111 protein-coding genes, 1 tRNA gene and 1 rRNA gene (1 of these 113 only partly in view) are annotated in these 111,969 nt (G+C 67.7%); 83 read left to right on the plus strand and 30 right to left on the minus strand.

Features of this window, described 5'->3' with window-relative positions; translation table 11 throughout:
* Window position 1 precedes the first annotated feature (1 nt).
* The 18 genes from rrf (at window position 2) to LQZ85_RS06740 (ending at window position 18,086) form a co-directional block, all read left to right on the plus strand.
* Window positions 2–119 (plus strand): 5S ribosomal RNA (gene rrf / locus LQZ85_RS06655).
* A gap of 1,293 nt (window positions 120–1,412) precedes the next feature.
* Entirely contained in the window at window positions 1,413–2,477 is a 1,065-nt protein-coding gene (locus tag LQZ85_RS06660) for a hypothetical protein (RefSeq protein ID WP_355705967.1), read from the plus strand.
* Window positions 2,477–3,514, plus strand: coding sequence for an HAD-IIA family hydrolase (locus LQZ85_RS06665; RefSeq protein ID WP_187249865.1), 1,038 nt, complete (start codon window positions 2,477–2,479; stop codon window positions 3,512–3,514). The genes LQZ85_RS06660 and LQZ85_RS06665 overlap by 1 nt, the downstream gene beginning before the upstream one ends.
* A 63-nt stretch (window positions 3,515–3,577) precedes the next feature.
* The gene (locus LQZ85_RS06670) at window positions 3,578–3,754 is read left to right on the plus strand and encodes a hypothetical protein (RefSeq protein WP_171821925.1); all 177 of its coding nucleotides are present in this window, start codon (window positions 3,578–3,580) and stop codon (window positions 3,752–3,754) included.
* Complete coding sequence (locus LQZ85_RS06675; protein WP_053096856.1) at window positions 3,751–4,548, plus strand: TlyA family RNA methyltransferase; 798 nt, start codon at window positions 3,751–3,753, stop codon at window positions 4,546–4,548. The genes LQZ85_RS06670 and LQZ85_RS06675 overlap by 4 nt, the downstream gene beginning before the upstream one ends.
* On the plus strand, window positions 4,545–5,459 hold the full coding sequence (locus LQZ85_RS06680) for an NAD kinase (RefSeq protein WP_053096854.1): 915 nt from the start codon (window positions 4,545–4,547) through the stop codon (window positions 5,457–5,459). The genes LQZ85_RS06675 and LQZ85_RS06680 overlap by 4 nt, the downstream gene beginning before the upstream one ends.
* Window positions 5,456–7,147 (plus strand): DNA repair protein RecN, encoded by a 1,692-nt coding sequence (gene recN / locus LQZ85_RS06685; protein WP_230100694.1) that lies wholly within the window; start codon window positions 5,456–5,458, stop codon window positions 7,145–7,147. The genes LQZ85_RS06680 and recN overlap by 4 nt, the downstream gene beginning before the upstream one ends.
* 17 nt (window positions 7,148–7,164) lie before the next feature.
* Window positions 7,165–8,883, plus strand: coding sequence for a CTP synthase (locus tag LQZ85_RS06690; protein ID WP_053096852.1), 1,719 nt, complete (start codon window positions 7,165–7,167; stop codon window positions 8,881–8,883).
* Window positions 8,884–8,897: 14 nt separating this feature from the next.
* Window positions 8,898–9,476, plus strand: coding sequence for an NUDIX hydrolase (locus LQZ85_RS06695; protein ID WP_053099170.1), 579 nt, complete (start codon window positions 8,898–8,900; stop codon window positions 9,474–9,476).
* A gap of 2 nt (window positions 9,477–9,478) precedes the next feature.
* The gene (gene xerD / locus LQZ85_RS06700) at window positions 9,479–10,381 is read left to right on the plus strand and encodes a site-specific tyrosine recombinase XerD (protein WP_230100695.1); all 903 of its coding nucleotides are present in this window, start codon (window positions 9,479–9,481) and stop codon (window positions 10,379–10,381) included.
* A 156-nt stretch (window positions 10,382–10,537) separates the two neighbouring features.
* Window positions 10,538–11,371, plus strand: coding sequence for a ParA family protein (locus LQZ85_RS06705; RefSeq protein WP_053099169.1), 834 nt, complete (start codon window positions 10,538–10,540; stop codon window positions 11,369–11,371).
* Window positions 11,372–11,429: 58 nt separating this feature from the next.
* A complete protein-coding gene (locus LQZ85_RS06710) occupies window positions 11,430–12,248 on the plus strand; it encodes a ScpA family protein (RefSeq protein WP_072592317.1) in 819 nt (272 codons plus the stop codon).
* Window positions 12,238–12,852, plus strand: a complete 615-nt coding sequence (scpB, locus tag LQZ85_RS06715) for an SMC-Scp complex subunit ScpB (RefSeq protein WP_056278994.1) — start codon at window positions 12,238–12,240, stop codon at window positions 12,850–12,852. Before LQZ85_RS06710 ends, scpB begins: the two co-directional genes overlap by 11 nt.
* Before the next feature lie 76 nt (window positions 12,853–12,928).
* The gene (locus tag LQZ85_RS06720) at window positions 12,929–13,717 is read left to right on the plus strand and encodes a pseudouridine synthase (protein ID WP_056278993.1); all 789 of its coding nucleotides are present in this window, start codon (window positions 12,929–12,931) and stop codon (window positions 13,715–13,717) included.
* A complete protein-coding gene (locus LQZ85_RS06725) occupies window positions 13,714–14,859 on the plus strand; it encodes a prephenate dehydrogenase (protein WP_082297845.1) in 1,146 nt (381 codons plus the stop codon). Before LQZ85_RS06720 ends, LQZ85_RS06725 begins: the two co-directional genes overlap by 4 nt.
* Window positions 14,852–15,526, plus strand: a complete 675-nt coding sequence (gene cmk, locus LQZ85_RS06730) for a (d)CMP kinase (protein WP_056278992.1) — start codon at window positions 14,852–14,854, stop codon at window positions 15,524–15,526. The genes LQZ85_RS06725 and cmk overlap by 8 nt, the downstream gene beginning before the upstream one ends.
* On the plus strand, window positions 15,519–17,039 hold the full coding sequence (gene der / locus LQZ85_RS06735) for a ribosome biogenesis GTPase Der (protein ID WP_053096842.1): 1,521 nt from the start codon (window positions 15,519–15,521) through the stop codon (window positions 17,037–17,039). Before cmk ends, der begins: the two co-directional genes overlap by 8 nt.
* A 108-nt stretch (window positions 17,040–17,147) precedes the next feature.
* A complete protein-coding gene (locus LQZ85_RS06740; protein ID WP_230100696.1) occupies window positions 17,148–18,086 on the plus strand; it encodes an NUDIX hydrolase in 939 nt (312 codons plus the stop codon).
* 199 nt (window positions 18,087–18,285) lie between these two features.
* On the opposite strand, the gene LQZ85_RS06745 is transcribed toward LQZ85_RS06740, so the two are convergent.
* Genes LQZ85_RS06745 through LQZ85_RS06770 form a run of 6 tightly spaced genes read right to left on the minus strand, consistent with a single transcriptional unit; the run spans window position 18,286 to window position 22,128 of the window.
* Window positions 18,286–19,740 carry an HNH endonuclease signature motif containing protein gene (locus tag LQZ85_RS06745; RefSeq protein ID WP_187249857.1) on the minus strand — a complete coding sequence of 485 codons (1,455 nt, stop codon included), beginning with the start codon at window positions 19,738–19,740 and terminating at the stop codon, window positions 18,286–18,288.
* Window positions 19,741–19,778: 38 nt separating this feature from the next.
* Window positions 19,779–20,165, minus strand: a complete 387-nt coding sequence (locus tag LQZ85_RS06750; protein ID WP_053096838.1) for an RNA-binding S4 domain-containing protein — start codon at window positions 20,163–20,165, stop codon at window positions 19,779–19,781.
* Window positions 20,165–20,833, minus strand: coding sequence for a lysoplasmalogenase (locus tag LQZ85_RS06755; RefSeq protein WP_230100697.1), 669 nt, complete (start codon window positions 20,831–20,833; stop codon window positions 20,165–20,167). The genes LQZ85_RS06750 and LQZ85_RS06755 overlap by 1 nt, the downstream gene beginning before the upstream one ends.
* Before the next feature lie 40 nt (window positions 20,834–20,873).
* Complete coding sequence (locus tag LQZ85_RS06760) at window positions 20,874–21,329, minus strand: hypothetical protein (protein WP_053096834.1); 456 nt, start codon at window positions 21,327–21,329, stop codon at window positions 20,874–20,876.
* A gap of 20 nt (window positions 21,330–21,349) precedes the next feature.
* Complete coding sequence (locus LQZ85_RS06765; protein WP_053096832.1) at window positions 21,350–21,547, minus strand: hypothetical protein; 198 nt, start codon at window positions 21,545–21,547, stop codon at window positions 21,350–21,352.
* Complete coding sequence (locus LQZ85_RS06770) at window positions 21,544–22,128, minus strand: GNAT family N-acetyltransferase (protein WP_230100698.1); 585 nt, start codon at window positions 22,126–22,128, stop codon at window positions 21,544–21,546. The genes LQZ85_RS06765 and LQZ85_RS06770 overlap by 4 nt, the downstream gene beginning before the upstream one ends.
* 118 nt (window positions 22,129–22,246) lie before the next feature.
* On the opposite strand from LQZ85_RS06770, the gene LQZ85_RS06775 reads away from it, so the two are divergent.
* The 3 genes from LQZ85_RS06775 (at window position 22,247) to LQZ85_RS06785 (ending at window position 23,085) form a co-directional block, all read left to right on the plus strand.
* Window positions 22,247–22,320: transfer RNA gene (locus tag LQZ85_RS06775), tRNA-Pro, on the plus strand.
* Between the two features lie 278 nt (window positions 22,321–22,598).
* Entirely contained in the window at window positions 22,599–22,892 is a 294-nt protein-coding gene (locus LQZ85_RS06780; protein ID WP_230100699.1) for a hypothetical protein, read from the plus strand.
* The gene (locus LQZ85_RS06785; protein WP_198032318.1) at window positions 22,870–23,085 is read left to right on the plus strand and encodes a hypothetical protein; all 216 of its coding nucleotides are present in this window, start codon (window positions 22,870–22,872) and stop codon (window positions 23,083–23,085) included. Before LQZ85_RS06780 ends, LQZ85_RS06785 begins: the two co-directional genes overlap by 23 nt.
* Before the next feature lie 42 nt (window positions 23,086–23,127).
* On the opposite strand, the gene LQZ85_RS06790 is transcribed toward LQZ85_RS06785, so the two are convergent.
* The gene (locus tag LQZ85_RS06790) at window positions 23,128–23,274 is read right to left on the minus strand and encodes a hypothetical protein (RefSeq protein ID WP_230100700.1); all 147 of its coding nucleotides are present in this window, start codon (window positions 23,272–23,274) and stop codon (window positions 23,128–23,130) included.
* 612 nt (window positions 23,275–23,886) lie between these two features.
* Here LQZ85_RS06790 and LQZ85_RS06795 point away from each other — a divergent pair.
* Window positions 23,887–24,054, plus strand: coding sequence for a hypothetical protein (locus LQZ85_RS06795; protein WP_171821924.1), 168 nt, complete (start codon window positions 23,887–23,889; stop codon window positions 24,052–24,054).
* Between the two features lie 80 nt (window positions 24,055–24,134).
* Here the strand turns inward: LQZ85_RS06795 and LQZ85_RS06800 are convergent, their stop codons facing one another.
* From LQZ85_RS06800 to LQZ85_RS06810, 3 genes are all read right to left on the minus strand, one after another.
* The gene (locus tag LQZ85_RS06800) at window positions 24,135–24,410 is read right to left on the minus strand and encodes a hypothetical protein (protein WP_053096828.1); all 276 of its coding nucleotides are present in this window, start codon (window positions 24,408–24,410) and stop codon (window positions 24,135–24,137) included.
* Window positions 24,411–24,465: 55 nt separating this feature from the next.
* Window positions 24,466–24,750 (minus strand): hypothetical protein, encoded by a 285-nt coding sequence (locus LQZ85_RS06805; protein ID WP_230100701.1) that lies wholly within the window; start codon window positions 24,748–24,750, stop codon window positions 24,466–24,468.
* Window positions 24,751–24,940: 190 nt separating this feature from the next.
* Window positions 24,941–25,381: an amidohydrolase family protein gene (locus LQZ85_RS06810; protein WP_056278982.1), complete on the minus strand. Its 441-nt coding sequence runs from the start codon at window positions 25,379–25,381 to the stop codon at window positions 24,941–24,943.
* On the opposite strand from LQZ85_RS06810, the gene LQZ85_RS06815 reads away from it, so the two are divergent.
* Window positions 25,380–25,700, plus strand: coding sequence for a TetR/AcrR family transcriptional regulator C-terminal domain-containing protein (locus LQZ85_RS06815; protein WP_056278981.1), 321 nt, complete (start codon window positions 25,380–25,382; stop codon window positions 25,698–25,700). The genes LQZ85_RS06810 and LQZ85_RS06815 overlap by 2 nt on opposite strands.
* A gap of 30 nt (window positions 25,701–25,730) precedes the next feature.
* Here LQZ85_RS06815 and LQZ85_RS06820 read toward each other — a convergent pair whose 3' ends face one another.
* Window positions 25,731–26,594 (minus strand): DUF72 domain-containing protein, encoded by an 864-nt coding sequence (locus LQZ85_RS06820; RefSeq protein WP_230100702.1) that lies wholly within the window; start codon window positions 26,592–26,594, stop codon window positions 25,731–25,733.
* A gap of 424 nt (window positions 26,595–27,018) precedes the next feature.
* On the opposite strand from LQZ85_RS06820, the gene LQZ85_RS06825 reads away from it, so the two are divergent.
* The gene (locus LQZ85_RS06825) at window positions 27,019–27,408 is read left to right on the plus strand and encodes a hypothetical protein (protein ID WP_053096818.1); all 390 of its coding nucleotides are present in this window, start codon (window positions 27,019–27,021) and stop codon (window positions 27,406–27,408) included.
* 5 nt (window positions 27,409–27,413) lie between these two features.
* On the opposite strand, the gene LQZ85_RS06830 is transcribed toward LQZ85_RS06825, so the two are convergent.
* The 3 genes from LQZ85_RS06830 to LQZ85_RS06840 are packed head-to-tail and all read right to left on the minus strand — an operon-like array spanning window position 27,414 to window position 33,210.
* Window positions 27,414–30,875 carry an error-prone DNA polymerase gene (locus LQZ85_RS06830; RefSeq protein WP_230100703.1) on the minus strand — a complete coding sequence of 1,154 codons (3,462 nt, stop codon included), beginning with the start codon at window positions 30,873–30,875 and terminating at the stop codon, window positions 27,414–27,416.
* Window positions 30,875–32,416 (minus strand): DNA polymerase Y family protein, encoded by a 1,542-nt coding sequence (locus LQZ85_RS06835; RefSeq protein WP_056278978.1) that lies wholly within the window; start codon window positions 32,414–32,416, stop codon window positions 30,875–30,877. The genes LQZ85_RS06830 and LQZ85_RS06835 overlap by 1 nt, the downstream gene beginning before the upstream one ends.
* Window positions 32,413–33,210: a hypothetical protein gene (locus LQZ85_RS06840; RefSeq protein WP_056278977.1), complete on the minus strand. Its 798-nt coding sequence runs from the start codon at window positions 33,208–33,210 to the stop codon at window positions 32,413–32,415. The genes LQZ85_RS06835 and LQZ85_RS06840 overlap by 4 nt, the downstream gene beginning before the upstream one ends.
* A gap of 132 nt (window positions 33,211–33,342) precedes the next feature.
* Here LQZ85_RS06840 and LQZ85_RS06845 point away from each other — a divergent pair, with 132 nt between their 5' ends.
* Genes LQZ85_RS06845 through LQZ85_RS06865 form a run of 5 tightly spaced genes read left to right on the plus strand, consistent with a single transcriptional unit; the run spans window position 33,343 to window position 36,626 of the window.
* The gene (locus LQZ85_RS06845; RefSeq protein ID WP_230100704.1) at window positions 33,343–33,813 is read left to right on the plus strand and encodes an A24 family peptidase; all 471 of its coding nucleotides are present in this window, start codon (window positions 33,343–33,345) and stop codon (window positions 33,811–33,813) included.
* A 38-nt stretch (window positions 33,814–33,851) separates the two neighbouring features.
* Window positions 33,852–34,064 carry a hypothetical protein gene (locus tag LQZ85_RS06850; RefSeq protein WP_042538484.1) on the plus strand — a complete coding sequence of 71 codons (213 nt, stop codon included), beginning with the start codon at window positions 33,852–33,854 and terminating at the stop codon, window positions 34,062–34,064.
* Complete coding sequence (locus tag LQZ85_RS06855) at window positions 34,057–34,701, plus strand: CYTH domain-containing protein (RefSeq protein ID WP_230100705.1); 645 nt, start codon at window positions 34,057–34,059, stop codon at window positions 34,699–34,701. The genes LQZ85_RS06850 and LQZ85_RS06855 overlap by 8 nt, the downstream gene beginning before the upstream one ends.
* 54 nt (window positions 34,702–34,755) lie before the next feature.
* The gene (locus LQZ85_RS06860; protein ID WP_230100706.1) at window positions 34,756–35,910 is read left to right on the plus strand and encodes a type III polyketide synthase; all 1,155 of its coding nucleotides are present in this window, start codon (window positions 34,756–34,758) and stop codon (window positions 35,908–35,910) included.
* Window positions 35,907–36,626 carry a methyltransferase domain-containing protein gene (locus LQZ85_RS06865; RefSeq protein ID WP_230100707.1) on the plus strand — a complete coding sequence of 240 codons (720 nt, stop codon included), beginning with the start codon at window positions 35,907–35,909 and terminating at the stop codon, window positions 36,624–36,626. The genes LQZ85_RS06860 and LQZ85_RS06865 overlap by 4 nt, the downstream gene beginning before the upstream one ends.
* 56 nt (window positions 36,627–36,682) lie before the next feature.
* On the opposite strand, the gene lpdA is transcribed toward LQZ85_RS06865, so the two are convergent.
* Together lpdA and LQZ85_RS06875 are read right to left on the minus strand one after the other, a co-directional pair.
* A complete protein-coding gene (gene lpdA / locus LQZ85_RS06870; protein ID WP_053096802.1) occupies window positions 36,683–38,080 on the minus strand; it encodes a dihydrolipoyl dehydrogenase in 1,398 nt (465 codons plus the stop codon).
* Between the two features lie 9 nt (window positions 38,081–38,089).
* Entirely contained in the window at window positions 38,090–38,749 is a 660-nt protein-coding gene (locus LQZ85_RS06875) for a copper resistance CopC family protein (protein ID WP_230100708.1), read from the minus strand.
* A gap of 99 nt (window positions 38,750–38,848) precedes the next feature.
* Here LQZ85_RS06875 and LQZ85_RS06880 point away from each other — a divergent pair, with 99 nt between their 5' ends.
* The 3 genes from LQZ85_RS06880 to LQZ85_RS06890 all read left to right on the plus strand — a co-directional run bounded on the left by LQZ85_RS06880 (window position 38,849) and on the right by LQZ85_RS06890 (window position 40,665).
* Window positions 38,849–39,334 (plus strand): FHA domain-containing protein, encoded by a 486-nt coding sequence (locus LQZ85_RS06880; protein WP_150115087.1) that lies wholly within the window; start codon window positions 38,849–38,851, stop codon window positions 39,332–39,334.
* Complete coding sequence (locus tag LQZ85_RS06885; protein WP_187249830.1) at window positions 39,334–40,020, plus strand: MerR family transcriptional regulator; 687 nt, start codon at window positions 39,334–39,336, stop codon at window positions 40,018–40,020. The genes LQZ85_RS06880 and LQZ85_RS06885 overlap by 1 nt, the downstream gene beginning before the upstream one ends.
* Before the next feature lie 99 nt (window positions 40,021–40,119).
* Window positions 40,120–40,665 (plus strand): MerR family transcriptional regulator, encoded by a 546-nt coding sequence (locus LQZ85_RS06890; RefSeq protein ID WP_053096796.1) that lies wholly within the window; start codon window positions 40,120–40,122, stop codon window positions 40,663–40,665.
* Between the two features lie 93 nt (window positions 40,666–40,758).
* On the opposite strand, the gene LQZ85_RS06895 is transcribed toward LQZ85_RS06890, so the two are convergent.
* Window positions 40,759–41,571, minus strand: a complete 813-nt coding sequence (locus tag LQZ85_RS06895; RefSeq protein ID WP_053099164.1) for a ParA family protein — start codon at window positions 41,569–41,571, stop codon at window positions 40,759–40,761.
* A 94-nt stretch (window positions 41,572–41,665) separates the two neighbouring features.
* On the opposite strand from LQZ85_RS06895, the gene LQZ85_RS06900 reads away from it, so the two are divergent.
* The 3 genes from LQZ85_RS06900 (at window position 41,666) to def (ending at window position 47,559) form a co-directional block, all read left to right on the plus strand.
* Window positions 41,666–45,073: a pyruvate carboxylase gene (locus LQZ85_RS06900; protein ID WP_230100709.1), complete on the plus strand. Its 3,408-nt coding sequence runs from the start codon at window positions 41,666–41,668 to the stop codon at window positions 45,071–45,073.
* A gap of 66 nt (window positions 45,074–45,139) precedes the next feature.
* On the plus strand, window positions 45,140–47,068 hold the full coding sequence (locus LQZ85_RS06905; protein WP_230100710.1) for a MinD/ParA family protein: 1,929 nt from the start codon (window positions 45,140–45,142) through the stop codon (window positions 47,066–47,068).
* A complete protein-coding gene (gene def, locus LQZ85_RS06910) occupies window positions 47,068–47,559 on the plus strand; it encodes a peptide deformylase (RefSeq protein ID WP_072591465.1) in 492 nt (163 codons plus the stop codon). The genes LQZ85_RS06905 and def overlap by 1 nt, the downstream gene beginning before the upstream one ends.
* A gap of 58 nt (window positions 47,560–47,617) precedes the next feature.
* Here the strand turns inward: def and LQZ85_RS06915 are convergent, their stop codons facing one another.
* Window positions 47,618–49,450: an AMP-dependent synthetase/ligase gene (locus LQZ85_RS06915; protein WP_056278967.1), complete on the minus strand. Its 1,833-nt coding sequence runs from the start codon at window positions 49,448–49,450 to the stop codon at window positions 47,618–47,620.
* Window positions 49,451–49,601: 151 nt separating this feature from the next.
* On the opposite strand from LQZ85_RS06915, the gene LQZ85_RS06920 reads away from it, so the two are divergent.
* Both LQZ85_RS06920 and LQZ85_RS06925 read left to right on the plus strand, forming a co-directional pair.
* Complete coding sequence (locus LQZ85_RS06920) at window positions 49,602–50,300, plus strand: lysophospholipid acyltransferase family protein (RefSeq protein WP_053099163.1); 699 nt, start codon at window positions 49,602–49,604, stop codon at window positions 50,298–50,300.
* A 37-nt stretch (window positions 50,301–50,337) separates the two neighbouring features.
* On the plus strand, window positions 50,338–51,678 hold the full coding sequence (locus LQZ85_RS06925) for a class II 3-deoxy-7-phosphoheptulonate synthase (RefSeq protein WP_056278966.1): 1,341 nt from the start codon (window positions 50,338–50,340) through the stop codon (window positions 51,676–51,678).
* Window positions 51,679–51,800: 122 nt separating this feature from the next.
* Here LQZ85_RS06925 and pknB read toward each other — a convergent pair whose 3' ends face one another.
* Window positions 51,801–53,747, minus strand: coding sequence for a Stk1 family PASTA domain-containing Ser/Thr kinase (gene pknB, locus LQZ85_RS06930; RefSeq protein WP_230100711.1), 1,947 nt, complete (start codon window positions 53,745–53,747; stop codon window positions 51,801–51,803).
* A gap of 79 nt (window positions 53,748–53,826) precedes the next feature.
* Window positions 53,827–55,023 (minus strand): LysM peptidoglycan-binding domain-containing protein, encoded by a 1,197-nt coding sequence (locus tag LQZ85_RS06935; protein WP_230100712.1) that lies wholly within the window; start codon window positions 55,021–55,023, stop codon window positions 53,827–53,829.
* A 215-nt stretch (window positions 55,024–55,238) separates the two neighbouring features.
* On the opposite strand from LQZ85_RS06935, the gene LQZ85_RS06940 reads away from it, so the two are divergent.
* Window positions 55,239–55,583 carry an Rv2175c family DNA-binding protein gene (locus tag LQZ85_RS06940; RefSeq protein ID WP_332257703.1) on the plus strand — a complete coding sequence of 115 codons (345 nt, stop codon included), beginning with the start codon at window positions 55,239–55,241 and terminating at the stop codon, window positions 55,581–55,583.
* A gap of 26 nt (window positions 55,584–55,609) precedes the next feature.
* On the opposite strand, the gene LQZ85_RS06945 is transcribed toward LQZ85_RS06940, so the two are convergent.
* Entirely contained in the window at window positions 55,610–56,698 is a 1,089-nt protein-coding gene (locus tag LQZ85_RS06945) for a polyprenyl synthetase family protein (RefSeq protein ID WP_230100713.1), read from the minus strand.
* A gap of 98 nt (window positions 56,699–56,796) precedes the next feature.
* Here LQZ85_RS06945 and LQZ85_RS06950 point away from each other — a divergent pair, with 98 nt between their 5' ends.
* The 27 genes from LQZ85_RS06950 to LQZ85_RS07080 all read left to right on the plus strand — a co-directional run bounded on the left by LQZ85_RS06950 (window position 56,797) and on the right by LQZ85_RS07080 (window position 85,586).
* Window positions 56,797–57,168: a DUF3040 domain-containing protein gene (locus tag LQZ85_RS06950; protein ID WP_053096778.1), complete on the plus strand. Its 372-nt coding sequence runs from the start codon at window positions 56,797–56,799 to the stop codon at window positions 57,166–57,168.
* A gap of 279 nt (window positions 57,169–57,447) precedes the next feature.
* Entirely contained in the window at window positions 57,448–57,879 is a 432-nt protein-coding gene (gene mraZ / locus LQZ85_RS06955; RefSeq protein ID WP_053096776.1) for a division/cell wall cluster transcriptional repressor MraZ, read from the plus strand.
* A 117-nt stretch (window positions 57,880–57,996) separates the two neighbouring features.
* Window positions 57,997–58,935: a 16S rRNA (cytosine(1402)-N(4))-methyltransferase RsmH gene (gene rsmH / locus LQZ85_RS06960; protein WP_053096775.1), complete on the plus strand. Its 939-nt coding sequence runs from the start codon at window positions 57,997–57,999 to the stop codon at window positions 58,933–58,935.
* Window positions 58,932–59,507 (plus strand): hypothetical protein, encoded by a 576-nt coding sequence (locus LQZ85_RS06965; RefSeq protein ID WP_053096773.1) that lies wholly within the window; start codon window positions 58,932–58,934, stop codon window positions 59,505–59,507. Before rsmH ends, LQZ85_RS06965 begins: the two co-directional genes overlap by 4 nt.
* Before the next feature lie 39 nt (window positions 59,508–59,546).
* On the plus strand, window positions 59,547–61,328 hold the full coding sequence (locus LQZ85_RS06970) for a penicillin-binding protein 2 (RefSeq protein WP_230100714.1): 1,782 nt from the start codon (window positions 59,547–59,549) through the stop codon (window positions 61,326–61,328).
* Between the two features lie 28 nt (window positions 61,329–61,356).
* Window positions 61,357–62,769, plus strand: coding sequence for a UDP-N-acetylmuramoyl-tripeptide--D-alanyl-D-alanine ligase (gene murF / locus LQZ85_RS06975; protein WP_230100715.1), 1,413 nt, complete (start codon window positions 61,357–61,359; stop codon window positions 62,767–62,769).
* Window positions 62,766–63,878 carry a phospho-N-acetylmuramoyl-pentapeptide-transferase gene (gene mraY / locus LQZ85_RS06980; RefSeq protein ID WP_053096767.1) on the plus strand — a complete coding sequence of 371 codons (1,113 nt, stop codon included), beginning with the start codon at window positions 62,766–62,768 and terminating at the stop codon, window positions 63,876–63,878. The genes murF and mraY overlap by 4 nt, the downstream gene beginning before the upstream one ends.
* Window positions 63,868–65,406, plus strand: coding sequence for a UDP-N-acetylmuramoyl-L-alanine--D-glutamate ligase (murD, locus tag LQZ85_RS06985; RefSeq protein ID WP_230100716.1), 1,539 nt, complete (start codon window positions 63,868–63,870; stop codon window positions 65,404–65,406). The genes mraY and murD overlap by 11 nt, the downstream gene beginning before the upstream one ends.
* Entirely contained in the window at window positions 65,375–66,613 is a 1,239-nt protein-coding gene (gene ftsW, locus LQZ85_RS06990) for a putative lipid II flippase FtsW (protein WP_056278959.1), read from the plus strand. The genes murD and ftsW overlap by 32 nt, the downstream gene beginning before the upstream one ends.
* On the plus strand, window positions 66,610–67,686 hold the full coding sequence (locus tag LQZ85_RS06995) for a UDP-N-acetylglucosamine--N-acetylmuramyl-(pentapeptide) pyrophosphoryl-undecaprenol N-acetylglucosamine transferase (protein ID WP_056278958.1): 1,077 nt from the start codon (window positions 66,610–66,612) through the stop codon (window positions 67,684–67,686). Before ftsW ends, LQZ85_RS06995 begins: the two co-directional genes overlap by 4 nt.
* A gap of 64 nt (window positions 67,687–67,750) precedes the next feature.
* Window positions 67,751–69,148 carry a UDP-N-acetylmuramate--L-alanine ligase gene (gene murC / locus LQZ85_RS07000; protein WP_053096759.1) on the plus strand — a complete coding sequence of 466 codons (1,398 nt, stop codon included), beginning with the start codon at window positions 67,751–67,753 and terminating at the stop codon, window positions 69,146–69,148.
* Between the two features lie 3 nt (window positions 69,149–69,151).
* Window positions 69,152–70,099, plus strand: coding sequence for an FtsQ-type POTRA domain-containing protein (locus LQZ85_RS07005; RefSeq protein WP_056278957.1), 948 nt, complete (start codon window positions 69,152–69,154; stop codon window positions 70,097–70,099).
* Between the two features lie 175 nt (window positions 70,100–70,274).
* A complete protein-coding gene (gene ftsZ, locus LQZ85_RS07010) occupies window positions 70,275–71,426 on the plus strand; it encodes a cell division protein FtsZ (RefSeq protein WP_230100717.1) in 1,152 nt (383 codons plus the stop codon).
* The gene (locus LQZ85_RS07015; protein ID WP_056278955.1) at window positions 71,423–72,127 is read left to right on the plus strand and encodes a YggS family pyridoxal phosphate-dependent enzyme; all 705 of its coding nucleotides are present in this window, start codon (window positions 71,423–71,425) and stop codon (window positions 72,125–72,127) included. The genes ftsZ and LQZ85_RS07015 overlap by 4 nt, the downstream gene beginning before the upstream one ends.
* 43 nt (window positions 72,128–72,170) lie before the next feature.
* Entirely contained in the window at window positions 72,171–72,635 is a 465-nt protein-coding gene (sepF, locus tag LQZ85_RS07020; RefSeq protein ID WP_053096751.1) for a cell division protein SepF, read from the plus strand.
* Between the two features lie 3 nt (window positions 72,636–72,638).
* A complete protein-coding gene (locus tag LQZ85_RS07025; RefSeq protein ID WP_053096749.1) occupies window positions 72,639–72,938 on the plus strand; it encodes a YggT family protein in 300 nt (99 codons plus the stop codon).
* Window positions 72,939–73,090: 152 nt separating this feature from the next.
* Window positions 73,091–73,699, plus strand: coding sequence for a DivIVA domain-containing protein (locus tag LQZ85_RS07030; RefSeq protein WP_053096747.1), 609 nt, complete (start codon window positions 73,091–73,093; stop codon window positions 73,697–73,699).
* Between the two features lie 51 nt (window positions 73,700–73,750).
* Complete coding sequence (gene lspA, locus LQZ85_RS07035) at window positions 73,751–74,341, plus strand: signal peptidase II (protein ID WP_072592313.1); 591 nt, start codon at window positions 73,751–73,753, stop codon at window positions 74,339–74,341.
* A 2-nt stretch (window positions 74,342–74,343) separates the two neighbouring features.
* A complete protein-coding gene (locus LQZ85_RS07040) occupies window positions 74,344–75,264 on the plus strand; it encodes an RluA family pseudouridine synthase (protein WP_053096743.1) in 921 nt (306 codons plus the stop codon).
* Window positions 75,265–75,306: 42 nt separating this feature from the next.
* The gene (locus LQZ85_RS07045) at window positions 75,307–75,906 is read left to right on the plus strand and encodes a GNAT family N-acetyltransferase (protein ID WP_056278954.1); all 600 of its coding nucleotides are present in this window, start codon (window positions 75,307–75,309) and stop codon (window positions 75,904–75,906) included.
* A 115-nt stretch (window positions 75,907–76,021) separates the two neighbouring features.
* Window positions 76,022–76,594: a sigma-70 family RNA polymerase sigma factor gene (locus LQZ85_RS07050; RefSeq protein ID WP_230100778.1), complete on the plus strand. Its 573-nt coding sequence runs from the start codon at window positions 76,022–76,024 to the stop codon at window positions 76,592–76,594.
* Window positions 76,510–77,631, plus strand: a complete 1,122-nt coding sequence (locus LQZ85_RS07055; RefSeq protein WP_230100718.1) for a hypothetical protein — start codon at window positions 76,510–76,512, stop codon at window positions 77,629–77,631. Before LQZ85_RS07050 ends, LQZ85_RS07055 begins: the two co-directional genes overlap by 85 nt.
* 71 nt (window positions 77,632–77,702) lie before the next feature.
* A complete protein-coding gene (dnaE, locus tag LQZ85_RS07060; protein WP_230100719.1) occupies window positions 77,703–81,221 on the plus strand; it encodes a DNA polymerase III subunit alpha in 3,519 nt (1,172 codons plus the stop codon).
* A 113-nt stretch (window positions 81,222–81,334) separates the two neighbouring features.
* Window positions 81,335–82,765, plus strand: a complete 1,431-nt coding sequence (locus LQZ85_RS07065; RefSeq protein ID WP_230100720.1) for a hypothetical protein — start codon at window positions 81,335–81,337, stop codon at window positions 82,763–82,765.
* The gene (gene hisD / locus LQZ85_RS07070; protein ID WP_230100779.1) at window positions 82,765–84,072 is read left to right on the plus strand and encodes a histidinol dehydrogenase; all 1,308 of its coding nucleotides are present in this window, start codon (window positions 82,765–82,767) and stop codon (window positions 84,070–84,072) included. The genes LQZ85_RS07065 and hisD overlap by 1 nt, the downstream gene beginning before the upstream one ends.
* Before the next feature lie 10 nt (window positions 84,073–84,082).
* Window positions 84,083–84,553: a transcriptional regulator NrdR gene (gene nrdR, locus LQZ85_RS07075; RefSeq protein ID WP_053096729.1), complete on the plus strand. Its 471-nt coding sequence runs from the start codon at window positions 84,083–84,085 to the stop codon at window positions 84,551–84,553.
* 10 nt (window positions 84,554–84,563) lie between these two features.
* Complete coding sequence (locus LQZ85_RS07080) at window positions 84,564–85,586, plus strand: quinone-dependent dihydroorotate dehydrogenase (protein ID WP_230100721.1); 1,023 nt, start codon at window positions 84,564–84,566, stop codon at window positions 85,584–85,586.
* Between the two features lie 75 nt (window positions 85,587–85,661).
* On the opposite strand, the gene LQZ85_RS07085 is transcribed toward LQZ85_RS07080, so the two are convergent.
* Window positions 85,662–86,249 (minus strand): DUF3043 domain-containing protein, encoded by a 588-nt coding sequence (locus LQZ85_RS07085; protein WP_053096724.1) that lies wholly within the window; start codon window positions 86,247–86,249, stop codon window positions 85,662–85,664.
* A gap of 46 nt (window positions 86,250–86,295) precedes the next feature.
* Between LQZ85_RS07085 and LQZ85_RS07090 the strand changes: the two genes are divergently transcribed.
* From LQZ85_RS07090 to LQZ85_RS07110, 5 genes are all read left to right on the plus strand, one after another.
* On the plus strand, window positions 86,296–87,717 hold the full coding sequence (locus LQZ85_RS07090) for a dipeptidase (RefSeq protein WP_230100722.1): 1,422 nt from the start codon (window positions 86,296–86,298) through the stop codon (window positions 87,715–87,717).
* 71 nt (window positions 87,718–87,788) lie between these two features.
* Entirely contained in the window at window positions 87,789–88,154 is a 366-nt protein-coding gene (gene erpA, locus LQZ85_RS07095; RefSeq protein ID WP_053096720.1) for an iron-sulfur cluster insertion protein ErpA, read from the plus strand.
* A 96-nt stretch (window positions 88,155–88,250) separates the two neighbouring features.
* Entirely contained in the window at window positions 88,251–89,150 is a 900-nt protein-coding gene (gene coxB, locus LQZ85_RS07100) for a cytochrome c oxidase subunit II (protein WP_053096718.1), read from the plus strand.
* A gap of 3 nt (window positions 89,151–89,153) precedes the next feature.
* Window positions 89,154–90,887, plus strand: a complete 1,734-nt coding sequence (gene ctaD, locus LQZ85_RS07105; protein ID WP_053096716.1) for a cytochrome c oxidase subunit I — start codon at window positions 89,154–89,156, stop codon at window positions 90,885–90,887.
* A gap of 3 nt (window positions 90,888–90,890) precedes the next feature.
* A complete protein-coding gene (locus tag LQZ85_RS07110; protein ID WP_053096714.1) occupies window positions 90,891–91,325 on the plus strand; it encodes a cytochrome c oxidase subunit 4 in 435 nt (144 codons plus the stop codon).
* Window positions 91,326–91,383: 58 nt separating this feature from the next.
* On the opposite strand, the gene LQZ85_RS07115 is transcribed toward LQZ85_RS07110, so the two are convergent.
* The 7 genes from LQZ85_RS07115 to LQZ85_RS07145 form a co-directional block, all read right to left on the minus strand.
* The gene (locus LQZ85_RS07115) at window positions 91,384–91,803 is read right to left on the minus strand and encodes a rhodanese-like domain-containing protein (RefSeq protein WP_230100723.1); all 420 of its coding nucleotides are present in this window, start codon (window positions 91,801–91,803) and stop codon (window positions 91,384–91,386) included.
* Window positions 91,804–91,888: 85 nt separating this feature from the next.
* On the minus strand, window positions 91,889–92,392 hold the full coding sequence (locus LQZ85_RS07120; RefSeq protein ID WP_230100724.1) for a GNAT family N-acetyltransferase: 504 nt from the start codon (window positions 92,390–92,392) through the stop codon (window positions 91,889–91,891).
* Window positions 92,389–92,802 carry a Rid family hydrolase gene (locus tag LQZ85_RS07125; RefSeq protein ID WP_230100725.1) on the minus strand — a complete coding sequence of 138 codons (414 nt, stop codon included), beginning with the start codon at window positions 92,800–92,802 and terminating at the stop codon, window positions 92,389–92,391. Before LQZ85_RS07125 ends, LQZ85_RS07120 begins: the two co-directional genes overlap by 4 nt.
* Before the next feature lie 94 nt (window positions 92,803–92,896).
* Window positions 92,897–94,711 carry a cytochrome bc complex cytochrome b subunit gene (locus LQZ85_RS07130; protein WP_053096706.1) on the minus strand — a complete coding sequence of 605 codons (1,815 nt, stop codon included), beginning with the start codon at window positions 94,709–94,711 and terminating at the stop codon, window positions 92,897–92,899.
* Window positions 94,708–95,784, minus strand: coding sequence for a Rieske 2Fe-2S domain-containing protein (locus tag LQZ85_RS07135; RefSeq protein ID WP_042538395.1), 1,077 nt, complete (start codon window positions 95,782–95,784; stop codon window positions 94,708–94,710). The genes LQZ85_RS07130 and LQZ85_RS07135 overlap by 4 nt, the downstream gene beginning before the upstream one ends.
* Before the next feature lie 36 nt (window positions 95,785–95,820).
* Window positions 95,821–96,624 (minus strand): cytochrome c, encoded by an 804-nt coding sequence (locus LQZ85_RS07140; protein WP_053096702.1) that lies wholly within the window; start codon window positions 96,622–96,624, stop codon window positions 95,821–95,823.
* Window positions 96,625–96,644: 20 nt separating this feature from the next.
* Window positions 96,645–97,301, minus strand: a complete 657-nt coding sequence (locus LQZ85_RS07145) for a heme-copper oxidase subunit III (RefSeq protein ID WP_053096700.1) — start codon at window positions 97,299–97,301, stop codon at window positions 96,645–96,647.
* A 189-nt stretch (window positions 97,302–97,490) separates the two neighbouring features.
* On the opposite strand from LQZ85_RS07145, the gene trpD reads away from it, so the two are divergent.
* Both trpD and LQZ85_RS07155 read left to right on the plus strand, forming a co-directional pair.
* On the plus strand, window positions 97,491–98,555 hold the full coding sequence (gene trpD / locus LQZ85_RS07150; RefSeq protein ID WP_053096699.1) for an anthranilate phosphoribosyltransferase: 1,065 nt from the start codon (window positions 97,491–97,493) through the stop codon (window positions 98,553–98,555).
* Between the two features lie 8 nt (window positions 98,556–98,563).
* Window positions 98,564–99,550 (plus strand): PHP domain-containing protein, encoded by a 987-nt coding sequence (locus tag LQZ85_RS07155; protein ID WP_056278946.1) that lies wholly within the window; start codon window positions 98,564–98,566, stop codon window positions 99,548–99,550.
* A gap of 1 nt (window position 99,551) precedes the next feature.
* Here the strand turns inward: LQZ85_RS07155 and LQZ85_RS07160 are convergent, their stop codons facing one another.
* Window positions 99,552–100,487 (minus strand): 5'-3' exonuclease, encoded by a 936-nt coding sequence (locus LQZ85_RS07160; protein WP_056278945.1) that lies wholly within the window; start codon window positions 100,485–100,487, stop codon window positions 99,552–99,554.
* A 203-nt stretch (window positions 100,488–100,690) separates the two neighbouring features.
* Here LQZ85_RS07160 and rpsA point away from each other — a divergent pair, with 203 nt between their 5' ends.
* From rpsA to uvrB, 11 genes are all read left to right on the plus strand, one after another.
* Window positions 100,691–102,145, plus strand: a complete 1,455-nt coding sequence (gene rpsA / locus LQZ85_RS07165) for a 30S ribosomal protein S1 (protein WP_053096692.1) — start codon at window positions 100,691–100,693, stop codon at window positions 102,143–102,145.
* A 133-nt stretch (window positions 102,146–102,278) separates the two neighbouring features.
* On the plus strand, window positions 102,279–103,130 hold the full coding sequence (locus LQZ85_RS07170; protein WP_056278944.1) for an ABC transporter ATP-binding protein: 852 nt from the start codon (window positions 102,279–102,281) through the stop codon (window positions 103,128–103,130).
* Complete coding sequence (locus tag LQZ85_RS07175; RefSeq protein WP_056278943.1) at window positions 103,127–104,173, plus strand: aliphatic sulfonate ABC transporter substrate-binding protein; 1,047 nt, start codon at window positions 103,127–103,129, stop codon at window positions 104,171–104,173. Before LQZ85_RS07170 ends, LQZ85_RS07175 begins: the two co-directional genes overlap by 4 nt.
* A gap of 47 nt (window positions 104,174–104,220) precedes the next feature.
* A complete protein-coding gene (locus LQZ85_RS07180; protein ID WP_053099160.1) occupies window positions 104,221–105,030 on the plus strand; it encodes an ABC transporter permease in 810 nt (269 codons plus the stop codon).
* Between the two features lie 2 nt (window positions 105,031–105,032).
* Entirely contained in the window at window positions 105,033–107,033 is a 2,001-nt protein-coding gene (gene acs, locus LQZ85_RS07185; RefSeq protein ID WP_230100726.1) for an acetate--CoA ligase, read from the plus strand.
* Complete coding sequence (locus tag LQZ85_RS07190; protein ID WP_056278941.1) at window positions 107,030–108,334, plus strand: O-acetylhomoserine aminocarboxypropyltransferase/cysteine synthase family protein; 1,305 nt, start codon at window positions 107,030–107,032, stop codon at window positions 108,332–108,334. Before acs ends, LQZ85_RS07190 begins: the two co-directional genes overlap by 4 nt.
* A complete protein-coding gene (locus tag LQZ85_RS07195) occupies window positions 108,331–108,915 on the plus strand; it encodes a CoA-binding protein (protein ID WP_082586608.1) in 585 nt (194 codons plus the stop codon). The genes LQZ85_RS07190 and LQZ85_RS07195 overlap by 4 nt, the downstream gene beginning before the upstream one ends.
* Before the next feature lie 32 nt (window positions 108,916–108,947).
* On the plus strand, window positions 108,948–109,547 hold the full coding sequence (gene coaE / locus LQZ85_RS07200) for a dephospho-CoA kinase (RefSeq protein ID WP_056278940.1): 600 nt from the start codon (window positions 108,948–108,950) through the stop codon (window positions 109,545–109,547).
* Entirely contained in the window at window positions 109,544–110,755 is a 1,212-nt protein-coding gene (locus tag LQZ85_RS07205; protein WP_082586632.1) for an MFS transporter, read from the plus strand. The genes coaE and LQZ85_RS07205 overlap by 4 nt, the downstream gene beginning before the upstream one ends.
* A gap of 67 nt (window positions 110,756–110,822) precedes the next feature.
* The gene (locus LQZ85_RS07210) at window positions 110,823–111,608 is read left to right on the plus strand and encodes a GNAT family N-acetyltransferase (RefSeq protein ID WP_056279123.1); all 786 of its coding nucleotides are present in this window, start codon (window positions 110,823–110,825) and stop codon (window positions 111,606–111,608) included.
* A 65-nt stretch (window positions 111,609–111,673) separates the two neighbouring features.
* A protein-coding gene (uvrB, locus tag LQZ85_RS07215) for an excinuclease ABC subunit UvrB (protein ID WP_053096678.1) crosses the window boundary here: on the plus strand, window positions 111,674–111,969 show its 5' end (the start). 1,777 nt of this gene lie beyond the right edge of the window; the window shows 296 of its 2,073 coding nt (coding positions 1–296); the start codon lies at window positions 111,674–111,676; its stop codon lies beyond the right edge, outside the window.

A 111,969-nucleotide genomic window follows, 5' to 3' on the forward strand; every position in this document is an offset into this window, starting at 1 on the left:
TTTCGGCGGCCATAGCGTGAGGGAAACGCCCGGTTTACATTCCGAACCCGGAAGCTAAGCCTCACAGCGCCGATGGTACTGCAGGGGGGACCCTGTGGGAGAGTAGGACACCGCCGGACTTCTTTTAAGCAAATGGCCACCCATCGTTGGGTGGCCATTTTGCGTTAACAACATCTAGAACAGGGAGCATCATGCCGGAAGAGGAAGAGCGCCGTCCGCGTCGCAACAACGACCAGGGATCGCGCAGTAACCGACCTTCCGGAGGACGCTCGGAACAGAATCGCAGCAGCGGTCCGCGTCGCGACGACGCACCCCGCCGCGAGGGCGGTTACAGTCGTGACGGAGGAGCCCCCCGTTCTGGTGGGTACAACCGCGATGGTGGTGCCCCCCGTTCTGGTGGGTACAACCGCGATAACCGTGATGGTGGCGCTTCTCGTTCGGGCGGCTACAACCGCGACAACCGTGATGGTGGCGCTCCCCGTTCGGGCGGCTATAACCGCGATGGTGGTGCTCCGCGCACTGGCGGTTACAACCGCGATGGTGGTGCCCCGCGCACTGGCGGTTACAACCGCGACGGTGGGGCTCCCCGTTCGGGTGGGTACAACCGTGACAGCCGTGATGGTGGTGCTCCGCGTTCTGGTGGGTACAACCGCGACAATCGCGATGGTGGTGCTCCTCGCACTGGTGGGTACAACCGTGACAGCCGTGACGGTGGTGCTCCTCGCACTGGTGGGTACAACCGTGACAGCCGTGACGGTGGCGCTCCGCGTTCGGGCGGTTACAACCGTGACAGCCGTGACGGTGGCGCTCCTCGTACGGGCGGTTACAACCGTGACAGCCGTGACGGTGGCGCACCTCGTACCGGTGGCTACAACCGTGAAGGTGGCGCACCTCGTACCGGTGGCTACAACCGTGAAGGTGGCGCACCTCGTACCGGTGGCTACAACCGTGAAGGTGGCGCACCTCGTACCGGTGGCTACAACCGTGACGGTGGCGCACCTCGTACCGGTGGCTACAACCGTGAAGGTGGCGCACCTCGTACCGGTGGCTACAACCGTGACGGTGGTGCTCCCCGTACCGGTGGGTACAACCGCGACAACCGTGATGGTGGCGCTCCGCGTTCGGGCGGTTACAACCGTGACAGTCGCGACGGTGGCGCACCTCGTACCGGTGGCTACAACCGTGAAGGTGGCGCTCCCCGTACCGGTGGGTACAACCGCGACAGTCGCGACGGTGGCGCCCCCCGTACCGGCGGCTACAACCGCGACAACCGTGACGGTGGCGCACCGCGCTCGGGCGGCTACAACCGCGACAACCGCGATGGCGGGCCCCGCACGGGTGGCTACAACCGCGATGACCGCGCGCCGCGGCAGGACCGCGACTCGTCGCGCTCGTACCCGCAGCGTGGGGGAGTGGACCGTGAGCGTCCGGTGCAGGCATCGGGCGATCGTCCTCGCTTCAACGACCCGCACATCCCCGATGACGTCACAGCCCGCGACCTGCACACGTCGGCGCGCAATGAGCTGAAGACCCTGAGCAAGGAGAACGCCGACCTCGTCGCTCGTCACCTCGCGATGGCGTCGCGTCTCATCGACGAGGATCCCGCTCTCGCTCATGAGCACGCTCTCGCAGCATCCCGCCGTGCCGGCCGCATCGCGATCGTCCGCGAGACCCTCGGGATCACCGCCTATGCGACCGAGGACTTCGCTCTTGCGCTGCGTGAGCTGCGCACGTACCGCCGCATCTCCGGCAAGGACGATCAGATCGCCCTGATGGTCGACAGCGAGCGGGGCATCGGCCGCCCCGACCGTGCGCTCGAGACCGGTCGCGCTGTCGACCGGACCGCTCTGACCACGCCCGTCCGTGTCTCGCTGGCGATCGCCATGTCGGGTGCACGTCTGGATCAGGGCGACCTCGAACTCGCGCTCGGCGAACTCGAGATCCCTGAGCTCGACCCCGACCGCGCATTCGAGTGGAGCCCCGCGCTCTTCGCTGCGCGCGCCGCCGTGCTCGAGGACCTGGGGCGCACCGACGAGGCAGAGTTCTGGGCGCATCGCGCCGAGGTCGCTGCGGAAGCGCTGGGCGTCGACGAAGCCGGTGATGAGGAGATCATCATCGAAGACGGTCTCATCGAAGGTGACCTCGATGACGACCATGCTGAAGACGGCCGGTCCGATTCTGAGTCCGACGATTCTGAGTCCGACGATTCTGAGTCCGACGACTCGGAGTCCGACGATTCCGGGTCAGACGATTCTGAGTCCGAACTGGAGCCCGCCGAGTCCGACGAGACCATCGCGGCTGCAGGTGCTGAAGAGGCGGACACCGAGTCCGATATCGAGCCGGAACCGTCGATCGACGATGAGGTACGTGAGCTTCTCGGCGAGGACGAGGACGAGGACGAGGACGAGGACGAGGACGGCGATCCCGCCGACACCGACGCGAAGGGCACAGCATCCGAGACCTCTGAGGAGGCGTAGTGGGGCTGTTCTCCAAGAAGCCCGCGCTGCGCACGCCGCTCGACGGTGTCGACGCCGTGCTCGCTGACCTGGATGGCGTCGTCTATGCGGGTCCTGGCGCGCTGCCCTACGCGGTGGAGAGCCTCAACGCGGCCGGTGAGACCGCGAGACTCGGTTACATCACGAACAACGCGTCGCGCACCGACGCGTCGGTCGCCGAGCACCTCAGCAGCCTGGGTCTCGACGTCGCCCCGGCTGATGTCATCACCAGCCCGCAGGCCGCCATGCGGCTGCTCGCCGGGATCGTGCCCCCTCCCGCGACGCTGCTGATCGTCGGGGGAGCCGGGCTCGTGGACGAGGCCGAGAAGGCCGGTTACACGGTGACTCGCAGTGCTGAGGATGCTCCGGATGCGGTCGTGCAGGGCTTCGCCCCTGAGGTCGCCTGGACGGACCTGGCAGAAGCGGCGTTCGCCCTGAAGCTCCCCGAAGATGAGGGCGGCATCCCGTGGATCGCCACCAACACCGACTGGACGATCCCGCGCGAACGCGGCGTCGCCCCGGGCAACGGGACGCTCGTGTCCGCCGTGCACACGGCGATCGGCCGGCTCGCGACAGTCGCAGGCAAACCGGAGACTCCGATCTTCGAGGAGGCCACGTCGCGCTTCGGCGCGACGAAGCCGCTGTTCATCGGCGACCGTCTCGACACCGACATTCTCGGGGCGGTCAGGGCGGGTATCGACTCCGCGCTGGTGCTCACGGGCATCGACCGGCCGAAGCATGTGCTCGCGGCACCGGAAGGATCCCGTCCGACGTACATCCTGAGTGATCTGCGGGAACTGCACCAGCCGTACCCGGAGGTCACGTCCAAGGACGGCGTCTATTCGGTCAACGGCGCGTCTGTCCGCGTCAGCGGTGCGGATGTCGAGATCATCGCCGAGGGCGAGGCGCAGATCGATCTGCTGCGCGCCGGGGCAGCCGCGATCTGGGCTTCCGGGACACCGGTGTTCGTGCTTCGCGTCCCTGAGCGCCTCTACGACGACCCCTTCCACCGGCCCTGACGGGCGGCCGGGCCCTCGCCGTGGCTCCGCCGACGTGTCGGCCCTGCCGCGTACAGTAGAAGCGTGAGCGAAGAGACGACGAACGCACCGACCGATGGTCTGTGGAGTCGCCTGCGCCTGATCGAGGGGCAGCCTCTCGCTGCCAGAGCAGACGCGTACTCCGGGCTGCATGACGAGCTGTCCCGCCGCCTCGACAGCGGCGCGAGACTCGATCAGCGCGATGCGCCGGGCGCCCGATGACGCGACTCGACGCTGCCCTCGCCGCGCGAGGACTCGCCCGCTCACGCACCCACGCCGCAACCCTGATCGCCGACGGTCTGGTGAGCGTCGACGGCCGACCGGTCGTGAAGGCGTCGACGCCTGTCAGCGATGAGGCCGAGATCTCCGTCGCGGGTGCCGACCACTATGTCGGTCGCGGCGCGCACAAGCTGGTCGCCGCGCTCGACGGCTTCGGTATCTCTGCCGAAGGGCGCCTGGCGCTCGACATGGGCGCCTCCACCGGTGGCTTCACCCAGGTGCTGCGTGAGCGCGGAGCGCGCCGTGTGCTGGCCGTCGACGTCGGACACGATCAGATGGCCGCTGCCGTGGCATCCGATCCCGGTGTGGTGCGCGTCGAGGGGTACAACGTCCGATACATGACCCCAGAGAACCTGAGGGACGTGACCGGGGAGGACGCAGCCCCCGACCTCATCGTGGGCGACCTCTCGTTCATCTCGCTCGAGCATGTCCTGCCGGCCGTCGCGAGCGTGGCAGCGGCGGGATCCGACATCGTGCTGCTGGTCAAACCCCAGTTCGAGGTCGGTCGAACGGCCGTGCGCGGGGGACTGGTGACAGATCCCGCCACGCGCGCCGACGCCGTCGCGCGGACGGCGTGGAGCGCTTGGGACGCGGGGCTCGGCATGCTCGGCATCCTGTCCTCCCCGATTCTCGGGACCCACGGGAACACGGAATACCTTCTGCACCTCGCACCGGGCCGCGGCAGTGATCCGTCAGAATGGTCGGACCGCATCAACGAACTGACAGGGAGACGATGAACGAGCGCAACATCCTGGTCGTCGCCCATGCCGGCAGGGAAGACACGGTCGAAGCGGCCCTCCGCGTGGTCGATGCGCTGCGTGGCGCGGGGGCGCGCCCCGTGCTCGCCGCCGACGACAGCCTCGACCTGCGTGCCGTCGATGCCCGCTTCGCGGATGTCGACGTGCTCGGCGAGACGGTGCAGCAGGAGCAGCTCGAGCTCGCGATCGTCCTGGGCGGCGACGGCACGATCCTGCGAGCCGCCGAGCTGGTGCGCGGCTGCGCGGCTCCCGTGCTCGGGATCAACATGGGCCACGTCGGATTCCTCGCGGAGATCGACCGCGATGACATGGATGCCGCCATGCGCCGCGTCATCGACCGCGACTACGAGGTCGAAGAGCGTCTCGCGCTGTCGGTCCGGGTCAAGGACGTCGACGGCGAGGTGGTCTACGAGACGTTCGCCCTCAACGAGGCGACGGTCGAGAAGGCGAGTCGGGAGCGCATGATCGAGGTCGTGCTCGAGATCGACGGACGCCCCCTCTCGAGCTTCGGATGCGACGGAATGGTCGTGTCCACTCCGACCGGGTCCACGGCCTACAACTTCTCCGCGGGCGGTCCGGTCATCTGGCCGAGCGTCGAAGCCATCGCGGTGGTGCCGCTCTCGGCGCACGCGCTCTTCGCCAAGCCGCTGGTGGTCAGCCCCGATGCCGCCGTGGCCATCGAGATGCTCGAAGGCACGTCCGGCGCCGGCATCCTCTGGTGCGACGGGCGACGGTCCCACGACCTGCCGCCGGGGGCCCGAGTCGTCGTGCGGCGATCATCGCGCCCCGTGCGCCTCGCGCGTCTGCACCCGACCGCGTTCACCGATCGTCTGGTGCGCAAGTTCCAGTTGCCGGTCGCGGGATGGCGCGGGCAGGGGGCAGCCTCATGATCGAGGAGATGCGGATGCAGGGACTCGGCGTGATCGCCGACGCCGTGCTGCCTCTCGGGCCCGGATTCACCGCGATCACAGGTGAGACCGGTGCCGGCAAGACGATGGTCGTGACCGGCCTCGGCCTTCTGCTCGGTCAGCGCGCCGATTCCGGAGCGGTGCGTGCCGGTGCCACTCAGGCCTCGGTCGCGGGCGTGTGGATCGTCCCCGAGACCGGCGACGTCGCGGACATCGTGGCAGACGCCGGGGGCGAGCTGGAACCCGCCGGTTCCGGTGCCGCAGAGCTGTACGTCTCACGCACGCTGAGCGCCGAGGGACGCAGCCGTGCGAGCGTCGGAGGGCGCGCGGCGCCGGCGGGTGTGCTGTCGGCCCTGGCCGAGGAGCTGGTCGTCGTGCACGGTCAGTCCGAGCAGCTCAGGCTGCGCTCTGCCGCTGCGCAGCGCGATGCGCTCGATCGCTTCGGAGGAGCGCCGATCGCCCGGGCGCTCGACGCCTACGCATCGTCGTTCACCCGGTGGCGCGAACTGGATTCCGAAATCGCGGACATCACCGAGAACCGTGATCGCCGAGCCGACGAGGCCTCCCGGCTTCGGGAGGCACTTGCTCTCATCGAGGCTGCCGCCCCCGAACCGGGCGAGGACGTCGAGCTGTCGGCACGGGCCGAGCGCCTGGCGAACGCCGAGGAGCTGCGCCTCGCGGCCTCGCTCGCCCACGGCGCGCTCTCGAACGAAGACGGCGAGCCCGACGCATCCGCGTTGATCGCCGAGGCGCGTCGCGCGCTCGAACGGGTCTCCGACGCCGCGCTCACCGAGATATCCGCAGGCCTCGCCGACATCGGCTACAGGATCGCCGACATCGCCGGACAGCTCTCCGCCTACCTCGCCGATCTCGACGAATCGGGACCGCACGAGCTCGCGGCGGTCGAAGAGCGGCGCGCGGCACTGAGCACGCTCATCCGTGCGCACGGTTCGCTGGACGAGGCTCTCGAGCTGTGGCAGACCGGATCGACCCGGCTCGCCGAACTCGAAGACGACGGCGAGCGGCTCGCACGCCTCGAGGCCGAACGGGACGCCGCTCGTGCAGAGCTGGATTCCCGGGCCGAGGCACTGACCGCGGAGCGCACCGCAGCCGCAGCACGACTGGGCGTCGCCGTGAGCGATGAGCTGCACGAGCTCGCCATGCCGGACGCGACTCTCGAGGTCGCGGTCACGCCCGGGGCGGAGAGCGCTCACGGCCGCGACGACGTCGCCATCCTGCTCGCGCCCCACCCCGGTGCCGAACCCCGCTCCGTCTCGAAGGGGGCATCCGGCGGCGAGCTGTCGCGCGTGATGCTCGCCATCGAGGTCGTGATCGCCGGCACCGACCCCGTGCCGACCTTCGTCTTCGACGAGGTCGATGCCGGCATCGGCGGTGCGGCGGCGATCGAGGTCGGCCGACGACTCGCCCGACTCGCAGAGAAGTCGCAGGTGATCGCCGTGACTCATCTGGCTCAGGTCGCCGCGTTCGCCAACAACCACCTGTCCGTCGTGAAATCCCACGACGGAGCAGTCACCGCATCGAGTGTCCGCCGTCTCGAAGGCCAGGAGCGCGAGGCCGAGATGGCCCGACTGCTGTCCGGATTGACCGATTCGGATGCCGCGATCACCCACGCCCGAGAACTTCTCAGCCTCGGCGCCCTCACCTCCTGATAGGATCGAAGCCCGTGATGAACTCTTCTTCTGCGGGGCCCAAGAACGACACGACCAAGCACATCTTTGTGACGGGTGGTGTCGTTTCGTCTTTGGGTAAGGGGCTCACTGCCGCAAGCCTCGGCAACCTCCTCACCGCACGCGGACTCCGCGTCGTGATGCAGAAGCTCGACCCGTATCTCAACGTCGATCCGGGCACGATGAACCCGTTCCAGCACGGTGAGGTCTTCGTCACGGATGACGGTGCCGAGACCGACCTCGACATCGGCCACTACGAGCGCTTCCTCGACATCAACCTGTCGCAGGCGGCGAACGTCACGACCGGTCAGATCTACTCGCAGGTCATCGCCCGCGAGCGTCGCGGAGAGTACCTCGGCGACACCGTGCAGGTCATCCCGCACATCACCGATGAGATCAAGCGCCGCATGCGTCTGCAGGCGACCGAGGATCCTCGCCCCGACGTGATCATCACCGAGGTCGGCGGAACGGTCGGCGACATCGAGTCGCAGCCGTTCCTCGAGGCCGCTCGTCAGCTGCGTCACGAGCTCGGACGCGACAGCGTGTTCTTCGTGCACGTCTCGCTGGTTCCGTTCATGGGCGCATCCGGTGAGCAGAAGACGAAGCCGACCCAGCACTCGGTGGCGGCCCTCCGTCAGGTCGGCATCCAGCCCGATGCCCTCGTGCTCCGCAGCGACCGGCCTGTGAGCGAGAGCAACCGCAACAAGATCGCGCTCATGTGCGACGTCGACGCCGAGGGCGTCATCAACACGGTCGATCTGCCGAGCATCTACGACATCCCTTCGACGCTCAACGACCAGGGGCTCGACTCGTACATCGTGCGCCGCCTCGGACTCGACCAGAAGGCTGCCGACGAGGTGGACTGGTCGCGCTGGAGCAAGGTCCTCCACGCCGTGCACAACCCGAAGCACGAGGTCACCATCGGCCTGGTCGGCAAGTACATCGACCTGCCGGACGCCTACCTCTCGGTGACCGAAGCGCTGAAGGCCGGCGGTTTCGCACAGGAGACCAAGGTCAACATCCGCTGGATCCCGTCGGACCGCTGCGAGACCCCCGAGGGCGCCCGCGAGCAGCTCGCCGCACTCGACGGCATCTGCGTTCCCGGTGGCTTCGGCATCCGTGGGATCGAGGGCAAGCTCGGTGCGCTGAAGTTCGCGCGCGAGCAGGGAATTCCGACCCTCGGCCTCTGCCTCGGCCTCCAGTGCATGGTCATCGAATACGCCCGTGATGTCGCCGGCATCGAGGGCGCGTCGTCGAGCGAGTTCGACCCTGAGACGACCGAGCCGGTCATCGCCACGATGGCGGAGCAGATCGAGATCCTCGACGGTGGAGACCTGGGTGGCACGATGCGGCTCGGCCTCTACAAGGCGGCGCTGGCGGAGGGCTCCCTGGCGAGCGAGCTGTACGGCGGCCCCGAGGCGTCGGAGCGTCACCGCCACCGCTACGAGGTCAACAACGCCTACCGTGCGCGTCTCTCCGAGGCCGGTCTGGTCTTCTCGGGTCTCAACCCCGAGCTCGACCTGGTCGAGTACGTCGAGCTCCCGCGGGACGTCCACCCGTACTACATCGCCACCCAGGCGCACCCGGAGCTCCGCTCGCGCCCGACCGACCCGCACCCGCTGTTCCGTGGCCTGGTCGGGGCTGCGATCGAGCGTCACCGCTCGAGCGAGCTCTTCGACGTCGAGGCCGATGCCGAGTTCGGCGAAGCAGTCGCCTGAGCGTGGCGAAGCCCATGTCTGAGTTCGATGAGCTGAGAGACGAGCCCTTCCAGCCGGAGGTTCTGCAGAGCGACCTCGTCTACGAGGGTGCCGTCTGGAATGTGCGCGACGACCGTGTGCGTTACGGCGACGGGGAGATCCGCCGTCAGTATGTCGCGCACACCGGCGCCGTGGCGATCCTCGCGCTCGATGACCAGGGTCGTGTGCTGCTGATCCAGCAGTACCGGCATCCGATCCGTCACCGCGACTGGGAGCTGCCGGCAGGTCTGCTCGACATGCCGGGGGAGGAGCCCCTCGCGGCAGCTCAGCGCGAGCTGGCGGAGGAGGCCGATCTCGTCGCCGCGCACTGGGAGCCGCTCGTATCGTCGTGGACGACCCCGGGTGGCAACGACGAGGTCATCCACGTCTTCCTCGCGAGTGGTGTGTCGACGGCGAACGAAGCGCACGCGCGCGTGGACGAAGAGGCTGACATCCGCGTGGAGTGGGTGCCGCTCGATGCCGCGGTCGCCGCGGTGCTCGATGGGCGGATGCGCAACGGCATCCTCAGCATCGGCGTCCTCGCGGCCGCCCAGAGGCTGCGCGACCGGAGCTGAGCATGCAGCTCGACCGAGCGTTGGACACGTATCTGCGCCACGTCACGATCGAGCGCGGTCTCAGCGAGCACACTATCTCGGCGTATCGACGCGACCTCGACACGTATCTGGAGTGGCTCGTGTCCGAGGAGGTGACGGACACCGCTGAGATCAGCGCTGCGGTCGTCGGACGCTTCATCGCCGATCGCTCCGGGGCCGATCCGGCTCCTGCGGCGACGAGCCTCGCCCGTCTGCAGTCGTCGGTGCGCGGATGGCACCGGTTCCTGGCGCGTGAAGGGATCGAACCGGATGACCCGAGCGGCCGTCTCCGTCCGCCCAAGGCCCCGCGGCGTCTGCCGAAGGCGCTGACGATCGACCAGGTCGAGAGCCTCCTCGGCGCCCCCAGCGCGGAGGATCCGCTGGGCATCCGTGACCGGGCCCTGCTCGAGCTGCTCTACGCGACCGGCGCTCGTGTGTCGGAGGCCGTCGGGCTCGACGTCGACGACCTCGCTCATGGCGATGTCCTGCGCCTCCGCGGCAAGGGGTCGAAGGAACGTATCGTGCCGATCGGCTCGTTCGCCCGCGCAGCGGTGGACGCGTACCTCACCCGGGTCCGTCCCGGGCTCGCAGTGAAGGGTCGGGCGTCGGCGCGGCTGTTCCTCGGCGCGCGCGGTGCGCCCCTGTCACGCCAGAGCGCCTGGCTGGTCATCCGCGCGGCCGCGGAGAACGCGCACATCACCGCCGAGGTCTCACCGCACACGCTGCGGCACTCGTTCGCCACGCACCTGCTGCAGGGCGGCGCAGACGTGCGCGTCGTGCAGGAGCTGCTCGGACACGCCTCGGTCGCGACGACCCAGATCTACACGCACGTGTCTGTCGACACGCTGCGCGACATCTACGCGACGTCGCACCCTCGCGCCCGGTGAGCCGAGCTGCGGCCAAAACGCGGGATCGCCGCGGGCGAGGCGTGGAACCCTCCGGGCGATCGGTAGACTCGATCAAGCACGAAACGAGCAGGAGAATCGGTGGCTGAGAACGCGGCGAAGTCCAGGGCGAAGACGTCGAAGACCGACGACACCCCCATGGGACCCACCGGGCGTCCCTATCACGGCTTCGCGACCCCTGCTCCGCTCGCCTCGCATGGTCCCGCCCGCATCATCGCCCTCTGCAATCAGAAGGGCGGCGTCGGCAAGACGACGACCTCGATCAACCTCGCCGCGGCCCTCGCCGAATATGGCCGGAAGGTCCTCGCGGTCGACTTCGACCCGCAGGGCGCACTGTCGGCTGGTCTCGGGATTCAGACGCACGATGTGCCCACGATCTACGATCTGCTGCTCGACACCAAGCGCGACGCACATGATGCGATCGTGCACTCGGGTGTCGAAGGCCTCGACGTCATGCCGGCGAACATCGACCTGTCGGCCGCTGAGGTGCACCTCGTGAACGAGGTCGCCCGCGAGACGATCCTCGCCCGTGTCCTCCGCCAGGTCGCGGGGGAGTACGACGTCATCCTCATCGACTGCCAGCCCTCGCTCGGTCTGCTGACGGTCAACGCGCTGACCGCCGCTCACGGCGTCATCATCCCGCTCGAGTGCGAGTTCTTCGCGCTTCGCGGTGTGGCGCTGCTGATCGAGACGATCGACAAGGTGCGCGACCGGCTGAACCCGTCGATCACCATGGACGGCCTCCTCGCCACCATGTACGACCCGCGCACCCTGCACTCGCGTGAGGTTCTCGAGCGTGTGGTCGAGGCGTTCGGGGACGACGTCCTGGAGACCGTGATCGGTCGAACCGTCAAGTTCCCCGATGCATCGGTGTCCGGTGTGCCGATCACCGAGTTCGCTCCGGAGCACGCTGCCGCGCAGGCGTACCTGCGACTGGCGCGGGAGCTGGTCGCCCGTGGCGCTGTCGCCTGAGCTCGAGCCGCCAGACACCCCGGCTCAGTCCGTCTCGCCCGTTCAGTCCGTCGCGGACATCGGCTCAGACATCGCTGACACCGCACCGCCGGCGGATCCCGGGTTCCGCGTCTCCCTGTCGAACTTCGACGGCCCGTTCGACCTTCTGCTGAACCTCATCTCGAAGCACGAGATGGACATCACCGAGGTGTCGCTGAGCGCCGTCACGAACGAGTTCATCGCATACCTCAAGGAGCTCGACGACGACGAGGAGCTCGATCAGGCGTCCGAGTTCCTGGTGGTCGCAGCGACGCTGCTCGACATGAAGGTGGCGGGACTGCTGCCTCAGGGCGAGCTGGTGGATGCCGAAGCCGTCGCTCTCCTCGAAGCACGTGACCTCCTCTTCGCGCGACTCCTGCAGTACCGCGCCTTCAAAGAGGTCTCGGCGTGGTTCGCCCGATGCCTGCAGCGCGAGGACCGTCGGCACGTGCGTGCTGTCCGGCTGGATGAGAAGCACAGGCGAAAGACCCCCGAGCTCGTGTGGTCGCTCAGCGCGGATGACTTCGCCGCGCTCGCGCTCCTCGCGTTCGCGCCGAAGGAGATCCCGCATGTCGGCCTCGATCACCTGCACGCTCCGCTCGTCAGCATCCGCGAACAGGCCGCGATCGTGGTCACTCTGCTGCGCGCGGCGGAGTCCGTGAGCTTCCGCGAGCTGGTCGCAGGTGTGAGCGAGCCCGGGATCGTGGTCGCGCGGTTCATCTCCGTTCTGGAGCTCTACCGGCACGCCGCACTCTCCTTCGAGCAACTGGAACCGCTCGGCGAGCTCACGCTGCGCTGGGCAGCCGACTCCTGGTCGGACGAGACACTGGCATCCCTGGGAGCCGACTATGACCGATGACACCGTTGACGCAGCGACCGGAGCCGTGACCGAGCCGGCCGTGCGTGACACGCCCCTCTCCGAGCGCATCGAGGCGATCCTGCTGATCATCGACGAGCCGATCGGACTCGTCGCTCTCGCCGCTGCCGTCGGATCACCGGTCGCGGCCGTCCGACAGACGATCGAGACGCTGGTCGACGATTACGACGGCAAGGGTCACGGACCGCGACGGGGTTTCGAGCTGCGTGAGGTCGGCGGGGGGTGGCGCCTGTACGTCCGGGAGGATCACGACGACGTCGTCGCGGAGTTCGTCGGGGGACAAGCGCCGGCGCGACTCTCGCAGGCGGCGCTCGAGACGCTCGCGGTGATCGCCTACAAGCAGCCCGTCACGCGCAGCCAGGTGGCGTCGATCCGCGCGGTGAACGTCGACTCCGTCGTGCGGACGCTCCTCGCACGAGGTCTCATCACCGAGCTGTTCGCGGACTCCGAGACCGGCGCCATCAACTACGGCACGACCGACGCGCTGCTGCAGCACCTGGGCATCAACTCGCTCGACGAGCTGCCCCCCATCTCTCCTCTGCTCGACGACGGCGCGGACGGCTTCGACGAAGGGACCATCCGATGATCTCGGTCGTCCTGACGGCGGCGACCGGCCGCAACGGCGCGACGCGCAGAATCAGTTTCAACGAAGGGACCATCCGATGAGCGGCTTCGAGACACCAGAGGGCATCCGCCTGCAGAAGGTGCTGTCGGCGGCGGGCGTGGCCTCGCGACGCGTGATCGAGCAGTACATCGTCGAAGGGCGCATCCGTGTCAACGGCGTGACCGTCACCGAGCTCGGCCGTCGCGTCGACCCGGAGACCGATCTCATCGATGTGGACGGCACCGCTGTTCAGCTCGACGTGTCGAAGCGCTATGTGATGCTGAACAAGCCCACCGGGGTCGTCAGCAGCATGCGAGACGAGAACGATCGCCCCGATCTGCGCCGGTTCACCGAGGACTACGAGGAGCGGCTGTACAACGTCGGGCGGCTCGACGCGGAGACCAGCGGGCTGCTCGTGCTGACCAACGACGGAGACCTCGCTCACGTGCTCGCTCACCCGTCGTTCGGGGTGACCAAGGTCTACATCGCCAAGGTGGAAGGCGAAGTGACCGCGCAGACGATCTCGAAGCTCACCCGGGGCATCGAGCTCGACGACGGTCCGATCGCGGCAGACAAGGCGAGGCTGCTCGACACCTCTCGCGGGTCGAGTCTCGTCGAGCTGACGCTGCACTCCGGGCGCAATCGCATCGTCCGACGGATGCTGGCAGCGGTCGGCCACCCGGTGACCGAACTCGTGCGCCGCCAGTTCGGCCCGCTGCACCTGGGAACCCTCCCGGTTGGGAAGACGCGCGAACTGACTAAAATCGAACTCGGCGCACTCTTGACTCTGTCGCGCCGTGATTCCGGTGTCGCCGAGGCGCCAGGCGAGCAACAGGAGAACGAGTGACCGATACGACGAGTGCGCCCACGGGGGCTCGGAGTTCTGTCGCGCCACGAATCGCGGCCAGACTCTCGGGAACCGTTCGCGTCGTCGGCGCCGGGCTGCTCGGCGCGAGCATCGGACATGCCCTTCGTGCGAAGGGTGTCGACGTGGTGCTCGCCGACACCTCGCCCGCCCAGCTGCGTCTCGCGATCGACTACGGGGCGGGCCGCTCGGCCGCCGAGGACGATTCGCCGGTGCTGATCGTGGTCGCCGTGCCGCCGGATGTCACCGCGGATGTCATCGAGTCGGAGCTGAGTCGTTTCCCTCACGCTGTCGTCACCGACGTGGCGAGTGTCAAGCTCGAGCCCCTGCACAGCCTGCAGCACCGTGGCGTCGACCTCACCCGCTACATCGGCTCGCACCCCCTCGCCGGACGCGAGCGCGGCGGAGCGATCTCTGCGCGCGCCGACCTCTTCGTGGGCCGCCCCTGGGTGGTGTGCCGGGATGCCGACACGACCGCCACCGATCTCGCGCTCGTCGAAGCGCTCGCCCTCGATGTCGGAGCGATGCCGCTCGAGATGACTCCCGAGGAGCACGACCGCTCGGTCGCTCTCACCTCCCACGTTCCTCAGGTCGTCGCGAGCCTGCTCGCCGGCCGTCTCGCCACCGCCGACGAGGGTGCGCTGCGCCTCTCCGGCCAGGGCGTCCGCGACACGACGCGTATCGCGGCATCCGCACCCGAACTCTGGGTGCAGATCCTCGGAGCGAACGCCGGGCCCGTGGTCGAGATCCTCGACGCTCTGGCATCCGATCTCCGCGAAGTGTCGGACGCTCTGCGCGCGCCCGAGGCCCCCGGGGCTCGGCGTGTGGTCGCCGAGACGATCCGGCAGGGCAACGACGGCGTCGAACGTCTTCCCGGAAAGCATGGGCAGAACCAGCGATTCGAGTCCCTGGTCGTGATGGTCGACGACACCGCCGGCCAGCTCGGTCGACTGTTCGGCGAACTCGGAGAGCTCGGCGTCAACGTCGAGGACCTCCGTCTCGAGCACTCGCCGGGCGCGCAGTTCGGCCTGGCCGAGATCAGCGTCGACCCTGCTGCGCTGCACGGGGCGATCACCGGACTTCAGGAACGCGGCTGGCGGATTGCAGGTACGACCAATGACTGATTTCATCGCGATCGACGGGCCCGCCGGCTCCGGCAAGTCCAGCGTGTCCAAGGCGGTCGCTCGGGCTCTGGGCTTCGGCTACCTCGACACCGGCTCCGCGTACCGCGCTCTCGCCTGGCATGTGCTGGATCGAGGCACCGACACGGCGGATGCCGCGGCGGTGCTCGACGCCGTCTCCGACTTCCCTGTGCGCCTCGGCCTCGACCCCGACGATCGCACCGTGCTCGTCGGAGAGGTCGACGTCACGGACGCGATCCGCGAACCATCGGTCTCGAGCGCGGTGAGCGGCGTCGCCCGTGTGCCCGAGGTGCGGGACCGGGTCAATCGTCTCTTCCGCACCCTCGTCGCCGAGGCGCCGTACCCGGCGGTCGTCGTCGAGGGGCGGGACATCACCACCGTGGTGGCTCCCGACGCCCCGGTGCGCATCCTCCTCACGGCTGCGCCCGAGGTGCGCGCCGCACGACGTGCCGGCGAGCTCGCCGGCGAGAACGCCGAGGCCGTCGCGGCCGCACTGCACAAGCGCGACGCATCAGACAGCGCCGTCGTCGACTTCCTGAACGCCGCAGACGGCGTCGAGGTCGTCGATTCGACGGAGCTCGATTTCACACAGACCATCGACGCCGTCCTCGCGGTGATCGAACGAATCCGAGGAGTACACCATGGCTGACGACGAATACGAAGGCGGCCCCGACCAGCTCGCCGAGAAGATGGAGTCGCTCGACGAGCAGCTCGCCGAGGCGCGCGCCGAGACCCTGCGCGCCGGCCTCGCCGACTACGACCTGGACGATGAAGATGCCGCCCTTCTCGCCGGCATCACGATGGGTGAGGACGGGATCCAGTTCTTCCCGGCCCTGCCGGTCGTCGCGATCGTCGGTCGACCGAACGTCGGCAAGTCGGCTCTCGTCAACCGCATCCTCGGCCGTCGTGAGGCAGTCGTCGAGGACACCCCCGGCGTGACCCGCGACCGCGTGACGTACAAGGCCGAGTGGGCCGACCGTCGCTTCTCGCTCGTCGACACGGGCGGCTGGGAGCCCGACGCCCGCGGCATCGACCGCTCGGTCGCCGCGCAGGCGGAGGTCGCGATCGACCTCGCCGACATCGTGCTGTTCGTCGTCGACGCCATGGTCGGCGCCACGTCGACCGATGAGCACGTCGTGAAGCTGCTGCGCAAGAGCGGCAAGCCGGTCTTCCTCGTCGCCAACAAGATCGACGACGCTCGTCAGGAGCCTGAGGCTGCGGCTCTCTGGAACCTCGGCCTCGGCGAGCCCTACCCGGTGTCGGCGATCCACGGTCGTGGCGTCGCCGATCTGCTCGACCAGCTGCTGAAGAAGCTGCCGGATGTCTCCGCGGTCGCGAAGGCCGAGATCGGCGGGCCGCGGCGCGTCGCGATCCTCGGTCGCCCGAACGTCGGCAAGTCCTCGCTGCTCAACAAGGCGGCCGGCGAAGAGCGCGTGGTCGTGAACGACCTCGCGGGAACCACCCGTGACCCGGTCGATGAGATCGTCGAGCTCGGTGGCAAGCTCTGGCGCCTCGTCGACACCGCCGGCATCCGCCGCCGGGTGCACATGGCGCAGGGTGCTGACTTCTACGCGTCGCTGCGCACGTCCGCTGCTCTCGAGAAGGCGGAGGTCGCGGTCGTCGTCCTCGATGTGTCCGAGACGATCAGCGAGCAGGACGTCCGCATCATCGATCTCGTGCTCGAGTCGGGCCGCTCTCTCGTGCTGGCATTCAACAAGTGGGATCGTCTGAACGACGACGACCTCGAGAACGCCGATCGACGTCGGTACCTCGAGCGTGAGATCGAGCAGGACCTGGCGCACGTCGCCTGGGCACCCCGCGTGAACATCTCGGCCAAGACCGGTCGTCACCTCGACAAGCTCGTGCCGGCGCTCGAGACGGCGCTGGAGAACTGGGACCGTCGCATCCCGACGGGCAAGTTCAACGCCTTCCTCGCAGAGCTCGTCGCCGAGCACCCGCACCCGCTGCGTGGCGGAAAGCAGCCGCGCATCCTGTTCGGCACGCAGGCATCGACGCGTCCGCCGACGTTCGTGCTGTTCACGACGGGATTCCTCGACCCGGGCTACCGCCGCTTCATTCAGCGTCGTCTGCGCGAGCTCTACGAATTCGACGGAACTCCGATCGTCATCAACATGAGGGTCCGCGAGAAGCGCCAGCGCTGATCGCACCCGATTCGACAGCTGTGCCCGCGCGAATCCGCGCGGGCACAGCTGTTCCCGCGTATGACCCCGGCGGATGCCGACAGCCGGATGCTGTGACAGGCTGAAGGGGTGACTGTCGTACCTCCCGCCGCAGGTGAACCCCGCCGCCCAGATGGGCCACGAAACCCGGGCGACGCCTGGGTGATCGCCCCCTCGGGGGAGAAGTACTGGGGGCGCTTCGGCGCGGCTGGACTGCTCGCCGTCGATCCGGAACGCGGGATCCTTCTTCAGCACCGGGTGTCCTGGTCGCACTTCGGTGGGACATGGGGGTTGCCTGGCGGCGCCATGCACGAGGGCGAGAGCGCGATCGTGGGCGCAGTGCGCGAGGCGCAGGAAGAGGCCGGGGTTCCGGATGCGGCCGTGCGACCCCGGTTCACCAGCGTGCTCGATCTGGACGTGTGGTCGTACACGACCGTCATCGCCGATGTGGTGCGTCCGTTCGACCCCGTGATCAGTGACCCCGAGAGCGTGGCTCTCGAGTGGGTGCCCGTCGATGAGGTGGACGCACGGCCGTTGCACCCCGGTTTCGGTAGCGCCTGGCCCGCTTTGCGCACCCTGCTCGATGTGCGCCTGTCGCTCGTCGTCGACGCCGCCAACGTGGTCGGCTCTGTGTCGAACGGATGGTGGAGAGATCGTGCCGGTGCGACGGCTCGTCTTGCCTCGCGCCTCGACGGACTCGCTGTGCCCGCGGCCGACCTCGGGGTCGGGGGAGCGACCTGGTTCCCGGAGATCGCTCTCGTCGTCGAGGGACAGGCGCGCGGGATCGTGACTCCGTCGTCGGACGCCGATGCGGAGGTGCCCGAGCTGCTTCCCGCAGGTGGCGTCTCGATCGTCCGCGCCGACGGGGGCGGAGACGATGCGATTGTGGCTGAGGTGGAGCGTCGGACGCATGCTGGGCAGCATGTCGTGGTCGTCTCGAGCGACCGCGAGCTGCAGAACCGCGTCGACGCAGCGGGCGCGGCGCAAGTGCGCTCGGCGGGCTGGCTGTTGAGCGTGCTCCCGCAATAGTCGGGGCCGCTTTCGTCTCAGTGCGTGCTCCGCTCCGTCTCAGCGCGCGCTCCGCTTCGTCTTGGCTGTGCTGCCTCGCCCGACGGTGGCTGCGCTCAGCGTGAGGGGTGTTGCGCTCAGCCTGAGGGGTGTTGCGCTCAGCGTGACGCGTGCTGCGCTCAGCGTGAGGATGCTGCGCTCAGCGTGACGTGTGATGCGCTCAGACGAACATCACTCTTCGTCGCGGTGGGTCGACATACTCGCGGCCGAGCGGACTCGTCCACGTGAGCGACCCGTCAGAAGTCTGGCGCGCCGTCCACCGATGCCGCTCATGGATGTCCGGATGCTTGAGCGAGTGGTGCGTCGTGCAGAAGTGGCTGAGATTGTCGACGCGCGTGCGTCCACCACGGGCGTGGTCGTGGTTGTGGTCGATCTCGCAACGATGCACCGGCATCCTGCATCCGGGAAACCTGCAGTGCTGATCGCGCGCTCTGAGGAACCGCCGCATCTGCTCTGTCGGGGAGTAGGAGTCGGTCTCCGTGACCAGTCCCTGCGCGTCGAGGAACAGACGCGCCCACCCGGTGCGATGTCCTGCGAGTCCCCGCGCGACGTCGGGATCGAGCGGCCCGTGTCCGTCGAGTTCAGCGGGACGATCGTCCTCCCCGGCGAGAGTGCTTGCAGCGACGGTGACCTGGATACGGGCGGAGATGTTCTCCAGCCCTGTGCCTGTCGCTTCGCTCGGATCGGCAGTGAGGAGCAGGTCAGCCAGCACATCGGCGCGCATCTGGTCGAATGTGCGAGCGTCGCCGGAGAGGTGCTCGATGTCAGGGCTCGAGGGGTCGGCCATCGGGTCGATCAATCCGGCAAGCGGGTCGGTGACGAACGTGCCGTCGGCGGCGATCACCGCTGTGTCGAAGTAGGACTCGTATCGGGGATCATCGGGCGAGAGGTCGTCGAGGTAGAGCGAGCCCTCCGGTTCGTCCAGCGGCTCGAGGATAGGCTCCTGCTCGTTGCGGGTGCGAGTGATGTGCCGGGCCATCTGCGTGAGTCGATCGGAGATCGCCACCGCGACCCACTCGGGCAGGATCGCCGTGAGGGCAGCAAGCCCGTCGCCGACGGACTTGACGGTGACACACCGTTCCGCGGCCGCTCGGCGATGCTGCTCGACGACGGTCTCGCCGACGAGAGCTGCCGCCACCTGACGTGCATGGGTCTTCGTTCTCGGTGCCGTGTCGTTCTCAGCGACCACCAGAACAGCAGCCTCGTAGAGGCTCATCGTCTCGGCGTCCACCCGCCCATCGCGGATGGCGTCGTCGACGATCTCGCTCGCACGCACGATCTCACGGACATGACGCACGCTGATCGACCCGACAGAGAAGGCGGCCTGCACGGCCGGGAGCGTGCGCGTCAGAGTGCGTGCATCGGTGAAGGCGTACTCGACCGAACCTTTCGGGATGTGACCGGCCGCGGAGTACTCTGCGACCATCGAGCGGTAGATCGCCTCGCGATGGTGCGGGCTCTCCGAGACGTCGCTGTCGTGCATGCCGATCCGCTCGACCAGCAGCGCGTAGGACTCGGCCTCGAGCGCAGCGATCTGGCGGCGCGTGGCGACCCATTCGTCGAGCAGGCGGCAGCGCTCCTCGAGATCGAGGTCGAAGTCGGTACGCCGGGTCATAGGTCCACATTAGAACCTATGTTCGACAGCATCCAGGCTTAACCCTGGAATATGCCGTCATCCTCGTATCCTCGCCCGCGCAGCTTGTCGATGTCGCGACGCTCACGCTTCGTCGGTCGCCCCGCCCCCCGATCACGCAGTCCGAGAGCCGCCTGCGGTTCGCGCTCCGGTGTGCGGTCCTCATATGCCAGCGCAGCGAGAGGGGCACCGACGCGCTTGACGAGCAGCTGACGCACGATGAGAATCCGATCGAATCCGGCGATCCGGATGCGCAGTTCGTCGCCGACGCGGATGTGCTGAGCAGCCTTCACTTTGTCGCCGTTCACGCGCACATGCCCCGCACGGCATGCAGTGGTCGCGGCCGAGCGCGTCTTGTAGACGCGGATCGCCCAGAGCCAGCTGTCGACCCGTGCTGCATCCGCCATCAGATGTCTCGCTTTCTCAGTGCGATCAGGGTGCCGGCGATGATCAGACCCTGCCCGAGCGTGTAGGTGGCCATGATGGCGGGGCTGCTCCAGTCCGGCAGGGAACCGGGCAGGAAGAGCCGAAGAGCCAAGAGAGTGTCGCTGGCGAGGAAGAAGGCGCCGCCGATCGACACGAGCCCAGAGCATCGAGTGGCGGTGGCCGCTGTGCTCGCGAGGACGAGACCGTAGACAGCCACCGCGATCAGCAGCCCACCGGCGTGCGGACCGATAAACACCAGCATCACCACCCACCACGCGGCGTAGACGAGCGCCCACCACGGCATCCGCCGCGCGGCGAGATGGCGGATGAAGAGCGCGATGTATGCCAGGTGCGCGATGCCGAAGAACAGGAGCATCAGAGGCACTTCGGGCGCCGCGGGGACGAACACCCCTGCGCTGTCGCCGAGCCACGAGAACAGGAGCGCCGCGATGGTCAACGCCAGCGCGGAGCGCTCCGCGGCGCGACCCACCGACACGAACACGGGCACGGCGAGCAAAGGCATGAGCAGGAGCTTCGTCGGCCCGGCTGCGGGGCTGCCCACGCTCAGCAGCGCCACGTGAGCCGCCGATGCCGCCGCATAGGGCAGAAAGGCCCAGAGAAGCGGGTCGGACGGACGGCGTCGCTGCATCTCACCATCGTAGGGCGGGATCGAACGCGGTCAGCCTCGCTCAGGATTCGACCGTGACCTGGGTGATCTGACCGTCGGCACCGAGGTGCACGGCGGGCCAGTAGCCCTCGGGGAAGTGCTGGCCGCAGGTGTCGATGAAATGGAGCACGACCGTGCCATCGGACGAAGCTTCGAGCGTCTCGAGGGTGAGGTCGGTCGCCGCGTCGTCGAGCTCGTGCTGCTCCGGGGCCGCATTGCTGAAGGCGGCGACGACCGCATCCGTCGCCAGTCGTCGCAGGACGCCGAGGGCGGCTATGGTCTGATGCACATGGGGGAGCAGTGCGGCAGCCTCATCGGCATCGGTGCCCTCGATCATGAGATCGAGAGGGGCGCCGGCGACGACCGTGCCGCCTGCATACCAGTCATGGGTCAGTACCGTTCCGTCGGACAGCTCGGTCGTGGCGCGCGTGAGGGTGCCCAGTTCGGGATCTTCGATGGTCGGGTTCTCGTCGCTCATGTCACCACGCTAGCGCTCGCTCACGGCCCGAGAGTCGAGCCGCGGGACTCGAGGTGCTCGCGCAGGATGCGAATGGCCTTGGGCCCGACTCCGTGGATGGCGAGCAGCGCCGTCTCGGACGCGCCGTCGAACTGGTCGAGACGGGTGAACCCGTGGAGCGCGAGCCCTCGTCGTGCGACCTTGCCCATGGACGCCGGTAGGTCCGTCTCTTCGTTCATGACGACAGATCCAGTGCGACCAGGGTTCGGCCGGGCTTCATCTCCGCGCGTTCTTCGAATCCCGCCGCCAGGAACGTGGCGAGCGTGCCGTGGAACAGATCGTTGGTGCGCTTCTTCTCGCCACGGGTGTCGACGGGGTACCCCTCGACCAGTCCGGCGCCGGAGCGTCGAGCGAGATCGACGGCGGCGCGCAGCAGCTCGAGGGTGATGCCCAAGCCGCGGTGTTCGCGACGGACCACGAAACATGTCACGGCCCATACGGACTCGTCATCGAAGGGTTCGGTTGATGCCGCCGCGATCATGCGCGTGCGCGGCACCCGCTGCTGCAGGGTTCGCGGACCGATCCTGATCCACCCCGCGGCCTCGCCGTCGATGTATGCGATGAGACCAGGTGGAGGGCCCGCCTGGATCTCATCGTGCAACATCTCTGTGCGTTGCGGCGTGGTGGTCTCATTCCACTCCTTGTTCCTCAGCATCGGCCACATGCACTGGCAGCTGGCACCGTCGCCGCCGCCCGTCAGTGCATGCTGAACGTCATCCCATCGGGCGCTGGTCGCCACCTCGGTCGTGATCGTCACCATGGATGCGACCGTACGCCGGGGCTCCGACACCTCGCAACGCCCGGCGCTCACCCGGTTCGCGGAGTTCCGTCGAGTGGGGCTAAGATAGGGGAGTTGCCTGCGCGAGAGTGCAGAACAACGGGCTGTGGCGCAGCTTGGTAGCGCACTTGACTGGGGGTCAAGGGGTCGCAGGTTCAAATCCTGTCAGCCCGACCGAGAAAGGCCCGGAAGCTCGCAAGAGTCTCCGGGCCTTCTGCATGTCCGGGACAGTCCGAGGGCAGCAGGCATAAGGCCGTCACGCTGGGCCGCGTCGAGTGTGCCAGACACGCCCTCATCACGGAGGGTGGCGACGGCCTGCCGGGTCTGCGCCTTGGCTTAGGCCCGGCAGGCCCTCGGTTGAACATCGAGACCGAAGCCGTCCATGGAGTGAGTGGCGGTGCTGACACGGAGGTACAGCACGGCGTTCATCGCGATTCCTGCATACTGAGCACATGAACATCGCTGACCCTCACGGGCCCATGAGTCCGTATGGCAAGGTCGGCTCGATCGTGAATGTCGTCATGTCCGCAGTATTCGGCGGGGTCGCCGTCGTGGTGGGCATCGTTATCGGTGAGCCAATGCCGTTCGTCGGGGGGCTCGGCTTCTGGGCGATGTGTGCCTTCGCCTTCGTGCCGATCATGCGTCGCGCGATCAAGTACGAGCGCGAGACGAACGCGCGCCGCGCTGGCGCGATAGCCTCCCCGCATGAGGACATACCCAACCGTGGAGATCGCACTCTGGACTGAGGACGCGATCGTGCTGATGGACTGGCTGGAGACGGTCGACTTCGACGAAGTTCCGTCAGAGCACAAGGCAGTCAAGCAGGCGCTGACGGACCTCGCGTCGCGGCTGGAGGAAGTTGTCCCGTATGAGTCGCCCATGACGCCCGAACGAGTCGCGACTGCGCAAGAGGCTGTCAGTCGGGGCATGGGCAGGTGACCAGAAGTGACGAATGTCGATGCGGGGGAGGCGGTCTCTCCGTCAACTGATGATTCCGGGCCTGCCGCCAATTCCGTAGAACTGGCGGTGACCGGAAGAATCGGCGTCGTCCGCCATGAACAGGAGACGCTCGATGCTGATGCCGAGTTCCCGGCGACGGCGGACCCGGTCGATTTTGTCTGCACTCATTCGCGCTGCCGATTGTGGGGCTCGCTCATCGTGGACCGGAATCCGGCGGCGTCAAGACTCCACGCACGACGAAGCGGCCACAGTCATCTGGGCGGGCAGTACGGTGCCCCGACCGGTTCTGGGGTACCTATCGGGACACCTAGCCGGCTTCGCTGGGGAACTCCACCGGCTCGGGGCCGCGTCTGTGTGGCCACGGCCAACGTAACCCCAATGCAGCGCTGTATCTAGTGGTTGCGGATGCGCCTCAGTCCGATCCTGTGAACGGCGATCGGAGGATCTCCGTTCATGCTCAGCGGCATCGAGATCCCGAGGCCCAGCCGCGTTTCGTGCAGAAGAGCGTACGCCCGCGCGCCGTCGTCCACCACGCCATGTGACGTGGCTCCTATCGGGCGTATCCTTCGCTCGAGAGCCTGCCCCGACCACGGTCTGGGGACCCCGGCGGGGCCGCTCCGGTCGAGGGACTCTTCCTTCACATGATCACTCGTGATCCGGAGAGAGAGTCCCTCCGCTGTGCGATCCGTCGTCCTTCCGTCCGATTCCTCCTCACGTCAACCCCCTCCTCGTGTGCGTGGTCGACCGCATACCGTCGCCTCAACCGACAGAGGAGATGCAATGAGCGATCTGCAGAACACGCACGGAACTCCCGGTGGCGACGAAGAGGCGGACACCGCCTCGGGCGGTGCGCCCGACGAGTCGTCGTCGAAGAGCACCGACGAGATCATCGAGGACGAGACCACCGACGAAGACGGTGCGCCCCTCGAGAACCCGTCCGGCGGCTGACCCCGACGACGTCCACACGGAGAAGACCCCCACCGGCGCTGAGTCCTGTGGGGGTCTTCGTCGTCGGCGGGTCGCTGCACCTAGGCCGTGCGCACCGTCAGCATGCGCCACCCCTCGGGCACCTTCGCCTCGAGCGACGCCATGTCGTCGGCCTCGATCTCGCGCACGCCGTCGACACGGGTGAACGTGCCCGTCGCCTCCATCTTCGCTTCGCCCTTCAGCATCCGCACGGGCGCCGACGTCAGATAGAAGCCCGGCTTGCGGTGCTGTTCGAGCTCGACGAGCACCTCGGCCAGCGTCGTGCCGATGACATCTGCAGTGCTGGTCTCGATGGGACGAATCAGAGCGATGAGCATCAGGCCAGCCTATGGCGCGGCCCTTGGGATTCGACGTACCGCTCCGCGCAGCGCATCAACTGACCGTCGTCGCGAGCGGAGGAAGGTGCGGGATCGTGACCGGCGACGTCGATCGGCTCGGCGGGTTGTGGAACCGCTGCAGGTCGCTGAGCACCTCTTCCGCCGACATGTACGAGCTCGCCAGCGGAAGGTTGCGCAGCCAGAGCACATCGACCTCGACGGCGTCGACCTGATAGATGCAGGCGACAGTCTGGCGCGCATCGTGCGCCTCGTATCTGTGGTCGACGATCAGCCACTCGGTCTCCGTGACCCTTCGGAGCTCGAACCTCGGATCGGGCATCGCGGACATCTCAACACTCCAATCAGTCGTTGTCACCATCGGCTGACAGAGGGAGCGCTCCGCGCCCGGGCGGGAAGACACCACCGCCTGGTCGACGGGCGCCCTCTGCCCGCCAGAGTTCACCAGAATTATAAGAACTCACCGGTATATCGCTCAAGTGAGCCGTGAGGGATGCGGCGGACAGCGCGCCTCAGGCTTCGTGCGCGGTCTTCCCGGCGATCACGGTGCGCAGGACTCGCGCTGTGAGCAGCGACGCGCTGCCCTCCGAGAACGGATCGACGTCGAGCACGGCGAAGTCTGCGACCTGGCCCACCGCGATCCGGCCCCGCCAGTCGCCATCGCCGATCGAGACCGCAGCGTCACGAGTCGCATGCACGACCGCGCGTTCGAGGGGAAGAGCGAACTGCGGATGCACCGCCGGCACATCCGGGTCGAGAGCGGACGCCCGCGTTGTGGCGACGTACATATTCGCGAGCGCCGCGTGCGGTGCGGTGGGGGCGTCGGTCGAGAAGGCGAGCAGCGCACCGGCATCCTCATACTCGGGCCACGCGAAGGCCCGATCCGCACGATCGTCGCCCAGCTGTGCTGCCCAGTTGGCGAAGATGGCGGGGTCGGCGTGGACCGGCTGCATGGAGGCCGTCACGCCGATCGGCAAGACGATCACTCATCCGGCGGTCATCGCCGCCTACGACGACCTGGCGACCGCTCTCGTCGACGGCGGTTTCCCCGAGGACGAGGTGCTCACGGTGATCGCGATCATCGACGCGTTCGCGATCGGTTTCGGCCTCGATCTGGCATCGCCGGACGAGGTCTGGGAGCCCGGGGAGGGGACGCGGACGCTCGGGCGCGTGATGGAGGGCGCCGAGCGCGGGACAGCCCGCGCGGATCGGACCTTCGAACTCGGCGTCGGTTTGCTGGTCGATTCGCTCCGTGCTCGCCTCACCCGATGACCCGGGAGCCGGTGGAGCGGCGGTGACTGCTCAGGATCCGGTGCGTGCGGCGACGAGCGCCTGGAGCGCTGCCGCATCGTGCGGTGCGTGCCCGCGCGCGTCGTTGTCGAAGTAGACGTACACGTCGCGCGGTCGGCCGTCGCCGGCGCCCGTGCCGTCCGACCAGGCGCAGAGCAGGTCGGCCCATTCGTCGAGCTCGGCGGCGGTGTAGGCGCTGTGATAGAGCATCTGTGCGCCATGAAGCCGGACATAGACGACCTCGCTCGTCAGGGCGTCGAAACGTGGCCATCTGCCGGCGGTGTCGGCGATGACGAGCGAAGCGCCGTGGTGACTGAGGATGCGCAGTGCCTCAGGATCGTCGAATGTCTGCGACCTCGGCTCGATCGCGTAACGGATCGGCTGGTCGCTCTCGAGCTCCGTCCAGGCTCGTCCGTCGAGACGCGAGTCGTGCGTCATCGCCAGCTTCTGAGCATCGCCCGTCGTGCGGGGGAGTGAATCGAGGAATCGTTCCAGGACCCCGGCGTCGAACTTCTCACGCTCCGGCAGCTGCCAGAGGATCGGTCCGAGTTGGGTTCCGAGGGCGAGGATGCCGGAGGCGAAGAAGTTGGCGAGTGCCTGTTCCGTGTCGCGGAGCCGCAGCATGTGCGTCACATAGCGGGATCCCTTGATGGCGAAGCTGAAGTCGTCAGGCACCTCGCTGCGCCAGCGACGGTAGCTATCCGGGCGTTGCAGCGAGTAGAACGATCCGTTGAGCTCGACGGTGGGGAAGTGCTGTCCGATGTGATCGAGCTCCCGGCGTTGAGGCAGACCCCGGGGATAGAAGTCACCGCGCCAGCTGGCGTACCGCCAGCCCGACACGCCTATCCTCACCTGCGCAGCGCGTGCGGCGGTCATCGACTAATCCTCCTCCGCTGCCGCCGTGATTCGGGCGGCGTGAGGCGACGATAGGTGCGATGCCGCAGATGGGGAGCGGGGTTGACGCCCGTGGGCCACGTTGGTCGCGACGTGCTCTCTCGCTCGGCTGTACGTGAAGACGAGGATCGCGCGTGGTGCGAGGACTGGTTGCCCTCTCGAGTCGTCCAACCCCATTTGGATCACTCGAGAGGGCTCACCGTCCTTCCCGGACGGTAGGGGAGGCGGCGAAGATTTTCGCTGCTCTCTCGACTGATATCCCCAGATGTTCAGCCGGTAGCCCCCGCTACTCCTTGCAGAATATCGCTTAATAGCTCTGTCCGCCATTTGGGGGACAAAGAAATCTACGAATGTTTCTTCCAAGACTGGGGCTTGCCGCGAGAACGTGCACTCATAGAGTGGGTTCATGGACAGAAAGCTCGTGCTGAACGCGCACCTCGCCATCGCCCACGGGCACCGCGTCGAGGTGACGGAGCGCATCGACGAGCTGACCGGAGAGTCGCTGATCCTGTCGGTCAGAGACCTCGACACGGGCATCCGGTATCGCCGCGTCGAAGAGCCGCGGGGTGAGTTCCTCCGGTGGCTCGGCCGTGTCGTCGACTGTACCGTGACCATCGGCGGCCACTCCTCGCAGACGACTCTCACCGTCGACGCCGATCGCGACGGATCAGGGGCGACGAGCGCCAGGGCTGCTCTGAACGGGGCGGATGCGGCGGTCGACGCCGCGAAGGCTGAAGCCGATCGCTGGGGCGGCGGAGACCGCGTCCCCGAGCCCGAGCCCGAACGCTTCTGGTGAGCCGGTCACCGGAAGTCCCTCGAACGATGCGTCACCCCCGTTCGGAGATCTTCGAACGCGTCGGCGAGGACGTTCACGACGCCCTCCGCTGAACGCTCGAGGATGCCGCGGATGATCAGCGCAGGAGAATCGCGCGCCACCCGGTGGTAACGACCCCACACCCCAGTCGAGCAGATGACGTTGACGAGACCGGTCTCATCCTCGAGGTTGAGGAAGGTGACACCGGCTGCGGTCGCCGGACGTTGACGGTGGGTCACAAGACCGGCGACCTCGATGCGTCGCCCCGTCTCGTTGCTCTGCAGATCTGCTGAGGTGAGCACGCCCCGTTCGCGCAGGAGCCCGCGGAAATGCGCCATCGGATGGTCGTCGGTCGAGACGCCGGTCGCCCAGAGATCTGCGGAGAGCCGCTCATAGCTGGACTGATCGCTGAACAGCGGCGGTTGCACGGCGATCGTCGTGCCGGGAAGGAACCGGGATCGGTCTTCAGCGGCTGCCCCGGACAGCCAGATCGCCTCTCTGCGCTGGAGGCCGAGGCACTCGAACGCGCCGGCGGTCGCCAGGGACTCCAGCTGCGCAGCGGTGGCATCCGTGCGCCTCACCAGATCGTTCAGATCGCGGAAAGGTCCGGCTGCCTCGCGCTCGGCGACGATCTTCTCCGCCAGTTGAGTGCCGATGCCGCGCACACCGCTGAGACCCATGCGCACCGCATAGGCGCCATCTCGACGGTGTGCCGCCGATTCGTCCGGAGAGGAGCGATCGAAGCGCGGCACCCGGGGCTGCAGAGGGTCGCTGCAGGTGTCCCGCCCCGTCGGCATCCGCAGCGGTGAGCCCTCGAGGGGTTCGAGAGTCTCGGTGGCCCCCGAGGCGTGCAGATCGGGTCGACGCACCTCGACCCCGTGTCGTCGTGCATCCGCGGTGAGTGTCGACGCGGAGTAGAAGCCCATCGGCTGCGACCGGAGGAGCCCCGCGAGGAACGCCGCGGGATAGTGCAGCTTGAGCCAGGAGCTCGCATAGACCAGGAGCGCGAAGGACAACGAGTGGGACTCTGCGAATCCGAAGTTCGCGAAGGCCTGGATCTGCGCGTAGATGCGATCCGACTGCTCGGCGGAGAGTCCGCGTCTGGTCATCCCCGCGTAGAGCTTGTCTCGCACCTTGTCGATCTTCTCGAGCCCGCGCTTGGACCCCATCGCGCGTCTGAGCAGATCGGCCTCGTCGGCGGTGCAGTCGCCGATGGCCGTCGCCATCTGGATCAGTTGCTCCTGGAAGATCGGGATGCCCAGTGTCCGCTCGAGGATCGGCTTGAGGTCATCGTGCGGATACGGGATCTCGAGCACCACGGGCTCTTCGCCACGGGCGGCTCTGGCGAGATTCTCCTCGTCGAGCGCATCCTTCGCCATCTTGCGGCGGACGAAGGGATGCACGGCCCCGCCCTGGATGGGCCCGGGGCGGATCAGCGCGATCTGGATGGCGAGGTCGTAGAAGGCCCGAGGCTGCAGGCGGGGGAGAAGGCCGATCTGCGCACGGGATTCGACCTGGAACACCCCGATCGAGTCGGCGCGGCAGAGCATGTCGTAGACGGCCGGCTCTTCTTTCGGAAGGGTCTCGAGCGTCCACCGCTCACCCGTGGCGTCGTGGATCAGGTCGAAGCAGTGCTGGAGCGCAGCCAGCATCCCGAGCCCGAGGAGATCGAACTTCACCAGCCCCATCCAGGCCGCGTCGTCCTTGTCCCACTGGATCACCGTGCGGTTCTCCATGCGTGCATGCTCGACGGGAACGACCTCGCCGACAGGGCGCGCGGTGAGCACCATGCCGCCGGAGTGGATGCCGAGATGCCGGGGAGCCTTCAGCAGTTCGCCCGCGTAGTCGAGCACGTTCGCCGGGATGTCGTGCTCGTCGGCCACCTCGAGCCCGGCGCTCCACCCATCGACCTGCCGGGACCAGGCATCCTGCTGTCCCGGGGAGTAGCCGAGAGCTCTCGCCATGTCGCGCACCGCGTTCTTCGGACGGTACTGGATGACGTTCGCCACCTGTGCCGCACGTTCGCGTCCGTACTCGCGGTACACCCACTGGATGATCTCCTCGCGGCGATCCGAGTCGAAATCGACATCGATGTCCGGTTCTTCCTGTCGGGTCGTCGCGAGGAAGCGCTCGAAGGGCAGACGGTAGAGGATCGGGTCGACGGCGGTGATGCCGAGCAGATAGCAGACGGCGCTCGCCGCGGCCGAGCCGCGCCCCTGGCACAGGATGCCGCGACGGCGCGCCTCGGCGACGATGCCGTGCACGATGAGGAAGTAGCCGGGGAAGTCCTTCTCCTGGATCACATCGAGCTCGCGTCCGATCCTGCGACGGCCGTCGGCATCCAGGCGCGGATACTTCGTCGGCACGGCCTCCCACACCAGGTGGCGCAGCCAGCTCATCGGCGTGTGTCCGTCAGGGACCTCCTGCTTCGGGAGGGCAGGTCGTGCACGGCGGAGGGAGAAGGCCGACGCTGCGGCGAGTTCGAGGCCGTAGGAGATCGCACCGGGGTGGCGCCGGAAGCGCGCTGCCATCTCCGCGCCGCTGCGCAGATGCGCTCCTCCGTGAGTCGGAAGCCACCCGTCGAGCTCGTCCATGCTGCGCACGGCGCGCACGGCGGCGACCGCTTCGGCCAGTGATGCACGCTCGGGCGCTGCATAGTGCACGTTGTTCGTCGCCACCACCGGCAGTCGCATCCGTCTGGCGAGATCGGCGAGAGCGTCGTTGCGTCGTGTGTCCAGCGGGTCGCCGTGGTCAAAGAGCTCGACGGCGACGTGATCCTGGCCGAACAGATCCACCAGTCGGCGCAGCGGCGTCTGAGCATCTCCCGCCTCTAGGCCACGGCGGACCCCGCCCTTCCGGCATCCGGTGAGGATCGTCCAGTGCCCGTCTGAGGCGGCTGCCAGCTCCTCGAGGTCGTAGACGGGGCGGCCCTTCTCGCCACCGCGCAGGTGGGCGGCCGTCATCGCGCCGGAGAGACGGTGGTAGCCCTCCAGCCCGTCGGCGAGCACCAGCAGATGGTCGCCGACGGGATCGGGGGCGCCCCGCTGCGGTGCGTCGAGGCCGAGCGAGAGCTCTGCGCCGAACACGGTCTGGACGCTCACATCCATCAGCTCTGCGACCTCGGCGAAGCGGGCAGCACCGTAGAAGCCGTCGTGGTCGGTGAGCGCCAGTGCAGTGAGTCCGAGACGCTCGGCCTCGGCGAGCAGGTCCTCCGGTGAGGAGGCGCCGTCGAGGAAGGAATAGGACGAATGCGCATGCAGCTCGGCGTACGGGACGGCGTCCTCTGGCCTGCTGACGGACGTCGGTGGGTTCCGTGTGCGCTTGGTGCTGACGGGGCCGGGGTCGGGTCGGCTGCCGGGCGGGATGCCTCCCGTCGGGTAGGGCGATTCCTCGCCGCTGAGAGTGCGCTCCAGCTCGTTCCAGGACAGGGGAGGGTTGTGCCAGCCCATCAGCGGTACCTCCCCTCAGCCCACCACCGGCCTCCGGTGCAGAAGACGAGCCAGGCCCGATCATGATCGTCGACGATCTGCAGGCGGTGCCCTCTCTTGCCGCCGGAGTCCTCCCATCGGCGTTCATGGATCGGCCACGGACCGGCCCACGCCTGAACGTCGTCGCCGTCGATGCGAGCGGGCGCCGCCGAGAGCGCACCCCGTTCGTCGACGAGGACGGTCTCGCCGTCAGGGGAGAGCACTCCGATGGGGCGAGGAGGGCGGAACACCTCGGCGGGGAGAGGGTCGGGAAGGCTCCCCGGCCAGGGCTGCGCTGGGTCTCTGGGGGCGACGGAGCGTTCGCCCCACGGAGTGAGCACCTGACGATCGGCGAGCCAGCGCCCGCCGGAGAGGGCAGCGGTGACGACGCCCTCGTGGCCGAGCATCGTCTGCACGCGCGAGATGGCGTGATGCAGGCGTTCATCAGTGCCGGACCCGAAGAGGCCGGGCTGGTGATGGGCGGCATCGTCGACCGCCACTGGGACGATCCGCACCAGAGAGATTCCGCCGAAGGCACGAGCCTCATCGACCGGCTCCTTCGCAGATTCGGCTCCCAGTGCTTCGAGCTGCCAGCGCACCCGGTCGACGAGATCAGCGGCATCGAAGCAGGTGGGATGCAGCCAGGGGCGCGAGAACACCTTGCCGTCGTCGTCGGTGAGGTCGATGCGGACCTCGGTGCACACCACCGAGGCCTCACCGAGGGCGAGCATGACCGCATCGGCCGTCTGCCGCACGGCGAAGGCCACCTGATCGGCTCCGGCGAGTGGCGAGTCGAACTCGATGGAGCGAACGAGCTCGGGGTCAGGAGGTCGTGCCACCACCGCGCGGGAATCGGCGCCGGCGGCGAGAGCGTGCAGACGCGCGCCGCGCTCGCCGAAGCGATCGCGCACCTCGATCTCGTCGAGGGCCGCGAAGTCGCCGAGCGTGCGCACACCGAGCCGGACGAGCAGACCGGTGAGCTGCTCGTCTCTCAGAACGTTCACCGGGAGTGGGGCGAGGAAGTCCTTCGCGAGGCCTGCAGGTACGACGGTGCACGGTGCGCTCCCTCGCGCGGCGAGCTCGGCGGTGAAGGGGCCGTCGGCGATGCCCACGCGCACCTCGGGGAACCCGGCGTCGGTGAGGATGTCGATCAGGGCACGCCCCGCCTCGGCCTCGCCGTCGTGATAGCGCGCGATGCCCCGTGCCCGCACCGCCGCCAGCCCTGGACGCAGCAGTGCCGCACCGGGCGCGTGCTTCTCGATGAGTTGCAGCACGGGGAGGAACGCTCTCTCATCGCGGGCGGGGTCGTGGGGCATCACGCGCAGTGAAGAGATATGGCCCTGAGCGACGCGGCGACGTTGGCCGGCGCGCACGCCGTGCTCCCTCGCCGATGCGGTGCACGCCACGACGGTGTTCGCATGCACCAGAGCGGTCGGCGGATGAGGCGGTGGCCCGCCGAGAGCTGCTCTCAGCGGCCAATCGGGAAGCCACAGGACGAGGACGCGGAGTGGAGCGGCGGTCATCCGGCCACCGCCAGACGCGGGTACTCGAGCGGAGCGGCCTCGCCGCCGCGCAGGCCGGTCAGCCCTGTGATCTCGGCCATGGTCTCGGTGGCGACGTGCTCCGCCGGCAGCTCTTCCACTGCGCCGTGGGAGCCGGGAAGACGCACGCGCACGCTCGACGTCAGCGGACTGTGCCTCGTCCGCGCCGACACCGTCGCCGTGGAGCCTTCGATGAGCCCCCACCCCTCGCCGATGCCGAGCCAGTGCTGGTCGTGCAGCCGGATGGACCCCTCGCTCTGCGGCCAGGCGCCGGACTCCGCGGACTCGGTGACGAGCAGGGTGCTCCCGCGGTCGCGCAGCCGTGCGCTCAGTCGGGACACATCCGCATCGCGGGCCCTGCCTCCGGGCTGCACGGCGATCAGCGGAACCACCTCGGCGAGCGCAGAGGCCACGGCGAGCCAGCGGTCTCCTGGTTCGGGGACGAGGATCAGGCGAGGAAGCGCGATTCCGAACGCCGCTGCGGCTTCGACACCCAGTGTGGGCATGCCCACGACCGCGCACCAGTGGCCCTTGCCCGAGGCCGCGGCGAGCAGTGCGAGGACGAGACTGGGGGAGGGAGAGACGGTGTATGTCGCCCCCGTCTGCAGCCCCTCTTCGGGGAGCAGCGAGGAGAAGGCCGGATCGAGAGGGAGAAGCGGGTGCTCGCTGCGTCTGCGCTGCATGCGGCTGATCTCCCGGCGCAGCCGAAGAACCTCTCCGGCGCGGGAGTCGCCAGCCGGAGAGAGCGCGGTCACCGCATCGAGCCCGATCCCCATGAATCCATCCTCGAAGATATGTACTAATAAAGCAACTGGAGTAGATGACGATAGTTCGAACCTCCGACATCGCGGCGTGACGTTATCCACACGCGGTCATCGCCGCCGTCCGAGTTCTCCTAACCTGCGGGCATGGATCTCCGTACTGTGGCCGTCGTGACCGTTCATCTGGCCCTGTTCGCGATCGCCTGCCGACTCGTCGCCGTCGACATCCGCACGCATCGGCTGCCGAACCGGATCGTGCTCCCCACCCTCGCGGCGCTCATCGTGCTCGGAGTCGTCGACGCCATCACGGTCGGCCAGAGCGCCCCATTGGTCAGGGCCGTATCCGGGTTGCTGATCCTCGGCGGCTTCTACGCGACGCTCCGTCTGCTCAGCCGGGACGGCATGGGCGGAGGCGATGTCAAGCTCGCCGCCGTCATCGGTCTGGTCCTCGGATGGCACAGCTGGCAGGCGCTCGCCGTGGGAGCAGCATCCGCCTTCGTGCTCGGCGCCGTGTTCTCCCTCTCGCTGATGATGCTCCGCAGGGCGGACGGCTCCACGCGGATCGCCTTCGGACCGTGGATGATCATCGGCGCGCTCCTCGGCATCCTGATGGGGTGAGGCGCCGTGCAGGGTGCCGTCGGCGATAGGGTGAGGACATGGCACTCGCACGACTTCACGGCGGCCCGCTCGACGGGCAGATCATTCCTCTCGGCGACGCGGACGACAAGCTGATCGTCCCCTACAGCGAGACCCAGGTGGTGTACAACCGGCGCGGTGACGCGCAGAACACCGGCGACACCGACGGTCCCACCGAGATCGATTACTGGTACGACGAATCCCTCGAGGACATCAGCCCGTCGGATGACTGAGCACCCCAGCGAGTCGCCGTCTGGCTCCGAGCCCTCCAGGGTCGTCGAGGTCGAGCGCAAGTACGACGTCGATGACTCCACGCCCCTTCCGGTGTGGGTGGGGATCCCCGGAGTGGATGCCGTGTCGTCCGGAGAGGTGCGCGAGCTCGACGCTCGCTACTTCGACACCGTCGATGCTCGGCTCTCCCGTGCAGGGGTAGCCCTTCGTCGCCGCACCGGCGGCCCCGATGCCGGATGGCACATCAAGGGACCGCGAGAAGGTGACGGTCGCCTCGAGATCGGCTGGCCCCTGGGCGAAGACGACAGCATCCCGGATGCCGTGACCGAGACCATCTCGCGATGGGCGACGGCGCCGCTCGCACCCCTCGCGCGGATCGAGAACACCCGCACGGCGTACCTGCTCACCGGGACGGCCGGAGTCGTCGCCGAGTTCGTCGATGACCGCGTTCGCGCGACCGATCTCCGACACGACGTGCAGCGGGAATGGCGGGAGTGGGAGTTCGAGCTCGGCCCCGCCGCGCCTGCCGATGCGGCGGGGCGAGCAGCCCTCTTCGACGCCGTGGAGCGGGTCGTCTCCGATGCCGGGGGTCGCGACGCGTCATCCGGCTCGAAGCTCGCGCGTGCTCTGGGTTTCTGACGCCTGATGCAAGCCCCTTCCGTGCTGGCGCGCGGTCATGCTTGAGTGACAGACATGACCCGCGCTGCCGTGCTCCGCTCATTGCGGACGATCGTTCCCGACACCGTCATCGAGCAGCACGAGGTGCGCGACATCTTCGCCTCGCAGCCCGATGTCGGACGCCTCGCCCAGCGGATCATCGGGGCGTCGTTCAACGGCTCGGGCATCGACACCCGCCACACCGTCATCCGAGAGCTCTCGCCCGCGGCCGGCACGGACGACAAGATGTTCTTCGACCGTGAGACGGGCCGCCTGCAGTCGCCGGGCACCGCAGCCCGCAACGACCTCTATACGCGCGAGGCGTCGCGTCTCTTCGTGGAGGTGGCGCGCAGCGCCTTGGACGCAGACCCCGACATCGTCGCCGCAGACGTCACGCACGTCATCACCGCATCCTGCACGGGCTTCCACGCGCCGGGCCCCGAGTACGAGATCGTGCGCGGGCTGGGGCTGTCCGACAGCGTGCAGCGTTATCACCTCGGATTCATGGGCTGCTACGCCTCGCTGCCGGCGCTCCGTGCGGCGAGCCAGTTCTGCGCAGCCGACCCCACGGCCGTGGTGCTCGTGGTCAGCGTCGAGCTGTGCACCGTGCACCTTCGCTCGTCGGAGGACCCGGATCTCATCGTCGCCAACTCGCTCTTCGCCGACGGGGCGGCCGCCGGCATCGTCACCGCACGCGACCTCGCCACTCCTGTTCCTGCGGTGCGTCTCGACGGCTTCCACACGGCGATAGCCGCGGAGGGCGAGAAGGACATGGCCTGGACCATCGGCGACCACGGCTTCGAGATGATCCTGTCGACGAAGGTGCCGCAGATCATCGGGGAGACCATCATCGGTGCGATCCGTCCGCTGTACGCGCGCGAGGGCGAGCTCGCAGCCGCGTTCGACGAGGGGCGTGTGGGGGAGCGGGTGGAGCACTGGGCCATCCACCCCGGTGGACGCAGCATCCTCGACCGCGTGCAGGAGCGACTGAATCTCAGCGACGATCAGCTCTTCCCGGCCCGGGAGACGCTGCGCGAGAACGGCAACATGTCGAGCGCCACTGTGCTCTTCGTCATCAAGCGGATCCTCGACGACGGCGCGGGGGACGGGTCGCGCGTCGCCGCGATGGCCTTCGGCCCTGGGCTGACCGCCGAGAGCGCACTGATGACGGTCACCACCGGCATCTCGTGAGACACGACCTCTCGACACGCGCCACCGAGGCGCGCGAGCTCATGGACGACCCGCATGCGGACATCGGGATGCTGGAGCGCACCTACCGGCGCTTCCGTCTCGTGAACGCGCTCGTCTCCCGACCCCGACTGCTCTATCGCCAGGACATCCTGCCGCGCGCCCGCCGTGGCCCGATCCGCATCCTCGACATCGGCGCGGGTGGCGGAGACGTATGCCGGATGATCGCGGCGCGAGCGCGGCGAGCGGGTCTCGAGGTGGAGATCACGGCGCTGGACGCCGACGAGCGGGCGATCCGCTGGGCGGCGGAGCACGATGGAGGAGCCGGCATCGCATATCGCTGCGCCTTCTCGTCAGACCTCGTGGCGGAGGGCGAGCAGTTCGACGTGGTCTTCTCGAATCACGTGCTGCACCACCTCACCGGGGCGGAGCTCGACGGCCTGCTGCGGGACTCCGAGGCGCTCGTCGGCAGCGGCGGTGTCGTGGTGCACCGCGACATCGCCCGCACTCGACTCGCCTACGTGCTGTACGACGTCGCGACGTGGATCCTCGCGGGCACGCTGTTCCGGGGCTCGTTCATCCGAGAGGACGGCCTCATCAGCATCCGTCGCTCGTACACGAGGGGAGAACTCGCCGCGCTCGTGCCGTCCGGGTGGACCGTGCACTTCGGACTCCCCTCGCGGCTGGAGCTGCGCAGGCGAGCCGACGCGGTCTCATGACGCACGAAGGCCCGGCCACGCGTGAGCGTGCCGGGCCTTCGAGTCGATCGCGGTGATCAGAAGTTGATCATGTGACCTGCGAGGCCGTGGAAGCCCTCCTGCAGCGCCTCCGAGAGCGTCGGGTGCGTGTGCACGTTGCGAGCCAGCTCGAGGGCCGTGAGGTCCCACTTCTGGGCCAGCGTCAGCTCGGGCAGGAGTTCCGACACGTCGGGGCCGATCATGTGGGCGCCGATGAGCTCGAGGTGCTCGGCATCGGCGATCAGCTTGACGAATCCGACGGGCTCGCCGAGTCCGTGCGCCTTGCCGTTGGCCATGAACGGGAACGTCGCGACCTTGATCTCGCGTCCCTCGTCCTTCGCCTGCTGCTCGGTGAGGCCGAACGAGGCGACCTGCGGCGAGCAGAACGTCGCGCGCGGCATCATGCGGTAGTCGCCCAGCGTCTGCGTCTCCGCGCCGCCGATGGTCTCTGCGGCCACGACCCCCTGCGCCTCGGCCACATGGGCCAGCTGCAGCTTGGCGGTGACGTCGCCGATCGCGTAGATGCCCTCGACGTTCGTGCGCATGTGGTCGTCGATGTCGATCGCGCCGCGCTCGGTGAGCTTCACGCCGGTGGCCTCGAGACCGAAGCCTTCGATGTTGGGGGCGAAGCCGACCGACATGAGCACCTTGTCGGCCTCGATCGAACTCTGCTGACCGTCCTTGCCGGTGTAGGAGACGGTGACGGACGAGCCGTTGTCCACGACGGACTCGACCTTGGTGGAGGTCAGGATGTCGACGCCGTAGTTCTTGTACTGCTTGGCGATCTCCTTCGACACGTCGGCATCCTCGTTGGGGAGGGCACGGTCGAGGAACTCGATGATGGTGACCTTGACGCCGTAGTTCGTCATCACATACGCGAACTCCATGCCGATGGCGCCGGCGCCCACGATGACGATGGACTTCGGCAGCTCGCGCGAGAGGATCTGCTCTTCGTACGTCACGACGTTGTCGCTGAGCTGGACGCCCGGAAGAAGTCGGACCTTCGAGCCCGTGGCGATGATCGCGTTGTCGAAGGTGACCTCTTCGGTCGAGCCGTCGGACTTCGCGACCGAGATCGCCTTCGGGCCCGTGAAGGTGCCGCGACCGTCGTACTCGGTCACCTTGTTCTTCTTCATCAGGAAGTGGATGCCCTTGACGCGACCGTCGGCGACGACGCGGCTGCGGTCGAACGCCTTGCCGTAGTCGATCGTGAACTCACCCGAGATGCCGAAGAAGTCGGCCTTGTGGTTGAGCGTGTGCGCGAGCTCCGCGTTCTTCAGAAGAGCCTTGGAGGGGATGCAGCCCACGTTGAGGCACACACCGCCCCAGTACTTCTCTTCGATGATGGCGGTGGACAGACCGAGCTGCGCGCTGCGAACCGCAGCGACGTATCCGCCAGGACCTGCACCGAGGATGACGACATCGTAATGTGGCATGCCTTAAGCCTATCGCCCCGAGGGGAGGTCGGAATCGGCGGATGCCGGGTCGCGGCGACCGCGGACGACGAGCCAGACGACGATGCCGACGATCACGAGGACGCCGACGACCGAGAGCACCCAGATCGTCGTCATCGGCGCCGCTGAGTCCTCGCTCTCGGGGGCCGGGGTGGCGTCCGTCCCGGGGCCCGCGGTCGCAGCCGGCTCGGGTGCTGCGGTGGCACTGGCAGTGGGCTCGGAGCCGGGCTCCGAGGTGGGCGCGGCCTCCGTGCTGTTCGTGACCGTGAAGTCGAACTCTCCCGAGGTCGGATGGCCGTCGCTCGACACGACCTTCCAGATCACGTGATAGCCGCCGGCTGGGGCCTCGGCGGCGAGCGGCTGAGTGACGATCGCCCCCTCGACCGTGGCGGTTCCGTCGGTGACCGAGTTGCCGGACGGATCCGTCACGACGACCTCGGTCGCGCCGGTCTCGTCGATGAGCTTCGCGCTGAAGGTGAGCGTCAATTCGGTGGGAAGCGTGTCGACCGTGCTGTCGGCCTCGGGGGAGGAGGCGAGCAGGCTGTCGTGGGCCGAGGCGGAGAGAGGTGCGAACAGCACGAGGAATGCGGTCAGGAGGGCGGCCGCAAGGGCGATCGGAGCTGCGGGGAGGCGACGGGCTGTGGTTTTCACGTGCTCAGCCTAAGAAGTGTCGGTATGCGGTGCCTGATAGTGACGCGAGCTCCCGCGAGCGCCGTCCGATCAGTTAGTCTGGAGGACTAGGAGGGCATAGTGACAGACAGCCAGAATCGATCGGGCGGAGACGCCGCGATCCACCGTCCCGGCGAGCAGAGGCACGACGTGACGCAGACGTTCGGGCATGACTCGGACCTCTCCTTCGTGCCTTTCGGCGTGGAGCTCACCGACGTGGAGCAGGGCGCCATCGCGGCCCTTCCCTCCGGTTCCGCACTGCTTCTCGTGCGCTCCGGAGCTCTCGCGGGGGCCCGCTACCTTCTCGACACCGATGTGACGACCGTGGGCCGCCACCCCGAAGCCGACATCTTCTTCGATGATGTGACCGTCTCGCGTCGCCATGCGGAAGTGACTCGCAACGGATCGACGTTCGAGATCATCGACCAGCGTTCGCTCAACGGCACGTATGTGAACGGTGAGCGCGTCGACCGCAGTCCGCTGGTCGACGGCACCGAGCTTCGCGTCGGCAAGTTCCGGTTGAACTTCTTCGCCTCTCCCGTCGATCGCGTCGCGGCGATCGACTGATGGCGGCTTCCCCCGCCCGCGAACGCTCAGCGTCCGCGGGCCTTCTGAGCATCGGGCAGGTGCTGGCCCGGCTCACGCCCGAGTTTCCCGAGCTCACCTCCAGCAAGCTCCGCTTCCTCGAGGTGCAGGGGATCGTCAGCCCGTCGCGCACGGAGTCCGGCTACCGCAAGTTCTCGCAGGCCGACATCGAGCGGCTGCGTCTCGGTCTCACGCTGCAGCGCGACCACTACCTGCCGCTCAGTATCATCCGCGAGCAGCTCGACGAGGCAGAGGCGAACGGTGAATCCGCGACCCTGGCTCCGCCGCCCTCGATCACGCCCACTCCCCGGCGCTACCGCCGAGGAGAGCTGCTGTCGGCAGCAGGCGCGGGCCCCCAGCTTCTAAACGACGCGATCAGCACCGGCGTGATCGTCGCGCAGGAGAGCTACCCCGAGTCGACCGTCACGCTGCTTCGCGGCCTGGTCGCCCTCGATCGCCACGGTATCGAGCCCCGCCACCTGCGCTCGCTGAGGCAGGGTGCCGAGCGAGAGGTCGCGCTGATCGAGTCTGCGATGTCCTCTCTGCTGCGTCGTACGGACGCCGCGTCGAGGGCGAAGGCGAGTGAGATGGCACCGAGCCTCGCCTCGAAGATCGACGAGGTGCGCTCGCTCTTCGTCAAGGACGCGCTCACCAGGTTGCTTTCGTAACGAACTGATTGCGACACACCTTCGGTGTCCCACGGATGTCATTGCCGGTGCCGGAGGCCTGCTCTAGCGTGGAGGTAACAGCTCCAGGGAGGATTTCAAATGAATGCGGATGAGCGTGCAGGCGACCCGCGGTTCGTGCCGGAACTCCTCTTCACCGACGGTCTGCCGGCGATGGACGATGAGGTCGGCTACCGCGGTGCGGTAGCGGCGCGGGCGGCCGGCATCACCTACCGGCAGCTGGACTACTGGGCTCGCACCGAGCTGGTGGAGCCCACGGTGCGCGGCGCCAGCGGTTCCGGGTCGCAGCGTCTCTACGGCTTCCGCGACATCCTCGTGCTCAAGCTCGTGAAGAGCCTTCTCGACACCGGCATCTCGCTGCAGCAGATCCGCACGGCGGTCGATGAACTCCGCCGCGCCGGCATCCGCGATCTCGCAGGAACGACGCTGATGAGCGACGGAGCCTCCGTCTACCTGTGCACCTCGAACGACGAGGTCATCGACCTGGTCAGTCGCGGTCAGGGAGTGTTCGGCATCGCTGTGGGCAAGGTCCTCCGCGAGGTCGAGTCGACGCTCGTCGAGTTCGATGCGACAGTGCCCGACCCGGTCGACGAGCTGTCGGCACGGCGCTCGAAGCGTTCCGCCTGAGCATTCGCCACCGAAGTCCCGCGAGCAGAGTCGCGCGACACGAAGAAACGGCCACCCTCGCGAGAGGATGGCCGTTCTGCTGTCCGGGGTGAGTCAGGCCTGCACGCCCGAGTCGGCGACCTGGATCCGGCCGGTGCGGATGATCCGGTCGAGCAGCTGATCGAAGTCGGAAGCGAGCTCCTGGGCCGAGTCGCCCGGCCAGATGTGGAGCGGCTTGGCTGCTCCCTGAGCCTGCTGCAGCGAGGTGCGCTCGGGAAGCTGGGGGGAGAGCACGAGCGGACCGAACATGTCGCGCAGCTCCTTGATGCGGAACTGATGCTCGATCGACTGGGGGCGCACCCGGTTCACGACGATGCCGAGAGGCTGGAGTCGGGGGGAGAGGCCGCGACGGATCTCTTCGATCGCGCGCAGCGCGCGGTCGGCCGCAGCCACGGAGAAGAGCCCGGGCTCTGTGACGACCATCACCCGATCGCTCGCTGCCCACGCGGTGCGGGTGAGGGCGTTCAGCGACGGGGCGCAGTCGATGAGGACGAGGTCGTAATCGGCCTCGACGGCAGCGAGCGCCTCTTCGAGCTTCCAGACGTCGCGCACGCTCGGGTGCGGGCCGTCGAAGTTGATCGCGGACGGACTGCCGATCAGCACGTCGATGGTCCCGGGGTGCACCTTCGCCCAGCCGCTCGAGGTGATCGCCTGACGGACGACCTTCTCCTTCGGGTTCGCCAGGACATCGGCGATGTTGAGCCGACCTGCCACCTGGATGTCCATCCCGGTGGACACATCGGACTGTGGGTCGAGGTCGACGACGAGCGTTCGGACACCACGGGCGAAGGCTGCTGAGGCCAGGCCGAGTGTCACGGTCGTCTTGCCGACGCCTCCCTTGAGAGAGCTGACGCTGAGTACGTGCACGAACACCACGTTACCTTCCCCTAGGCTGGGTGCACACTCAGCCCCGCCCCATGCGCGCCGTATCCCGATGCGTATCGAGCTTCCAGAGGTGTGCATGTTCCAGAAGATCCTTGTGGCGAACCGCGGCGAGATCGCGATCCGTGCCTTCCGTGCGGCTTTCGAAGTCGGGGCCAGGACTGTGGCGGTGTTCCCGCACGAGGACCGTGGTTCGGTCCATCGGCTCAAGGCCGACGAGGCCTACGAGATCGGCGAACGCGGTCATCCGGTGCGCGCCTACCTCGACGTCGATGAGATCATCCGCGTCGCGAAGGATGCCGGGGCAGATGCGATCTACCCCGGATACGGCTTCCTCTCGGAGAACCCGGAGCTGGCCGAGAAGGCCGCCGCCAACGGCATCGTCTTCATCGGGCCCCCTGCGAAGGTCCTCGAGATGGCGGGCAACAAGGTCGAGGCCAAGCGTCATGCCATCGAGGCCGGCGTTCCGGTGCTCCGTTCGACGGAGGCGTCCGATGACATCGATGCACTCGTCGCCCAGGCCGCCGAGATCGGCTTCCCGCTGTTCGCGAAGGCCGTCGCCGGCGGTGGCGGACGCGGCATGCGACGCGTCGAGTCCGCAGGTGAGCTCGCTCCGGCACTCGCAGAGGCCATGCGCGAGGCCGCCAGCGCGTTCGGCGATCCGAGGATGTTCCTCGAGCAGGCGGTCCTTCGTCCTCGGCACATCGAAGTGCAGGTCCTCGCCGACAAGACGGGCGAGACCGTGCACCTCTTCGAGCGGGACTGCTCCGTGCAGCGCCGTCACCAGAAGGTGGTGGAGATCGCCCCGGCGCCGAACCTCGACGACGGCATCCGCACCGCGCTGCACGGCTACGCCGTCGCGTTCGCCCGTTCCATCGGATACGAGAACGCGGGAACGGTCGAGTTCCTGCTCGAGACGGCGGGGGAGCGCACCGGCGAGGTCGTCTTCATCGAGATGAATCCGCGCATCCAGGTCGAGCACACGGTCACCGAGGAGGTGACCGACGTCGATCTCGTGCAGAGCCAGATGCGCATCGCGGCCGGACAGACGCTCGCGGAGCTCGGCCTCGAGCAGAAGGATCTCCATGTGCGGGGAGCTGCGCTGCAGTGCCGCATCACGACGGAGGATCCCACTCAGGGGTTCCGTCCGGACACCGGCAAGATCACCACATACCGCTCACCGGGTGGCGCAGGGATCCGGCTCGACGGCGGCACCGTCCATCAGGGCGCGCAGATCAGCCCGCACTTCGACTCGATGCTCGCGAAGCTGACCTGCCGTGGTCGCGACTACCCTGCTGCGGTGGCGCGCGCGCGGCGCGCGCTGGCGGAGTTCCGCATCCGCGGCGTCTCGACGAACATCCCGTTCCTGCAGGCGCTGCTCGAGGATGACGCGTTCATCGCCGGCGACGTGAGCACGTCCTTCATCGACGAGCGTCCCGACCTGCTGCGCGGACGCGAGTCGAAGGATCGCGGTACCCGGATCCTGAACTGGCTGGTGGACGTGACGGTCAACAAGCCCCACGGCATCCACCCCGGCTCGTTGGATCCGCGGGCCAAGCTTCCGGCCGTGGACCTGTCCGCCACCCCGGCATCCGGTTCACGGCAGCGCCTGCTCGAGTTGGGACCGGAGGGCTTCGCGAAGAGCCTCCGCGCGCAGAGTGCCCTCGCCATCACGGACACGACCTTCCGTGATGCGCACCAGTCGCTCCTGGCCACCCGGGTGCGCACGAGGGATCTCGTCGCGGTCGCACCGCACATCGCCAGGCTGACGCCGGAGCTGTTCTCGGTCGAGGCCTGGGGAGGTGCCACCTACGACGTCGCTCTGCGCTTCCTGGGCGAAGACCCCTGGGAGCGTCTCGACAAGCTGCGGGCCGCCCTTCCGAACGTCGCGATCCAGATGCTTCTCCGGGGACGCAACACCGTGGGCTACACGCCCTACCCGACGGCGGTCACCGAAGCGTTCGTGAAGGAGGCGGCGGCGAGCGGGGTCGACATCTTCCGTATCTTCGATGCCCTCAACGACATCGAGCAGATGCGCCCAGCGATCGACGCGGTGCGGAACACGGGTACGGCCATAGCCGAGGTGGCGCTCTGCTACACCGGCGACTTGCTGAACCCGGCCGAGGACCTGTACACCCTCGACTACTACCTGAATCTCGCCGAGCAGATCGTCGGGGCCGGCGCGCACATCCTGGCGATCAAGGACATGGCGGGCCTTCTGCGTCCTGCGGCGGCGGCGAAACTCGTCACCGCGCTGCGCGAGCGCTTCGATCTGCCCGTGCATCTGCACACGCACGACACCCCCGGCGGACAGCTCGCCACCCTGCTCGCCGCCAGCGCGGCGGGTGTGGATGCGGTCGACGCGGCATCCGCTCCGCTTTCCGGCACGACCAGCCAGCCCTCGCTCTCATCTCTCGTCGCCGCGCTCGCGCACACGGATCGGGACAGCGGCATCTCTCTCGACAGCGTCTCGAACCTCGAGCCGTACTGGGAGGCGGTCCGCCGGATGTACGCGCCGTTCGAATCCGGACTTCCGGGCCCCACAGGCCGGGTCTACCACCACGAGATCCCGGGCGGCCAGCTGTCGAACCTGCGTCAGCAGGCGAAGGCGCTCGGCCTCGCAGAGGACTTCGAGCTGATCGAGGACATGTACGCCGCCGCCGATCGGATCCTCGGCCGGGTTCCCAAGGTGACCCCCTCGTCGAAGGTGGTCGGCGATCTCGCGCTGCACCTGGCAGCGGTGAAGGCGGACCCCGCCGATTTCGAGGCGAATCCCGAGAAGTACGACGTGCCCGACTCCGTCGTCGGGTTCATGGCGGGTGAACTCGGCGACCTCCCGGGCGGATGGCCCGAGCCCTTCCGCACCAAGGTTCTGGCGGGACGGTCGGTGCGCACAGGCATGACGGAGATCTCGGCCGACGATGAGGCGGCCCTCGCAGGTGACGGTGCGACCCGTCGGGCGAGACTGAACACGCTGCTGTTCCCCGCGCCGATGCGCGAGTTCACCGAGCGACGCGACGTGTTCGGCGATCTCTCGGTGCTCGACACGGCCGACTACCTCTACGGTCTCGTCCAGGGGCAGGAGCACGTCGTCGAGATCGATCGCGGCGTCCAGCTGTACGTGGGGCTCGAAGCCATCGGCGATGCGGACGACAAGGGCATGCGCACCGTCATGACGACGCTCAACGGTCAGCTGCGACCGGTGTTCGTGCGCGACAGATCGGTGGCAGTGGACGTGCACGAGATCGAGAAGGCCGACACCTCGGTGCCCGGTCAGGTGGCCGCACCGTTCTCGGGCGTCGTGACGCTCAAATCGGAGGTCGGCGACTCGGTGCGCGCCGGTGAACCGGTCGCATCCATCGAGGCGATGAAGATGGAGGCCGCCATCACGGCCCCCGTCGACGGTGTGGTCGAGCGCCTCGCGATCGGTGCGACGCAACAGGTCGAGGCCGGCGATCTTTTGGTCGTGATCCGCCCGGCGCACTAATCTTGTGCGGGCGAGGCCGCGTTCGACGCAACGCACCCGAGGCCCGCACAAGCTTGGAGTGACACAGTGACCCCGAAGAACGTGGCAGACAACCCGGACGATGAGTCCAGAGGGGTCCTCGACGACGCGACGTCGTTGGACACCTCGGCGATCGGGATCCTCGGCACCGCGCAGGTGAGCGTGGTGTTGCCGACGGACGATGACGACGACCTGGAAGACGACGGCGTCATCGAGGGCGAGGTCGTCGCGGATCTGATCGTCGACGAGCCCGTCGCCGCGGCGAAGGCTGCGGCGGAGATCGCACCGGCACCGCTCGGTGCGGCGCCGATGATCATCGAGCTGCCGCCGGAGCCCGCGAAGAAAGAGATCCAGCGACCCGAAGTCGAGGCGGAAGCAGAGCCCCAGGCGGAGCCTGAGCCTGCGGTAGAGCCTGAGTCTGAGGTCGAGCCTGAGTCCGCAGTCGAGCTTGAGCCTGAGCCTGAGCTCGAAGTTGAGCCTGAGGTCGAGCCCGAGCCTGAGCCTGAGGTCGAGCCCGAGCCCGAGCCCGAGCCTGAGCCTGAGCCTGAGGTCGAGTCCGAGCCTGAATCTGAGGTCGAGTCTGAGTCTGAGGTCGAGCGTGAAATCGAGCCCGAGCCCGAGCCCGAGCCCGAGCCCGAGCCCGAGCCCGCGGTCGCTCCCGCGACCGAATCGCAGTCGGAGACCGAACAGGACGCTCAGCCCGAGCCCCGGCGCACGCGTGAAAGCACTCCGGTGACTGCATCAGCCACGGATGCCGGCGCCGTTCCGTCCGCCAAGCCGGCTGCAGCGCCTGCTGACGCCGTCGCCGCGGAGGAGGCCGCTGCCGCCGCGGCGTTCATCGCCAAGGCGAAGGCGGACTTCGACGCCGCGCCGACCTCGAGGAGAGCATCGGCGGCATCATCTCTCGCCAAGAAGGAGACTTCGGCAATGGACGCACAGAAGCCCAGGAACGCCGTGGCACCCGCGACTCGATCGACCCGTGCCGACGTGCAGCTCGCGTCGAAGCGTCTGGACGACCTCGGCGACTCCTCTCGCGAGAGCGCCGACCTCCTCACCGCCGACCGACTGCTCGATCCGCACCGTCTCACCAAGCCCGAACCCGAAGGGGCGTGGAGTCACTTCCTCTACGCCATCTCGGGGCGTCGGATCAACATCGGTGACGGACGCCGCGCCCGCGAGCGGAAGGCTCTGAGCGCGCGGATCGCCGCTCCGATCGTCGGGGGAGCGCGGTTCGTCCCCGTGCTGTCGCGGAAGGGCGGAGTCGGCAAGACGACGATCACCGCTCTGCTGGGCATGGCCCTCGCCGACGCCAGGGACGATCGCGTCATCGCGGTCGACGCCAACCCCGACCGCGGCACCCTCGCCGAGCGCGTGGTGCGGCCGCACCACAACAAGTCGGTGCGCGACCTCGTCCGCATCCATGACGAGGTCAGGGGGTATCACGACATCTCTGCGATCGTCGCGCGAGATGCCACCCGCCTCGACGTGCTCGCGTCCGACTCGGACCCTCGGATCGCCGAGGCGTTCAGCGACAGCGACTATCGCGACGTGGCAGGCGTCGCCGCGCACTACTACTCGCTCGTGCTCACGGACACCGGAACCGGCATCGTGCACTCGGTCATGTCGGCCACGCTCGATCTGGCCGATCAGATCGTGATCGTGTCGGGGCTGAGCGTCGATGAGGCGCGGCTGGCGTCGGAGACCCTGACGTGGCTCGAGAGCAACGGGTACGCCGAGCAGGCCCGCGAGGCGGTCGTGGTGCTGAACCAGTCGACGCCCGGCGCCCCGCTGGTGCGCCTCAACGAGCTCGAAGCGCATTTCGGCACGAGGGCGAAGCATGTGGTGCGGATGCCGTATGACTCGCAGATCGCCGGGGGCGGGACCATCGTCTTCGCCAATCTCCAGCCTGAGACACGGGTGGCGGCACGGGAGCTGGCTGCGCTGCTCGTCGAAGGTCTGCGGGCGAAGGGCGCCTGATGGCGGTCCGTGAGATCCGGGTCTTCGGAGACCCCGTGCTTCGCACCGTCTGCGCACCGATCGACCGTATCGACGAGGGGGTGCGCGCGCTCGTCGCCGATCTGATCGACACCGTCGAGCTGCCTGGCCGTGCCGGTGTCGCGGCTCCGCAGATCGGCGTCGCGCTCCGCGCCTTCAGCTACAACATCGACGGTGACATCGGTTACGTGCTCAATCCCGTCCTGACCGAGGTCCGGGGTGAGCCGGTGCCCACGGGGGAGGGCTGCCTGTCGGTTCCCGGCCTGTGGCACGACGCCCTGCGACACCCGTGGGCCCGCGTCGAGGGCATCGACCTCGACGGCGAGCCGGTGGTGCTCGAAGGAAGCGGTCTGCTGGCGCAGGCGCTCCAGCACGAGACCGATCACCTCGATGGGAAGCTCTACCTCACGAGGCTGGATGCCGAGACCCGCAAGCGTGCGATGCGCGAGGTCAGAGAGAGCGCCTGGTTCTGATCCCCGGACACTGAGAAAGGCCCCGCCGGAGCGGGGCCTTTCTGCTGTCTCGCGAGCCTCAGCCGCCGATCGCGACGTTGGTCGTCGAGACGGGTTCGTCGTAGATGGCAGCGATCTCGTCGGCGAAGTCGCTCATGATCACGTTGCGCTTGATCGACAGCTTCGGAGTGAGGTGACCGGAGGCCTCGGTCCATTCGCTGTCGAGAACGGTGAACTTGCGGATGGACTCCGCGCGCGACACGCGCGCGTTGGCGGCATCGACCGCCTTCTGGATCTCGGCACGGACGGCATCGTTCGTGGCGGCCTCGGCGAGCGACATCTCCTTCGGGAGGCCGGCGTTGCCGAGCCAGGTCGGCAGCATCTCGGGATCCAGCGTGATGAGCGCGGAGATGAACGGACGCTGGTCGCCGACGACGACGACCTGTCCGATGATCGGATTCGCGCGGATCGGGTCTTCCAGCGCGGCCGGCGCGACGTTCTTTCCGCCGGCCGTGACGATGATCTCCTTCTTGCGACCGGTGATGGTCAGGAAGCCCTCGGAGTCGAAGCTGCCGATGTCGCCCGTGTGGAACCAGCCGCCGTCGCTGAACGCCTCTGCGGTCGCCTCGGGGTTGTTCCAGTACTCCTTGAAGACGTTGATGCCGCGGACCTGGATCTCACCGTCGTCCGCGAGTCGCACACCCACACCGGGGAGCGCGGGGCCGACGGTGCCGATCTTCGACTTGTCGGCCAGGTTCACGGTCGCCGGAGCAGTCGTCTCGGTGAGACCGTATCCCTCGAGGATCACGACGCCGAGGCTGTGGAAGAAGTGGCCCAGACGCGAACCGAGGGGAGCGGAGCCCGACACCGCGTAGACGACTCTGCCGCCCATGGCTTCACGCAGCTTGCTGTAGACGAGCTTGTTGAAGAGTGCGAACTTGAGCTTCGTCCCGATCGGGATGCTCTTGCCCTCCTCGACGAGCTTCGAGTGCTGGATGGCGACGTCGGCGGCGGCGCGGAAGATCTTCCCCTTCCCACCGGCCTCGGCCTTCTGCTCGGCGGAGTTGTAGACCTTCTCGAAGACGCGCGGCACGGCGAGGAGGTAGGTCGGCTTGAACGACCCGAGCGCCGGCAGCAGCTGTCGAGTGTCGGGCTGGTGTCCGGTGCGCACGCCGGCGTGGATGTTGAGGATCGAGATGAAGCGCGCGAACACGTGTGCTGTCGTGATGAAGAGCAGCGTGGAGGAACCCGGTGTCTGAACCACTGCGTCGAGTGCCGTCGCGGAATTGCGGCACAGCTCGACGAAGTTGCTGTGCGTGAGGACGCAGCCCTTGGGGCGGCCGGTCGACCCCGAGGTGTAGATGAGGGTGGCGATGTCAGAACCGACGGCGATGTTGCGGAGACGCTCGATCTCGGCATCGGTGACGGATGCGCCCTGGGCGGTCAGCGAATCGATCGCTCCGAGGTGCAGCTGCCACACCTCGCGGAGCAGCGGGAGGTCGCCGCGCACCTCATCGAGCCGAGCGAAGTGCTCCGGTGACTCGACCACGAGGGCGATGGCACCGGAATCCTCGAGGATCCACTGGATCTGCGACGGAGAGCTGGTCTCGTAGATCGGGACCATCACGGCGCCGGCGTAGAACAGCGCGAAGTCGACGAGAGTCCACTCGTAGGTCGTGCGTGCGAGGAAGCCCACCTTCTCACCCGGCTGGATGCCCGCGGCGACGAAGCCCTTGGCCAGCGCGATGACCGCAGTCTCGAAGTCGGCTGCGGTGATGTCGCGCCATCCGTCGCCATCGGGCACTGCGAAGAGGGGGCGATCGGGAGTCGCCTGGACGCGCTTCGCCAGCAGGTCGGCGATGTTCGCGTCTGGGTCGGCGGGGACGACGGCGGGGACTTCAAACTGGACCACGGCAGCTCCTTCGGTACCGGTCGGGCACTGGGTTGCACACGAGTCTAGAGCATGACACTCGGTCGCAAATCAGGTGACACTCAGTCGCCGATCGGGTCTCGCGAGACCGCGGCTGTGGCGGATGCCGAGCACGACGCTAGACTTCACCTCGATGTTCTACTGGCTGATGAAGTACGTGGCGATCGGTCCCGTGGTCAAAGCGATATTCCGACCATGGGTGGTCGGGCGCGCGAACATCCCGGCGAACGGCGCGGCGATCCTCGCCAGCAACCACCTCTCCTTCGCCGATTCCATCTTCCTGCCGCTGATGATCGACCGACCGATGTCGTTCCTCGCCAAGAGCGACTACTTCACCGGGCGCGGGATCAAGGGCTGGGCCACCAAGTTCTTCATGAAGGCGACAGGGCAGATCCCGATCGACCGCTCCGGCGGCAAGGCGTCCGAGGCCTCTCTCAACACCGGGCTGCAGGTCCTCGGACGCGGCGACCTGCTCGGGATCTATCCGGAGGGCACGCGGAGCCCCGACGGCCGGCTCTACCGTGGCCGCACGGGCATCGCCCGGATGGCGATGGAGGCGAAGGTCCCGGTGATCCCGGTGATCATGGTCGACACCGACACCGCTATGCCCATCGGGCAGCGCCTGCCGCGCGTGGTGCGGGTCGGGATCGTCATCGGAGAGCCCCTGGACTTCTCCCGCTACGCGGGCATGGAGAACGATCGCTACATCCTCCGCTCGGTCACGGACGAGATCATGGTCGCCCTCCAGCGACTGGGTGAACAGCAGTACGACGACGTGTACGCATCGACCGTGAAGGACCGGCTCCCGGCCCGCGTCACACAGCGCTCCTGAGGCATCCCGGCTTCGTCACGAGCACTAGGCTGGACACATGCTCCAGCACCACATCGACGCGCTTGATGCGTGGCGCTCGCTCCCGATCAAACAGCAGCCTCAGTGGCTCGACGCAGAGCGTGTCTCCGAGGTCTCCACGCAGATCTCGACGCTCCCGCCCCTGGTGTTCGCCGGCGAGGTCGACAACCTTCGCGATCGTCTTGCGCGAGCAGCGTCCGGCAAGGCGTTCCTGCTGCAGGGTGGCGACTGCGCAGAGACCTTTGCGGGTGCCACCGCCGACCAGATCCGCAACAGGATCAAGACGGTCCTGCAGATGGCCGTGGTGCTGACGTACGGCGCATCGATGCCCGTGGTGAAGATGGGTCGCATGGCCGGCCAGTTCGCCAAGCCGCGGTCGAGCGACACCGAGACCCGTGGCGATGTCACGCTTCCCGCTTACCGCGGCGACATCGTGAACGGCTACGACTTCACCGAGGCGTCCCGCCGCGCCGATCCCGGCCGCCTGCTGCAGGGATACCACACGGCCGCGTCGACGCTGAACCTCATCCGCGCGTTCACGCAGGGTGGCTTCGCCGATCTGCGCGAGGTGCACTCGTGGAACAAGGGCTTCGCGCAGAACCCGGCGAACCAGCGCTACGAGCGCATGGCGGCCGAGATCGACCGGGCCATCAAGTTCATGGAGGCGGCCGGCGCCGACTTCGACGAGCTCACCCGCGTCGAGTTCTTCACCGGGCACGAGGGCCTGCTGATGGACTACGAGCGCCCGATGACCCGCATCGACTCCCGTACGGACACGCCGTTCAACACCTCGGCGCACTTCCTGTGGATCGGGGAGCGCACGCGCGAGCTCGACGGTGCGCACGTCGACTACTTCTCGAAGATCCGCAACCCCATCGGCGTGAAGCTCGGTCCGACCACGTCACCCGAGACGGCGCTCGCGCTGATCGACAAGCTCGACCCCGACCGCGAGCCGGGCCGTCTGACGTTCATCACGCGCATGGGCGCGGGCAAGATCCGCGACGCGCTGCCGCCGCTGCTCGAGGCCGTCCGCGACTCGGGCGCGCAGCCGCTGTGGGTCACCGACCCCATGCACGGCAACGGCATCACGACGCCCACGGGGTACAAGACGCGTCGCTTCGATGACGTCGTCGACGAGGTCCGCGGCTTCTTCGAGGCACACCGGGCCGTGGGCACGTTCCCCGGCGGCATCCACGTCGAGCTCACCGGTGACGACGTCACCGAGTGTCTGGGCGGATCCGAGCACATCGACGAGGCCGCCCTCGCGACCCGCTACGAGAGCCTGTGCGACCCGCGTCTCAACCACATGCAGTCGCTCGAGCTCGCCTTCCTCGTGGCCGAAGAGCTCGAGAAGCGCTGACCACGATCCATCAGACAGAAGGGTCCTCTCCGTAGTCGGAAAGGACCCTTTCTGTGTGGTGGCGGCGGCGACGGGCGGCCGGCGTGCGGCCGCGCGCGATAAGCGCGGGGACCGCCCGCCTCCTAGAACGCGCTGCTGCGGATCTGGAGGGTGATCTCGGTGCCCTTCGGGCGCTGCGCGCCGGCACCCGGATCGGACCCGCTGACCTCGGTGAAGTCGTTGGGGAACGCGTTCCAGATGCCGTTCCAGGTCGGTTCGAAACCGGCATCCCGGATCACCTGTGCGGCCTCGTCGCGGCTCATCCCCTCGACCTCGGGCACGGGGAACAGTTCGGGTCCCTTCGAGACGATCAGCTGAACGGTATCGCCGGGGCGCCGATTGCCCTCTTCGGCGCGGTCGGTGACGCCGATGACGACATCCTTCGCGACCGAGTCGCTGAAGACGAACTGCGAGTCCGGGTTGACCTCGACGCCCTTGTCGCGCAGCGTGTTCGTCGCCTGATCGACGCTCATTCCCGCGACATCGGGGAACGCGCCGGCGGAGACGTACAGCTCGACCGTGTCGTCCTCGCGCAGCTCGCAGCCCTCGGCGCACGCATAGATTTCGCCGCCGTCGCGAGGCGTCACGAAGGCGTTGATCACGCGCCCGGTCTCGGCGTCGGAGAAGAGCTGCAGGGAGGTCTCTGTGACGTTGATCCTGATGTCCGCGAGGTAGTCGCGAGCTTCCTGCTCGGTCTTGCCGTTGAGGGTCTCCACCGTGTGCGATGCCGGACCCGAGGACACGAAGACGGTGATCTCGGTGCCCTTGTCGAGGCGTTCGCCCTCGCCGGGGTCCGTACGGATCGTCTCACCGGCGGCGATGTCGATGGAGCTCTCCTCGCCGCGCACCGGCACGAAGCCCTCTGCAGTCAACGCCGATGCGGCGTCGTCGTACGACAGACCGGCCACCTCCGGGACGGCGACGAGTGAACCAGGACCGGACCCGAACCACCAGCCGACACCACCGGCGACGGTCGCGAGAAGCAGCACCAGCGTCAGAAGGAACGCTCCGCGCGCGCGACGTCGTGACGAGCGGCGACGCAGGAGCGTCGCGTTGTCGACGGCAGCCGTGACCGGGGCGGTCGGGTCGGCGATGACCATCGTGCTCGGCATGACCTTGGTGAGGTCCGCGGAGTCGGCCTGCGAGCGCTGCGACGTCGTCGCAGCGGCGACGGCGGGTGCGATTCCGAGCCCGCGCTCGATCTCGCGCAGTCGCTCCAGCATCTGCTGCGCATCGTCGGGACGCTCATCCGGCGATTTCTCCGTGGCCCAGAGCACGAGTTCGTCGAGCTCCTCCGGCACGCCGGGATTGCGCACGCTCGGGCGCGGCACGGACTCGGTGGCGTGCTGGAAGGCGATCTGCATGGGCTGCTCGCCCTTGTACGGCTGTTCGCCGACGAGCATCTCGTACAGCATGATGCCCAGCGCGTAGATGTCGCTTCTGGCGTCGGCAGTGCCGCGAGTGACGAGCTCGGGTGCGAGATAGGCGATGGTTCCGAGCAGCTGCTGTCCGGTGGCCGTGTTCGCGGTGGTCGCACGGGCGAGACCGAAGTCGCCGATCTTGATGCGTCCGTCTTCGGCCAGCAGCACGTTCTCGGGCTTCACGTCACGGTGCACGATCCCGGCGCGGTGCGCTGCGGAGAGGCCGGCGAGGACGGCATCCATGATGGTGATCGTCTGCGGGATCGTGAGCCGCTTCTGCTCGCGCAGCAGTTCGCGCAGCGTGATGCCGGGAAGGTACTCCATCACCAGGTATGCGAGTTCGCCGTCCTGGCCCTGGTCGAACACGTTGACGACGTGGGGATCGGCCAGCCGCGCGGCAGCTCGTGCCTCTTGGATGAACCGGCTCTGGAAGGCGGAGTCGTCGCTCAGGTGCGCGTGCATGACCTTCAGAGCGATGCGCCGCTCGAGGCGGAGATCGGTGGCGACATAGACGGTCGCCATGCCTCCACGGGCGATTCGGGCGCGCACGCGGTACCGACCGTCGACAAGCCGCCCGATGAGGGGGTCGGCCTGCTGATTGGTCGTCACGTCAAGATTCTATGGAGAACTGCCTGAAAGCCCCGGGAGCGGCTCGCCCCTTGCACCTGCGGGTTTGCCCGGAAGCCCGTCACCCGTGGACACCGAGCCACTGGTGGGCCTGGGTCTCCCACTGGCCGTAACGATCGGGGTACGCGGAGATCTGGACAGCCTGCGCGGCATCCGTGAACGACATGCTCTCCCAGCCTGAGATGTCGAAGAGACCCCGGGAGGCCTGCCCGTTCGGGTCCGACGAGCCGCCGAAGAAGACACGGGTGCTCCGGTCGGCGTCGACCGCCTGCTCGGGCGAACCCCAGCCCATGCTGGGGCGCTGCTGGAAGAGGCCGAGGGAGTCGCGGTCACCCCACGACAGATTGCGCAGGCTGGATTCGACCATGGCGGTGGCGAGAGCGATCGCGATGGCGCGGTCGGGCGCGCCGAGCTCGCGTCCGACGCGGATGATGAGCGAGGCGTTCGCGGCCTGTTCGGCGTCGAGGTTCGCGAACAGCTGGGGAGGGGGCGTGGCCGCCGCCGGGGCGGGCGTCGGAGCCGGAGCCGGAGCGGCCGCGACGGTCAGCGACTGGCCGGGGTAGATGATGGCTCCGGAACCCAGGCCGTTCAGCGCGAGGAGCTGCGCGACGGTCGTGCCGTACTTCTTCGCGATGGCGAACAGGGTGTCTCCTGCGGCGACAGCGTGCGCCTGGCCACCGGTCGCGGTCGGAACGGGGGCGGCTGTCTGCGCGGGGGATGCCGGTGGTGCGGCCGACGGAGCTGACTCGCCGCTGAGCGCGAGCTGCTGGCCGGGGTAGATCACGGACGACCGGTCAAGGCCGTTCGCGGCGAGAACAGCGTCGACGCTCGTCCCGTGCTTCTGCGCGATGCCGAACACGGTCTCGCCGGCGACGACGGTGTGCGTCGCCGTCGGAGCCGCCTGGACCGGGGCCGGGGCCGGCGAGGGGGCACTCGCTCCTGCCAACGACAGCGTCTGCCCCGGGTAGATCACCGAACGCCAACTGAGTCCGTTCCAAGCCAGGACCTCGACGGTGCGCAGACCGAACCGGTTCGCGATCGACGAGATCGTGTCGCCCGGCCGCACCGTGTACACGGCAGGAGGCGCCTCGGTCGGCGCGATCCGCGTCGGCGTCGCCTGCAGTCGTTCGATCGGAGACGAGACCGCGTCGGCGGATGCGGGGGTGGCAGCGATCCCCGCAGACAGTGTGCCCAGGAGGGCGGCGGGCACCCCGAGCTGAAGAGTGCGCGTTCGTCGCGCGACGGCAGGCGTTCTCACGGGGATCCCCCTTGTTCGGCGTCCGCCCACGCTGACATGGATGTAAACGGATGTCAACAGGAGTGACGGATGGTGCGGATGGTGCCGATGTGAACCCGAGCCCCGATGCGGAAAGTGCGATCAGCGCTCAGAGGTGAGATAGTTGCAACGTGTCTGTGCCGTCTGAAAGCAACCCGTCTGAAACCTCGCAGCCCGAGGCTGCGTCCGCGAACGCCGTGAGCGCCGCCGGCGTCACCGCCACCGAGTGGCTCACGATGCCCGACCTCGTGGAGGTCCTCGACGAGGCCCTCGGTCGTGTGCGCAGGCTCATCGACGAGCACTACCTCGTCGGCTCGCGCCGCTCCGGCGTGTTCGCGGTTCCGTCGGTGTTCATCGTCGACAACCACCCGCTGCCCTCGCTGCGCGGCACGATCATCGTGCTTCAGGATGCGGGCTTCTCCGACGACGAGGTCATCGACTGGCTCCTCGCTCCCGAGGAGGAACTGGGTCGCTCGCCGATCGATGCGCTCCTGGCCGGACACAAGAGTGCTGTCCGCAGGGTCGCCCGCACCCTCGCCTGAACCGAGGTCTCTGAAGCGGTTCGCGCTCAGGCCGAGCGCACCGTCGCAGCGCGTGCGAGATCGCGCAGGTCTCCGACAGCGGTGGTGTCGAGCCGCGCTCCGGAGAGAGCGCGATCTGCTTCCCGCGCATAGTCGTCGATCATCCGCTCCACGCGCTCCAGGGCGCCGGAGGCCGTGATCGTCGCCTGAAGGAATGCGACCTGCTCGCTGGTGAGGTCGGGATCGCCGAGCATCTCATCGAACAGGGTGCGAGCGGACGCGTCGAGAGTCTGCCTCGTCAGAGCGACCAGCACGGTGCGCTTGCCCTCGCGCAGGTCGTCACCGGCAGGTTTGCCGGTCACGGCGGCGTCGCCGTAGACGCCGAGCAGGTCGTCGCGCAGCTGGAAGGCCATCCCGACCGGATGGCCGAACTCGCGAAGCGCCAGAAGCTGGTCCGCGTCGGCATCCGCGATCGCTGCTCCGAGCACGAGGGGCTGCTCGATGCTGTACCTCGCGGATTTGAGGGAGACGACGCGAAGCGCACGCTCGACGTGCGAGTCCGTGGCGTGGACGCTCCAGGCGGACTCCTCCGCGATGTCGAGGAATTGGCCCACGGTGACGTCCCGGCGCATCCGTCCGTATTCGCGGCGGACCGCCGAGGCATGGGGGAGCGGCTCGATCGCCTCCTCGAGGAGGTCGTCGCTCCAGGCCACCAGCAGGTCACCGAGCAGGATCGCCGACGAGCGGCCGAAGGCGGCGGGGTCGCCTCGCCATCCGGCTGCGACGTGCGCGCCTTCGAGCGCGCGGTGGGCCGCCGGACGTCCCCGCCTCGTGTCGGAGTTGTCGATCAGGTCGTCGTGCACCAGTGCGGCCGACTGGAAGATCTCCAGAGCCGCGCAGACGTCCCAGAGGCCCGTCGATTCTTCGGCGTCGCGGTCGCGGAAACGTGCGACCGACTGCCATCCCGCGTGGCAGAAACGGGCCCGCAGGCGCTTGCCACCCACCAGGGTGTCGGCTGCCGAGTCGATCAGGCCTTCGGCATCCGGGCCGTATTCGGCCGACTCGCCTCGCATCCGGTCGAGGAAGAGGCGCAGGCGTGCGGCGACGGCGTCGGAGACAAATGAGGGGGACGGCACGACTCCCAGCATACGTAAAGCCAACGGAGGCCCTTGAAGCTAGCCCGCAGCGGCATACCGCGCGTAGAATGGACGGACGAATACCCGAGGGGGACGAAATGCCACTCTCCGAACAGGAGCAGCGTCTGCTCGACGAGATGGAACGCCATCTCCTCCACAACGACGCCGATGTCGTCACTGCGCCGTCTGGTGACCGCGCTCTCAGCTACCGCAACCTCGTGTACGGAGCCCTTCTGCTCCTCGCCGGTGTGGGCGGGCTGATCGTCGGAGTCGTCCTCGGGGACGTCTGGGGAGTCGTGGTCGGAGTGATCGGATTCGCCGCCATGCTCGGCGGCGTCATGATCGCTGTGACCCCCGTCCGCAAGCCCCTCTCCGCTGCACCCCGCGAACGCGCGGCGAAGCAGCAGAGCTCAGCGTCCTTCATGGATCGCATGAACGATCGATGGGACCGCCGCCAAGACGGCAACTGACCCACACACCTTCACGAAGGCCCGGATGCTCTGAGCATCCGGGCCTTCGTGCGTTCGGACCCGTATGCCGGCCCGGGGCTGCGTCGTGATGCCGGGCTCCGTCCTCCACTCGCGCTCCACCATCCTCCACCGCCCTTGAGCCGCGGAAATCCGCGGCTCTTTGTCGTACGCGCACTCACAGGAGCGGTCTGGACAGGGATTGATCGTAGGTTTGTGGAGGAAAGTGGAGTAAAGTGGGGCGCACCTCGAGTTGGCCGGACGGAGAGGGGGTGATGGCTGATGTTGCTGGGAACGCATTCTCCGAAGTTGGACGACAAAGGACGGGTCATCCTTCCTGCGAAGTTCCGCGAAGACCTCGGTGGCGGCATCGTCGTCACCCGAGGGCAGGAACGCTGCCTCTACGTCTTCAGCACGGCCGAGTTCGAGACGATGCACGAGCGGATCCGCCAGGCGCCGCTCGCGAACAAGCAGGCGCGTGACTTCATGCGCCTGTTCCTCTCCGGTGCGAGTGCGGAGATGCCCGACAGTCAGAACCGCATCACCATCCCCGTGCACCTCCGTCAATACGCGGGGCTGCAGAAGGAGCTCATCGTCACCGGAGTCGGCGCCCACGCCGAGATCTGGGATGCGGAGAGCTGGAACACCTACCTCGCAGCAGGCGAGGAGACCTACGCAGATCTCGAGCAGGAGGTGATTCCGGGCCTCTTCTGACCACGGCTGTGATGCCCCGCCGCTCCTGCCCCGACACACTTCCCCGGTGCCGGGTCGTGAAGCGGAGGGGGATCAGGGCCCTGGTCACCGAGATACAGAGATCACCCGAGAAAGATCATGAACCTCCGCGACATCCACACCCCCGTACTCCTCGAACGCTGCGTCGAGCTTCTCGCCCCTGCGCTGCAGGCGGACGGAGCGGTGCTCGTCGATGCCACCCTCGGCATGGGCGGTCACTCCGAAGCGCTGCTCGAGCGGTTCCCGAACATCCGCCTCGTCGGCCTCGATCGGGACACCGACGCTCTACGCATCGCGGGGGAGCGTCTCGCTCGTTTCCGTGACCGGGTGACGCTGGTGCACACGGTCTATGACGAGATCGGACTGCACGCTCAGGGCGCCTCGGGCATCCTCTTCGACCTGGGCGTCTCGTCGCTGCAGCTCGATGAAGCCGAACGCGGCTTCGCCTACTCGAAGGATGCGCCGCTGGACATGCGGATGGATCAGACGAAGGGCGTGACGGCCGCCGAGGTGATCGCGACCTACACCGAAGGCAACCTGCGTCGCATCTTCGAGCGCTATGGCGAGGAGAAGCTCGCGGGACGCTATGCGCGCTTCATCATCGCCGCACGCGAGAAGAAGCCGATCACGCGCTCCGGCGAACTCGTCGAGATCCTCCAGGCGGCGACGCCCGCAGCTGCTCAGCGGGCCGGGCACCCGGCCAAGCGCGTCTTCCAGGCGCTGCGGATCGAAGTGAACACCGAGCTCAACGTACTCGCGGATGCGATTCCCGCAGCCATGGATGCGCTCGCGGTCGGCGGACGCATCGTGGTGATGTCGTACCAGTCTCTCGAGGACCGACTCGTGAAGCAGGCCTTCGCCGCCGGTGCAGCCTCCACCGCACCGCGGGGACTCCCCGTCGAGCTGCCGGAGCACGCGCCGCGGTTCCGCATCATCACCAAGGGTGCGGAGCTCGCCGACGACGCCGAACGGGCTCGCAACCCCCGCGCCATCCCCGTCCGACTGCGTGCCGCAGAGAAAGTGCGTGAGAGCTCATGAGTCTGAACGTCGCAGCGCCGAGGCCGAGGGCGCTCCCCGAGGCACCCGAACGCGCACCGCGTCGGCGTCTCGAGCCGGTGACGGGAACCCCCGTCCGCCGCAAGCCGAAGCTCGCCTACGCGCTGGTGGCGCTCGCAGGAGCCATGGCCATCGGAGGCGTGCAGATCGGCCTCTCGCTGGCGATCACCCAGGACTCCTTCGTGCTGGCAGGCCTCACGTCGCAGCAGCACGAACTGGATCTGCGGACGAACGCCCTGCAGGAGGATCTCACCGGGATGAGCTCTCCCCAGTCGCTCGCCGCCAGTGCCGCATCCCTGGGCATGGTCGTGGCAGGGGCCCCGTCCTACCTCCGCCTGAGCGATGGAGCCGTCTTCGGCCAGGGAACCGGCGCGACCGGCTCGTCGACCATCGATCCGAACGGCGCCGGCGCGGTGAGCAACTCCCTGCTGAACGACGTGCCGGTGAACGCCTCCACGGCAGACGACCCCGCGCCCGACGGAGCGGCCGGGCACTCTGCGCAGGAGCTTCCGCCGGCGATCACCGACGGACTCCCGAGCCCCAGCACTCGCTAGACGACCACACCCACCATCGAGACCTGACGGAGAGAGTCCATGACGACACGAGCCACCCGGACACCCCGGCGACGCACGGTCGTCGCTCTCGCGGTGATCCTGGCGATCCTGGCCGCCTTCGTCGTGCGGCTCGTCGACATCCAGGTGGTGAAGGCCGACGAGCACGTCGCACAGTCGCTCGAGTTCATCGCGCACCGCACCGCGATTCCCGGTGAACGCGGCTCGGTGGTCGACAGCGACGGATCCGTGCTGGCCGAGAGCGTCATGGTCTACGACGCGCAGCTCAGCCCCCAGGTCATCCGCCTCCTGGAGGAGGACGAGAAGAACCCGCCGCCACTGCCCTGGGCTGAGGCGTCTACGCGCATCGCCGAGATCATGGGGCTGGATGCGGACGAGCTGCGTGCCGATGTCGCCGCTGCCCTCGCCGAGAACCCCGATTCGCAGTACCTGCCGCTGGTCAAGGGCCTCAGCACCGAGAAGTACATCGAGCTGCGCGACCTCAAGGTCGGCTCGTATCTCGTGATGAAGCCGCGCGAGGTCAGGGTCTACCCGAACGGCGCCGTGGCGGGAAACCTGCTCGGATACCTCGACGGGACCGGCACTGCGCAGGCCGGCATCGAGAAGATGGACGAGAAGTGCCTCGCCCCCACGGACGGCGAGGAGTCGTACCGCACCGGCAAGAACTCCGTCGTCATCCCCGGCAGTGAGAGCAGGGTGGACGCGGTCGACGGCGGCACCGTGCAGCTCACGATCAACAGCGACCTGCAGTGGTACATGCAGCAGATGATCGCCGAAGAGGCGCAGGCCCAGGGCGCCAAGGGCGGCACCGTCACCGTGGTCGAGGTGGGCACCGGAAAGATCCGCGCCGCGGCCGAATGGCCCACCATGGACCCGAACGATCTCGACGCCTCAGCGCCCGAGACGTGGGTGAGCAAGCTCTTCACCTACCCGTTCGAGCCGGGATCGACGTTCAAGGCCGTGACGGCCGCTGCGGTGATGGAGAACGGCGGTGTGACGATGACGAGTCCCACGGTGTCGGCCTCCTCGCACGAGAAGTTCGACAACGGCGCCGTGATCAACGACGCGTTCGTGCACCCGACCTTCCAGTACACCCTCGCCGGCGCGCTCATCGATTCATCGAACGTCGCGCTGTCGAAGTTCGGCACGATGGTGAGCCCGGACGTCCGTCACGACTACCTCGAGCGCTTCGGCGTCGGCGAGACGACGATCGGCTTCCCCAGTGAGACCTCGGGGGAGATCCACCCCACGAGCGAGTGGGACAACCAGTCGCTCTACACCACCACGTTCGGTCAGTACTTCACGGTCACGGCGCCGCAGCTCGCCGGTGCCTACCAGGCGATCGCCAACGGCGGCGAGAAGATCGGTCTCTCGCTGATCGAGTCCTGCACGGCCGCTGACGGCACGGTGGTCACGCCGGGTGCTCCCGAGCCCGAGCAGATCATCAAGCCCCAGACCGCGGCCGACCTCACGCGGATGCTCGAGAACGTGGCCGTCCAGGGCGGCAACGCCGACCGCATCCAGGTTCCCGGCTACCGGGTGACCAGCAAGACGGGTACCGCGCAGATCCCGGACGGCAAGGGCGGCTACAAGTCGGGCGTCTACTACACGAGCATGGTGGGCTTCGCGCCGGTCGACGATCCGCAGTACGTCGTGGTGGTGACTCTCGACGAGCCGACTAGAGTTACATCGTCTGCTGCTACCGCTTCTGCCTTCCAGAAGGCGATGACCCAGACCATGAAGACCTACCGCGTGATGCCGTCCTCCAGCCCGATGGACGCACTGCTTCCGAAGTTCGAATAGACGGCGCCCCGCCGCGCCTGGAGACGTCATGATCGCCCTGTCGCTTGCTGAGATCGCCGCCGTCCTCGGGGGTGATCTCCGCCTCGCCGGTTCTGCCACCGCCGACACCGTCATCGACGGTGTCGTGGACACGGACTCGCGCACCATGGCCCCCGGCTCCGTGTTCGTCGCGAAGCCGGGCGCGGAGACGGACGGACACCGGTTCGTCGGCGCTGCGCTCGCTGCGGGGGCAGCGCTCGCGATCGTCGAGCACCCGGTCGACGAGGAGATCACCCAGATCGTCGTCCCTGACGTCATCGTCGCCCTCGCCGATCTCGCCCGCGAGGTCGTCGCCCGCGTTCGCGCAGCCGGAGACCTCAAGATCGTCGGGATCACGGGGTCGAACGGCAAGACGACGACGAAGAACTTCCTCGCCCGCATCCTCTCCGACGAAGGCGAGACGGTCGCCCCCATCAACTCGTACAACAACGAGGTGGGCGCGCCCGTCACCATGCTGCGCATCACGTACGGCACGCGGTTCCTGGTCAGCGAGTTCGGAGCCGACGGGCCCGGCAGCATCGCCCGCCTCGCCGGACTCGTCGAGCCGGACGTCGCTGTGGTGCTGATGGTCGGCATGGCGCACGCGGGCGGCTTCGGCGGCATCGAGGCGACGGCCAAGGCCAAGTCCGAGCTCGTCGCCGCCGCGAGGCCCACGGGTACGGCGGTGCTCAACGTCGACGACTCACGCGTCGCGGCGATGGGCGCGCTCGCGACGTCCCGCGGGATGCGGGTCGTCGGCTTCGGTCAGAGCGACGCGGCCGATGTCCAGGCGCACGACCTCGAGGTCACGGCATCCGGCACCTCGTGCATCATCGAAGCGGCGGGGGAGCGTCTTCCCCTCCGCCTGCAGGTGCTCGGCGCCCACCACGTCGGCAACGCCCTGGCGGCCATCGCCGCCGCAGGCGTTCTCGGGGTGTCGACGGCCGACGCGATCGACCGTCTCGAGACGGTCGAGATCGCGGAGCGCTGGCGTATGCAGCCCATGGGCAGCGACCGCGTGCGCATCATCAACGACGCCTACAACGCCAGCCCGGACTCGATGGCCGCAGCCCTGCGGACTCTCGCGCAGATCACCGGTCCCGGCGAGCGGACGGTCGCCGTGCTCGGCGCCATGAGCGAGCTCGGCGAGACCGCGGGCGAGGAGCACGACCGGATCGGTCTGCTCGCCGTGCGTCTGAACATCCAGCGCATCGTCGTCGTCGGCCCCGAGGCCCGCCGCCTCTTCATCTCCGCGATCGGCGAAGGATCCTGGGACAGCGAGGCCGTGTTCTTCGCCGACCAGGATGCCGCGTTCGAGTACCTGCGCTCCGAACTCCGCGACGGCGACCGGGTGCTCGTGAAGTCCTCCAATTCCGTAGGGCTCCGGCACCTCGGCGATCGTCTGGGAGAATTGTTCTCGTGAGATCTCTCATCATGGCGGCGGCCATATCGCTCGCCTTCACTCTTTTTCTTACTCCCGTCTTCCTCCGGCTCTTCCGGAAGTGGGGCTGGGGCCAGGTCATCCGCACCCCGGAGGCCATCGAGAACCCGAACCACGAAGCCAAACGCGGCACGCCGACCATGGGCGGCGTCATCTTCATCGTCGGCACGATGGTCGGCTACTTCACGGCCACGTACGTCGGAGGCGGAACTCCCGCGCTGTCCGCGCTTCTCGTGATCTGGCTCATGGTCGGCTTCGGGGCAGTGGGCTTCATCGACGACTACATGAAGGTGCGCAGTCAGCGCAGCCTCGGGCTCTCGGGGTGGCGCAAGATCATCGGGCAGCTCGTCGTGATGATCCCGTTCGGCATCGTCGCGCTGAACTTCCCGAACGCGTTCGATCAGACTCCGGCATCCGGCTCGATCTCGCTCTTCCGCGACATCCCGTGGTTGAACCTGTTCGCGTTCACCGCGATCCTCGGCTGGGCGCTCTATCTGCTGTGGATCTCGATCATCGGCGTCGCGACCTCGAACAGCGTCAACCTCACCGACGGGCTCGACGGTCTCGCAGCCGGCGCCGGGGTCATCGTCGTGGGGGCGTACAGCCTGATCGCGTTCTGGCAGTTCAAGCAGTCGTGCGTGGGCGAGGGGGTCGAGACCGCCGCGCTCGGCGGATGCTACGAGGTCCGCGACCCGTTCAGCCTGGCGATCATCGCGGCCTCCTTCGCCTCGAGCCTGATCGGCTTCCTGTGGTGGAACGCTCCCAAGGCGAAGGTCTTCATGGGCGATGTCGGCTCGATGGCGATCGGAGGCGTCATCACCGCGATGGCGATCCTCACCCGCACCGAGCTGCTGCTGTTCGTGATCGCCGGCGTCTTCGTCCTGGCCTCCGGATCGGTGATCCTGCAGCGCGCCTACTTCAAGATCACGCGCGGAAAGCGACTCTTCCTGATGAGTCCGTTCCACCATCATCTCGAGATGCGCGGATGGTCCGAGGTCACGATCGTGGTCCGCATGTGGATCATCGCGGGCCTGCTCGCGATCTCGGCAGTCGGACTCTTCTACGTGGAGTGGCTGACTCGTGTCGACTGACGAGAGGCTCGCGACGCTGACGAGCTGGAACGCCGACTGGTCGGGCTTGCGCGTCGCCGTTCTCGGACTGTCCATGACCGGCTTCTCGGTGGCGGACACGCTCACCGAACTCGGTGCGGACGTCCTGGTGCTGACCGAGTCGGCGGAGGAGGAGTATGCCAAGCTCCTGCCCGTGATCGGTGCTCGTCTGGAGCTGGGAACGCTGGACAGGGTCCCTGAAGCTCTGACCGAGTTCGCGCCGGAGGTCATCATCGCCTCGCCGGGATTCCCTCCCTCGCACACCGTGATCCGCTGGGCGCGAGATGCCGGCATCGCGCTCTGGGGCGATGTCGAACTCGCCTGGCGCCTGCGCGACAAGGTGGCCCGCGCCGACGGCTCCCCGGCTGACTGGGTGCTCATCACGGGCACCAACGGCAAGACGACGACGACGCAGCTGACCGCGTCGCTCCTCGTCGAGGGAGGTCTGCGTGCGGCGCCGTGCGGCAACATCGGCGTGCCCGTTCTCGATGCGGTCCGCGACCCCGCCGGTTTCGACGTGCTCGTCGTCGAGCTCTCCAGCCACCAGCTCTGGTACCTCGGACTCTCCGAGACCGAAGGCGAGCTGTATCCGCACGCCTCGGTGTGCCTGAACCTCGCGGACGACCACCTGGTGTGGCACGGCAGTGCGCAGGCGTACCGCGATGCGAAGGCCCTGGTGTACCGCAACACGAGAGTCGCCTGCGTCTACAACAAGGCCGACGAGGCGACCAGGCTCATGGTCGAGGACGCCGAGGTGGTCGAGGGTGCCCGCGCGATCGGATTCGATCTCGGCATCCCCGGCCCCAGCGATGTCGGCGTGGTGGAGGGGCTGCTCGTCGATCGTGCGTTCTTGGACGACCGGGCCAGCAGCGCACTCGAGCTCACGACCGTCGCCGACCTGCGAGACGCCGGCCTGGCCGCCCCGCACATCGTGCAGAACATCCTGGCGGCGAGTGCGCTCGCTCGTTCTCTGGGCGTCGAGCCGCGCGCCATCCACTCGGCTCTGCAGTCGTTCCGTCTCGACGAGCATCGGATCCAGGTCATCGCCCGCCATCGCGGCATCACCTGGGTCGACGACTCCAAGGCCACCAACCCGCACGCTGCCGCGTCATCGCTCCGCGCATACCCCGGTGCGGTCTGGGTGGTCGGCGGCGACCTGAAGGGCGTCGACATCGGCGAGCTGGTCGCCACGGCCGGGACCACCGCCCGGGCGGCAGTCGTCATCGGAGTCCAGCGCTCAGCCGTCGTCGCCGCATTCGAGCGACACGCGCCGGGGGTTCCGGTGTTCGAGGTGGATGCTGGCGAGACTGGTCAGGTCATGAATCGCGTCGTGGAGATCGCCGCGGGAATCGTCGATGGCGAGGGAACAGTCCTGCTGGCCCCCGCCGCCGCGTCCTTCGATCAGTTCTCCGGTTACGCGGATCGAGGACACCGCTTCGCCGAAGCGGTGCGGGACTGGATAGACCGGGGGAGCACCGATGACGCAGGTCGAACGCCCCCCGCGCTCTGATCCCGGCAGCACCGGCTCCCGCGGTCTCGCGGCGAGAGTGTCGCTCGGGCGTCGTTTCACCCCCGTGTCGACCGAGTTCCTGATGATCGCATCGGCGGCGCTGATGCTGACGATCTTCGGCCTCGTGATGGTGCTCTCGGCGACGAGCGCGACCGCGGTCTCGAAGGGTGAGAATCCGATGGACGGCGCGCTTCGGCAGGGCATCTTCGCCGTGCTCGGCGTGCCGCTGATGTTCCTGATCTCCCGACTCCCGATCACGTTCCTCAAGCGCATGGCGTGGCCGGCACTGTTCGGATCCATCGCGCTCCAGCTGCTGGTCTTCACCCCGCTCGGCATCGAGGACGGCGGAAACCGCAACTGGATCATGATCGCCGGGTTCACCCTGCAGCCGTCGGAGTTCCTCAAGCTCGCCCTCGCGCTGTGGATCGGCTACGTCCTGATGCGCAAGCAGACCATGCTCGGCACCTGGCATCAGGTCTTCATCCCCGTGGTGCCCGTGGGAGCCCTGGCGATCGGGACGGTGATCGCAGGCAAGGACCTCGGCACCGCGATGGTGCTGGTCATCATCCTGCTCGGCTGCCTCTTCTTCTCGGGGGTGAAGCTCCGGCTGTTCATCCTGCCGGTGCTGCTCGGCGTCGTCGCCGTCATCGCGCTGGCCGTCACGAGCCCTGACCGCATGCGTCGCATCACGGCGACGTGCTCCGACATGTCGGCGTACACCGGCGACTGCTACCAGTCGATCCACGGGATCTGGGGAATGGCGTCGGGAGGAATCTTCGGCGTGGGTCTCGGCAACTCGCAGGAGAAGTACGGCTGGCTGCCCGCCGCCGGCAACGACTTCATCTTCGCCATCGTCGGCGAAGAGCTCGGCCTGATCGGCTGCATCGTCGTGCTGGCCCTCTTCACGCTGTTCACCATCGGTGCCTTCCACATCATCCGCAAGACCGCCGATCCGTTCATCCGGGTCGCGGCCGGCGGGATCACCGTCTGGATCACCGGTCAGGCCGTGTTCAACATCGGCGTCGTGATCGGACTGTTCCCCGTCATGGGAGTGCCGCTGCCGTTCATGTCGCAGGGAGGAACGGCTCTCCTCGCCGTCCTCATCGCGTGCGGAGTGCTGCTGTCGTTCGCGCGCACCATCCCCGTCGCCGAGGGTCGTTCGGTGGCACGGACTCCTTCAGCAGGGCGGGGTAAGGTCACACGGTGACCACGTACCTTCTCGCCGGCGGTGGAACCGCCGGTCACGTCAACCCCCTGCTCGCCGTCGCCGATGCGCTGCGCGCCAGGGACGCCGATGCCTCGATCCTGGTGCTCGGAACGGCCGAGGGACTCGAGTCCCGACTCGTGCCGGCTCGAGGGTATGAACTCCTCATCGTCGACAAGGTGCCGTTCCCGCGGCGGCCCGACAAGCAGGCAGCTTTGTTCCCCGCCAGGTTCCGCCGCGCCGTCGCCCAGGTGCGCGATCACATCCGCGCTCACCGCGTCGACGTCGTCGTGGGCTTCGGCGGCTATGCCTCCGCCCCGGCCTACGTGGCAGCAGGCCGCGAGCGCGTGCCGTTCGTCGTGCACGAGGCCAACGCGAAGCCGGGCCTCGCGAACGTGCTGGGTGCTCGACGTGCCGCCGCCACGGGAGTCGCATTCGCCGGAACCCCTCTGCGCGGCGGCGAGGTGGTCGGCATGCCGCTGCGTCGAGAGGTCATCGAGCTCGACCGTGCGGCCTCTCGCGATGAGGCCGCCGCGCACTTCGGGCTCGACCCGGCGCGCCCGGTTCTTCTCGTCTTCGGCGGGTCGCTGGGTGCCCAGAGGCTGAACGAGGCCATCGCAGACTCCTGGGGCGACATCCTGGCCGCCGACTGGCAGTTGCTGCACGTCACGGGCGAACGCAGTGATCTGGCCGACCCCGAGGTGCCGGGATACACCATGCGCCGATACGTCGACCGGATGGACCTCGCCTTCGCGCTCGCCGACCTCATCGTCTCCCGTTCCGGCGCAGCCACCGTGAGCGAGATCAGCGCCCTGGGGATCCCCGCGCTGTACGTGCCGTACTCCGTCGGCAACGGGGAGCAGCGGCTGAACGCGGCGTCCGCCGTGGCAGCCGGGGCCGCTCGTCTTCTCGACGACGCCACCTTCGACGGCGACGCGGTGCGCCGCCTCGTGATCCCCGTCATGAACGATTCGCAGCAGCTCACGGCCATGCAGTCCGCCGCCGAGCAGGTGGGCACCCGCACCGGCACGGAGAACGTCGTCGCACTCGTGGATCGCGCCCTCCGGTCCTCCTGATCTCACCGTCGACACGGCTCCTCGACGCCGAATCGTCCTCACCGAAAAGTAGACTGAAACCGACATGATCAGACCTGACCTCTCCCTCCCGATCCCCGAGTCGATCTCCTCCGCGCACTTCATCGGCATCGGCGGATCCGGCATGAGCGGCCTCGCCAAGATGTTCCTCGACGCGGGGATCCGCGTCTCGGGAAGCGATCGAGCCGACAGCGACAACCTGCGCGCACTCGCGGCCGCCGGAGCGGATGTGCACGTCGGGCACGACGCGGCGCATCTCGGCGATGCCGACACGGTCGTCCACACCGGAGCGATCTGGCCGGAGAACCCCGAGTTCGTCACGGCGAAGCAGCGCGGGCTGCACGTGATCCACCGCTCGCAGGCCTTGCACTGGCTGATCGGATCGCGTCGACTGGTCTCCGTGGCCGGCGCGCACGGCAAGACGACGTCGACGGGCATGATCGTGACCGCGCTGCAGCAGCTCGGAGCCGACCCGAACTTCGTCAACGGCGGCGTGATCGAGCAGCTTGGCGTCTCGAGCGCCACCGGATCGGGTGAGCTCTTCGTGATCGAGGCGGATGAGTCCGACGGCACGTTCCTGCTCTACGACACGGCTGTCGCGCTGATCACCAATGTCGACCCCGATCACCTCGACCACTACGGGTCCGACGACGCGTTCCACGACGCGTTCGTGCGGTTCGCCGACGCGGCCACGGAGGCGGTCGTGATCTCCAGCGACGACGCCGGCGCCCTGCGAGTGGGAGCGGGGCTCTCGCACCCGAACGTCGTGACGTTCGGGCAGGCGGAGGATGCCGATGTCAGGGTGACCGACATCGTGGCGGCCGGGCCCGTCTCGGCCACCGTCAGCTCCGGAGCCGAGAGCGTGCGCCTCCAGCTCGCCGTGCCCGGCGTGCACAACGCCATCAACGCGGCAGGCGCCATCGCGGTCCTCCTCTCGGTGGGTTTCGGCCTGACCGAGTCCGCCAAGGCCGTCGAGGGCTTCGCCGGCACGGTCCGCCGCCTCGAGCAGCACGGCGTCGAGCGCGGCGTCACCGTCTACGACGACTACTCCCACCACCCGACCGAGGTGCGGGCGGCTCTCGAGGCGATGCGATCGATCGCCGGCACGGGCAGGATCATCGCGATCCAGCAGCCCCACACCTACTCGCGAACGCAGCACATGTTCCGCGAGTTCGCGGACGTGCTGGAGACGTATGCAGACCACACGGTCGTGCTCGACGTCTACGGTGCTCGCGAGGATCCGGTCCCGGGCGTCACGGGAGAGCTCGTGAGCGGGGCGTTCCACGACCCGTCGCACGTCCACTTCGTCGCCGACTGGCAGCAGGCAGCCGATTACACGGCATCCGTCGCTCGCGACGGCGATTTCGTCGTCACGCTCGGCTGCGGCAACGTCTACCAGATCATCCCGCAGGTGCTCGAGTCTCTGCGGACCACCGAGGTCTGACGCATGCGTCGTCCGCCTCCGCTTCCCACGCCTCCCGCGGGCACCGCGGAGGACACGCCCAGGCGACGGGAGGGTCCGGCGACGCGAGGGCGCGCGCGGGACGTCGAGCAGGACGAACGCACAGGTCCGCAGGCCGCGGCGGTCGGCCTCGACTCCGACGTCCGTGCGGACATCGACGGGGATGCCGGGGTGCGGCCGACATCGACGCGGGACGTCTGGCGGGCGGCGCGAGCGAGACGCAAGGCGCTGCGGGCCGAGATCCGACGGTTCACGCAGCGCTCCCGACGGCGTCGCATCATCTGGCTGAGCGCGGTCGGTGCTGTCGTCCTGCTGATCGGTGGCACCACCGCCGCGGCGTACAGCCCGCTGTTCGCCGTGGAGAAGATCACGGTCGTGGGCGCGACGACGCTGGATGCCGCGGCGGTGGAGGCCGCCCTCGGCGAGCAGGTGGGCACCCCCTTGGCGCTCGTCGACTCGAGCGAGGTCAAGGCCGCGCTGCTGGGATTCCCGCTGATCGAGACCTATGCGCTCGAGGCGAAGCCGCCGCACGATCTCACGGTGCGGATCGTCGAGCGCACGCCGGTCGGCGTGATCCGCTCGGATGCGGGCTATACGCTCGTCGACGCCGCGGGCGTCGCGCTGGCGACGACCTCCGATCAGCCGGCGGGACAGCCGGTGCTCGACATCGACGGCGGCACCGACTCGGTCGCGTTCGAGAGTGCGGGTCTCGTGGTGCGCTCGGTCCCCGCTGATCTGCGCGCGCTGCTGACCGGAGTGCAGGCCACGACAGCTGATGACGTGACGTTGACGCTCAGCAGCGGGCTGACGGTCGTCTGGGGCAGCTCGGATGACTCCCCGATGAAGAGCGAAGTGCTCACGAAGACGCTGCTCAGCAATCCTGAGGCGTCGACGATCGATGTCACATCGCCGCATGCGGTGGTCGTGGGCTGAGGTTTCGACGGCAAACGGGCGACACGCCCGTGTCGCTGCGTGTGCGCGGGGACGTGACGCTTACCTTCGAACAAGAGAAACCAATACCGGGAAATACTTTACACCTCTAGTTGAGGTTTAAGGTTCGGCCCGCGGAATCTCACCCCAGACAGGCTCGACTATTCGGAGGCCGGCCATGAGCCAGAACCAGAACTACCTCGCCGTGATCAAGGTCGTCGGCGTCGGCGGTGGCGGCGTCAACGCCGTCAACCGCATGATCGATCTCGGGCTCCGCGGAGTCGAGTTCATCGCAGTGAACACCGACGCGCAGGCGCTGCTCATGAGCGATGCCGACGTCAAGCTCGATGTCGGTCGCGAGCTCACTCGCGGACTCGGCGCCGGCGCTGACCCCGAGGTCGGCCGTCGCGCCGCCGAGGATCACGCCGAGGAGATCGAGCAGGCGCTCACCGGTGCCGACATGGTCTTCGTGACCGCAGGCGAGGGCGGTGGAACGGGAACGGGTGGAGCCCCCGTCGTCGCGCGCATCGCGAAGTCGATCGGCGCACTGACCATCGGCGTCGTGACGAAGCCCTTCTCGTTCGAAGGCCGTCGTCGTCAGAGCCAGGCTGAAGCCGGTGTGGTGAAGCTGAAGGAAGAAGTCGACACCCTCATCGTGGTGCCGAACGACCGTCTGCTCGAGATCAGCGATCGCGGCATCTCGATGATCGAGGCCTTCGCGACCGCGGACCAGGTGCTCCTCGCCGGTGTCCAGGGCATCACCGACCTCATCACGACTCCCGGTCTCATCAACCTCGACTTCGCCGACGTCAAGTCGGTCATGCAGGGCGCCGGTTCGGCACTGATGGGAATCGGATCGGCACGCGGTGCCGACCGTGCCATCAAGGCCGCCGAACTCGCGGTCGAGTCGCCGCTCCTCGAGGCCAGCATCGAGGGTGCTCACGGAGTCCTGCTCTCGATCCAGGGTGGTTCGAACCTCGGCATCTTCGAGATCCACGACGCTGCGGATCTCGTGAAGGAAGCCGCGCACCCCGAGGCCAACATCATCTTCGGTACGGTCATCGACGACACGCTCGGCGACGAGGTGCGTGTCACCGTGATCGCGGCCGGCTTCGACAGCGGTGAGCCTTCGCTGCGCCTCGACCCCATGGTCGTCTCGCGGCCCGCCGCGGCCAGCACGCTGCCCGAGGTGGCGCTATCGAAGGGCGAGGAGAGCAAGCCCGCTGCCGAGGCGCCCGCGCCCGAGAAGCCGCAGCAGCGCGTCCCGGCGACGAGCATCGAGCCTGCTTTCGCGGACGACGACATCGACATCCCCGAATTCCTGAAGTGACGCAGGCGCAGGGCCAGGCCGGGTCCGGTCTGGCAGCGCGGCTGTCGGCGATCGATCATCGGATCGCCGACGCCGCGCGCCTGGCCGGCAGGGACCCGGCGGAGATCTCCCGCATCGTCGTGACCAAGTTCCACCCGTCGTCGCTCGTTCGCGAGCTGCACGCGCTGGGTGTGCGCGACGTGGGGGAGAACCGCCAGCAGGAGCTCTCGTCGAAGACCGCCGAGCTGACGGACCTCGACCTCCGGTGGCACTTCATCGGGCAGGCGCAGACCAATAAGGCCGGTGCGATCCGCCGCAGCGCGGATGCCGTGCACTCGGTAGACCGCGACCGGCTGGCCGACGCACTGCATCGGGCGGCCGACGGGGATGACCTTCTCGACGTGCTCGTGCAGGTCAATCTCACCGATGATCACGGACGCGGCGGCGTCGCGCCCGCCGAGGCGGCCTCTCTCGCCGAGCACATCATGACGCTGCCCTCGCTGCGGCTTCGCGGTGTGATGGCGGTCGCGCCGCTCGATGAGGAACCCGCTTCCGCGTTCGCGCGCCTGCACTCGATCGCAGAGAGCGTGCGCGCCGTCGAGCCGTCGGCGACCTGGATGTCCGCAGGGATGACGGGCGATTTCGTCGAGGCCATCGAGGCCGGCGCGACACACCTGCGGATCGGCTCCGCAATCACGGGACCCCGCCCCGACCGGGGTTAACCTGTGAACAGACCAACCCGACACGTTCGAACCGGAGGACACGATGGGTAACCCGCTGAAGAAGACCATGGTGTATCTCGGCCTCGCTGACGAGGAAGAGGTCTACGAGGAGGAGCCGACCCCGGCCCGCTCGCACCGCGAGCGCGAACGCGAGGAGCCCGCTCCCGCGCCCGTGACCCCGCTACGGCGCCCCGTCGCCGTGCGCCAGCCCGCAGGAGGGGCAGTGAACGAGATCCTCACCGTGCACCCGAAGCAGTATCGCGATGCTCAGCTCATCGCGGAGAGCTTCCGCGAAGGTGTGCCGGTCATCATCAATCTCTCGCAGATGAGCGACGCAGACGCCCGCCGTCTGATCGATTTCGCCTCCGGACTCTCGCTCGGCCTGTACGGCCGCATCGAGCGGGTCACGTCGAAGGTCTTCCTCCTGTCGCCGGAGAACATCGCGGTCTCGGGTCACGGGGGAATCGCGCACGCGGACGCCGAGTCCGCGGGCTTCGACCAGTCGTAGACCGTGGGGTTCGTCGTCTCCATCGTCGCCAGCATCGTACATCTGGCTCTGCTGCTGTACCTACTGGTGCTCTTCGCCCGACTCATTCTCAGCTACATCCCGATGTTCAATCGGGAGTGGCGACCGAAGGGCGCCGGACTCGTCGCGGCTGAGCTCGTCTACACGGTGACCGATCCGCCCGTCCGGTTCTTCCGGCGGATCATCCCTCCTCTGCGAATCGGCTCGCTCTCCCTGGATTTCGGCTTCTCGATCACCATCCTGATCGTGCTGATCCTGATGAGCGTCGTCCGAAGCTTCATCTGAGACCCCTGGGACTTCGGCGCTCTGGAGTGTCGCGGGATCGCGACTGACAGGCTCGGGGACTATGCTTGGCTCCCAGGTGCGCGCCCCGGGTTCGCGCCGAATCTCGACCACGCCATTCCAAACTGGCAACCGAACTCATCGAAGGAGCCACCATGGCACTTACCCCGGATGACGTCGTCACCAAGCAGTTCCAGCACGTCCGCTTCAAGGACGGCTTCGACCCGGACGAGGTCGACGACTTCCTCGACGAGATCGTCATCGAGTGGCGCAAGGCCCTCGAAGAGAACGTCGAACTCAAGGCCAAGCTGGCCGCGTACGAATCCGGCGATGCACCGGCCGCTCCCGCAGCCGCTGCAGAGGCACCCGCCGCCGTGGTCGAAGAGGCTCCTGCGCCTGCTGCTGCCGCTCCCGCGGAGCCCGCTCCGTCGGGTTCGGCGACTGCGACCGCCGGCATCATCGAGCTCGCTCAGCGCCTTCACGACGAGCACGTCGCCGAGGGTGAGGCCAAGCGCGCCCAGCTCATCGCCGAGGCCGAAGGCGAGGTCAACCGCATCCGCACGGAGGCCGAGGCCAAGCAGCGCGAAGAGTCGGCTCGTCTCGAGCGCGAGCGCAACGCCCTCGAGGCCCGGATCACCGAGCTCCGCAACTTCGAGCGCGATTACCGCTCGCAGCTGCGCGGCTACATCGAGGGTCAGCTCCGCGATCTCGACGAGAAGTCGGCGTCGACGGACTCGACTCCGGTTTCCGCGATCGGACTGTAGGTCGTCCTTTTGCCAGGACGCCGTCCCCTTCGTCGGTCGGCGGCCGGCGCGATAGTTGCGGTTCTCGCAGCGATCGTGCTGGCCGCCGATCAGTTTGTGAAGTACCTCACGACCGAGAACCTGCCGCTCCAGCAGCCGGTGCCGGTGCTCGGTGAGTTCCTTCAGCTGTACTACGTGCGCAACCCCGGCGCAGCGTTCTCGCTCGGATCCGATGTCACATGGATCTTCACCATCGCTCTGGCGGTGGTGGCCGGTGTGATCGTGTGGAAGGCCCTGGGTCTTCAGTCACGCCTCTGGGCCGTCGTCCTGGGCTGCCTGCTCGGTGGAGTGCTCGGAAACCTCACCGATCGTCTCTTCCGCGATCCTGGTTTCCCCATGGGGCACGTGGTCGACATGATCTCGATGCCGTGGATGATGCCGGCGATCTTCAACGTCGCCGACATCTTCATCGTCACCGGGATGATCTCGGTCGCGCTGCTCGTCGTGCTGGGACTCCGCTTCGACGGCACCCGGGAGCGTGACCACGCTCCTGTGGAGACCGATGACGAAGCCGAGGCTGCCGCGTTGGCCGAGGAGACCGGAGGCGAGACCTCTCGCCCGGGTACCGCCTCTCCGGATGCCGCCGCCGCGGACGGACGCTGAGCATGGAATTCCGCACCCTCCCCGTTCCTGACGGGCTGGACGGGACGCGCGTCGACGCGGCACTCGCGAAGATGCTGGGCTTCTCGCGCACCTTCGCCGCCGAGGTCGCCTCGGCGGGCGGCGTGCGCGTCGACGGGGTGACGCTCGACAAGTCCGATCGCCTGCGCGGCGGAGGGTGGCTCGAGGTGGAGTGGCAGCCGAAGGAGGAGCCGCGGATCATCCCGATCGCGGTTCCGGAACTCGGAATCGTCTACGACGACGACGACATCGTCGTGGTCGACAAGCCCACGGGCGTCGCCGCTCATCCCTCGCTCGGATGGGAGGGGCCGACCGTCGTCGGCGCTCTCGCAGCGGCGGGGTTCCGGGTCGCCACGAGTGGCGCTCCGGAGCGGCAGGGGATCGTGCATCGTCTGGATGTCGGCACCAGCGGGCTCATGGTCGTCGCCAAGAGCGAGACGGCGTACTCGTCGCTGAAGCACGCGTTCAAGGAGCGCACGGTGGAGAAGATCTATCACGCCGTCGTCCAGGGGCACCCCGACCCGCTGACGGGGACGATCGATGCTCCGATCGGCCGGCATCCGAATCACTCCTGGAAGTTCGCCGTCGTTCCCGACGGCAAACCGTCGGTGACGCACTATGAGACCCTCGAGGCCTTCCCGGGAGCCTCGCTGCTCGAGATCCATCTCGAGACCGGACGCACGCACCAGATCCGCGTGCACATGGCGGCCCTGCGGCACCCGTGCGCGGGCGACCCGCTCTACGGAGCAGATCCGACGCTGTCGGCACGGCTCGGACTCACCCGACAGTGGCTGCACGCGCACAAGCTCGCCTTCACCCACCCGGCGACGGGGGAGTGGGTGCAGTTCGAGTCGGGGTACCCCGCGGATTTCGAACGTGCCCTGGAGATCCTGCGCGGCGAGTGAATCGACGCCGTCGATGTCGGCGGTGTGGGTCAGACTGAGCCCATGAGCATCGAGGTGCGACCCGCTACCGACTTCGACGACGTGGCCGCTCTCGTCGGCCCCAAGAAGCCGACGTCGAACGTGTGCTTCTGCCTGAGCTACCGCATCGGCAGCGCCGAGAACAGGGCGCTGCGAGGCGATAAGCGAGCGGAGCGCGTGCGTGAGCTCTGCCACCAGGATCCGCCTCCAGGCGTGATCGCGTACCTCGACGACGAACCCGTGGGCTGGGCGGCGGTGCATCCGCGCAGGGAGACGAGCTTCGCGCGCAACAGACTGATCCCGCATGTCGACGATCTCGATGTGTGGTCGCTCTGGTGCATCCGCGTCCGTCCAGGCCATCGGAAACAGGGCATCTCGCACGCTCTGATCGACGGAGCGGTGGCTCATGCGAAGAAGAGCGGCGCGCCCGCGATCGAGGGGTATCCGGTCGACAACCGTGGCGAGACGGTGAATCTCACGATGGCCTACGTCGGCACGATGGGGCTCTTCGAGAGTGCCGGATTCGCGAAGGCGGCCGACACCGGCTCGACGCTCGACGGCTTCCCGCGGGTGCTCATGCGACTCGATCTGCGAGATCCGCGCAACGGATCGAAGAAAGCGTGAACCCGACTGCACGTCAGAGGCAATACATAGTGTGAGCACAGACAGTGAGATCATCCGGCGGTCGCTGAGTCGGCCTGAGGCGTTCGCCGAGCTGTTCGACCGACATGCACGTGCGGTGAACGCGTTCGCGACATATCGGGTGGGTGCCCATGCCGCCGAGGACGTGCTCAGCGAGACCTTTCTCGTCGCCTTCCGCCGTCGAGGGGACTTCGACCTGAGCAAGCACTCAGCCTCTCCCTGGCTGCTCGGAATCGCCTCGCGGCTCATCCGTCGGCACAGAGCCGTCGAGGCACGGCATTGGCGCTCGTTCGCCGCGGTCGTCGGGGAGGACCATACGTCGCTCGGTGGACTCGATGACGCGATGCGGCGCGTGGACGCCGAGCGCGAAGTGCGTGCCCTGCGGCAGAAGATCGCGGCGTTGTCGCCCAAGGATCGGGAGACGCTTCTGCTCTACGCCTGGCAGGGGCTGAGCTACGAAGACATCGCGGAGAGTCTCGGTGTGCCTGTGGGGCACCGTGCGCTCCCGGTTGAATCGCGTTCGCACGCGACTCGATCCGGCGCGAAAGGCCCGTTCGTTCGAGATGCAGCAGGAAGGAGAAGTCCGTGGACGTGTTTGAGAAGGTTCAGAAGACCAAGCCGGATGTCGATGGTGTGGACTCGCATCTCGACTCGGCCCGCGCTCGACTGATGAGCGAGATCGCCGCGGGGAAGACCTCGGTGTCCGCTCGCCCTGCCGCACCGAAGCGGCTCGTGGCCGGCGTGCTCGTGGGCGCCGCACTGGCGGCCACGGCGGGCGTGCTGGTGATCACGGGACTCACCGAACAGCCGAAGCCCGTGATCGAGGCCGTTCCGACGCGGGAGCCAGGACAGACGCTGAAGCCGTCGCCGACGCCCGCGCCGACACAGGAGCCGATGACGGCTGCGGGGGCCTTCGGCGCCGCCGCGACTGCGGCTCGGTCGTTCACCGGCCTGACGTTGGCACCGGGACAGTACCTGCGCGTGCACACGCAGTTGGAGCAGATCGTCTATCACCAGCCCGATCCGAACGGCGGGCAGTATCAGGCGGATCGGTCGAACGCTCAGAACGCCTGGCGCGGAAGCTCCTCCTGGAACTCCTATGCGCCGGCCGACCCGACGCAGCAGTGGTTCTTCGCCACCGATCAGCCCTGGACAGTGAGCGACACCTTCGGGCCGGACGCCGCGGCGCTCGCCCAGGCGCACAAGGAGGCGATGGCCTCGGGCGGCGATCCGTACTTCTCGAACGGGCCGTCAGCACCCTGGGCCACCCCGGACGGGTACGGGCTCGTGGCGTTCTTCTCGGCGATGCCCACGGACCCGGCGGCGCTCATCGCGTGGATCCGAGAGAATCAGGGGATCGTCGCGGGCGATCAGGACTACAAGGTCGGGTGGGTCCTCATCGAGCTTCTGTCGTACAACATGGGGTCGGGGGCTGAGCGGGCGACGATGTACGACGCCCTCAGCATGCTTTCCGGGTCTGAGATCGTGTCCGCCGATGCGACCTCGGCGACGCTGCGGTTCTCGGCGTCGACAGAGGCTCTGTCGGGTCAGCCAGCGATTCAGCGGCGCTCGATCACGATCGACACGACCACGGGGCTCGTCACGGAGACGACCGCGGTGCTCGACGTCGCCTCTTCGCTGATCCCCGCCTCCCTGGCAGACGAGAGGCACGTCTTCACCGTGAGCGTCGTGGACTCGCTCCCCTGAAGCGATGCGGGACCCCGGAGCGGCAGGTGCGGCGACGCTCGATGTCGGATGCCGAAAGTAGACTCGAAGGCATGGCATCCGACTCCTTCGTCCACCTGCACGTGCACAGCGAGTACTCGATGCTCGACGGGGCGGCGAAGATCGCGGCGATGACGCAGGCGGCGGCAGATTACGACATGCCGGCCATCGCCGTGACCGATCACGGCAACACCTTCGCGGCGTTCGAGTTCTACAAGGCGGCGAACGCCGCGGGCATCAAGCCGATCATCGGTCTCGAGGCCTATGTGACTCCCGGCACGCATCGCAGCGACAAGACGCGTGTGCAATGGGGCTCCCCGGATCAGAAGAGCGACGATGTCTCCGGCTCCGGTGCCTACACCCACATGACGATGTGGAGCGAGAGCACGCAGGGGATGCACAACCTGTTCCGTCTCAGCTCGCTGTCGAGCATGGAGGGCTACTACTTCAAGCCCCGCATGGACCGGGAGCTCCTGCAGACATACGGCAAGGGCCTGATCGCCACCACAGGATGCCCCTCGGGTGAGATCCAGACGCGACTGCGCCTCGGCCAGTACGACGCCGCACGTGCGGCGGCCGCCGAGTTCCAGGACCTGTTCGGCAAGGAGAACTACTTCGCCGAGATCATGGATCACGGTCTCTCCATCGAGCGCAGGGTGATGACCGATCTGATCCGGCTCGCCAAGGATCTGAACATCCCGCTCGTCGGCACCAACGACTCGCATTACACGCACCAGCATGAGGCCGATGCCCATGAGGCGCTGCTGTGCGTGCAGTCCGGTTCGACGCTCGACGATCCCAACCGGTTCAAGTTCGACGGCGACGGGTACTACATCAAGACCGCCGCAGAGATGCGTCAGCTGTTCCGCGACCACCCCGAGGCCTGCGACAACACGCTGCTCATCGCCGAGCGGTGCGAAGTCGAATTCAACACCGCGGCCAACTACATGCCGCGCTTCCCCGTGCCGGACGGCGAGACGGAGGACAGCTGGCTCATCAAGGAGGTCGAAGCGGGCCTCCACTACCGATACCCGAGCGGCATCCCCGACAAGGTGCGCAAGCAGGCCGAGTACGAGACCGGCATCATCCTGCAGATGGGGTTCCCCGGCTACTTCCTCGTCGTCGCCGACTTCATCAACTGGGCGAAGGACAACGGAATCCGCGTCGGTCCGGGCCGTGGCTCGGGCGCCGGGTCGATGGTCGCCTACGCCATGAAGATCACCGACCTCGACCCGCTCGAGCACGGTCTCATCTTCGAGCGCTTCCTCAACCCCGACCGCGTCTCGATGCCCGACTTCGACGTCGACTTCGATGACCGTCGCCGCGGCGAGGTCATCGACTACGTGACGAGGAAGTACGGCTCCGAGCGCGTCGCTCAGATCGTCACCTACGGCACGATCAAGTCGAAGCAGGCTCTGAAGGATGCGGGGCGTGTGCTGGGATTCCCGTTCAGCATGGGCGAGCGGCTGACGAAGGCGATGCCGCCGCCCGTCATGGGCAAGGACATGCCTCTCGACGGCATGTTCGACTCGGCGCACCCCCGCTACAAGGAGGCGAGCGAGTTCCGTGCGCTCATCGAGACCGATCCCGAGGCGAAGACGGTCTTCGACCGCGCCCTCGGTCTCGAAGGTCTGAAGCGCCAGTGGGGCGTGCACGCCGCCGGTGTGATCATGTCGTCCGAGCCCCTGCTCGACATCATCCCGATCATGCGCCGCGAGCAGGACGGCCAGATCGTCACCCAGTTCGACTACCCGTCCTGCGAGTCGCTCGGGCTGATCAAGATGGACTTCCTGGGGCTCCGCAACCTCACGATCATCTCGGACGCTCTCGACAACATCCGCACCAACCGCGGGGAGGAGCTCGACCTCGAACACCTCGCCCTGGATGACCGCGGCGCCTACGAGCTGCTCGGTCGCGGCGAATCGCTCGGCGTCTTCCAGCTCGACGGCGGGCCGATGCGATCGCTGATGCGCCTGATGCGTCCGGACAACTTCGGCGACATCTCCGCGCTCATCGCGCTGTACCGCCCGGGTCCGATGGGTGCGAACTCGCACACGAACTATGCGCTGCGCAAGAACGGCCAGCAGCCGATCACACCGATCCACCCGGAGTTCACCGAATCGCTCGCCGACATCCTCGACGAGTCCTACGGCCTGATCATCTACCAGGAGCAGGTGATGGCCATCGCCCAGCGCGTGGCCGGGTTCTCGCTCGGCCAGGCCGACATCCTGCGCCGAGCGATGGGCAAGAAGAAGAAGTCCGAGCTCGACAAGCAGTTCGAGGGCTTCCAAGCCGGCATGCACGCGAACGGGTACTCCGACGGTGCCGTCAACGCGATCTGGGAGATCCTCCTCCCGTTCTCGGACTACGCCTTCAACAAAGCGCACTCGGCGGCATACGGGGTCGTCTCGTACTGGACCGCCTACCTCAAGGCGCACTATCCCGCCGAGTACATGGCCGCGCTGCTCACCAGCGTCGGCGACTCGAAAGACAAGATGGCGCTCTATCTCAACGAGTGCCGTCGAATGGGCATCAAGGTGCTGCCGCCCGATGTCTCAGAGTCGATCAAGTACTTCGCCGCTGTCGGCGACGACATCCGATTCGGGCTCGGTGCCGTCCGCAACGTCGGCAGCAACGTGGTCGAGGGCATCATCGCGGCCCGCAAGGATGAGCGATTCTCCTCGTTCCATCACTTCCTCGAGAAGGTCCCGCTGCACGTCTCGAACAAGCGCACGGTCGAGTCTCTGATCAAGGCCGGCGCGTTCGACTCGATGGGCGACTCGCGCCGTGCGCTGCTCGAAGTCCACGAGGATGCCGTCGAGGCGGCTGTGGATCGCAAGCGGAACGAAGCACAGGGTGCGATCGGCTTCGACTTCGACAGTCTGTACGACGGAATGGAAGAGGCGCCGCCTGCCAAGGTGCCCGCCCGCCCCGAATGGATCAAGAAGGACAAGCTCGCTTTCGAGCGCGAGATGCTCGGGCTCTACGTGTCGGACCACCCCCTGGCCGGGCTCGAGGTGCCTCTGGCGAAGCACGCGTCGATCTCGATCCACAACCTCATCAACTCGGAGGACATGCAGGACGGTGAGCAGGTCACCGTCGCCGGTCTCGTCACGAGCGTGCAGCATCGCGTCGCGAAGGCCAGTGGCAATCCGTACGGAATGATCACCGTCGAGGACTTCAACGGCGAGGTGACGGTCATGTTCATGGGCAAGACGTACACCGAGTTCCAGCACATCCTGCAGCAGGACTCGATCCTCGCCGTGCGCGGCCGGGTGTCGAAGCGTGATGACGGACTCAACCTGCATGCGCAGTCGGCGTTCGCGCCGGATGTCGGTTCCTTCGACGCCGCGGGTCCGCTCTCGCTCGTGCTCGCCGAGCAGAGGGCGACGGAGCGGGTGATGCACGAGCTCGCCGACGTGCTGCGCCGTCACAACGGGGACACCGAGGTCGTGCTGCGGGTGCACCGCGGCGGCACGGCGAAGGTCTTCGACGTGCCGATGCCGGTCAAGGTCTCGGCCGATCTGTTCGGAGATCTCAAATCGCTGCTCGGGCCGACCTGCCTGGGCTGAGCACCAGCGGACGCTGCCGCTCGATGGGTCCTCACGGACGCACCGGGTAGTATCGGGACGCGTTCGGGTGCACGACGACTAAGGCTCTGCACCGTGGCGAAAGGACCCTCCCCATGAGCACGGAATCACCCTTCCTGAACAGTGACGACTCAGCTGCAGACCGGTCGTCGGCGTCAGACGAGTCACCTCTCGACGAGGACTTCTCCGATGACGACGGCGTGCTCTATGACGATGAGGTGACGCCGGAGTACGGCATCCTCGGATTCACCTTGCGGGAGCTGCTCATCGTCGGCGTGTGGCTGATCGCCTTCATCGCGTCGTTCTTCCCGTACGTCGGAGACTCGTCCATCTGGGGTGCCGGAATCCAGTGGGTCCTCCCGATCGGCGTGCCGACGGTCGCCGTGTTCCTGCTGGTCCTCCGCCGTTTCTCACCCGACGGCATCCGCCGGGTCGGCTCGCTGGGGATCGACCAGTTCGCTTCCGTGGCGTTCTCCGTCTCAGCGGTCTTCTGGCTCGGCGCACTCTGGAACGCCGTCGCGTTCGCGATCGAGTTCGGTGTCTTCGGGCTGCCCTGGAACGGCGTCGTTCAGCTGCTCGCAGCGCTCGCGCTCGTCGTCCTCACGGTCTTCGCTCCGCTGGTGCCCGGCCTCAAGGAAGACTTCCAGGGCCGACTCGTCACGCTCGCGCACCGCAACGCCAATCCGGTCCGACCGGTCATCGCGCGTCCTCGCCCCGAGCCTGCCGCCCCGGGCGCCGACGCTCCCGTCGCCGTCGAGGCCGATACTTCGGCCGACACGGACCTGCGACCTGCGTCGTACGCATCGCCCGCCTCGTCGAGCGATGTCGCTCCTGAGGCCCACACCGCCGCGACGGATGCCGCGCCGACGGCCTACGCGACGGACGCTGCACCGACGGCCTACGTGACGGACGCCTACGGGACGGACGCCGCGCCGACGGCCTACGGGACGGACGCCGCACCGACGGCCTACGCGACGGACGCTGCCCCGACCGCCTACACGACACCCTCGGCGGAGGGGATCGACGTCGAACTGTCCCGTGAGCAGGCGACCGATGAGGTCGCCCGTCTCGATGTCGCCGAGCAGGTGCCGCTGTCCTCCCACGCGTCGGGCGGGGGGACCGGGACCGAGGAGACGACCTCCGATGAGGAGTACACCCCGGCGTACTCGCGCCGGTCGCGCGGCCAGGAACCCGAGATCGTGTCCGACACCGGAAGCATCGAGTCGCTTCTCGGTGCGACCGCGCGCGATGTCTCGTCGCCCGAGACGACCGCGTTCCCCGCCGTCGAACACGACTCGGACTTCGCCGCGACGAGCCCTCAGGACGCCTACTCGACCCCGCAGCCCTTCTGGATCCTCGCGCCGACCGAGCGGGACGTGCATGACGAACGCGGCGAGGTCATCTTCCGAATCGGACCGAATGCGTGGGCGCTCGTCATCGAGGACCGCGGTGGCGCCTATGTCATCCGACACGACGACGGTCGCATCGGCTACCTGCACGACATCTCAGACATCACGAAGGGCTGATCTTGCGCACGATCGATCTGCGAGGGCGCACGCTCTCGCCGGCTGACATGCTCGCGGCCGTGCCGCGAGCCACCCAGGCACGGGCCGAGGCTCTCGACACCGCCACGCGCATCGTCGACGACGTGCGCGAGCGCGGCGAAGAGGCGCTGCGCGAACAGGCTGAACGCTTCGATCGTGTCACGGGTCATGAGATCCGCGTGCCCGCGCAGCACATCGCCGATGCTCTCGAGACCCTCGCGCCTGCTGTCCGCGATGCCCTCGACGAGGCGATCCGCCGGGTGCGCATCGCCTCCGAAGCCCAGGTTCCCGAACGTCGGATCACCCGGATCGGCGCCGGCGCGACGATCACCCAACGCTGGCAGCCTGTGCACCGCGCGGGCGTGTACATCCCCGGCGGCAAGGCGGTGTATCCGTCCAGCGTCATCATGAACGTCGTCCCCGCCCAGGTCGCGGGCGTCGAGCAGATCGCGCTCGCTTCACCGCCCCAGGCGGATCAGGGAGGTCGCGTCCACCCCACGATCCTCGCCGCGGCAGGCCTCCTCGGCATCACGGAGGTGTACGCCATCGGCGGTGCCGGCGCCATCGGTTCCTTCGCGCACGGCGTCGCCGGCATCGGACTCGACCCGGTCGACGTGCTGTCAGGGCCCGGCAACAACTACGTCGCCTCCGCCAAGCGGGCGGTGGCCGGGGTCGTCGGCACGGACTCCGAGGCGGGGGCCACCGAGATCCTCGTCGTCGCAGATGCCGCCGCCGACCCGCGTCTCATCGCCGCCGACCTCGTCAGTCAGGCCGAGCACGACGAGCAGGCTTCGGCCGTCCTCGTCACCGACTCGCCTCAGCTCGCCGATCGTGTCGCCGAAGAGGTGGCGCGGCAGGCCGGCGCGACCCGTCATGCGACCCGGGTGGCCGCAGCTCTCGACGGACCGCAGTCCGCCATCGTGCTCGTCGACGACCGTGCCATGGCCACGGCGTTCAGCAATGCGTACGCTCCCGAGCACCTCGAACTTCACCTCGAGGACGCCGAGGACGCCGCCGACAGCTTCACGAGCGCAGGTGCGGTGTTCGTCGGCGACCACACGCCGGTGAGTCTGGGCGACTACATGGCGGGCAGCAACCATGTTCTGCCGACCGGGGGACAGGCGCGCTATGCGCCGGGACTCGGCGCCTACACGTTCCTTCGTCCGCAGCAGGTGATCTCCTACGATCGGGCCGCCCTGGCCGAGGTCCGTGAGGGGGTCGTCGCCCTCGCCGAGACCGAAGTGCTCCCCGCGCATGGCGAGGCGATCGAGGCGCGTTTCACCGCGTAGGATCGGTCAGATGCACTGCCCCTTCTGCCGTCACTCGGACTCTCGCGTCATCGATTCCCGCACCAGCGACGACGGTCTCTCGATCAGGCGCCGTCGTCAGTGCCCTGAGTGCGGCGGGCGTTTCACGACCACCGAGACGGCCAGCCTCAACGTCATCAAGCGTTCGGGCGTCATGGAGCCGTTCAGTCGCGAGAAGGTGATCTCCGGCGTGCGCAAGGCGTGTCAGGGGCGCCCCGTGACCGAGGCCGATCTGGCGGTCCTCGCTCAGCGTGTCGAGGAGGCCGTGCGGCAGACAGGTGTCTCGCAGCTCGATACGAACGAGATCGGCTTGGCCATCCTCGGACCCCTCCGCGACCTCGATGAGGTCGCATACCTGCGGTTCGCGAGCGTGTATCAGGCTTTCGACTCGCTCGAGGATTTCGAGAGCGCCATCACGGATCTGCGTGCCGACCACGTCAAGCCGGAGCCTGCCGACCGGTAATCTGGCAGGGATGTATCCGCTGCTCTTTCGCGCTGTCCTGTCGCGCTTCGACCCCGAGTTCGCCCACCACGCCGGTATGGCGGTGATCCGCGTGCTCGGAGTGCCGCCGCTCTCCTGGGCGACGCGGGCACTGACGAAGCCGGACCCGTCGCTGCGGGTGGACGCACTCGGACTGAGCTTCTCCTCGCCCTTCGGCATCGCCGCCGGGTTCGACAAGAACGCGATCGGTGTCCGCGGCCTTGCAGCGCTCGGCTTCGGCCACGTCGAGGTCGGCACCGTCACCGCGATCCCGCAGGAGGGCAACCCGAAGCCCCGACTGTTCCGGCTGATCGCCGATCGTGCGGTCATCAACCGCATGGGATTCAACAACGAGGGCGCGGATGCCGCGGCCCGGCGCCTCGCGCGGTTGCGTCGCGGCGCCCCTGACACGGTCATCGGAGTCAACATCGGCAAGAGCCGTGTCGTCGACGTCGAGGACGCCACTGCCGACTACGTCGCTTCGGCGACGCGGCTGGCCCCGCTGGCCGACTACCTGGCCGTCAACGTCTCGTCCCCGAACACCCCGGGTCTTCGGGGACTGCAGGCGGTGGAGACGTTGGCTCCGCTGCTCCGGGCGGTGCGCGCGGCATCCGGAAAGACTCCGCTGCTCGTCAAGATCGCCCCCGATCTGGCTGACGACGAGATCGCCGCGATCGCGAAGCTCGCCGTCGACGAGGACCTCGCCGGCATCATCGCGCACAACACCACGATCAGCAGGGATGGACTCACGACGGACGCGGCGACGGTCGCGGCCATCGGAGCGGGCGGCCTCTCCGGCGCGCCCCTCAAGGAGCGCTCGCTTCAGGTGCTGCGTCTGGTTCGCTCGACCGTGCCCGCCGAGTTCTGCGTCATCGCCGTCGGGGGAGTGGAGACGCCCGCGGACGTTCAGGAGCGACTCGAAGCGGGCGCGACGCTCGTGCAGGGCTACACGGCGTTCCTGTACCGCGGTCCGTTCTGGGGACGCGAGATCAACCGGGGCCTCGTCGCACGCTGAGAAGCTGCGCGTACGAACAAGAGAGGCGCCTCGTGCTCATAGAGCACGAGGCGCCTCTCTCGATGATTCAGGGGATCAGGCGGGGCGGTCGCCGCGCTTGACCTGCGGCTTCGGCAGACGCATGAACCGCATCTGCAGCGACCGCATCGCGGCGTACCAGCCGAGACCGCGCTCCATGCGGTCCTTGCCGAACTTCGCGGCGACCTTGCGCTTGACGCGCATCCCCAGCAGGATCATGCCGCCGATCGCGAGGATCAGGTACGCCATCATGACCAGGTACGCCCAGCCGGCGATCGCGAAGCCGCCGATGGCGAGGTTGGCCGGAAGGAGCGAGATGAGGATGACGAGCACCATGACGCCCATCACGAACTCGGCGGGGTGCCATCCGGCGTCCACGTAGTCGCGGACCCAGCGGCGCTGCGGGCCCTTGTCGCGAGCCGGGAGGTACTTCTCCTCGCCGGCCGCCAGACCGGCCTGCGCGCGGTTGCGTCGCTCGCTGAGCTCGGCGCGCGCTGCGGCCTTGGCCTCCTTGGTGTTCGCGACCAGAGGACGGCGGCGGGCCGCTTCCTGCTCGGCCCGGGTCGGCGTCGCGCGTCCCTTGCCCGACGCGGTCGTCTCGGCGGCGTCGTCGTTCGTCGAAGGGGGGACAGGGGTAGTGGCCACGAGGTTCCTCGGTTCAGTGAAGGCGGATCACCTTAAGATTACTCGCATGACATCTCCTGCCCAGCCCGGTGACCAGAATCTGTCCAGCGAACGCGAGCCGGCCGTCCTCGAGGCCGCAGCCACAGGGTTCCCGGCCGCGCTGAGCGACCTGGGCGCACTCGTCCGCATCCCCGGCATGGCCTGGCCCGCGTTCGACCAGACGCAGCTCGAACGCAGCTCGGAGGCGGTCGCCGCGCTCGCGACGGCGACGGGGGTCTTCGACGACGTGCGGGTGCTGCGCGCCGCGATCCCCGGCACCGCCGAGCACGGGCAGCCTGCCGTGCTCGCGACGCGTGCTGCGCGCAACGGCAAGCCGACGATCCTGCTCTACGCGCACCACGACGTGCAGCCTCCGGGAGACGACGCGCTGTGGGAGACGCCGCCGTTCGAGCCAACGGTGCGCGACGGACGCCTGTACGGGCGCGGAGCCGCCGATGACAAAGCGGGCATCATGGCGCACATCGCCGCGATCCGCGCTGTGGCCGAGGTCGTGGGCGACGATCTCGAGCTCGGGATCGCGATGTTCATCGAGGGGGAGGAGGAGTACGGATCGCGCTCCTTCGCTCAGTTCCTCGCGGACTACAAGGAAGCGCTCCGGGCGGATGCGATCGTGGTCGCCGACTCGGGCAACTGGGATTCGGTCACCCCCGGCCTCACCGTCTCGCTCCGTGGCAACGCGCGCTTCACCGTGCGCGTGCGCACCCTCGACCATGCGTCTCACTCGGGCATGTTCGGCGGAGCGGTTCCGGACGCCATGATGGCCACGGTGAGGATGCTCGCCACGCTCTGGAACGAGGACGGCTCCGTCGCCGTCGAGGGGATGACCGAGCGCGACGCGCCGACGCCGGAGTACACCGAGGAGACGCTCCGCGATGAAGCGGGTCTTCTTCCTGGCACGTCTCCGGTCGGCGGGGGCAGCATTCTCAGCCGGATCTGGAACAAGCCGGCGGTCACGGTCATCGGGATCGATGCGACGAGCGTCGCCGCGGCGTCGAACACCCTCCTTCCCGAGGTGACGGTGGTCGTGAGCGCGCGCGTCGCGCCAGGTCAGACGGGGGAGGAGGCGTATGCCGCCCTCGAGGCGCATCTGCGCGCGAACGCGCCGTTCGGTGCGGAGCTGACCTTCACCGACGTCGACCTGGGAAACGGCTTCCTCGTCGACACCAGCGGCTGGGCGGTCGCCCTCACCCGCGATGCGATGCGCGACGGGTACGGTGTGCCGCCGGTCGACCTCGGCGTCGGCGGTTCGATCCCGTTCATCGCAGATCTGGTGCGGGAGTTCCCCGATGCGCAGATTCTCGTGACCGGCGTCGAGGACCCGCACTCGCGTGCCCACAGCCCGAATGAATCGCTGCACCTCGACACGTTCCGCCATGCGGTCGCGACCGAGGCTCTGCTGCTCTCGCGCATGAACGACATCATCATCTGAGCCGCATCCGCGAGCCTGAGGGTAAAATCGAGATACCAGCCGTGCGAGCGCGGCCCGTCACAAGGAGCGACATGAGCGACACCACACTGACTTCGGCAGAGACCACCCAGGCGCACGGCGTGAAGCTGACCGATGCCGCGGCCACGAAGGTCAAGAACCTTCTCGAGCAGGAGGGCCGCGATGACCTGCGTCTGCGCGTAGCCGTTCAGCCCGGCGGATGCTCCGGCCTGATCTACCAGCTGTACTTCGACGAGCGATTCCTCGAGGGCGACGAGACCGTCGACTTCGACGGCGTCGAGGTCATCATCGACAACATGAGCGTCCCGTACCTCGACGGCGCCTCCATCGACTTCAAGGACACGATCTCGGAGCAGGGCTTCACGATCGACAACCCCAACGCCGCAGGCAGCTGCGCCTGCGGAGACAGCTTCCACTGATCCGAACCCCTCCGCCAACCTGCGTGGTTGGCATGAATCAGGTGTGAGGTTGCCCTAGACTTGGGTGTGCCCTGTCCGCAATCTGAAAGGTGCATCGTGCCCTCGAAACGCCGCCTTCGTTGGGCCGCTCTCCCCCTGGGAGTAGCGGCAGCCGTGGCCCTGGCGGGATGTACTGCCACTGAGCTGAACGGTTACCTCCCGGGCTTCGTGGAGGGTGAGCCTGCGGCCACCAACCAGACCGAGCGCGTCTCGTCGCTCTGGGTCAACTCCTGGATCGTCCTCCTCGCCGTCGGCGTGATCACCTGGGGCCTGATGGCCTGGGCCGCGATCGCCTACCGTCGCCGGAAGGGTCAGACCGGACTGCCCGTGCAGATGCGGTACAACATGCCGATCGAGATCTTCTACACGGTCGTGCCGCTGATCCTCGTGCTGGGCATGTTCTTCTTCACCGCGCGTGACCAGTCGGCGATCGAGACGAAGTGGGACGAACCCGACGTCGAGATCACGGCCATCGCCAAGCAGTGGGCGTGGGACTTCCAGTACGACGGTGAAGAAGAGGACAACTCCGACGCCGTCTGGACGATGGGAATCCAGGCCCAGCCGGACGCGGACGGCACCATCGATCAGGCGCAGCTCCCGACGCTGGTGCTGCCGGTCGACCAGAAGGTCACGATCAACCTGCAGTCCCGCGATGTCATCCACTCGTTCTGGATCATCGACTTCCTGTACAAGAAGGACATGTACATCGGGAAGGACAACTCCTGGTCCTTCATCCCGACCCGAGTCGGCGAGTACGCCGGCAAGTGCGCCGAGCTCTGCGGCGAGTACCACTCGATGATGCTCTTCAACGTCAAGGTCGTCGAGCAGGACGAGTACGACGCCTACCTCCAGACTCTCGAGGAGGAAGGCAACACGGGAGACATCACGGACGCGTACGACCGTCTGTCGAACTACCCGGGGACCACCGCCCCGACCTCCGAGGAAGGAGAGGAGTAAGCCATGTCGACCACTGAAGCCCCCCGCACCGACGAGGCCCCTCGCTCTCGACCCACCACCCTGCCCGCACGTCAGGCTGCTCTCATGAGCTCGTCGCGTGTCGAGCAGAAGGGCAACATCGTCGTCAAGTGGATCACCTCCACCGACCACAAGACGATCGGGTACATGTACCTCATCGCCTCGGTGCTGTTCTTCCTCCTCGGCGGCGTGATGGCACTCGTCATCCGTGCTGAGCTCTTCGCTCCGGGAATGCAGATCATCCCGACCAAGGAGCAGTACAACCAGCTCTTCACGATGCACGGCACGATCATGCTGCTGATGTTCGCGACACCGCTGTTCGCCGGCTTCGCCAACGCGATCCTGCCGCTGCAGCTCGGCGCCCCGGACGTCGCCTTCCCGCGTCTGAACGCGTTCGCGTTCTGGCTGTTCCTCTTCGGCTCGACGATCGCCGTCGCCGGCTTCCTCACCCCGCAGGGTGCGGCCTCGTTCGGATGGTTCGCCTATCAGCCGCTCGCCAGTGCGTCCTTCTCTCCGGGTGCCGGTGGAAACCTCTGGATGCTGGGTCTCGGCATCTCGGGCTTCGGAACCATCCTCGGCGCCGTGAACTTCATCACCACGGTGATCACGATGCGCGCACCGGGTATGACGATGTGGCGCATGCCGATCTTCTCGTGGAACACGCTCATCACGAGCCTCCTCATCCTGATGGCCTTCCCGGTGCTCGCCGCCGCGATCTTCGCCGCAGGTGCGGACCGCGTGCTCGGCGCTCACATCTACGACCCGGCCAACGGCGGTGTCCTGCTCTGGCAGCACCTGTTCTGGTTCTTCGGTCACCCTGAGGTCTACATCATCGCTCTGCCGTTCTTCGGCATCGTCTCCGAGATCTTCCCGGTCTTCAGCCGCAAGCCGATCTTCGGATACAAGACGCTCGTGTACGCGACGATCGCGATCGCCGCACTGTCCGTCGCCGTGTGGGCTCACCACATGTACGTGACCGGCTCTGTGCTGCTGCCGTTCTTCGCCCTCATGACGATGCTCATCGCAGTGCCGACGGGAGTGAAGATCTTCAACTGGATCGGCACGCTGTGGCGTGGATCGGTGACCTTCGAGACCCCGATGGTGTTCGCACTGGGCTTCCTGGTGTCGTTCGTCTTCGGTGGCCTGACCGGTGTCATCCTCGCGGCTCCGCCGCTGGACTTCCACCTGTCCGACTCGTACTTCGTGGTCGCGCACTTCCACTACGTCGTCTTCGGCACCGTCGTGTTCGCCATGTTCGCCGGGTTCTACTTCTGGTGGCCGAAGTGGACCGGACGCATGCTCAACGAGCGCCTGGGCTACGTGCACTTCTGGATGCTGTTCATCGGCTTCCACATGACGTTCCTCATCCAGCACTGGCTGGGCGTCGACGGCATGGTGCGTCGCTACGCCGACTACTCGCCGGAAGACGGATGGACGTGGGGCAACCAGGTCTCGACGATCGGCGCGATCATCCTCGGTGCCTCGATGCTGCCCTTCTTCCTGAACGTGTGGATCACGGCTCGCAAGGCTCCGAAGGTCACGGTGAACGACCCGTGGGGCTACGGCGCTTCGCTCGAGTGGGCGACGTCCTGCCCGCCGCCGCGTCACAACTTCACGTCGATCCCGCGTATCCGCAGTGAGCGTCCCGCGTTCGACCTGAACCATCCCGAGGCTGCGGAGTTCACGCCCGCTGCGCCCGGCGAGCGAGAGGGCCACTGAGCCATGCGCGACAATGTCATCCTCTGGTGGGTCCTGACCGCCTTCTTCGCCCTGGTCGGCGTCGTCTACACCGGCTGGCACATCCTCGCCACGCCGTCGGACAATTTCGCCGCGCGGATCGAATGGGTCGGCACCGTGGCGCTGTTCTTCGCCGCGTTCATGGGCGCGATGATCGCGTTCTACCTCGACCGCACGCACAAGGCTCAGAACGGCGAATTGCCTGAGGACATCCTCACGAGCGACATCGACGACGGAGACCCCGAGCTCGGCGAGTTCAGCCCCTGGTCCTGGTGGCCGATCGTCCTCGCGGGTTCCGCTGCCGTCTTCGTCGTGGGACTGGCCGTCGGACACTTCCTGCTTCCGATCGGCCTGGCGATCTTCGTCGTCGCGATCGTCGGCTGGGTCTACGAGTACTACCGCGGGAACTTCGCCCGCTGATCTGCATGCAGAAAGCCCCTGGCATCTCCATCCCAGGGGCTTTCTGCATGTCCTGTCGCTACGCGCGGCTGCGGACACGGGCGATGCCCGTCAGCGGGTCGACAGGCCGACGGTGGACGCCGTCGGCGTCCTCCACGGGATAGCCCTCCCTGACCCAATACTCGAACCCGCCGATCATCTCGCGAACGGCGTAGCCGAGCTTCGCGAACTCCAGAGCGCCCTTCGCGCCGGCGTTGCACCCCGGGCTCCAGCAGTAGACGACGACGGCGGCGTCGAGGGGGATCTCGGCAGGAGCGCGGCTCGTGATCTCGCTGTAGTGCATCTGTGTCGCTCCAGCGACGCGTCCCTGCGCCCACGCTTCCTCTGAGCGGACATCGATGATGACGATGTCGTCTTCGGAGCGGAGAGCGGCATACACATCGCTCGCATCGGTCTCGTAGGCGAGCTTGGCGGCGTAGTAGTCAGCGCGATCGATCATGCGCTCAGCCTAGGCAACGGCGCGAGGTCCCGCCGTCATCATCCGGACGGCGGCGCACTGGATTCCGCCAATGTGGAGTGCAGGCTCAGAGCTCCGCTGTCATCTGGACGCGGCGTCCGTATCGGTCGAGGCCGAGGGCGGCCTCGGTCTCCACCAGGCCGCGCTGGAACGGCGTCTCGGGGATGCTCTCGAGGAACCCGCACGACGCGTAGAAGGGCGCGTTCCACGGGATCTCGGCATAGGTCCGCAAGCTCATGCGCGTGTAGCCGCGATCCCGCGCCTCATCGAGTGCAGCGCTCACAAGGCGGCGTCCGAATCCCTGTCGTCCCACGGTGGGGAGGACAGACAGCTGTTCGAGGTGCGCATGACCGTCGGAGTCCAGGACATGGACGAAACCCACAGGGGAGGAGCCCTCTGACTCTTCCAGAACGAGAACGAATCCCGGCTCGGCGAGGCGTTCGGCACCGTTCGCAGCGGGAGGCCATACTGGCGCCCCCAGACTGTCGATCAGGAGAGCGTCAGCCTGGGCCTCGATGGCGGTCAGGAGCTCCGCATCCTCGGACGTGGCGGGCCTGATCGCAGCGCTCATCGGTTCGTCTCCGCGATCGCAGCGACCGCTTCGATCTCCACCAGCTGGTCGTCGTACCCCAGCACGGTGACGCCCATGAGGGTGCTCGGTACGTCGTGCTCCGCGAAGGCCTCGTGAACGACGTTCCATGCAGTGACCAGATCAGCCTGAGACGACGACGCCACGAGGACCCGCGTGCTGATGACGTCGGCGATCGTGGCGCCACTGGCGCGCAGCGCGAGATCGAGGGTCTCCAGGCAACGTGACGCTTGCGCGGCGTAGTCGCCGGGGGCCGTGGTGGTTCCGTCGTCCTCGAGCGGGCAGGCGCCCGCGAGGAAGATGAGTCGGGAGCCCGCCGGAGCAGTGGCGGCGTAGGCATAGGGGGCGGCAGCGAGATCGGCGGATCGGATGAGTTGGACTGCGGAGGTCATGGCACGATCCTTCCACGTTCATTTGAGAGCCTCCCGGACATGAAGAAGGCCCTGTCCGAAACGGACAGGGCCTTCTTGCGGGGGAGCGGCGATGTTACTCGTCGTCCTCGGACTTCTTCTTGCGAGGCTTCTTCACCGGCTCGGTCGCGATGACCGTGCTGGGAGTGTTCGCCGTCTCGTCGACGTGCGTCTCGCTGACGGTGATCGGAGCGTCGGGGACGCCGGCGCGCTCATGGGCGCCCTGGATCTCCGCCGCCTCGGTCTCATCGTTCTGAGCCGTGACGTGGTGCTGGTGAGCGTCCGCAGCTTCGATCTCCGCCTGCGTGAGCGGCGCGAGCCGGTCCTCGAAGAACCACCGTGAGATGGAAGAACGGAGGTTCTCCGTCCACGAGATTCGTCCCTTCGCGTTCGGACGCACGACCAGAGGCTCGTAGTTGTCCACATCGATGAGCTTCCAGCGGTCGTACGTGTCGACCGGCTGGTGCACCTCGATGAACTCGCCGCCGGGAAGGCGGACGATGCGTCCGGACTCGAAACCGTGCAGCACGATCTCGCGGTCCTTCTTCTGCAGCGCGAGGGCGATCCGCTTGGCGATGAAGTAGCCGAGGACCGGTCCGACGAACAGCAGCGCCTGGAGCGCGTGGATCACGCCCTCCATGGTCAGCATGAAGTGCGTCGCGATGAGGTCGGAGGATGCTGCAGCCCACAGGACGGCGTAGAAGATCACGCCGGCGACGCCGATCGCGGTGCGGGTCGCCGCGTTGCGCGGACGCTGAGCGATGTGGTGCTCGCGCTTGTCTCCCGTGATCCACGCCTCGATGAAGGGGTAGATCGCGACGAGCACGATGAAGAGCCCGAGGACGACCAGCGGCAGCAGGATTCCGAACGACCAGGTGCGATCGAGGAAGACCACGTCGAGGTTGGACGGAGCGAGGCGCAGGGCGCCGTCCGCGAATCCGATGTACCAGTCAGGCTGAGTACCGGCGGAGACGGGGGAGGGGTCGTACGGGCCGTAGTTCCAGATCGGGTTGATCTGGAAGAACGTCGCGATCAGCACGATCGTGCCGAAGACGATGAACAGGTAGCCGCCCATCTTCGACATGTACACCGGCATCATCGGGTAGCCGACGACGTTGTCGTTCGTGCGGCCGGGGCCGGCGAACTGCGTGTGCTTGTTGACGATCATCAGCATGAGGTGCACGGCGATGAGGCCGATCACCAGCAACGGCAGCAGCAGGATGTGCAGCGTGTACAGGCGACCGACGATGTCCGTACCCGGGAACTCGCCGCCGAAGAGGAGGAACGAGGTCCAGGTTCCGATCAGCGGGATGCCCTTGATCATGCCGTCGATGATGCGGAGACCGTTGCCCGAGAGCAGGTCGTCGGGAAGCGAGTATCCGGTGAAGCCCTCGGCCATCGCCAGGACGAACAGCACGAAGCCGATCACCCAGTTGAGCTCGCGGGGCTTGCGGAATGCGCCGGTGAAGAACACGCGCAGCATGTGCACGCCGATTCCCGCGACGAAGACGAGTGCGGCCCAGTGGTGGATCTGGCGAACCAGGAGACCACCGCGGAGGTCGAACGAGATGTGCAGCGACGACTCGAGTGCCGCCGACATCTCGATGCCGCGCATCGGAGCATAGGCGCCCGTGTAGTGCGTCTCGACCATGGAGGCCTGGAAGAAGAACGTCAGGAAGGTTCCGGACAGGAACACGACCACGAAGCTCCACAGCGCGATCTCACCGAGCATGAACGACCAGTGGTCGGGGAAGATCTTGCGTCCGAGCTCCTTGACGAAGCCGGAGATGCTGGTGCGCTCATCGATGTAGTTCGACGCGGCGCCGACGAATCGGCCGCCGAGAGGCGCCTTGTTGTCCTTGTCCTCTTTGGACAGCGTTGCGGTGCTCAATGGCGCTCCCAGAAGCTCGGGCCGACGGGCTCGGTGAAGTCACTGCGTGCGACGAGGTAGCCCTCGTCGTCGACGGTGATGGGCAGCTGCGGCAGCGGACGCGCGGCAGGTCCGAAGATGACCTTGGCGTGATCTGTGACGTCGAACTGCGACTGGTGGCAGGGGCAGAGGAGGTGGTGCGTCTGCTGCTCGTAGAGTGCCACCGGGCATCCGACGTGCGTGCAGACCTTCGAGTACGCGACGATGCCGTCGTACGACCAGTCCTTGCGGTCTTCGGCCTCGATGAGCTGCTCGGGGCGCAGGCGCATCATCAGCACGATGGCCTTGGCCTTCTCCTCGAGGTAGCCGTCGTGGTGGCTGAGCTCTGCGAGATCCTCGGGGATCACGTGGAATGCGGATCCGAGGGTCACATCCGCTGCACGGATCGGGGTGCCGTCGGGGTCGCGCACGAGACGCTGGCCCTTCTCCCACATGGTGTGCTTCAGCAGCGTGACCGGATCGCCCGCGGTGGGGTCGTCGGGCGTGCTGTGCGGAGCGAGACCGCGGAAGAGCGTGACACCGGGGATGATCGAGGCCACGATCGCCGCGAACAGCGAGTTGCGGATCATCGTGCGTCGTCCGAAACCGGACTCCTCGTTGGCCGTGGCGAACGCCTCGACGACGGCCTCTCGCGTCGAGTCCTTGCCCCGGGTGGGGTGACGGTGCTCGATGTGCTCCTTGTCGCTCATCAGCGCCTTGGACCAGTGGATCGCGCCGATGCCGATCGAGAGCAGCGCGAGTGCGATGCCCAGACCGATGAAGAGGTTGTTCTGACGGATGTCGATGAGCGCGCCGCTCTCGATGGGGAAGAGCATGTAGGCGGCGACCGCCCAGATGCTTCCTGCCAGTGAGAGATAGAACAGCGTGTATACCGTGCGCTCTGCAGCCTTCTCAGCGCGCGGGTCCTTGTCGGTCATCCGCGCGCGGTGCGGCGGCAGCCCCGGGTTCTGCACGGGATCGCTGACTGCGACACCCAGCCCCGGAGAGGGCTGGTAGGCCCTGTCAAGAGCCTGCGAGTCGTCGTCGTGTGCCATGGTGCTCCTCGTACGTTCCTCTTCGATGAATAAGCGTCAGTTGGACTTCGCCGTGATCCACACGGTGATGGCGACGAGCGCGCCGATGCCGAAGATCCAGACGAACAGGCCCTCGGAGACGGGACCGAGCGAACCGAGCGAGAAACCGCCGATCTGCACGGACTGCTGCTGGTAGAGCAGAGCCGAGATGATGTCGCGCTTGTCTTCGTCCGACAGGTTCATGTCGCCGAAGACGGGCATGTTCTGGGGGCCGGTGACCATGGCCGCGTACATGTGCAGCGCGCTGGTCTCGGTCAGTGCGGGGGCGTACTTGCCCTCGGTGAGTGCTCCTCCGGCGGCCGCCACGTTGTGGCACATCGCGCAGTTGACGCGGAACAGCTCCGCGCCGTTGGCGACGTCGCCTTCACCGTCGAGGATGTGGTCCTCGGGGAAGGTGGGGCCGGGAGCCGACTCCTGCACGAAGGAGGAGATCGCGAGGATCTGCTCCTCGGTGAACTGCGGCTCCTTCTGCGGCGCCTGGGGCCCCTGCATCTGCAGCGGCATGCGGCCGGTCGACATCTGGAACTCGACCGCGAGCTCGCCGACGCCGTAGAGGCTCGGTCCGTTCGCCGTGCCCTGCAGATCGAGACCGTGGCAGGTGGCGCAGTTGGCCGTGAACAGCTTCTCGCCGTCCTCGACGGTGAGCGTGCTCGCCGCGGTGGTCTGGGTGTCGGTCGCAGCGAAGGCTGCGGACGTTCCGGCGTACACGGCGCCGGTGATCATGAGGCCTGCTCCGATGAGGGCTGCCGCAGCCAGGGGACTGCGACGGCCATTCGAACGGCGCTTCTTCTCTCGTGCCATCTCGGGGATCAGCTCCGCTCTTATTTCAGGAAGTAAATGACGACGAACAGCACGATCCAGACGACGTCGACGAAGTGCCAGTAGTAGGACACCACGATCGAGGAGGTCGCCTCCTTGTGCCGGAAATTCTTGACGGCGTACGCACGGCCGATGACGAGGAGGAAGGCGATCAGACCGCCGGTGACGTGCAGGGCGTGGAAGCCGGTCGTCAGGTAGAACGCGGATGCGTAGGAGTCAGCGCTGATCGGCATGCCTTCTGCGACGAGCTGCGCGTACTCCCAGACCTGCCCGGAGACGAAGATCGCGCCGAGGGCGAAGGTGAGGAAGAACCACTCGACCATGCCCCAGCCGAACAGGCGACGGCGGCCGGCGCCGTTCTTCTGTCCCTTGGCGATGCGGTACGGCTGCAGGTCCTCGGCCGCGAACACGCCCATCTGGCACGTGAACGAGGAGAGCACGAGGATCGCCGTGTTCACGAACGCGAACGGGACGTTCAGCAGTTCGGTGCGGTCGGCCCAGAGCTCGGGGGAGGTGCTGCGGAGCGTGAAGTAGATCGCGAAGAGTCCCGCGAAGAACATCACCTCGCTGCCGAGCCACACAATGGTGCCGACAGCTACCGGGTTGGGGCGCTTGATCGTTCTTGCCGCCGGGGCATACGTCGCTGAGGTCGTCACCATTCCATTATGGCCGATCTCCGGGCGTGATTCTCGCACCGGAGGCCCTCGTTTCGCCCGGGAACGACTTAGGGCACCCTAAGAAAATGCTGCGAATCCTCGGTGAATACGCGGGAAACGAGGGATGATGGACGCCCGGCGCCCGTTCTGCAAGAGTCTGCACGTTTTCCCTGCGCCGATAGGATCGCACACATGGCTGATTCCCTGACCTGGTCCGACGTGCTCACCACTCTTCTGGAGCGTCGCGACCTCAGCGTCTGGGAATCGACGTGGGCGATGCGTCAGATCATGCGCGGCGACGTCACACAGGCGCAGCTCGCCGGTTTCCTCGTCGCCCTCCGCGCCAAGGGAGAGACGATCGATGAGATCGTCGGATTCCGTGATGCGATCCTCGAGGCGGCGGTCCCGCTGCCCGTGTCGCCCGACGTCCTCGACATCGTCGGCACCGGCGGTGACCGTGTCGGCACGGTCAACGTGTCGACCACCGCGGCGGTCATCATCGGGGCGACCGGCATCCCGGTGGTCAAGCACGGCAACCGCGCAGCCAGCTCCGCCTCCGGCTCATCCGACGTGCTGAGCGCGCTCGGGCTGGAGCTCACCCTCGATCCCGCGGCGGTGTCGTCGATCCTCGACCGCACGGGCATCACGTTCGCCTGGGCGGGCGCCTTCCACCCCGGGTTCAAGCACGCGGGCGCCGTCCGTGCCGAACTCGGCGTCCCCACCGTCTTCAACATGCTCGGCCCCCTCTGCAACCCGGCTCGGGCCGAGGCGAACGCCGTCGGGGTGGCGCAGCTCGAGCGCGTCCCCCTCATCACGGGAGTGTTCCGGACGCGGGGCGCCACGGCCCTGGTGTTCCGCGGAGACGACGGACTCGACGAGCTGACGACCACGGGGCACAGCCGCATCTGGGAGGTCACGCGCGGTGACATCCACGAGCACGATCTCGATCCTCGAGATCTCGGGATCCCGATCGCGGACCTCGCGGATCTGATCGGCGGAACGCCCGACCACAACGCGGCGGTGCTGCGCCGGACGCTCGAGGGGGAGACGGGCGCGGTGCGAGACATCGTGCTCCTCAACGCGGCGGCCGGGATCGTCGCCTTCGAGCTGTCCCAGGACGCGACTCAGGTACAGCGACCGATCCTCGAGCGTCTCCGCGAGGGCTACGAGCGGGCAGCCGCGGCGGTCGACGACGGTCGCGCCATAGCGAAGCTCGACGAATGGATCGGCGTCAGCCGCGAGCTGGCATCCGCATAGGAGATGTGATGGACCCGATCGCCGCCCTGCTCGAGATCGCCTCGCTGCTGGAGCGGGAACGCGCGTCGCGGTACCGGGCGAAGGCCTTCCGTCAGGCAGCTGCGACCCTGCAGCACCTGCCGGAGGACGTGCGCTCGGATCCGACGAGGCTGCGCGCGGCGAAAGGGATCGGCGAATCGACCTTCGGAGTCATCCGACAGGCGCAGAGCGGAGAGGTTCCCGACTATCTCGTGGAGCTCCGAGGCGACGTGGAGCCCGAGCGCGTGTCGGCCCTGAGAGCGAAGCTCCGAGGGGACCTGCACGCGCACACCGACTGGTCGGACGGAACCACGCCTATCGGCGTGATGGCGTCAGCGGCGCGGGCTCTCGGTCACGAGTATCAGGCGATCACAGATCATTCCCCGCGTCTGCGGGTCGCCCGCGGACTCTCCGCGGAGCGGCTGCGCGAGCAGATGCCGCTCGTGAGGGCGGAATCGGGTGACGGGTTCACGCTGCTGGCGGGGATCGAGGTCGACATCCTCGAAGACGGCGCGCTGGATCAGGAGGACGCCCTCCTCGGGGAGCTCGACATCGTGGTCGCATCCGTCCATTCGAAGCTGCGGATGGACGCCCGGCCCATGACCGCACGGATGATCGCCGCCGTGAGCCACCCGCGCGTGAACGTGCTCGGGCATTGCACCGGACGGCTGGTGCAGGGGGACCGAGGCACTCGTCCGGAATCGCAGTTCGATGCCCGTGCCGTCTTCTCCGCATGCGCCGAGAACGGCGTCGCGGTCGAGATCAACTCCCGGCCGGAGCGTCAGGACCCGCCCGACGATCTGATCGCGTTCGCCCTCGAGGCCGGCTGCCTCTTCTCGATCGACTCGGATGCGCACGCACCGGGTCAGCTCTCGCTCCTCGATCACGGTGCCGAGCGTGCCGAGAAGGCGGGGGTGCCTGCCTCCCGCATCATCACGACCTGGGGTCTCGACCGACTGCTGGCCTGGGCGAGCTGAGTCAGGCGTCGATCGTCGCGATCGCGGCGACGGCCCTGGTCATCGAGCCGCCCAGGTTCCACCGCTCAGCCAGTGCGGTCGCAGCATCAGCCTCGGACGGGTCGAGCGGACGCAGCGGGTCGCTCGGCGAGGTGATCGGGAGGTCGGTCGCGACGGCGACGACGGTGGGGGCGACCTCGAGGTACGTCGCGGCGGCGAGCACCTTCGCCCGGACCCCGGCGCTCATCCCCTCACCCGCCTCGGCAGCCGCGCGGATGCCGGCGAGATCGCCATGGGCCTGCAGGAGCGTGGCCGCGGTCTTCTCGCCGACGCCGGCCACGCCGGGAAGTCCGTCCGATGCGTCGCCGCGCATCGTCGCGAAGTCGGCGTACTGGCTCGGCAGCACGCCGTACTTCGCGACGACCACGGCATCCGTGACGATCTCGAGATTGCTCATGCCTCGTGCGGTATAGATGACGCGCACGTTCCTCGCGTCGTCGACGAGCTGGAACAGGTCTCTATCGCCCGTGACGATGTCGACCGGCATGGTGGCGTGCGTCGCGAGCGTGCCGATCACGTCGTCCGCTTCGTGCTCCGCGACGCCGATGATCGGGATGCCGAGCAGGGCGAGAGTCTCGCGGATGAGGGGGATCTGCGCCTCGAGGGGGTCGGGGACCTCCTCGACGTCGGGCCCCGCGGGCACGACCTCGACGACACGGTGCGCCTTGTAGCTGGGGATCAGGTCGACTCGCCACTGGGGTCGCCAGTCGTCGTCCCAGCACGCGACCACATGGGTCGGCTCGTACAGCGTCACCAGCTTCGCGATGATGTCGAGGAGTCCTCGTGCGGCGTTGATCGGGGAGCCGTCCGGCGCCGTGACCTTGTCGGGCACCCCGTAGAACGCACGGAAGTAGAGGCTTGCGGTGTCGAGCAGGAGGAGCTTGTCGGCGCGGGGCATGCAGACAGTCTGTCAGCGCGCCGAACGCGGATGGTATCGAGTCCGTCATATCGTCTCGGGATCTGATAACCTTGACTGTCACTCGTGGCGTGCCTATGCATGCCCGGGAGGCAGAAACCAATCAATCGCTGCAGAGCTCATGATCGGCCGTGCGCGGCCGGAGCCCTCAGCCCGAGTCTCCATTCACAAGGACAACCCACTACATGACTACCGCAACGACCGCCCCGGCCACCAAGCAGGTCGCCATCAACGACATCGGATCTGCTGAGGACTTCCTGGCCGCGGTCGAGAAGACCCTGAAGTTCTTCAACGACGGCGACATCATCGAAGGCACGATCGTCAAGATCGACCGCGATGAGGTCCTCCTCGATGTCGGATACAAGACCGAGGGCGTCATCCCCTCGCGCGAGCTCTCGATCAAGCACGACGTCGACCCGAACGAGGTCGTCAAGGTCGGCGACGAGGTCGAGGCCCTGGTTCTCCAGAAGGAGGACAAGGAAGGCCGTCTGATCCTCTCCAAGAAGCGTGCTCAGTACGAGCGTGCCTGGGGAGACGTCGAGAAGATCAAGGAGAACGACGGCGTCGTCACCGGTACGGTCATCGAGGTCGTCAAGGGTGGACTCATCGTCGACATCGGCCTCCGCGGCTTCCTGCCGGCCTCGCTCATCGAGCTGCGCCGCGTCCGCGACCTCACGCCGTACCTCGGCCAGGAGATCGAGGCCAAGATCCTCGAGCTCGACAAGAACCGCAACAACGTCGTGCTCAGCCGCCGTGCGCTGCTCGAGCAGACGCAGTCGGAGTCGCGCACCACGTTCCTGAACAACCTGCACAAGGGTCAGGTCCGCAAGGGTGTCGTGTCGTCGATCGTCAACTTCGGTGCATTCGTCGACCTGGGCGGCGTGGACGGCCTCGTGCACGTCTCCGAGCTGTCCTGGAAGCACATCGAGCACGCCTCCGAGGTCGTCGAGGTTGGCCAGGAGGTCACCGTCGAGATCCTCGAGGTCGACCTCGACCGCGAGCGCGTCTCCCTGTCGCTGAAGGCTACGCAGGAGGACCCGTGGCAGGTCTTCGCCCGTACCCACGCGATCGGACAGGTCACGCCGGGTAAGGTCACCAAGCTCGTTCCGTTCGGTGCGTTCGTTCGCGTCGCAGACGGCATCGAGGGCCTCGTCCACATCTCCGAGCTCTCCAGCAAGCACGTCGAGCTGGCCGAGCAGGTCGTGTCGGTCGGCGAAGAGGTCTTCGTCAAGGTCATCGACATCGACCTCGAGCGTCGTCGCATCTCGCTCTCGCTGAAGCAGGCGAACGAGGCAGTCGACGTCAACGGCACCGAGTTCGACCCGGCGCTCTACGGAATGCTCGCCGAGTACGACGAGGCCGGCGAGTACAAGTACCCGGAGGGCTTCGACCCCGAGACCGGTGCGTGGAAGGAAGGCTTCGACACCCAGCGCGAGGCATGGGAGCAGGAGTACGCTGCAGCCCAGGCTCGCTGGGAGGCGCACAAGGCTCAGGTTGCCAAGGCAGCCGAGGCCGAGGCGGCCGCTGGAGACGACTTCGGTGGTCAGGTCTTCTCGAGCGAGGCCGCAGGCGCGGGCACGCTCGCGGATGACGAGGCTCTCGCGGCTCTCCGCGAGAAGCTCTCGGGCGGCAACGCTTAAGCATCACGCTCTGAACGGGCCGTCATCCTTCGGGATGGCGGCCCGTTCTGCGTCTCGACGCGTCCTCGGATCTCCATGACCGATCATTACGCTCGCATTCGTCACATTCCGGCGGGTTGGACAGCATGGGGACATGACCTCTCTGCTCTCGGCGCCCTCGACGGCCGGCGCGTCGGCGATCGCCGGCACCGCACAGCCGGTGCGCCTGCAGGGGGTGGAGCGCAGCTTCACGCTCTCCCGCGGCCGGCGCGACGTCCTCCGCGCGGTCGACGTCGACGTCGCCGCCGGTGAGATCATCGCCATCGTCGGTCCCTCCGGGTGCGGCAAGTCGACGTTGCTGCGGCTCGTCGGGGGACTGGATGCGCCGACCGGCGGCAGCATCCGCATCCAGGACACGCGCGTGGCCGACGTCGACGAGCGCACCGCCGTCGCGTTCCAGGAGCCCCGCCTGCTGCCATGGCGGACCATCGCCCAGAACATCGAACTCGGTCTGCCCCGTGGCACCGCGCGCCGCGAAGGCCGGGAACGTGTGCGGGAGCTCATCGAGCTCGTCGGCCTCGAGAAGGCCGCTGATCAGCGGCCACGCGAAGTGTCGGGTGGCATGGCGCAGCGCGCCTCGCTCGCACGCGCCCTCGCTCGCAATCCCGGCGTGCTGCTGCTCGACGAGCCGTTCGGTGCGCTCGATGCGCTCACCCGCCTGCGGATGCACGATCTGCTCCTCAAGATCCATGCGGCTGAGCCGACCACCGTGCTCCTCGTCACGCACGATGTCGAAGAAGCCCTCTATCTCGCCGATCGTGTGCTGCTGCTGCGCACGCTCGGCGACGCCGACACGGAAGCGCCGTCCATCGTGCGCGCGATCACCGTCCCCGGCATCCGACCCCGGGACCGCGCCGATCGCGGTCTCGCCGACCTCCGCGCAGAGCTCCTCGAAGGACTCGGCGTGGACACCCACCACCGCACCGCCACCGAGGAGACCCGATGAGCACCATCACCCGACGAATCATCCCCGCGATCACGATCGCAGGGACGATGATGCTCGTCGCCACCGGCTGCGTCGCCGGTGAGAACGCCACCGCCTCGGACTCGTCGTCCGACGACGCGGCAGCCTCGGGGGAGTGGTCGGCGGACACTCTGTCCATCGACTTCGCGACCTACAACCCGCTCAGCCTCGTGATCCGCGACCAGGGGATCCTCGAGGAGATCCTCGGCGACGACGTCGAGGTCGAGTGGGTGCAGTCCGCGGGATCCAACAAGGCGAACGAGCTGCTGCGCTCCGGCTCGATCGACGTCGGCTCCACGGCCGGCTCGGCGGCACTGTTCGCCCGATCGAACGGCTCACCGATCCAGGTCATCGACATCTTCTCGCAGCCCGAATGGTCGGCGATCGTCGTCGGCCCCGACAGCGACATCACCTCGGTCGAGGACCTCGCGGGCAAGTCGGTCGCGGCGACGAAGGGAACGGACCCCTATTTCTTCCTGCTCCAGTCTCTTGAGGAAGCAGGCCTCTCGGTCGACGACGTCGAGGTCCAGAACCTCCAGCACGCCGACGGCCGTGCCGCTCTCGACAGCGGCTCGGTAGACGCGTGGGCGGGCCTCGATCCCATCATGGCCGCGGCCGAGGTGGAATCGGGCGATGAGCTCATCTACCGCAACGTGGACTTCAACACCTACGGCTTCCTCAACGCCACCGAGGACTTCATCGAGAACCACGCGGACCTCGCGCAGGCGGTCGTCGACGCATACGAGCAGGCGCGCGAGTGGGCCCTCGAGAACCCCGACGAGACCGCGGCGCTGCTCGCCGAGGTCGCAGGGATCGACCCCGCGGTCGCGACGACCGTCATCGAGGAGCGGTCGAACCTCGACGTCAGCGGCATCCCCGGTGAGGCGCAGATCGCCGTGCTCGAGAAGATCGCGCCGGTGCTGGTCGAATCCGGAGATGTCCAGGGTGGCGAGGCTTCGGTCGAGAAGGCTCTCGACTCCCTCATCAACGCCACCTTCGCCGAGAAGGCGGTCGGCGGCGAGTGATCACTCCCGACCAGCGCGTGGTGGTGCCCGCGGATGCGCAGGATGCGATCGACGCGGCGCGCGGAGTCCGGCGTCGTGACGAGGCCGGTGCCCGTCATGCCTGGGATCGACCCGCGGTGCGTCTCGTCGGCGGACTGCTGCTTCCGCTCATCATCGTCGGTGCCTGGCAGCTGGTCACGACCACCGGGCTCGTCGCGCCCTACCTGCTCCCTTCGCCGGCATCCGTCTTCACCGCGGGGGTCGAGCTGGCCGAGCGCGGCACGCTGTGGACGCACGTCGCCATCTCGGTGCAACGGGTCCTGCTCGGGTTCGCGGTCGGTTCTGTCATCGGACTCGCGGTGGCCGGCATCGTCGGTCTGTCACGGGTCGGCGACGTGCTGCTCAGTCCGACGCTCTCCGCGATCCGAGCGGTGCCGTCGCTCGCCTGGGTGCCGCTGCTGATCCTGTGGATGCAGATCGGCGAGGAATCCAAGGTGACGCTGATCGCCATCGGCGCGTTCTTCCCGGTCTACACGACTGTCGCGTCCGCACTCCGCCACGTCGACCCGCAGCTGGTAGAGGCGGGACGCTCGTTCAGTCTTCGCGGATGGTCTCTCTTCCGCACGGTGCAGCTGCCGGCCGTCGTGCCGTCGGTCGCCGCGGGGCTCCGGCTGGCGCTCGCGCAGGCGTGGCTGTTCCTCGTCGCCGCCGAGCTGATCGCGTCGTCGATGGGACTCGGCTTCCTGCTGACCGACTCGCAGAACAGCGGCCGCGTCGATCGGATCATCCTCTCGATCGTCCTGCTGGCGCTGCTCGGCACGATCACCAATGCGATCCTCGTGGTGGTCGAGAAGTACCTGCTCCGTCGGTGGATGTGACGATGACCGAGGCGCGCCTGCACGAGACCCGTGCGTACCCGGCCCCTGCTGCGTTCGCCGCTCAGGCGAACGTCGCCGATGAGGCGTATGCGAGGGCCGCCGCGGATCCCACGGCCTTCTGGGAGCAGGCCGCGTCCCGACTCGACTGGGCAGAGCACTGGCACACGGCCCACGAGTGGGATCCGCCTGCGGGCGATGCCGTCCCGGCGGCGCGCTGGTTCGTGGGCGGGCGCCTCAACGTGGGGTACAACTGCGTCGAGCGTCATGTCGACGCCGGGCGCGGGGACAAGATCGCCCTCCACTTCGAAGGAGAGCCGGGGGACAGGGCTTCGGTCACGTACGCGGACCTCCAGCGTCGCGTCTCGCAGGCGGCGAACGCGCTGACCGCGCTCGGCATCGAACCGGGCGACCGGGTGGTCGTCTACCTGCCCGTGCTGATCGAGACGGTCGTGATCACGCTCGCATGCGCACGGATCGGCGCCGTGCACTCACTGGTGTTCGGCGGCTTCTCGGCCGAAGCGGTGCGCTTCCGTCTGATCGACACCGGCGCCAAGCTGCTCGTCACGAGCGACGGGCAGTTCCGCCGCGGCACCGCGACCGAGGTGAAGTCGACGGCCGACATCGCCGCAGCGGATCTGCCGGACCTCGAGCATGTGCTGGTCCTGCGGCGCACCGGCCAGGACGTGCCGTGGACCGACGGCAGAGACGTCTGGTGGCACGACACGGTCGGCACAGCCTCGTCCGACCACATCGCGCAGGCGTTCGACTCCGAGCATCCGCTGTTCATCATCTACACATCGGGGACCACCGGAAAGCCCAAGGGCCTCGTGCACACCTCCGGTGGCTACCTGACGCATGCGAGCTGGGCACACTGGGCGCACTTCGACGCGAAGCCCGACGACGTGCACTGGTGCACGGCGGATCTCGCGTGGGTGACCGCTCACACCTACGAGATCTACGGGCCTCTCTCCAACGGGCTGACCCAGGTGATCTACGAGGGAACGCCGGACACCCCCGATCGCGAACGTCATCTCGAGATCATCGAGCGGTACGGCGTGACGGTGTACTACACGGCGCCGACGCTGATCCGCACCTTCATGACCTGGTTCGGGCCCGAACTCCCGTCGGGTCACGATCTCTCGACCCTCCGTCTGCTCGGGACCGTCGGCGAGGCGATCAATCCGGAGGCCTGGATCTGGTTCCGCCGGAACTTCGGGCGCGATGAGCTGCCGGTCATCGACACCTGGTGGCAATCCGAGACCGGGGCGGCGATGATCGCGCCGCTGCCCGGGGTCACGACCCTCAAGCCGGGGTCCGCGTCCGTGCCGCTGCCCGGCATCGATGCGACGGTCGTCGACGCGGACGGCCACGAGGTCGCTCCCGGCCGGTCGGGCACGCTCGTGGTGCGCCGCCCGTGGCCGGGTATGGCGAGGACGGTGTGGGGCGACCCTCAGCGCTACCGCGATGCGTATTGGTCCGCCTACGCCGGGCACGGCGAACACGGCGGCTACTACGTGGCGGGCGACGGTGCGACGAGAGACGCCGACGGCTACATCTGGATCCTGGGGCGGCTCGATGACGTGGTGAACGTGTCGGGCCACCGGCTGTCCACGATCGAGATCGAGTCGGCGCTGGTGGCGCACGAGACGGTGGGCGAAGCGGGAACGGCCGGCGTCGCAGACCCCATCACAGGCCAGGCGGTGGTCGCCTTCGTGACTCCCTCCGGACGATCCGAGGTGTCGGTCGCCGCGCTGCGGTCGCAGGTGGCGGCTGCCATAGGTCCTGTCGCCAAGCCGAAGCACATCGTCGTGGTCGCCGACCTGCCGAAGACCCGCTCGGGAAAGATCATGCGCCGACTTCTCGCCCAGCTGTGGGAGGCCGAGCAGGATCGTCGCTCGGGACGAGCCCCAGCTCCGCTGGGAGACACGACATCGCTGCAGAATCCGTGGGCCGTCGGCGAGATCGCCGCCGTGCTCGAGAACGCTGAACTGAGGACATCATGACGGAAGAACATCGCTTCGGGTTTCGCACGAGGGCGCTGCATGCCGGCGGGACTCCCGACGCAGCGACCGGCGCCAGGGCCGTGCCGATCTACCAGACGACGTCGTTCGTGTTCGACGACGCGGCGGACGCCGGCAACCTCTTCGCCCTCCAGAAGTACGGGAACATCTACTCGCGCATCGGCAACCCCACCGTCGCCGCGCTCGAGGAACGCCTGGCCTCGCTCGAGGGCGGCATCGGCGCGGTCGCGACCGCCTCGGGGATGAGCGCGGAGTTCATCACGTTCGCGGCGCTCGTCGGAGCGGGCGACCATGTGGTCGCCGCGGCGCAGCTGTACGGGGGCACGGTGACCCAGCTCGACGTGACCCTGCGTCGTTTCGGCGTGGAGACGACGTTCGTCGCGTCGACCGATCCCGCCGACTATGCCGCCGCCATCCGTCCGGAGACCAAGGTCGTCTACGTGGAGATGATCGGCAATCCCTCGGGTGAGATCGCCGACATCGAGGGGCTGGCCGAGGTCGCTCACGCCGCAGGTGTGCCGCTGGTCGTGGACGCCACGCTCGCCACCCCGTACCTCGCGCGCCCTCTGGAGCACGGCGCGGACATCGTCATCCATTCGGTCACCAAGTTCCTGGGCGGACACGGGACGACGCTCGGCGGCGTCGTCATCGAGAAGGGCACCTTCGACTGGGGCAACGGCCGGTTCCCGCAGATGACAGAGCCGGTCGAGTCGTACGGCGGCATCAAGTGGTGGGACAACTTCGGCGAATACGGCTTCCTCACCAAGCTCCGCACCGAGCAGCTGCGTGACATCGGCCCGGCGCTGAGCGCGCAGTCGGCGTTCAACCTCCTCCAGGGAGTCGAGACGCTGCCGCAGCGGATCGATGCGCACCTTGCGAACGCGCGGATCGTGGCCGAATGGCTCGACTCCGACCCCCGGGTGGAGTATGTGACGTGGGCGGGTCTCGAGCATCATCCGCACCACGAGCGCGCAGCGAAGTATCTGCCGCTCGGTCCTGGTTCGGTGTTCGCGTTCGGGGTCAAGGCCGACGACGGTCGCTCGGCGGGCGAGACGCTCATCGAGAATCTTCAGCTGGCATCGCACCTCGCGAACATCGGGGACGCGCGCACGCTCGTCATCCACCCGGCATCGACGACCCACCGTCAGCTCACGGAATCGCAGCTCGTCGCGGCGGGCGTGCGACCTGACCTCATCCGCATCTCGGTGGGCCTCGAGGACGCAGAAGACATCATCTGGGATCTTGACCAGGCCCTCACGACAGCGACAGGAGCCACTCGATGAGCGGAATCGAGACCACCGGCGCCGACGCCTGCGCGCTGCCGACCGCCCAGGATTCTGCGGCCTGCGCCCTGCCCGCATCCGCGCCGGCGCACCCGGATCGGACCTGGGAGGGCCCCAGCCAGCAGCAGCGCTTCGGCATATTGCGACGCGCGAAGTCGGTCGCCATCGTCGGCGCGTCGAACAATCCCGCGCGCGCCTCGTACTTCGTCGCGACGTACCTGCTCTCCAGCACCGCATACGACGTCTATCTCGTCAACCCGCGGGAATCGGAGATCCTCGGTCAGCCGGTCTACTCCTCACTGTCCGACCTGCCCGTGGTTCCGGACATCGTCGACGTCTTCCGCCGCCATGACGACCTGCCCGGCGTCGCCCAGGAGGCGATCGAAGCCGGGGCGCAGACCCTGTGGCTGCAGCTGGGATCGTGGAATGAGGATGCCGCGGCGATCGCCGAAGGCTCAGGGCTCTCCGTGGTGATGGATCGCTGCATCAAGATCGAGCACGCCCGGTTCCACGGAGGCCTCCACCTGGCCGGTTTCGACACCGGCGTCATCAGCTCGCGACGGCAGCTGCTGGCCCGCTGATCCACGATCTCAGCCCCGTTTAGACTGGCGAGATGCCTCTCATCGCGCTCACCGGCGGCATCGCCTCGGGCAAGTCGACCATCGCACGACGACTCGCAGAGCTCGGCGCGGTGGTCGTCGACGCCGATCAGATCGTCCGCGACGTGCAGTCGCCCGGCTCCGAGGTTCTGGCTCGGATCGAGGATGCCTTCGGCGCGGACGTCATCTCGGCGGACGGCGCACTCGACCGCGCCGCCCTGGGGGCCAAGGTCTTCGCCGATCCGGAGCAGCTGGCACGACTGAACGCGATCGTGCATCCGGCCGTCCGTGCCGAGTCGCAGCGACGATTCGAGGCGGCAGCGGCCGCCGAACCGGGCGGTGTGGTCGTGTACGACGTGCCCCTTCTGGTCGAGGCGCGCGTCGATGACCCCTGGGACCTGATCGTCGTCGCCCATGCGCCTGCCCAGGAGCGCAGACGGAGGCTCGTGGAATTGCGCGGCATGGCGGAACAGGCTGCGCAGGAGCGGATCGATGCGCAGGTCTCGGACGAGCGTCGGCTGGCGATCGCCGATGAGGTCGTCGACACATCCGGATCCCTGGAGCAGACGATGCTGCAGACCGATGCCCTGTGGGAGCGGATCCGCTCGTCGTGACCTTCACCGGTCACGCACCCGGATCCCCTGCCTATCGGCGTCTCATCGTCGGGCTCTTCTTCGCCGGCATCGCGACATTCGCCCAGCTCTATTCGCCGCAGGCCGTTCTGCCGCAGCTCTCGTCCGATCTCGGGATCACGCCTGCCACCGCGGCACTCGCTGTATCGGCCGCGACGCTCGGTCTCGCGGCGGCGGTGATCCCGTGGTCGATGGTCGCGGATCGCATCGGCCGAGTGCCGGCGATGGGGACCGGCATCCTCGCCGCTACCGTTCTGGGTCTGGTCGCTCCGCTCAGCACCGGCATGGAGATGCTGCTGGCGCTGCGCCTGCTCGAGGGCATCGCACTCGGCGCCGTGCCGGCCGTAGCGCTCGCGTACCTCAGCGAGGAGGTGAGTGCGCGGCATGCCGCGGCGGCCGCGGGGAGCTACATCGCCGGGACGACCGTGGGTGGTCTGCTCGGTCGCGTCGTGTCCGGATTGGCGGGCGAGCAGTGGGGGTGGCGTGCGGGAATCTGGGTCGTGGCCGGTGTCTGCGCGATGGCGGCCGCTCTCTTCCTCTGGCTGACGCCGAAGGCCCGGGGGTTCGTGCCCGGTCGGCTTCGCCAGGGTGCGACAAGCGGGATGCTCGCGCGTCTCGTGTCGCCGATGCGCTCCGCACCGCAACTCGCCCTCTACGCGCAGGGCTTCCTTCTCATGGGGGCGTTCGTCGCGGTGTACAACTACCTCGGATTCCACCTCATCGACGCGCCGTTCTCTCTTCCGAGCTGGCTGGTGACCCTGCTCTTCCTCGCCTACCTCGCGGGCACCGTCTCGTCACCGACCGCCGGTGCTCTCGCATCTCGCTTCGGTCGGTACCCGGTGCTGCTGTGCTCGATCGCGATGATGGGCATCGGAGCGCTCGCCATGCTCAGCCAGGCCGCGCTGCCGGTGGTCCTCGGACTGCTGCTCTTCACGGGCGGCTTCTTCGGCGCACATGCGGTTGCGTCGGGGTGGGCTCCGGCCGCTGCCACGCCGGACAGTCGTGCGCAGGCATCGTCGCTCTACTACTTCGGCTACTACGCGGGCTCGAGCCTGTTCGGATGGGCGCTGGGAATCGTGTTCGGCAGGGCGGACTGGGCGTGGTTCGTGGGCGCGATCATCACGATGTGCGCGGTGTCGGCGGCACTCGCGGCGCGCGCGCTCCGGTCGTCGCCGACTGGACGCATATGATCGCGAGGCGGCACCGCCGCGCAGCCGCTCGTCGGCGCGACCGACCCGAAGGACCAGCACCATGCGCATGAGGCATCTTGCAGCGTACGACCACGAGCTGCGCACGGATGCGGAAGTGGTGCATGCCCTCGATGTGGCGACGCACGGACCGCTGCGTCTCGCCGCCTTTCCGGGCGGGCGCGGGTTCGTGTCCTACGCCGATCTCGGCGGGGTCGATCAGGGCGGCATCGAGGCGCTCGTCGATGCCGCGCTCGCGCACTTCGGGAGGCGGAGCGACATCGACTCGATCGAGTGGAAGACGCGCGGGCATGACCGGGCACCGGGGCTCGGCGGGACTCTCGAAAGCCGAGGCTTCGTGCCGGAGGAGACGGAGTCGGTGATGATCGGCGAGGCGGAGCTGCTCGCCCAGCCGGTGTCGCTCCCCGCCGGAGTCGAGCTTCGGCGCGCGCGAACGGAGACCGAGGTGTTCGCGATGGAGGAGATGCAGGGCAGGGTGTTCGGCGATCCCCGGTGGCGGGTGCGGGTCGAGACGACGCTGCAGCGCATCCGCGAGGACGACACGGTGGAGCTGTGGACCGCCGTCGCCGGAGACGAGGTGATCAGCGCTGGACGGCTCGAACCGGTCACGGGCACGCGATTCGCCGGTCTGTGGGGAGGTGCGACGCTGCCCGAGTGGCGGGGCCGCGGCGTCTATCGGGCTCTGACGGCCCAGCGGGCGCGATCCGCCCTCGCCCTCGGCAAGGTGTATCTGCACTCGGATTCCACGGAGTTCTCGCGGCCGATCCTCGAGCGGGCCGGGCTCGTCACGGTCACGACCACCACTCCCTACGTGTGGACGCGGTCGACTGACTGACGGGCAGGGATTCCGCTGGGGGCTCTCGTGGCCCCGATGTCGGTGGCCCGGCATACGCTGGAGGTATGCAAACCACGCGCAGCGTCCGTCCTTTCGAGGTCATCAGCGAATACGCGCCCGCCGGCGACCAGCCGAAGGCCATCGCCGAGCTCGCGTCGCGCATCAACGCCGGCGAGACAGACATCGTCCTGCTCGGTGCCACGGGTACCGGAAAGTCCGCGACGACCGCCTGGCTGGTCGAGCAGGTGCAGCGTCCGACGCTCGTCCTCGCGCACAACAAGACTCTCGCCGCGCAGCTCGCCAACGAGTTCCGCGAGCTGATGCCGAACAACGCCGTCGAGTACTTCGTCTCCTACTACGA

This window comes from Microbacterium sp. Bi98 (genome assembly GCF_918698045.1).
Classification (GTDB): Bacteria; Actinomycetota; Actinomycetes; order Actinomycetales; family Microbacteriaceae; genus Microbacterium.

Excerpts from the sequence above, each read along its gene's own strand:
- LQZ85_RS06675 (WP_053096856.1), top strand. The coding sequence starts at position 3,751 with ATGACGCGACTCGACGCTGCCCTCGCCGCGCGAGGACTCGCCCGCTCA.
- LQZ85_RS06680 (WP_053096854.1), top strand. The coding sequence starts at position 4,545 with ATGAACGAGCGCAACATCCTGGTCGTCGCCCATGCCGGCAGGGAAGAC.
- recN (WP_230100694.1), top strand. The coding sequence starts at position 5,456 with ATGATCGAGGAGATGCGGATGCAGGGACTCGGCGTGATCGCCGACGCC.
- LQZ85_RS06690 (WP_053096852.1), top strand. The coding sequence starts at position 7,165 with ATGAACTCTTCTTCTGCGGGGCCCAAGAACGACACGACCAAGCACATC.
- LQZ85_RS06695 (WP_053099170.1), top strand. The coding sequence starts at position 8,898 with ATGTCTGAGTTCGATGAGCTGAGAGACGAGCCCTTCCAGCCGGAGGTT.
- xerD (WP_230100695.1), top strand. The coding sequence starts at position 9,479 with ATGCAGCTCGACCGAGCGTTGGACACGTATCTGCGCCACGTCACGATC.
- LQZ85_RS06705 (WP_053099169.1), top strand. The coding sequence starts at position 10,538 with ATGGGACCCACCGGGCGTCCCTATCACGGCTTCGCGACCCCTGCTCCG.
- scpB (WP_056278994.1), top strand. The coding sequence starts at position 12,238 with ATGACCGATGACACCGTTGACGCAGCGACCGGAGCCGTGACCGAGCCG.
- LQZ85_RS06720 (WP_056278993.1), top strand. The coding sequence starts at position 12,929 with ATGAGCGGCTTCGAGACACCAGAGGGCATCCGCCTGCAGAAGGTGCTG.
- cmk (WP_056278992.1), top strand. The coding sequence starts at position 14,852 with ATGACTGATTTCATCGCGATCGACGGGCCCGCCGGCTCCGGCAAGTCC.
- der (WP_053096842.1), top strand. The coding sequence starts at position 15,519 with ATGGCTGACGACGAATACGAAGGCGGCCCCGACCAGCTCGCCGAGAAG.
- LQZ85_RS06745 (WP_187249857.1), bottom strand. The coding sequence starts at position 19,740 with ATGACCCGGCGTACCGACTTCGACCTCGATCTCGAGGAGCGCTGCCGC.
- LQZ85_RS06750 (WP_053096838.1), bottom strand. The coding sequence starts at position 20,165 with ATGGCGGATGCAGCACGGGTCGACAGCTGGCTCTGGGCGATCCGCGTC.
- LQZ85_RS06755 (WP_230100697.1), bottom strand. The coding sequence starts at position 20,833 with ATGCAGCGACGCCGTCCGTCCGACCCGCTTCTCTGGGCCTTTCTGCCC.
- LQZ85_RS06760 (WP_053096834.1), bottom strand. The coding sequence starts at position 21,329 with ATGAGCGACGAGAACCCGACCATCGAAGATCCCGAACTGGGCACCCTC.
- LQZ85_RS06765 (WP_053096832.1), bottom strand. The coding sequence starts at position 21,547 with ATGAACGAAGAGACGGACCTACCGGCGTCCATGGGCAAGGTCGCACGA.
- LQZ85_RS06770 (WP_230100698.1), bottom strand. The coding sequence starts at position 22,128 with ATGGTGACGATCACGACCGAGGTGGCGACCAGCGCCCGATGGGATGAC.
- LQZ85_RS06780 (WP_230100699.1), top strand. The coding sequence starts at position 22,599 with ATGAACATCGCTGACCCTCACGGGCCCATGAGTCCGTATGGCAAGGTC.
- LQZ85_RS06790 (WP_230100700.1), bottom strand. The coding sequence starts at position 23,274 with ATGAGTGCAGACAAAATCGACCGGGTCCGCCGTCGCCGGGAACTCGGC.
- LQZ85_RS06795 (WP_171821924.1), top strand. The coding sequence starts at position 23,887 with ATGAGCGATCTGCAGAACACGCACGGAACTCCCGGTGGCGACGAAGAG.
- LQZ85_RS06800 (WP_053096828.1), bottom strand. The coding sequence starts at position 24,410 with ATGCTCATCGCTCTGATTCGTCCCATCGAGACCAGCACTGCAGATGTC.
- LQZ85_RS06805 (WP_230100701.1), bottom strand. The coding sequence starts at position 24,750 with ATGCCCGATCCGAGGTTCGAGCTCCGAAGGGTCACGGAGACCGAGTGG.
- LQZ85_RS06815 (WP_056278981.1), top strand. The coding sequence starts at position 25,380 with ATGGAGGCCGTCACGCCGATCGGCAAGACGATCACTCATCCGGCGGTC.
- LQZ85_RS06810 (WP_056278982.1), bottom strand. The coding sequence starts at position 25,381 with ATGCAGCCGGTCCACGCCGACCCCGCCATCTTCGCCAACTGGGCAGCA.
- LQZ85_RS06820 (WP_230100702.1), bottom strand. The coding sequence starts at position 26,594 with ATGACCGCCGCACGCGCTGCGCAGGTGAGGATAGGCGTGTCGGGCTGG.
- LQZ85_RS06825 (WP_053096818.1), top strand. The coding sequence starts at position 27,019 with ATGGACAGAAAGCTCGTGCTGAACGCGCACCTCGCCATCGCCCACGGG.
- LQZ85_RS06830 (WP_230100703.1), bottom strand. The coding sequence starts at position 30,875 with ATGGGCTGGCACAACCCTCCCCTGTCCTGGAACGAGCTGGAGCGCACT.
- LQZ85_RS06835 (WP_056278978.1), bottom strand. The coding sequence starts at position 32,416 with ATGACCGCCGCTCCACTCCGCGTCCTCGTCCTGTGGCTTCCCGATTGG.
- LQZ85_RS06840 (WP_056278977.1), bottom strand. The coding sequence starts at position 33,210 with ATGGGGATCGGGCTCGATGCGGTGACCGCGCTCTCTCCGGCTGGCGAC.
- LQZ85_RS06845 (WP_230100704.1), top strand. The coding sequence starts at position 33,343 with ATGGATCTCCGTACTGTGGCCGTCGTGACCGTTCATCTGGCCCTGTTC.
- LQZ85_RS06850 (WP_042538484.1), top strand. The coding sequence starts at position 33,852 with ATGGCACTCGCACGACTTCACGGCGGCCCGCTCGACGGGCAGATCATT.
- LQZ85_RS06855 (WP_230100705.1), top strand. The coding sequence starts at position 34,057 with ATGACTGAGCACCCCAGCGAGTCGCCGTCTGGCTCCGAGCCCTCCAGG.
- LQZ85_RS06860 (WP_230100706.1), top strand. The coding sequence starts at position 34,756 with ATGACCCGCGCTGCCGTGCTCCGCTCATTGCGGACGATCGTTCCCGAC.
- lpdA (WP_053096802.1), bottom strand. The coding sequence starts at position 38,080 with ATGCCACATTACGATGTCGTCATCCTCGGTGCAGGTCCTGGCGGATAC.
- LQZ85_RS06885 (WP_187249830.1), top strand. The coding sequence starts at position 39,334 with ATGGCGGCTTCCCCCGCCCGCGAACGCTCAGCGTCCGCGGGCCTTCTG.
- LQZ85_RS06890 (WP_053096796.1), top strand. The coding sequence starts at position 40,120 with ATGAATGCGGATGAGCGTGCAGGCGACCCGCGGTTCGTGCCGGAACTC.
- LQZ85_RS06900 (WP_230100709.1), top strand. The coding sequence starts at position 41,666 with ATGTTCCAGAAGATCCTTGTGGCGAACCGCGGCGAGATCGCGATCCGT.
- def (WP_072591465.1), top strand. The coding sequence starts at position 47,068 with ATGGCGGTCCGTGAGATCCGGGTCTTCGGAGACCCCGTGCTTCGCACC.
- LQZ85_RS06920 (WP_053099163.1), top strand. The coding sequence starts at position 49,602 with ATGTTCTACTGGCTGATGAAGTACGTGGCGATCGGTCCCGTGGTCAAA.
- LQZ85_RS06925 (WP_056278966.1), top strand. The coding sequence starts at position 50,338 with ATGCTCCAGCACCACATCGACGCGCTTGATGCGTGGCGCTCGCTCCCG.
- LQZ85_RS06950 (WP_053096778.1), top strand. The coding sequence starts at position 56,797 with ATGCCACTCTCCGAACAGGAGCAGCGTCTGCTCGACGAGATGGAACGC.
- mraZ (WP_053096776.1), top strand. The coding sequence starts at position 57,448 with ATGTTGCTGGGAACGCATTCTCCGAAGTTGGACGACAAAGGACGGGTC.
- rsmH (WP_053096775.1), top strand. The coding sequence starts at position 57,997 with ATGAACCTCCGCGACATCCACACCCCCGTACTCCTCGAACGCTGCGTC.
- LQZ85_RS06965 (WP_053096773.1), top strand. The coding sequence starts at position 58,932 with ATGAGTCTGAACGTCGCAGCGCCGAGGCCGAGGGCGCTCCCCGAGGCA.
- LQZ85_RS06970 (WP_230100714.1), top strand. The coding sequence starts at position 59,547 with ATGACGACACGAGCCACCCGGACACCCCGGCGACGCACGGTCGTCGCT.
- murF (WP_230100715.1), top strand. The coding sequence starts at position 61,357 with ATGATCGCCCTGTCGCTTGCTGAGATCGCCGCCGTCCTCGGGGGTGAT.
- ftsW (WP_056278959.1), top strand. The coding sequence starts at position 65,375 with ATGACGCAGGTCGAACGCCCCCCGCGCTCTGATCCCGGCAGCACCGGC.
- murC (WP_053096759.1), top strand. The coding sequence starts at position 67,751 with ATGATCAGACCTGACCTCTCCCTCCCGATCCCCGAGTCGATCTCCTCC.
- LQZ85_RS07005 (WP_056278957.1), top strand. The coding sequence starts at position 69,152 with ATGCGTCGTCCGCCTCCGCTTCCCACGCCTCCCGCGGGCACCGCGGAG.
- ftsZ (WP_230100717.1), top strand. The coding sequence starts at position 70,275 with ATGAGCCAGAACCAGAACTACCTCGCCGTGATCAAGGTCGTCGGCGTC.
- sepF (WP_053096751.1), top strand. The coding sequence starts at position 72,171 with ATGGGTAACCCGCTGAAGAAGACCATGGTGTATCTCGGCCTCGCTGAC.
- LQZ85_RS07030 (WP_053096747.1), top strand. The coding sequence starts at position 73,091 with ATGGCACTTACCCCGGATGACGTCGTCACCAAGCAGTTCCAGCACGTC.
- LQZ85_RS07040 (WP_053096743.1), top strand. The coding sequence starts at position 74,344 with ATGGAATTCCGCACCCTCCCCGTTCCTGACGGGCTGGACGGGACGCGC.
- LQZ85_RS07045 (WP_056278954.1), top strand. The coding sequence starts at position 75,307 with ATGAGCATCGAGGTGCGACCCGCTACCGACTTCGACGACGTGGCCGCT.
- dnaE (WP_230100719.1), top strand. The coding sequence starts at position 77,703 with ATGGCATCCGACTCCTTCGTCCACCTGCACGTGCACAGCGAGTACTCG.
- LQZ85_RS07065 (WP_230100720.1), top strand. The coding sequence starts at position 81,335 with ATGAGCACGGAATCACCCTTCCTGAACAGTGACGACTCAGCTGCAGAC.
- nrdR (WP_053096729.1), top strand. The coding sequence starts at position 84,083 with ATGCACTGCCCCTTCTGCCGTCACTCGGACTCTCGCGTCATCGATTCC.
- LQZ85_RS07080 (WP_230100721.1), top strand. The coding sequence starts at position 84,564 with ATGTATCCGCTGCTCTTTCGCGCTGTCCTGTCGCGCTTCGACCCCGAG.
- LQZ85_RS07090 (WP_230100722.1), top strand. The coding sequence starts at position 86,296 with ATGACATCTCCTGCCCAGCCCGGTGACCAGAATCTGTCCAGCGAACGC.
- erpA (WP_053096720.1), top strand. The coding sequence starts at position 87,789 with ATGAGCGACACCACACTGACTTCGGCAGAGACCACCCAGGCGCACGGC.
- ctaD (WP_053096716.1), top strand. The coding sequence starts at position 89,154 with ATGTCGACCACTGAAGCCCCCCGCACCGACGAGGCCCCTCGCTCTCGA.
- LQZ85_RS07110 (WP_053096714.1), top strand. The coding sequence starts at position 90,891 with ATGCGCGACAATGTCATCCTCTGGTGGGTCCTGACCGCCTTCTTCGCC.
- LQZ85_RS07115 (WP_230100723.1), bottom strand. The coding sequence starts at position 91,803 with ATGATCGATCGCGCTGACTACTACGCCGCCAAGCTCGCCTACGAGACC.
- LQZ85_RS07120 (WP_230100724.1), bottom strand. The coding sequence starts at position 92,392 with ATGAGCGCTGCGATCAGGCCCGCCACGTCCGAGGATGCGGAGCTCCTG.
- LQZ85_RS07125 (WP_230100725.1), bottom strand. The coding sequence starts at position 92,802 with ATGACCTCCGCAGTCCAACTCATCCGATCCGCCGATCTCGCTGCCGCC.
- LQZ85_RS07135 (WP_042538395.1), bottom strand. The coding sequence starts at position 95,784 with ATGGCACACGACGACGACTCGCAGGCTCTTGACAGGGCCTACCAGCCC.
- LQZ85_RS07140 (WP_053096702.1), bottom strand. The coding sequence starts at position 96,624 with ATGGCACGAGAGAAGAAGCGCCGTTCGAATGGCCGTCGCAGTCCCCTG.
- LQZ85_RS07145 (WP_053096700.1), bottom strand. The coding sequence starts at position 97,301 with ATGGTGACGACCTCAGCGACGTATGCCCCGGCGGCAAGAACGATCAAG.
- trpD (WP_053096699.1), top strand. The coding sequence starts at position 97,491 with ATGGCTGATTCCCTGACCTGGTCCGACGTGCTCACCACTCTTCTGGAG.
- LQZ85_RS07155 (WP_056278946.1), top strand. The coding sequence starts at position 98,564 with ATGGACCCGATCGCCGCCCTGCTCGAGATCGCCTCGCTGCTGGAGCGG.
- LQZ85_RS07160 (WP_056278945.1), bottom strand. The coding sequence starts at position 100,487 with ATGCCCCGCGCCGACAAGCTCCTCCTGCTCGACACCGCAAGCCTCTAC.
- rpsA (WP_053096692.1), top strand. The coding sequence starts at position 100,691 with ATGACTACCGCAACGACCGCCCCGGCCACCAAGCAGGTCGCCATCAAC.
- LQZ85_RS07170 (WP_056278944.1), top strand. The coding sequence starts at position 102,279 with ATGACCTCTCTGCTCTCGGCGCCCTCGACGGCCGGCGCGTCGGCGATC.
- LQZ85_RS07175 (WP_056278943.1), top strand. The coding sequence starts at position 103,127 with ATGAGCACCATCACCCGACGAATCATCCCCGCGATCACGATCGCAGGG.
- acs (WP_230100726.1), top strand. The coding sequence starts at position 105,033 with ATGACCGAGGCGCGCCTGCACGAGACCCGTGCGTACCCGGCCCCTGCT.
- LQZ85_RS07190 (WP_056278941.1), top strand. The coding sequence starts at position 107,030 with ATGACGGAAGAACATCGCTTCGGGTTTCGCACGAGGGCGCTGCATGCC.
- LQZ85_RS07195 (WP_082586608.1), top strand. The coding sequence starts at position 108,331 with ATGAGCGGAATCGAGACCACCGGCGCCGACGCCTGCGCGCTGCCGACC.
- coaE (WP_056278940.1), top strand. The coding sequence starts at position 108,948 with ATGCCTCTCATCGCGCTCACCGGCGGCATCGCCTCGGGCAAGTCGACC.
- LQZ85_RS07210 (WP_056279123.1), top strand. The coding sequence starts at position 110,823 with ATGAGGCATCTTGCAGCGTACGACCACGAGCTGCGCACGGATGCGGAA.